Here is a 114,491-nt window from a genome sequence, read left to right as displayed (position 1 = left end):
GAGCGCCGGTCTGCTCCGGGGTCCATGGTGCCGGCTCCGGCCGGTCGGTCGGCTGGTCCTGCGCCGGGAGCACCCAGTCCGGCTGCTGAGGACGGCCCTCGGCACCACCCCAGGCGGGCGGCTGCGGGGCCTCGTCCTGCTGGACGTCGGCGCCGTCGCCCCATCCCGTGCGCTGCACCTGCTGCTGTGCGGCCCAGCCGCCGGAGCGGGCCGGGTCGTCCTGGCCGGGCCAGTTGGCCGCGGGTGCTGGCACCTGCGCCGCGCCACGTGCGGCGGCCGGCTCGGCCTGTCCCCATCCGGGAGTCGGCTGCTCGGTCGGCTCGGCGGCCTGGCCCCAGGTCTGGGGTGCCTGCTCGGCGGGCGTCCACACCGGCTGGTCGGCACGTGCGGCGGCACCGGTGGCCCAGCCACCGGAGCTGGCCTGGTCGTCCTGCTGACCGCTGACACCGGACCAGCCGGTGGCCTGCGGCGACTCGGGCTGCGCCGTCTCGGCGCCGCGCCACTCGCCGGCGGGCGGGTTGGCCTGCGCCGCGCCCCAGCCACCGGAGCGGGCCGGGTCGTCCGGTAGGGAGTCGGTGCTCCAGCCTCCGGAGCGGGCCGGGTCTTCCTGGGCAGGCCAGGCGGCGGTGGCCGGCGGGACCTGTGCGGCACCCCGCGCGGCGGCTGGCTGGGCCTGCGCCCAGTCCGGCTGTTCGGGCGCGTCGGCACCCCAGGTGGGGGCGGTCTGCTCGGCTGGCGTCCAACCCTGCTGCTGCTCTGCCCAGGGGGCGGGCTGCGCATGGTCGGACGCGGCACCGGTGCGGGGCCAGGTGCCGGGCTGCTGCGGCGGCTCGCTCGCGGCACCGCCGGTGGCCCACGCGGGCTGCGCAGGCTCGGTGGGGTGCGGTGCCGCGGCGGCACCCCAGGCGGGGTTCGGCGGCTGCTCGGGCTGGACCGCCCAGTTCGGCGCCGACGGGTTCTGCCGCGTCGGCGGTGGGGGTGCCCAACCCAGGTCAGGGCCAGCGGCGTTGTAGCCGTTGTCCGGCTGCGCCGGGCGGTCGCCGTACGGCGCCGGTCCGCCAGCGCCCGGAGACACCTCGTCCGGCTCCTGGCCGGGGCGGTGCGGGCCCTCGGACGTCATGGGTGCGCCTCCTCCATCACATGTCGGCCGCCGGTGCCGATCGGTCTCGTCGGCATGGCTGCCGGCGTCACCGGCATACCGCCGTGCCGGCCCCCCGCACGGTATCCGGTGGCCGCACGGCGCGTCCAAGGAGCACCGACCGTGACTCCGCGTCGCCGGTCGGTGTCGAGCAGGTGCTGTCGGGTCGGCGTGTGCGGGGCCGGCGGGCGGCGACCGAAGCCCACCGTACCGGGCGCTGCGGCACGGCGGAATCCCGGTGTCCGGGGGTGAGAAACGCCGGTGGCCCACCCGGGGAACCCGGTGGGCCATCGATCTGGAGGAGATGGGTAGGTGGTGGAGCGTCAGCTCATGTGACGCTGGGCGATGACGAGGAGTTCCTCGCGGACCGCCGGCGAGGTCGCGGAACGCAGCGCGTGCTCGATGGCACGGGCGCGGCGGGTTGCGTCGCGGTGGTTGCGGATGCGCTCGATCATGCTCATTTGTGGTCCCTCTGGTTGTCAGCCCCTGTTGTCTCTATTCAACAGCAGAAGCCGACCGACTTCCATCGATTATTAGGTGAGCTGGGACACTTGCCTAACAATCGAAGGTCAAGAGGCTTGGTCGCCGACGTTTCGTTTCCGGAACGGACACGGCCGGTGTGCCGGGCGTTAACCCTGGGCACACCGGCCGTGACCTCGGTGTTCGGACGCTCAGGTCCAGGCGAGCAGCGCCGCCTCCGGGTCGGCGAGGAAGTCGCCAATGTCGCGCAGGAACTTCGAGCCCAACTCACCGTCGATGATGCGGTGGTCGAAGCTGAGCCCCAGCGTGGTCACCTGACGCACCCTGACCTTGCCCTTGTGCACCCACGGCATCTCCCGCACGGCACCGAAGGCCAGGATCGCCGACTCGCCCGGCGGCAGGATCGGCGTGCCGGTGTCCACCCCGAACACCCCGACGTTGGTGATGGTCAGGGTGCCGCCGGACATGTCCGCCGGTGAGGTGCGACCGGACTTCGCCGTCTGCACCAGGTTGGTCAGCGCATCCGCCAGCTCCCGCAACGAGAGCCGGCCGGCGTCCTTCACGTTCGGCACGATCAGGCCGCGCTCGGTGGCCGCGGCGATGCCGAGGTTGACGTACTCCTTGACCACGATCTCGTCGCCGGCCCAGGTCGAGTTGACCATCGGGTGACGCTTGACCGCCAACAGCACGGCCTTCGCCACCAGCAGCAGCGGCGAGACCCGGACGTCGCGCCACTCCCGCCGGCCCCGCAGCCGGTCGAGTGCCTTCATGGCCCGGGTCACGTCGACCGTCAGGAACTCCGTGACGTGCGGGGCGGTGAACGCCGAGCGGGACATGTTCTCGGCGGTCAGCTTGCGTACTCCCTTGACCGGGATGCGCTGCTCGCGGTCCGCGCCGAAGCTCGCGGCGCTCGTCGCCACGGACGTCGCCGCGATCGGCTCGGCCACCGCCACGGCCCCGCTCGCCGCCTGCTGTACGTCCTCCCGGGTGATCGAGCCCAGCGGCCCCGACCCGATGAGTGCGCCCAGGTCGACCCCGAGGTCCTTGGCGAGCTTGCGCACCGGCGGCTTGGCCAGCACCAGGCCACCGCCGACCGCCCCGCCGCCGTTCGCCCCGTTGCGTCGGTCGTGGACCTGTGGCGCCGGAACCGTGGGGGTCGTCGTGGGTTCGTCACCCAGGACAACTCCATGATCGACCGCCTCCGGGGCCTGCGCCGGGACGGCACCCTTGCGCGGGCGGCGCTTCGCGGCGGTGGTACGCGGGCCGTAGCCGACCAGCACCGCCGTTCGGCCGCCCGGAGCCGGGCCGCCGATCAGACCGGGCTCGACCATGCCCTCGGCCGGCGCCACCTCGACGGCGGCCAGCGAGGCGGCCGACGGGGTGGGCAGGTCGTCGCCCGGTGCGCCGGTGGTGGACAGCGCGCCAGCCCCCGGGTCGGTGTCGATCGCGATGATCGGTGCACCGACCTCGACGGTGGTCCCCTCCGGATAGAAGATCTTGTGCACCTGACCGGCCCACTTCGCCGGGATCTCCACGGCCGCCTTGGCCGTCTCCACCTCGACGATCGGCTGGTTCAGCTCGATGGTGTCGCCGACCTTGACCAGCCAGGCCAGGATCTCGCCCTCGGTCAACCCCTCACCCAGGTCGGGCAGGTTGAATTCCTTGATCCGGGACATGTCGCTCACCAGCCGAAGGAGCGGTCGACGGCGTCGAGCACCCGGTCGAGGTCGGGCAGGAACTCCTCCTCCACCCGGGCGGCCGGGTAGGGGATGTCGAAGCCGGTCACCCGCAGCACGGGCGACTCCAGGGAGTAGAAGCACTCCTCGGTGATCCGTGCGGCAAGCTCGGCGCCGAGGCCGATGTTCGACGGCGCCTCGTGCACCACCACGGCGCGGCCGGTGCGCTTCACCGACTCGTACGCCGCGGTGAGGTCCAGCGGCGACAGCGAGCGCAGGTCGATGACCTCCAACTCCCGGCCGTCCTCCGCGGCGGCGGTCGCCGCGTCCAGGCAGGTCCGCACCATCGGCCCGTAGGCCAGCAACGTGACGTCGGTGCCGGGCCGCACCACCCGGGCCGAGTGCAGGGGGTACGCGTCGGCCAGCGGCGCGTCCAGGTCGACCTGGCCCTTCTCCCAGTAGCGCCGCTTGGGCTCCAGGAAGACGATCGGGTCGTCCGAGGCGATCGCCTGCTGGATCATCACGTACCCGTCCTGCGGGTTGGAGCAGGTCACCACCTTCAGGCCGGCGGTGTGCGCGAAGTACGCCTCCGGCGACTCGGAGTGGTGCTCGACGGCGCCGATTCCACCGCCGAACGGAATCCGGATGACCATCGGAATGCTGAGCCTGCCGCCCGAGCGGTAGTGCATCTTCGCCACCTGCGACACGATCTGGTCGTACGCGGGGTAGACGAAACCGTCGAACTGGATCTCGCAGACCGGGCGGTAGCCGCGGATGGCCAGACCGACCGCGGTGCCGATGATGCCGGACTCGGCCAGCGGGGTGTCGATCACCCGCTGGTCGCCGAAGTCCTTCTGGAGCCCGTCGGTGATCCGGAAGACGCCGCCGAGCTTGCCGACGTCCTCGCCCATGATGATGACCTTGGGGTCGGTCTCCAGGGCGCGGCGCAGGCCCGTGTTGAGGGCCTTGCCGAGGGTGAGCGTCTCCGTGGCCATCAGTGGGCGCTCCCCTCGAACGACTCCATGTAGCGGTTGAACGTCGCGCGCTGCTCGTCGAGCAGCGGAGACCCGTTGGGGTAGACGTGGTCGAACATCGTCACCGGCTCCGGGTTGGGCATGTCGAGCACCCGCTCGCGCAGGTGCACCGACTCGCGGCGGGCCTGCTCGTCGACCTCGGCGAAGAAGGTGGCGTCGGCGATCTGCTGCTTCTCCAGGAAGACCTTGACCCGGGAGATCGGGTCCTTGGCCTGCCACGACTCGACCTCGCTGGCGATCCGGTAGCGGGTCGGGTCGTCGGAGGTGGTGTGCGCGCCCATCCGGTAGGTGTAGGCCTCGATCAGGCTCGGGCCCTGCCCGTGCCGGGCGTTGTCCAGCGCGGTACGGGTGACCGCGTACGAGGCCAGCACGTCGTTGCCGTCCACCCGTACGCCGGGGAAACCGAAGCCGGCGGCCCGCTGGTAGAGCGGGACCCGGGTCTGCCGCTCCAGCGGCTCGGAGATCGCGTACTGGTTGTTCTGGCAGAAGAAGACCAGCGGCGCGTTGAACACGCTGGCCCAGACGAACGCCTCGTTCACGTCACCCTGGCTGGTGGCCCCGTCACCGAAGTAGGCGATCGCCGCCTCGCCGTCGTCGGTGCCGGTCCTGCCGTCCATGGTGATGCCCATGGCGTAGCCGGTGGCGTGCAGGGTCTGCGCGCCGATCACGATCGTGTACATGTTGAACTTGAACTCGTTCGGGTCCCAGCCGCCCTGATCGACACCTCGGAACAGGCCGAGCGGCATGATCGGGTCGATGCCCCGGCAGTAGAGGACGCCGTGCTCCCGGTAGGTCGGGAAGGCCATGTCCTGCGTTCGCAGCGCCCGCCCGGAGCCGACCTGAGCGGCCTCCTGGCCGAGCAGGCTGGCCCAGAGGCCCAGCTCGCCCTGGCGCTGGAGAGCGGTCGCCTCGGCGTCGAGCTTGCGGACCAGCACCAGGTCGCGGTAGAGCCCGCGGTATTCCTCGTCGGTGAAGTCGACACGGTACTCCGTGCCGTCCGGCCCGGTGGCGCTGTCGATCCGCTCGCCGTCGGGGGTGAGTAGCTGCACCAGCTCCGGATTGCCGGCCGCGCCCTTCCTGGAGCGGGGTGCAGCCCGCCTGCTGCGGGTGGTGCCCCCGGGGTCGCCCTTTGCCATCGGTCTCTCCCTGTCGTGTCTGCGTCGGCACCGGGGGGTCACCCGGCCGCGCAACTCGTGCGCCTGTCCGGCTGCTGCCGGACCGGTTCCTGGCGGCCGCGCCTAGCCCCGGTGGGGGTTGCCGCACGGCGTGAGCCGGGTTCTGGCCGAACCCGGATCGGGAGCGCCGGCGTTCAACCGCGCCTGCCGCGAGGGTGCGCGGAGGTCGCGGCTGCGTTGCCGTCGTGCTCCATATTCGCAGAGCAGGTGAGCGCGCCCACAGTACGCCCGCCCCGCATTCCGACCGTCCCCCCTTTGACGCTCTTTGTCGCCATCGTGCCGGGACGCGGCCACGGGTCGATCCGGCGATGGTTCGTCACCGTTCGGTCATCTCCGCGTGTCGACACGCGGTAGAGCCTGGCTTACGCAGGGTAACTAGGCGAGGCTGTTTACCTCAGGATCGCGCCGATCGAGCGATTTGCCAGGTTTTTTCAACCGACGGTGTCCATCCGCGTCCTGCAACGGCCACGACAAGGGGTGTGCGGTGTACGAGCCAGGTGACGGTCCGGGCCCGCCCGCACTCGGCAGGCACCGGTCGCGCGGTGGATACCGCCCGGTGGTCGGCGTGCACCGCGCGTCCGGTGCCGGCGCCTCCCGCGGATACCTGCTCACCGTCGCGCTGCTGGCCGGCACCGCCTCGATGCCCATCCTCGCCGCGATCAGCGCAGGCTCGGCCACCCCCGGCAGCACCGCGCTACCGGACAGCAGCACCCCGTTCATTCCGACCCCGTCGGTCGGGCCGGTGGTGATTCCGCTGCCAGCGACCAGCCAACCGGCGCTTCCGCCCCCCGGTACGCCCAGCGTGGGCCCGACGGCGACCAACGGTTTGCCGCCCGCCGCTCCCCGGCGTACTCCTGGTCGGCCAGGTTTCGGGCCGGCCGTGGTCGACCGGGAGCCCCCCCACCGGGCGGTGCCGCCGCCGGTGCCGAGGGCTACCCGGAGCACACCGCCGGCCGCACCTCCGCCCAGCCCGTCGCCGGTGCCGTCGCCGACCGACCCGCCGGACCCCGATCCGACCTCGACGCCGAGCCAGACCTCGACGCCGAGCCCGACCTCGACGCCGAGCCCGACCTCGACGTCGAGCCCGACTGCGACGCCGGCCGAGACTGGTTCCTCGACCCCGACCGCGGTGCCGACGAGCACCCTGTCGGTGCCGCCCGCCTCGCCCACGCCGCCCGCACCCTCCGGTCCGATCGGCAGCCGGCCCAGCTCCTCCACCTCGTCGACGCCTCCGCTGAGCCGGTCGCCGCTCGCCGGACCGACGCACCGCGCGGTGCCTCCGCCGGTACGGTGACGGGCAGGCGCCACCGAACCGGTGCCGCCGGATACCGGAGGGGGTGGCGTGGGCGGCGGTGCGGAACTCCGCCCGGCCCCCACCCGGCCCGGCCCCGGGCTGCGGGTCGCCCGGCTCGTCACCGAGGTGACCGCGCCCGCCGTCCTGGTGTCGCTGCTGATCGTCGCCGTGAGCTGGCACAGCGCCCCGGGTGCGGCGCACGGCCTGGCGTGGGGGCTGCTCGCCACGCTCTTCGTCACCGGCATTCCCTTCGCCTACATCGTCGGCGGGGTACGCCGGGGCCGGCTCACCGACCACCACATCGGCCGTCGCGAGCAACGCCGGGTGCCGCTGCTGGTCGGCCTCGGCTCCGTCGCCGCCGGGCTGGCCCTGCTCGCCGTACTCGACGCGCCCCGCCCGCTGCTGGCGCTGGCGGTGGCCGGGTTGGTCGGCCTGGTGGTCGCCGTGTCGGTGAGTCACTGGTGGAAGATGTCGATCCACTCGGCGGTGGCCGCCGGCACGCTGGTCATCCTGGCGCTGACCTACGGTGGCCGGCTGCTCGTCGCCGCGCCGCTGCTGGCCGTGGTCGGCTGGTCCCGGGTGCGGCTGCGCGACCACACCGTTCCGCAGGTGCTGGCCGGCGGTGCGCTCGGCGCGCTGATCGCCGGGGTGGTCTTCGGCCTGCTGCGCTGACTGCCGCGCTGGCCGGGCCTGCTGTGCCCGCCGGCGGGCTGCGGGCGCGACCGGGGCACACGGGAGGGCGGCGAGGAGCCGCCCGCCCCGGATGCCGTCAGGCGCCGTCGTCGGCGAGACGGTGCCGGTTCGCCTCGATCCACGCGTCGAGCGCGGCCGGGTCGTCCGGGTCCACCCCGTCGGCCATCAGCTGGGCGACGGCCGCCGTGGCGGGGCTACGCCGCTCACCGGTGGAATAGAGGCGGGCGAACTCCGGCACCATCTCCTCGATCGCCTCGTCGGTGCGCGCGGCAGCCGACTCGGGCAGGCCGCGCTGGCGCGACGCGTACCGCGCCCAGGCGCGCAGGACCCGGGGCAGCATCGCCGCGTCGTCCATGTCCAGCACCGCGCGGCGGTGCACCCAGTCGAGCAGGAAGAGCCCGGACACCGCGGGGCTCCACCGCATCGGGTCGGCCTCCGGGAAGCTCGCCGAGTGGTCCAGCAGCAGGCTCAGGCAGAAGTGCAGCGAGGCAAGCTCCGGGCCGTCGACGGTGTCCAGCCCGAAACGGGCCGCCTCCGGCGCGGCCAGGAACCGCCGGACCAGGTCCGTACGCTCAGCGGCGGAGAGCGGACCGACCTCCGTCGGACCGGTCGGGTCGGCTGCGCTCGGCAGAACCGCCAGCCGGGCGCCGACCAGCGCGCGGTCGGTGGACAGTGAACCCTCGCCGGGCAGTTCGCCCAGGTCGTCGGTGACCGCGAGATGCCGGGCCACCTCGCCGCGCAGCCGGGCCGGGTCCTCGGTGCGGAACCAGGTCAGCTCGTCGTCCGCGCACATCTGCCGCACCTGGTCCAGGATCCGTTCCGCCGGCCCGCCGACGAAGACGTCCTTGGTGATGCCGATGTTGTGGTCGACCAGGGCCACCAGTGCGTGCTCGGGGCCGCCTGCCTCGTCGTCGTAGGCGAAGGTCGCGAGATAGGAGGTCTGGTCGCCGTACACGTCGCCGTACGCCCAACTGCCGGTGAGGTGCACCCGGCCGAGCTGCCCGGACCAGGCCGGCGCCTGGCTGCCCGGTCGCACCCGCTCGGTGCCCTCGGCGCTCGGAACGAGCGAGGCGAAGACCTGTCGGATGGTGGTCGCCGCCGCGGTCCGGCGGCGGGCGGTGGCGGCGAGGAAGCCGGTGACGAACTCCCGTACGGCGGTGTCGCGGTCGGTCTCCGCGATCGCGTAGACGCTGCCCAGCAGCGCGCTGCCGAGCATCTCGGCGTCCAGTGCCGACTCCAGCTTGGTCACGTCGCGTGCGGCGTGCAGCACCGCGTCGTAGGGGGTCTGAGGCGTGGCCATGTTCCGACCCTACGCCGCCGGGAGGGTACGTCGAGTGCTAGCGAGCCGTGCGCAGCGTCAGCGCCGGGCGGCGTCCCGCAGCGCGTCGCGTGCCTGCCCGTACGAGTCGAGCACGATTCGCACCGGCGCGAGCACGTACTCGTCGCCCACCCGTGCGACCTCGGCCGTCAGCCGCTGCTCGGCGCGGGCCCGGGCCCGTCGGGCCGCCCAGCGCACCAGCGGTCGGGTCAGCGCCGCCACCAGAAGCCCGGCCAGCAGCCCGCCCAGCAGCAGGAGGGTGGGCAGTGGCACCTGCCCGACCATCGGGTTGTCCAGCGCGGGTAGGCCGAGTGCCCGCAGCAGGTAGCCGAGCACCAGCCAGCCCAGCCCGACCACGGCGGCCAGCGTGACCAACCACTGCACGCCACCGACCAGTCGCCACCAGAGTGGTCGACGACCCAGGCCGAGGTCGGTCCCGGCGATCGCGCGGTCCAGCGCGTCCGGTAGGTCGGCGAGGCGGGACCGGGCGGCGGTGGTGACCGCGGCCGGCCAGGCGGCGGGCAGGTCGTGGGCGGCACGGTCGGCCACCGCGCGGATCGCCAGGCCGAGCGCCGAGCGTTGAGCCGCGGTCGGATCCGGCACCGAGGTCGCCGCGGCCAGACTCTCCGCAGGCTCGGACCGGTCGCCTGCCGGGCCGGGCAGGTGCAGCCGGCGTAGCGGGTCGGGCCGCAGCCGCCACCAGCCCCGGACGACCGGCCAGCCGGTGGAGGCGCCGGCCCGGTGCCGGTACGCCTGACCCACCGCCTCGGTGACCGCCGGTACGCCGGCCGCGCCGGCCAGTGCCCGGTCCAGATCGCGGACGGTGGCGTCGTCCGGGCCCCGCGGCGGCGCGGCCGAGCCGACCAGCTCGTCCAGCGTGGCGACCACGGTGTCGACGTCACCGGCTAGCCGGCGCAGGGCGGCCTGCCGCTCGGCGACCGTCTGCTCCAGCGCGCTACGCAGCCCGACCATCCCGGCCGGGTCGATGGCGACGGTGGCCAGCAGTGGCACGCCGGTCAGCCCGTCCGCGTCGAGCAGCCGACGCAGGTCGTCCAGCACGCGGGGCAGCTCCGTCGGAGGCAGCCGGTCGGCCTGGTTGAGGACGACCAGGGTGACGTCGCGGTGTCGGTGGAACTCGCGCAGGTAGCTGTCGTGGATCACCCGGTCGGCGTACTTCTGCGGGTCGACCACCCAGACGACCTGGTCGACCAGGCCGAGCAGCCGGTCCACCTCCAGTCGGTGGGACCGCTGCACCGAGTCGAAGTCGGGCAGGTCGAGCAGGATCAGCCCGTGCAGCGCGGTCTCGTCGTCCGCGTCCAGCGCGCTCTCCCGGACGAAGCGGTGCCGGGGCAGCACGCCGACCCAGTCGAGTAGCCGGCTCGCGCCCTCCAGCGGCCCCCACACGCAGGCGTGCGTGACACCGGTGGTCGGTCGGCGGACCCCGACCGGTGAGAGCTCCAGCCGGGCCAGGGCGTTGAACATGCTGGACTTTCCGCTGCCGGTGGCGCCGGCCAGCGCGATCACGGTGTGGTCCCTGGACAGGGCGAGCCGGGTGCCGGCCCGTTCGACCAGGGTGTGCGCGGGCACCAGCTGGGCGTCCGGCAGCAGGCCGTCCACCGCGGCCAGGAACCGGCGTACGGCGTCGAGGCGGGCGATGAGCGCGTCGGGGTCGACCCGTTGGTCGCCGCGGAACGCCTCGCGTATCCGGCCGGTGATGTTGCTCACCGGGAGCCCTCCTCGTTGGCGGCCGGCAGCGAGTCCTCGCTGCCGGTGGCAAGGCCGCTGCGGTGCCGGGCCAGCTCGACCCGGCCGGCGGCCCGGCGCAAGCCGTCGCCGGCCTCCGCGGCGGGGCGGGCGTCCGCGGTGCGGGTCAGGAAGCGGGCGGCCTCCGCGTCGAGCAGCGTCCGCACCCGGTCCAGCAGGTCGCCGCGGGCCTTGGCGGCGAGGGTACGCACCGCCTGGTCGCCGAAGATCGCCTGGAGTACGGCCTGCGCGGCGACCGTGGTGCCGGCACCGGTGGCAAGCTCCAGCCCGGTCGGGATGAACGCAGTGGACGCGAACACGGCGATCATCACGGCGAGCCCGGTGGCGTTGACCGCGTACGCGGCGGTGCGGGCCACGAACCGTTTGTCGCCGCCCTCGATCCGGACCAGCTCCAGCACGCCGCGTTGCCAGTCCCGGACCATCCGTTCGGCGTGTTCGGGCAGGTCGTCGCTCGGGTGGGCGAGCGCCGGTTCGAGCAGTCCGCTGCCCGCCGGGTGCGCCTTCCACCCGGTGTACGCGGATTCGGCGGCCTCCGAGGCCACCCCCCGCAACAGCGTGACCAGCTGCGACTCGATGGCGTTGCGCAGCTCGGCGGAGGGTGCCGGCCGGCCGGTGACGGCGGCAACCACGCGGTCGCGCAGTCGCCCGATCCGTGCCTCCAGGGTGCGGAAGAGCTCTCCGGTGCCGACGAACTCCTGCCACCTGGCCAGCACCTCGCCGCGCAGCAGCCGACCGTCCTGTAGACCCTGCTCGACGGTCCGCTGCGCATTCCGGTAGGCGGCCCGGACCCGTTCGTCCAGACCGTCGGCGGCGGCGACCTGCTCGTCGGCGGCGTCGGCCAGCTCCTCGACGGCCGGGTGCAGCGCGGCCAACGCCCCGTCCAGGGTCTGCCGGACGACTGCCGCCCGGGCGTCGGCGTCGGCGGCCAGCCGGGCGAACCAGTTGGCCAGTGGGGCGGTGACCCCCTCGGGCAGCAGCCCCTGGCCGTCGACCCAGGTCTCCGGCAGCACGAACAGTGGAGCCCGCCCGAGATCCTGTGCCGCGAGCATCTCGGTCAGGTGCGCGGCGATCTCGTCGCTGGCCTGAGCGGGCACCCGGTCCAGCACCATGGCGATCACCGCGCCTCGGGAGCGCGCGCTGCGCAGCAGCTCCCACGGCACCGCGTCGGCGTAGCGGGCGGCGGTGGTGACGAACAGCCACAGGTCGGCGGCGGCAAGCAACTGGCCGGCGAGCGCCCGGTTGGCGTCGACCACCGAGTCGATGTCCGGAGCGTCGAGGAAGGCCAGCCCGGCGGGCAGGGCCGGGGCGGTGACCAGGTGCAGGGCGCGCGGATCTTCACTGGGCTCGGTGGTGCGGGTCAGGCCGGGCAGCAGCTCACCCTGTCGGAACCAGGCCGCGTCGGCCGGGTTGCAGACCAGCACCGGCGAGCGGGTGGTCGGCCGGAGCACACCGGCGGCGCTGACCCTGGCCTTGACCAGACTGTTGACCAGGGTCGACTTGCCCGCGCCGGTGGAGCCGCCCACGACCACGAGCAGCGGCGCGTCCAGTCGCGCGAGCCGGGGAAGCAGGTAGTCGTCGAGCTGGTCGGTGAGGGCGATGGCGGACTGCCGGGCCGATCCGGCGGAGGGCAGCGCGAGGGGATACCGGGTCGCGCCGATCGCGGCCCGCAGGCCCGTCAGCGCGCCGGGGAGGCCGTCGTCCCCGGTGGTGGCGGGCGGCTCCTCCGCGGCGTCCGGCGGGCCGCTGCGGGCTGCGACGGCGGGCGCGCCGGAACGGGTGGCGGGATCGCCGGGCGTCGTCACCGCTAAAGCGTGCACGACCGATGCAAGGGAAGACAACCGGACGGTAATAACGGCTGGGTTGCGTCGGGTCGGCTCAACCCGACTTGACGATTCGTCGGCGCGTGGCACTATTGAGTCCGGTTCACTCAACTTGTGTGTGGCCCGCTGCGGGCGGTGCCCGCCAGGCAGCCCGCGGGCAACGCCCGTCACCTGCACAATCTTATGAAGCGAGGAAGCGAAGATGGCACGTGCGGTCGGTATCGACCTCGGCACGACGAACTCCTGCGTCAGCGTTCTCGAGGGCGGTGAGCCCACCGTCATCGCCAACGCCGAGGGCTCGCGGACGACACCGTCGATCGTCGCGTTCGCCCGCAACGGCGAGGTGCTCGTCGGTGAGGTCGCCAAGCGTCAGGCGGTGACCAACCCGGACCGGACGATCCGGTCGGTCAAGCGCGAGGTCGGCACGAACTGGTCCGTCGACATCGACGGCAAGAAGTACACCCCGCAGGAGATCTCGGCCCGGACCCTGATGAAGCTCAAGCGGGACGCCGAGGCGTACCTGGGCGAGCAGATCACCGACGCGGTGATCACCGTCCCGGCCTACTTCAACGACAGCCAGCGCCAGGCCACCAAGGAGGCCGGTGAGATCGCCGGCTTCAACGTGCTGCGGATCGTCAACGAGCCGACCGCGGCCGCCCTGGCGTACGGGCTGGACAAGGGCTCCAAGGAGCAGACCGTCCTGGTCTTCGACCTCGGCGGCGGCACCTTCGACGTGTCGCTGCTGGAGCTGGCCGAGGGCGTCATCGAGGTCAAGTCGACAAGCGGTGACAACCACCTCGGTGGCGACGACTGGGACCAGCGGATCATCGACCACCTGGTGAAGACGTTCCGTGGTGAGCACGGCATCGACCTCGGTCAGGACAAGATGGCCCTCCAGCGCCTCCGTGAGGCCGCCGAGAAGGCCAAGATCGAGCTGTCCGCCGCCACCACCACCACCATCAACCTGCCCTACATCACCGCCGGCGCGGCCGGCCCGCTGCACCTCGACGTGACGCTGAGCCGCGCCGAGTTCCAGCGGATGACGCAGGACCTGCTGGACCGCTGCAAGGGCCCGTTCGAGCAGGCCGTGAAGGACGCGGGGATCAAGATCTCCGACGTCGAGCACGTCATCCTGGTGGGTGGTTCGACCCGGATGCCCGCCGTGACCGACCTGGTCAAGCAGCTCACCGGCCGCGACCCGAACAAGGGCGTCAACCCGGACGAGGTCGTCGCCGTCGGCGCCGCCCTGCAGGCCGGTGTGCTCAAGGGTGAGGTCAAGGACGTCCTGCTGCTCGACGTGACCCCGCTGAGCCTGGGCATCGAGACCAAGGGCGGCATCTTCACCAAGCTGATCGAGCGCAACACCACCATCCCGACCAAGCGCTCCGAGGTCTTCACCACGGCGGACGACAACCAGCCGTCGGTGCTGATCCAGGTCTTCCAGGGTGAGCGGGAGATCGCGGCCTACAACAAGAAGCTCGGCACCTTCGAGCTGACCGGCCTCCCGCCGGCGCCGCGTGGTGTGCCGCAGATCGAGGTCGCCTTCGACATCGACGCCAACGGCATCGTCAACGTCCACGCCAAGGACCTCGGCACCGGCAAGGAACAGAAGATGACGATCACCGGCGGCTCGTCGCTGCCGAAGGACGACATCGAGCGCATGCGCCGGGACGCCGAGGAGCACGCGGAGGAGGACAAGCGCCGCCGCGACGACGCCGAGACCCGCAACGTGGCCGAGGCGCTCCAGTGGCAGACCGAGAAGTTCCTCGCCGAGAGCGGCGACAAGCTGCCCGGTGAGAACCGGGAGCAGCTCAACGAGGCGCTCGGTGAGCTGCGTGGCGCGCTCGGCGGTCAGGACATCGAAAAGATCAAGTCGGCGCACGAGCGGCTGGCGCAGGTCTCCCAGCAGGCCGGTTCGCTGCTCTACTCGTCTCAGGCCGAGCAGGGCCAGCAGCCTGGCGGCGAGGCCGGCCCGGGTGCCACCGGGGCGAGCGGTCCGCAGGCCGGCGGTGCCGCTGGCGCCGACGACGTGGTCGACGCGGAGATCGTGGACGAGGACGGCAAGAAGTGACCGTCGGCCTCCGAGACGTATCCACGGCGCAGGGGATGAGGTAGCCGCATGACGCAGAAGCCACGAGCCGCCGACCCGGGCGGCACCGGGTCGACGCCGGGTGGCTCCGCGCCCACCGAGCCGACCACCGGCGACGGGGAGCGGGACGTCATCCGCAACAACCGCAAGCTCACCGACACGACGGAGCCGGAGGGCACCGCGGCCGACGCGGGGACCGACGTGCCCGCCGAAGGCCTGGTCGAGGACGCCGAGATCGTGGTCGACGAGATCGAGATCGAGGCGACCTCGGTCGACGGTCCGACGCCGGCCGGCCCACCGGTGGTGGACGCCCCGGCGCAGCCGGTGGGTGGCGGAGGAACGGGCACCCCGCTCGGCGCCGAGATGGAGTCGCTCCGGGCCGAGATGGACGAGCGGACCCGGGATCTGCAGCGGGTGTCGGCGGAGTACGCCAACTACCGCAAGCGGGTGGACCGGGACCGCAGCCTGGTGCAGGAGCAGGCGACCGGCTCCGTGCTGGCCGCGTTGCTGCCGATCCTCGACGACCTGGACCGGGCCCGGGAACACGGTGACCTGGTCGGGCCGTTCGGCACGGTGGCGGAACAGCTCACCACCGCGCTGGGCAAGTTCGGCCTGAACGCCTTCGGTGAGCAGGGCGACCCGTTCGACCCGACCCGGCACGAGGCGGTCGCGCACCAGACCTCGGACGAGGTCAGCGAGCCGACCTGCGTGCAGGTCATGCGGCGCGGCTACCAGCTCGGTGAGCGGCTGCTGCGCCCCGCGCTGGTCGCGGTCGCGGATCCGGAATAGTGCGAGACGGTGACCGGGCCGTTCCGTCCGTTGCGATGCGACGGGCGGGACGGCCGGGCCACGACGGTGGGAAGGGGGTGGACCGGTGAGTTCGAAGGACTGGCTCGAGAAGGACTTTTACGCCGTGTTGGGCGTGGACAAGGCCGCCTCCGCGGATGACATCAAGAAGTCGTACCGCAAGGTGGCCCGCGAGTCGCATCCGGACCACAACCCGGGCGACCCGAAGGCCGAGGAGCGGTTCAAGGCCGCGTCCGAGGCGTACAACGTGTTGTCGGACGCCGGCCGCCGCCGGGAGTACGACGAGATGCGCTCGCTGTTCGGCTCGGGCGCGTTCCGTCGCGGTGCGCGGGGTACGGGCCAGCCTGGCGGCACGCCCTTCGACGTCTCCGACCTGTTCGGCGGGGGTGCGGCCGAGGGCGGTGACCGTCGCTTCGGCGGGGCCGGCTTCCAGGACCTGTTCAGCTCGATCTTCTCCGGTGGTCAGGGCGGTGGGCAGGCCGCGCCGCGTGGTCCGGCCCGCGGTCGGGACGTGGAGACCGAGGTGGCGCTGGACTTCGGCGACGCGGTGCGCGGGGTGACCGTGCCGCTGACGCTGCGCGCCCCGGGTGTCTGCGACACCTGTCACGGCAACGGTGCCAAGCCGGGGACCCAGCCGCGTACGTGCCAGGTGTGCCACGGCGCCGGGGTGACCACCCGCAACCAGGGGTCGTTCAGCTTCTCCGAGCCGTGCCGCAACTGCCAGGGCGTCGGCACGGTGGTCGAGGAGAAGTGCCCGGAGTGCCACGGCAGCGGCGGGGTCACCAAGACCCGCACGATGAACGTGCGCTTTCCGGCCGGCGTGGCCGACGGCCAACGGATCCGGCTGGCCGGGCGGGGTGAGCCCGGTGAGCGCGGCGGCCCGGCCGGTGACCTGTTCGTGCACGTCAAGGTCCGTCCGGACGAGCTGTTCGGGCGTACCGGCGACGACCTGACGTTGGCCGTGCCGGTCACCTTCGCGGAGGCCGTGCTCGGCACGGACCTGCGGGTGCCCACGCTCGACGGCGCGGTGACCCTGCGGGTCCCGCCGGGTACGCCGAGCGGCCGGGTGCTGCGGGCCCGGGGCATGGGTGTGGCCCGCCGCGACGGGCAGGCCGGCGACCTGCTGGTGACGTTGGACGTGGTGGTGCCGGCCCGCCTGTCCGACGAGGCACGGACGGCGTTGGAGGCGTTCGCCGAGCAGAGCCCGCCGGCGGCCCGTGACCATCTCGACGCGCGGGTGCGTCGGGTCAGTTAGTCCGATGGACGGACGCGGAGGTGAGTGGGATGTCGGGCGAGTTCCTCGGTTCGAGTGACCCTGCCTACGAGGCCAAGGTGTTGATGATTTCGGTCGCGGCACGGATGGCGGGGATGCACCCACAGACCCTTCGCCAGTACGACCGGTTGGGGCTCGTACAGCCCGGTCGGGCTGCCGGCGGCGGGCGTCGGTACAGCGTCCGCGACGTGGTGTTGCTCCGTGAGGTGCAGCGGCTCAGTCAGGACGACGGGATCAACCTCGCCGGGGTCAAGCGGATCATCGGGCTCGAGCGGTTGGTGGAGCAGGCGCAGCAGCGGGTGGCCCGGCTGGAGGCTGAGCTGGATGCCGCGTACCGCCGGGTGGCCGAGCTGGAGTCGCTGGCCCGCTTCCCGGGCCGGGATCTCGTGCCGACCAACCGCACCTCGACGGCGCTGGTGGTCTGGCGGCCTCGGCGCATGCCCGACCGCTGAACCGACCGCATCGGATCCGATTCTCCTCGGCCCGGTCCGCACGGGATTTCCCGGCGTGGGCCGGGCCGTTCCGGTTAGCCTGTCCATACAGGTTCTTATCGGGGTAAATCGGCCCACCGGCATGGCAGGGGAGCGATGACGGAGTCGGCGAAGAAGGTGGCCCAGCAGACGGAGGACCGGCTCGAAGGCCTTGCGGACACGGTCCGCGAGAAGTTCGACAAGGTGACCGAGGGAAGCTTCCGAGACAAGATCATCGAAGGACGGTTCGCCGAACAGGACGACCGCGGCCCCGACCAGAGCCGGACCGGAACCCCGCCGCCGCGGGACTGACCGGCAACCAACGTGCGGACCGGGACTCACGGGGGGTCCCGGCCCGCCCACCCCCTGCCCCACCGCCGCCGCCCCGCCTCCGTCATCGATCTGGGGCATCTCGCGGTGGATGGATATCCACAAGCAGGGATACGCCTTAGATCGACGGGGAGCAAGGTGCGGGGGTGGGGGCGGGCGTCAGCCGAGGCGGCGGTTCTCCCGGACCAGGCCGCCCTCGCACCAGTCCCGGTAGACGAAGAGATCCGGTCGGGCCAGCAACACCCGGCCGTTGTGCGCCCAGATCTTCATCAGCTCGTCGCCGTCACGCTCGGCCTGCTCGACCAGCTTGCGGAAGCGGCGCTTGGGATGCGCGCGGAAGTTCGTCCGGATGCCGTCGGCCGCGTAGATGTAGAGGCAGTGCAGCGCGAAGCGGCGGGCCGGGCAGGTCGAGTCCATCGCCAGCTCGAAGAGTGTCAGCACCAGCCGGTCACCGGAGACCAGAAGGTCCCAGTCGGGCGGCATGGAAGCCAACGGCACCGAATCGGGCTGGTACGCCCAGGCTCGTAACTCCGCCGGAGTCGGATCGACGGGGTTAGCGAAGCCGTGGAACGTCGACTCCTGCACGCTCACCGGCCAACCCTCCGCTCTCGCCCGCGACGGCACCTGCCATCTGCGAACCCTGGCTGCTGGGGCGAAACGGTAACCCGCCGTGGGGTGCTGCGGTAGTCCTCGTTGGGAGCAATTCAGCAACCGTTGGCCTGGCCGGGGCAACTGGATGGTCGAGTGGCGCCGAGGCGTCAGTCGGGGATCGGAACGGGCTCGCGCCGTTGGGCCGCCGCGCGGGTGCGCAGCCACCGCTTGAACCACGGGAAGTCGGGCAGCCGGGCCAGCATCGGACCGGTCACGACGGTGATCAGGACGTACGCCGTGGCCAGCGCGGCCAACCGCGGCTCGACGCTGCCGGCGGCCACCGCGAGGCCGGCGATGACGATGGAGAACTCACCTCGGGGTACGAGTGCCAGGCCGGCCCGCCACCGACCGGGTTCGGCGATGCCGACCCGACGGGCCGCGAGGTAACCGGTGAGCGTCTTCGTCGCCATGGTGACCACGGCCAGCGCGAGCGCCGGCAGCAGCACCGGTGGAATGTCGCGAGGATCGGTGACCAGCCCGAAGAAGACGAAGAACACCGCGGCGAACAGGTCCCGCAGCGGGGAGAGCAACTCGGTCGCGTGGTGTGCCACCGGGCCGGACAGCGCGATGCCGACCAGGAACGCGCCAACCGCCGCCGAGACCTGGAGCTTCGCCGCGATACCGGCGATCAGCAACGTCAGCCCGAGTACGCCGAGCAGCAGCGCCTCCGGGTCCTTCGCCGACAGGGCCGACGAGATGAGATGGCCGTACCGGATGGCGACCACCAGCACGAGCAGCACCGTGCCGACCGCGACGGCGAGCGCGATGCCGCCGCCGAGCAAGCCGCTTCCGGCCAGTACGGCGGTGACCAGTGGCAGGTAGAGCGCCATCGCCAGATCCTCGATCACCAGGATCGAGAGGATCACCGGAGTCTCCCGGTTACCGAGCCGGCCGAGGTCGGCGAGAACCTTGGCGATCACTCCGGAGGAGGAGACCCAGGTGATACCACCGAGCACCAGTGCGGCCACCCAGTCCCAGCCGAGCAGCAGGGCGAACGCCGCGCCGGGCAGTGCGTTGAGCACGCCGTCGATCAGCCCGGCCGGTGCCGCCGAACGGAGGTTGCCGACGAGTTCGTTGGCCGAGTACTCCAGGCCGAGCATCACCAGCAGCAGGATCACGCCGATCTCGGCGCCGACCGCGAAGAACTCCTCGCTGGCGTTGAGCGGCAGCAACCCGCCGTGCCCGAATGCGAGCCCGGCGAGCAGGTAGAGCGGGATGGGTGAGAGGCCGACCCGGCGGCTCAGCCGCCCGAGGAGCCCGAGCAGCAGCAGCAGCGCGCCGACTTCGACGAGCAGTGTGGTCGATTCGTGCATCCGCCTCAGCCGTCCGGGTCACTGTCGGCGAGGATGGCGGACACGCCGTCGAGACCCTTGCGGGTGCCGACCACGACCACCACGTCACCGGCCGCGAAGCGGAAGGTGGGAAGCGGCGAGACGATGACCTCGCCGTCGCGCAGCACCGCCACGATGGAGGCGCTGGTGCGGGTACGCGCCTTGGTGTCACTGAGCGGCCGGTTGACGTAGCGCGACCCCGCCGAGATGGCGATCTGCTCGGTGAGCAGACCGGCGGCCTGCTCGCGCAGCCCGGAGAGCTGACCGAGCATCAGCGACGCGCCGAGGATGTCGGCCAACGCCTCTGCCTCGTCGTCGGTCAGCGGGATGTCCGCCTGGCAGGAGTCGGGATCGTCGGGATCGTAGAGGACAAGATCCCGGCGACCGTTGCGGTGGGAAACCACGCCGAGCCGGCGACCGGATTCCGTCACCAGATCATGACGCACACCGATGCCCGGTAAGGAAGTCTGTTCGACACGTACTCGCACCTGCGCAAGGCTACCGCTTCGGAGACGCCGACGATCGGACGGAACTCGCGGATCAGCGAGGAACGGGCCGAGGGATGGCGTCGCCGCGAGTGATGGGCGTCACAGCGCTAAGGTTGAGCGGAATACGCTCAACTCTGGTTGTGTCCAACCCAGTGGACAACGCCGATCCGGGGGAGCCCATGAACACCGAAAAACTCACCACCAAGAGCCGCGAGACCATCACGGGTGCCGTCGCACTGGCCAACCAGCGCGGCCACGCCACCGTGGAACCCTGGCACCTGCTGCTGTCACTGCTGGACACCGATGGCTCGACCGCCAGCGGTCTGCTGCGCGCAGTCGGGGCCGACCCCGTCGAGCTGCGCCGGGCCGCGCAGCGGGCGGTCGACGGCCTCCCCGCCGCACGGAGCTCCAGCATCGCCGAGCCCACCCTGGCCCGGGAGTTCGTCAACGCCATCGGCGCCGCCGAGCAGATCGCCCGCCCGTTGGGCGACGAGTACACCTCCACCGAGCACCTGCTGGCCGGCCTGGCCCGGGTGGGCGGCGCGGTGTCCGGCGCGCTGAAGACGGCCGGTGCCACCGAGGACGCCCTGGTGGCCGCCTTCCCGACCGTTCGCGGTGGCGACCGCCGGGTCACCACCGCCGACCCGGAGCAGACCTACCAGGCACTGACCAAGTACGGCGTCGACCTCACCGCCAGCGCCCGGGACGGCAAGATCGACCCGGTGATCGGCCGGGATTCCGAGATCCGTCGCGTCATCCAGGTGCTCTCCCGCCGTACCAAGAACAACCCGGTGCTGATCGGCGAGCCCGGCGTCGGCAAGACGGCGATCGTCGAGGGCCTGGCCCAGCGGATCGTGGCCGGTGACGTGCCCGAGTCGCTGCGCGACAAGAGGCTGATCTCGTTGGACCTCGGCGCGATGGTCGCCGGCGCGCAGTACCGGGGCCAGTTCGAGGAGCGGCTGAAGTCCGTGCTCGAGGAGATCAAGAACTCCAACGGCCAGGTCATCACCTTCCTCGACGAGTTGCACACCGTGGTCGGCGCCGGCAAGGGCGAGGGCTCGATGGACGCCGGCAACATGCTCAAGCCGATGCTCGCCCGCGGTGAGTTGCGGATGGTCGGCGCCACCACGCTGGACGAGTACCGCGAGCACATCGAGAAGGACCCGGCGCTGGAGCGCCGCTTCCAGCCGGTGCTGGTCGGCGAGCCGACCATCGAGGACACCATCGGCATCCTGCGCGGCCTCAAGGAGCGCTACGAGGTGCACCACGGCGTACGGATCACCGATGCCGCGCTGGTCGCCGCCGCCACGCTGTCGAACCGGTACATCACCGACCGGTTCCTGCCGGACAAGGCGATCGACCTGGTGGACGAGTCCGCGTCCCGACTCCGGATGGAGATCGACTCCCGGCCGGTCGAGGTGGACGAGATCGAGCGGGCGGTCCGCCGCCTGGAGATCGAGGAGATGGCGCTGGCGAAGGAGCCGGACGCCGCGTCCGCGGAGCGGTTGGTGCGGCTGCGCAAGGAGTTGGCCGACAAGCGCGAGCAGCTCACCGCTCTCTCCGAGCGCTGGCAGACGGAGAAGAGCCACATCACCAAGCTCTCCACGGCCAAGGAGGAGTTGGAGCGCCTGGGCGGCGAGGCCGAGCGGGCCGAGCGCGACGGTGAGCTGGAGCGGGCCGCGGAGCTGCGCTACGGCCGCATCCCCGCCCTCAAGGTCGAGTTGAAGCAGGCCGAGGAGGAGCTGTCCCGGCTCCAGGCCGACGGCGCGATGCTCAAGGAGGAGGTCGGTGCGGACGACATCGCCGCGGTGGTCGCCGCCTGGACCGGCATCCCGGCCGGCCGGCTGCTGGAGGGCGAGACGGCCAAGCTGCTCCGGATGGAGGAGTCCCTCGGTTCTCGCGTGGTCGGTCAGGCGGAGGCGGTCGGCGCGGTCTCCGACGCGGTGCGCCGGGCGCGGGCCGGCGTGGCCGACCCGGACCGACCGACCGGCAGCTTCCTCTTCCTCGGCCCGACCGGGGTCGGCAAGACCGAGTTGGCCAAGGCGCTCGCCGAGTTCCTCTTCGACGACGAGCGGGCGATGGTCCGCATCGACATGAGCGAGTACGGCGAGAAGCACTCGGTGGCCCGCCTGGTCGGCGCGCCGCCCGGCTACGTCGGGTACGAGGAGGGCGGCCAGCTCACCGAGGCGGTGCGCCGACGGCCGTACTCGGTGATCCTGCTCGACGAGGTGGAGAAGGCCCACCCGGACGTCTTCGACGTGCTGTTGCAGGTGCTCGACGACGGTCGGCTCACCGACGGCCAGGGCCGTACGGTGGACTTCCGCAACGCGATCCTGATCCTCACCTCCAACCTCGGGTCGTCGGTGATCGGGGATCTGACGCTGGCCGACGAGCAGCGTCGGGAGGGGGTTCTCGCGGTGGTCCGCTCGCACTTCAAGCCGGAGTTCCTCAACCGGCTGGACGACATCGTGGTGTTCGCCGCGCTGCACGGGGACGATCTGCGATCCATCGTGGACATCCAGCTGGACCGGATGCGCAAGCGCCTCGCCGACCGCCGACTGGGAATGGACATCACCGAGTCCGCCCGTCAGTGGCTCGCCGAGCACGGCTACGACCCGATCTACGGCGCACGTCCGCTACGCCGCCTGGTCCAGACGGCAATCGGCGACCAACTCGCCAAGGCGCTGCTGTCCGGCACCATCCGCGACGGCGACACGGTGAAGGTCGACCTCCAGCCCCCCACCAACACCCTCACGGTCACGCCCGCCTGACCAGTGCGTCGATCAGGAGGTTTGCGTCAGCGGGACGTCTTCTGATGACGCAAACCTTTTGATCAACAGGGTGGAGTGGAGGTGGGCGGGGAAAGGATGTGGGCATGTTCGGGATGGGAAAGAAGTGGAAACGGGAAATCGACGACGCCGTTGACGAGTTGGTGGGGGCCGACACGCTCGCCTTCGGCGGCGTCGGGATCGCCGGCACGCTGTTGCCGGTGACCGAGGCGTACCACCGGGTCGAGGCCGCCCTCGACGACCACCCCGAGGAGGTACGCCGGCAGCTCGACCGACTGCTGGCCGAGGGCTCACCCGCCGGCCGCGCCTACGCGGCCACCCTGCTCGAGCGGGTCGACCCGTCGGCGGCCCAGGGGGCGTGGACGTCGCTGCGAAACGACCCGACCGAGTTCACCACGTTCGTCGGCTGCGTGATGGGCCGCACCACCCTCGGCGACTACGCCACCCAACGACTCGCCGTGGCATGATCCATGCGCCGATCGGGGTTGCCCCCGGCAGCTGAGCCTTCGGCCACAGCGCAAGTCGTCCCGGTGCCCGGGGTTGTTACCGTTCGCCCCGACGTACCTGGGGAGGTGGTCGGGTGAACGTGCGGGTGACGTACCTGGTGGCGGCGGTTGTCGTACTCGCGCTGGTCGTGGTCGTGATCGTCGTGCGGTCGCGGCGGACGACCCGGCCCGGCGGCGCGCTGCCCCCCGGGGGACCTCCGCGCGGTCGGGCGGCGGAGTCGCCGCGCGGCGGCCCGCACGATCTGACCCAGGGCGACCGCGTGCGGATCCGCGACCGGGAGTACGCCGTGAGCGGCACCATCCGCCTCGTCGAGGGGGACTGGAGTTGGGTCCAGCACCTGCTCGACGACGAGTCCGGCACCCGGCACCGGCTCTCCGTGGAGGACCGCGGAGACCTGGAGCTGGTGCTCTGGACCGCTGAGCCCGGCGCGACCGTCACCCCGGGCGCCCCGACCATCGACCTCGGCGGCCTGCGCTACACCTGGTCCGAGACGGGGCAGGCGCGCTACACCGCCATCGGGGAGACCGGGCTTCAGCCAGCCGGGACCATGCGGTACCACGACTACCAGTCCGGCGGCGACGCGCGGCTTTCCTTCGAGGCGTACGGCGAGGAGGGCTGGCGGGTTGCCCGCGGAGACCTGCTCGACGTCACCGATCTGACGATCGGGCCACCGGCCGAGGAGCGCTGAGCGCGACTCCGTCCGGAGGCGCCGGGATCGGCACGGCATGCCGGAGTGGCTCGTTGTCGATACGGTGTTGGCGCGATCTAGGGAAGGACAATCGTGGTCGAAGCCCAGAGCACGCCGGCCCGCCAGCGGCCATCCATCGTGACGATTTCCAGCTATCTGCTTTTCCTGTTCCTGGCATGCCAGGTGATCAGCCTGATCCTCACCCTCGCCACGGCGGGCAAGACCCGTGATGCGATCCGCGCGGCGTACGAGGGTAGTTCCGCCGACGGCGCCGACACTGTGGCGGACGTCTTCTACGCCATCGGTATCGGCAGCAGCATCCTGCTGTTGCTGCTCGCGGTCGTCCTGGCCGTCCTGGCCCTGTTCAACAACCAGGGCCGCAACGGCACCCGGATCACCACCTGGATCGTCGGCGGCATCATGGTGTGCTGCGTGGGTGGCAGCCTGCTCAGCGGCGCGGCCGGCAGCTTCACCACCGGCGGGGACACCAGCGGGGACATGCCGAGCAGCGCGGAGGTCCAGCGTCGGGTGGAGGAGGCTCTGCCCTCCTGGCTCACCCCGGTCAGCATCCTGCTCGGCGTGGTCAGCCTGCTCGCGCTGCTCACCGCGCTGATCCTGTTGGCGCTGCCGAAGGCCAACGAGTTCTTCCGCAAGCCCACCGCCGGCTGGGAACCGCCGACCCCGGGTGCCAGCTACCCGGGTCACCCGCAGGCCCCGGGCCAGCCGGGTTACCCGCAGACTCCCGGCCAGCCCGGTTACCCGCAGACTCCGGGCCAGCCGGGTTACCCGCCGAGCGGCGAGCCGGGCTTCCCGTCGACCTCGGGCCAGACGCCCGGGTCGGAGCAGCCTGGTTACCCGCCGTCCGGTCCGACCGGCCCGGGCGACACGCCGCCGGGCGACCGCCCCGGCTCGACCCCGCCGTCGACGAGTTGACCGCTCCATAAGCACGACTCCGACGGTCCCTCCGAGTAGGTTGCAACCCGACGCCTACCGGAGGGATCCGTCGTGTCGTACCCGGAATCGGCACCGGCCCGCCGGCCCGCCGTGGTTCTGCTTGCCGCGGCCGTGCTGCTGGTGATGGCGGCCGCCGCACTCGCGTACACCGTTGTCGACCTGGCGGTGCTGAGCCGGACCGTCGACGCGTTCCGCTCTGCCGCCCGGGACACCTCGGCGAGCACGCGCCAGATCGACGACGTGGTGACCCTGCTGCGGGCGTCCGCGGCCCTGTCGGCGGTGGTGGCCGCGCTCTCCGTACCGCTGCTCGCCGGCCTGGCTCTCGGGCTGCTGGCCGGTCGTTCCGGCGCCCGGGTGGCCACCTGGGTGGTCTGCGGGCTCGGCCTGCTCGCCGGCTGCTGCAGTGTGGCGGTGCTCGTCGGTGAGCGGGCGGCGCCGCTGCGGCTGGGCGACGGCGAGCGGGCCACGGCCGAGTTGCTGGGCCTGATCGCTGATGCGTACCCGTCGTGGTGGATCCCGTTGAACGCCGGGCTTTCGGTCGGACAGTGCCTCGGTTACCTTGTGGTAGCTACGCTGCTGGCGCTGCCGGCCGCGAACGCCTGGTTCCGTCGGCACCGCCCGGCAGCGCCGACCGTGCCGTCCGCCCCACCCGGGTTTCCGCCCGCCCCGCACCAGCCCCCGCCGGCGCCGATCGCGCCCCCGTATCCGCCGAGGTGAGGACCAGCCCGTGACGCTCGATGAGACGACCACCGAGCGACGGGCACTGATCACCGGTGCCACCGCCGGCATCGGTGCGGCGTTCACCCGCCGGTTGGCCGCTGACGGTTGGCACCTGGTGCTGGTCGCCCGGGACGCGGGCCGGTTGGCCGAGTTGGCCGCCGAACTGGGTTCCCGGCACGGCCGTGCGGTGGAGACGATCTCGGCGGATCTGTCGACCGACGAGGGCTGCGCCACCGTGGAGCAGCGGCTCACCGACGACAGCCCTGTGCACCTGCTCGTCAACAACGCGGGGATCAGCCTCAACAAGCCCTTTCTGCGCTCCTCCGCGGAGGACGAGGCCCGCCTGCTGCGGCTCAACGTGCACGCGGTCATGCGGCTCACCCTGGCGGCGCTGCGACCGATGACCGAACGGCGGGATGGGGCAGTGATAAATGTCTCTTCGGTCGCCGGATTCGGCGCGGTGATGCCCGGCTCGACCTACTCGGCCAGCAAGGCGTGGGTCACGAATTTCAGCGAGTCGGTCGGTCAGTCGGCGCGACCGTTCGGCGTCCGGGTGATGGCTCTCTGCCCCGGCTACACCCGTACGGAATTCCATCAGCGGGCCGGCATCAACATGTCGAAAACGCCGGAATGGCTGTGGCTGCGGGCCGAGGATGTGGTCGGCGAAGCCCTGCGTGACCTGGGCAAAGGCAAGTTGGTCAGCATTCCGGCCTGGAAGTACAAAGTGGCCGCTGCGGGTCTGCGGCACGCACCGCGACGGCTGCTCCAGGCGGTCGCCCGGGACACCCGCGGCCGGATCGGTCGCGACGAGCGCTGAGCCTCGACGGGCCGGCCGTTGCGCGGGCACGACGGCGGGGACATTGGCGCGTCGCAACCGGTCCGGTAGCTGAGCGTAGTCGAACATCGCCAACCGTCGGTCCCCCGGCGGGCTGATCAGGGTGGACCCCACATCCGGCGTTCAGACTTGCGCAGTAACCTCTATCGCCATGGGGGACCACGACGACCTGCGTAAATTCATTACCGACCTGGCTGTTGTCCACGGACGGGTCGTGCTCTCCTCGGGGCGCGAGGCAGACTGGTACGTCGATCTGCGGCGCGTCACGCTCCATCACCGGGCCGCCCCGTTGGTCGGTCGGGTGTTGCTCGACCTCACCGCCGACTGGGAGTTCGATGCCGTCGGCGGGCTGACCCTGGGCGCGGATCCCGTCGCGCTCTCGATGATGCATGCCGCTCCGACCGATCGGGCACTGGACGCCTTTGTGGTGCGCAAGGCGGGCAAGGCCCACGGTCTGCAACGGCGGATCGAGGGACCGGAGGTGGCCGGCCGTCGGGTGTTGGCGGTGGAGGATACGTCCACGACGGGCGGAAGTGTGTTGACGGCGGTCGAGGCTCTTCGTGAGGCCGGGGCCGAAGTCGTGGGTGTGGCGGTTATTGTTGATCGAGGTGCCGGCGACGCGGTGCGAGCCGCCGGACTGCCGTACCGGGCGGCCTATACGTTGGCTGACCTCGGCCTTGTGGCGTAAAAGTTTGCCGATTCGGATCTGCTGATATGCAGGCGGATCGATGCTGCTGGTGGAAGGATGGAATTCGTGGGAACTGCGTTGGCCGAAATGACTATGCCTCAGATCTCGCCGCTTGCCGGCGAGCCGATCGAACGTGCCGATGCCGAGCGTCTCGCGGGGGTCCTCAAGGCCCTCGCGGATCCCGCTCGGTTGCGGCTGCTCAGCCTGATCCAGTCGGCCCCAGAGGGCGAGGCGTGCGTCTGTGACCTGACGGCGCCGCTCGGCCTCTCTCAGCCGACGGTCAGTCACCACCTGCGTATCCTCACCGAGGCCGGCTTGCTGGAGCGGGAGAAGCGCGGTGTCTGGGCGTACTACCGGCTGGTCCCGAGTGCGATCGCGACGATCGCCGACCTGCTGACCCCGCCGCGTAAGCGGGCCACCAAGAAGGCCCGCTGACGTAGGCAGTGCACACCGTCCCGCGCCGGGGCGGTGTCCGATGGCGAGCCAGGGGTGGCGCCATCGGTGGGTGACACCTGCTCGTCCCCGGCCGCACCGCCGGAGGCCGGGTCCGAGATGCCGACGGCCGACCCCCTCAGCAGGGGGCCGGCCGTCGTCGTACCCCCTCGTCAGCGCTCCTGGCCGTGCTCCGGACGCCGACGGTCGTGCGGGTGCTGGTCGTGGTCGTGGTCGTGGTCGAACGTCTCGCGCACCGCTTCGACCGCTCCAGCGGCACTGGCCGCCGCGACCACCGCGATGGCCTCGCCGCGCTTGCGGGCACGCCTGTCGCGGAGGAACTCGAAGAAGATCGGCAGCACCGAGATCAGGATGATCAGGGCGACCACCGGCAGGATGTAGTGGTCGATCTTGTCCCCGATGGCCTGGTAGATCTGCTCGGCCAGCAGGTAGCCGATCAACAGGATGCCGTCCACCCAGAGCACCGCGCCGACGATGTTCCAGAGCAGGAACTGGCGGGCTGGCATGCCGAGCGCCCCGGCGACCGGGTTGAGGAACGTCCGCACGATCGGGATGAAACGGGCCAGCACCACGGCCTTCGCCGGGCCGAACTTCTGGAAGTAGAACTCCGCCTTCTCCACGTACTCCCGCTTGAAGAGCCGTGAGTTGGGCCGCTCGAACATGGGCCGCCCGTACCGCGAGCCGAGCCAGTGCCCCAGCTGCGCGCCGGCGACGGCGCAGATCGGCCCGCCGATCAGCAGGCCGGCCAGGGAGAGCCGGGTGCCGTCGCCGAAGATGGCGTCCGCCACCGGGGACGCGGCCACCCCGGCGAGGAACAGCAGCGAGTCGCCGGGGAAGAAGAACCCCACCAGCAGGCCGGTCTCGGCGAAGAGGATCACCCAGACGCCGATCAACCCGAAGGTCTGCAACAGGTCCTTGGGATCGAGCGGGTTCAGGGCGACGCTCTCCGTGAGAGCGCGGGTCTTCTCAGCTGTGTCCACGGCCACAAAGGGTACCGAAGTCCGGGTCCCGGCCCGCGCCCGACCGGCCCCCACCACCCGCTGGCGCGATCCCCCGCGGCCGCGCCGAACGACAGCGCCCCGCCGACCGGGATGGTCGGCGGGGCACCGGTGGTGCGGGATGGATCAGGCGACGAAGCGGGTCCGGCGACGCTTGGTCACCAGGTAGCCGCCGACGCCGGTGGCGAGCAGCAGCGCACCGATGCCGGCGATCAGACCGGTCGACGCACCGGTGACCGGCAGGCCGCCGTCACCGCCACCCTGACCGCCTGCGGCGTTCACCAGGATCTTCGCGGTGTCGTTGGCCGGGTTCAGGTCCTTACCGACGTTCTCCTTCGGGTCGCCGTGGAACAGCTGGACCGTTCCGGTGAGGGCGCCGGGCTGGTCGACGCGGAGGGAGAATGTGAACTCAGCCTTCCTGCCCTTGCCCACAACGCCTGGCACGAAGCACGTGTAGGCGGCGGCGCCTGACTTGCCGGAGTCCGGACCGAATTCGCCCTCGACGTCGGCGCACTGCTCCGGTGCCTTCTCCGCAGTGGTGCCCTTCGGCAGGGTGACCAGCGCCAGGGTGTAGATGCCCTCTTCGCCGCCGACGTTGATCGCTGCCGGGCCATTGTTGGTGAATCCGACCGTGACCGGGACGGTTGCGCCGACCTGAGCATCCAGGGTGGCGCCGCTGGCCTCGACATCGGCCTTCTGGTCGCCCTTGACCGTGAGTTTGATCATGGTCTCGTTGTTGGCCGGGTCGACGTCCGTCTGCTGGAGCGCGCGGGCCAGGGCCCGGGAGGGAGCAGAGGCGGAAAGCTTCAGGACCCCGTCGTCACCCTTCGTGCCCTTGCCGAAGTCGGGCAACTCCGATCGGAACGCCTGCCAGTCTGCGGGGGTCATCCAGATCGCGAAGCCATGGTCGGTGTTCGGCGCCCAAGCGTCACCGGGGACGGCGAAGCCGAAGGAGTCGTCGAGTTTCGCGCTGCCGCCCGCAGCCACCGTGGCGTCGAGGGAGCAGGCGTACGCGTATTGATCGAAGTTGTCCTGGAAGTACTCGCAGTTCTCGTAACGCTTGGCCGGTCCAAGACCGTAGGAGCCGAAGAAGAACAGCACCGCGCCCTTGGCGTCGGTCTTGCCTTGGTTGCTCACGGACAGCGGGGACAGCACCGTGCTGCCCGGCGCGCCGGCCAGATCGACGACGGGCTCGGATGTCAGATCGACACCCTCGCCGATCGTCACCGTGGAACGGTAGGTGGAGGTTCCGGCGTTCGGGGTGCTGACGGTGAAGAGGAGTTGGCCCTCCTGCCCGGCCTTTGCCCCGTCCCGCGGCAGCACAGGGAGGGAGACCAGGTTCAGGTCCGGTTCCTCGTCGTTTTTCACCGTGCAGGTCAGGACGGCTCCGGCTTCGGTACAGGCGCCGGGATCATCCAGATTCTGCACCTCTGCGAAGCCTTCGACCGCACTGCGGTCCACCGTCACCGTGTAGCTGGTGAACGGCTGGTCCACCAGGGAGTAGAGCGAGATCCACTTTTCTGGGCCGCCGGGGGCGACGATGACGTCGTTCGCGTACAGCGAGAAGCCTTCGGCGCCCTTCGCGTCTGCGATGGTGGGTTCCGCAGCGAATGCAGGAGTGGCGGAGGCTGCAACGAATGCGCCTGCTACGCCCAGCCCGGCGAGCCAGCGCCGGGTCGTGTGGGTGAGCATGAGGGATTCCTCCAGGTGGGGGATTCAGGTGGAGCCTGCGGATCTTAAGGAATCACAAGGTTGACTGCCGCCCCGAGCGCCGCGACGAGGCGAGAACGAGCCGAAAGGTTGATCAGCGTCACCGCAACGTTCGGTCTGTCCGCTTCCGTCATCTGAGGCAGGAGCCCGGGAGGTGCAGTGACGTACGAGGAGTTCGCGGACATGCGACTGGCCCCGCTGCTGCGGTACGCGGTGATGCTCACCGGCGATCCGCACCAGGCACAGGACCTGGTGCAGGAGACGATGGTCCGGGTCCAGCTCAACTGGCGACGGGTCGCCCGTGCGGACTCGCCGGAGCGCTACGTGCGCCGGATGCTCACCAACCAGTACGTCGACTGGCGGCGCGGCTCCTGGATGCGTCGGGTGCTGCTGCGGGGAGAACCCGACGACGGGGTGCCGGCGCCGGCCGACCACGCCCAGTCCGCCGTGGACCGGGACCAGGTCTGGTCCTGGCTTTCCCGGCTGCCGCGCCGGCAACGCGCCACCCTGGTGCTGCGTTACTACGAGGACCTGCCCGACGCCGAGATCGCCGAGATCCTCGGCTGCGCCGTCGGGACCGTACGTTCGTCCATCTCCCGGGCCCTGGCCACGCTCCGGGCCGAGTACGTGGAGGCCTGATCATGATCGAGGACGACCTGCGTGCCGCCTTCGCACGGCACGAGCCGCTGATCCCACCGACCGGCCCGCTGCGCGCCGCCATTCACCGGCTGGCGAACGGCCGGCGGCGGCGTCGCCGACGCTGGCAGGCCGGCGGTACCGCCCTGGCGGTGCTCGGCGTACTGGGAATCGGGGTGCCTCTGTTCACCCCGGAGCGTGCCGGGCCGCCGCCGGTCGCCGAGCTGATCGGCGAGTCGGGTCGGCCGGCGACGACGGGTGCGGTGACCATGCTCCTGCTCGGCATCGACAGCAACGGGCCGGCGACACCGCTGGCTGATTCGGTGCTGCTGCTGCACATCCCGGCCGACCGCAGCCGCCCGTACCTGATCTCGCTGCCTCGTGACCTGGAGGTGCCGATCCCCGGTCATGGCACCGACAAGTTGAACGCCGCATTCCTGCTCGGGGCCAGCGCGAACTCCGACCGGACGGATCTGACCAGGGGCTACGAGCTGACGCGTCGAACGGTGGCCGAGCTGACCGGGATCAGGACGGCGAGCGGGGTGGTGCTGACCTATCCCGCGCTGGGAAAGCTGACCGACGCGGTCGACGGCGTCCGGGTCTGCCTGCCGCAGCAGGTGCGCTCGATCCACACCGGGCGGCTCTTCCCGGTCGGCTGCCAGCGTCTTGACGGCGCCGCGTCGGTCGACCTGCTCCGCCAGCGGCGCGGCCTGCCCCTGGGGGGCCAGGACCGGGACCACAACGCCCGGCTCTACGTTGCCGGCCTGGTCGACCAGGCCGCCAAGAATGGCGTTCTCACCAATCCGGTACGACTTTCCGCGCTGCTGGGAACCGCCGGCTCGGATCTTCTGGTGTTCCCCGACCGGGCCGCCCTGCTGGATGTGGCACAGCTCGTTCCCACGCTGCGATCGGTCGAGCCGGTGGGGCTCAGCCTGCCGGTCGTCAACGCGAGCGGGCCGCGCTACCTCCTGTCCCCCGACCCGGAGCTCGCCCCGGAATTCCTGGCCGCGCTGCACGAGGATCGGCTTGGTGACTGGGCGGCACGCCATCCGGACCTGGTGGACGCCGACCGGTGAGGCTCGGAAGAGTCAGCGGTAGTCGTCCTCGTCGCCGGTGACCACCCGCGCCTGCTCCATCGCGTCCCAGTCGTCGACCTCCAGGCCGCGGTGCGGCTCACTGTCGCCGTCGCCGGGGCCGACCTCCGCGGCCTGCTCGGCCGCGTCGGCCGGCTCCGCCTCGGGGTTGCGCTCGACGGGGTCGAGGTGGTCGCCGGGGGTGAAGTCCTCATCGGGCTGACCCATCGTCCCTCCCGGGGCTCGGTGCACGGTTCCCACCCACCGTACGGGCTGTGCCGGTGGCGCGCCGGCAAGCCGAGTCGGCGGAATGACCCCTCGACGGCGTGGCCCGGTGCCAGGATGGGGCCGTGGGCTTCCTCATCCGGCTGGCGATCACGGCGGTCGCGTTGTGGATAACCACGCTCATCGTGCCCGGGGTCGACGTGAACGGCCGCTCGGGTGGCAACACCGTGCTGACCCTGATCGTGGTGGCGCTGATCTTCGGCGTGATCAACGCGGTGCTCAAGCCGATCATCAGGGTGGTCGGCTGCGTGTTCTACCTGCTGACCCTGGGCGTGTTCGCGCTGGTGGTCAACGCGCTGCTCTTTCTGCTCACCGACCGGATCGCACGGGGGCTCGACCTGCCGTTCCAGGTGGACGGTTTCTGGGCCGCCTTCTGGGGAGCCATCGTGATGACCGTGGTCACCTGGCTGATCAGCGTCGTCGTTCCGGACCGCTTGGACAACCGGTGATCGGATCTCGCCAGCAGCCGGGGCGATTTCTCCTGCACACCACACCTGCGGGATACTGCCGGGCGGAGGACAGCGCGGTCCGGCGCACACGTGAACAACAGCGGCCAGCACGGCCGAGAGTGGTAAGTAAGGAGCGCATCACATGCCCATCGCTTCCCCCGAGGCCTACGCGGAGATGCTGGACCGCGCCAAGGCTGGCCGGTACGCGTATCCCGCGATCAACGTGACCTCCTCGCAGACGCTGAACGCGGCGCTCAAGGGCTTCGCCGACGCGGAGAGCGACGGCATCATCCAGGTCTCCACCGGCGGCGCCGAATACCTGTCCGGCCCGTCGATCAAGGACATGGTGACCGGCGCGGTGGCGTTCGCCGCGTACGCGCACGAGGTGGCCAAGAAGTACCCGGTCACCGTCGCCCTGCACACCGACCACTGTCCGAAGGACAAGCTGGACGGGTTCGTCCGTCCGCTGATGGGCATCTCGCAGGAGCGGGTGAAGCGCGGCGAGCAGCCGCTGTACCAGTCGCACATGTGGGACGGCTCGGCCGTGCCGGTGAAGGAGAACCTGGAGATCGCCGCCCAGCTCCTCGACGAGGCCGCCAAGGGCAAGATCGTCCTTGAGATCGAGGTCGGGGTCGTCGGTGGTGAGGAGGACGGCGTCGAGAACGCCATCAACGACAAGCTCTACACCACTGTCGACGATGGTCTGGCCATGGTCGAGGCGCTCGGCCTCGGCGAGAAGGGCCGCTACATGGCGGCGCTGACCTTCGGCAACGTGCACGGCGTCTACAAGCCGGGCAACGTCAAGCTCCGCCCGGAGATCCTCAAGCAGATCCAGGACGCGGTCGGCGCCAAGTACGGCAAGGACAAGCCGCTCAGCCTGGTCTTCCACGGCGGCTCGGGCTCGTTGCTGAGCGAGATCCGCGAGGCACTGGACTACGGCGTGGTGAAGATGAACATCGACACCGACACCCAGTACGCCTTCACGCGGCCCGTCGCGGACCACATGCTGCGCAACTACGACGGTGTGCTGAAGATCGACGGCGAGGTCGGCAACAAGAAGCTCTACGACCCGCGCGCCTGGGGCAAGGCCGCCGAGGCCGGCCTGGCCGCCCGGGTCGTCGTGGCCTGCGAGGACCTGCGCTCCGCCGGCACCACGATGTCCAAGTAACGACGCCCCACCGACGGCCGGCTCCCCTCGGGGGCCGGCCGTCGTCGTTCCGTCAGGCCGAGGCGGTGAGCAGTCGCACGGCCTCGCGCACGTCGTCGGTCAGGTGGATCGTCGCCGACAGGTCGCCGAACGGCGAGGCGGCCAACAACGGGCGCAACAGCGCCTCCACCGGCAACTCCTGGGTCCAGTACGCGCGGTCCAGGAAGATGTACGCCCCGCTCGCCCCGTCGGTGCCGTAGTAGGTCTTGGTGGCCGCCTGGAACACCTCCTGCACCGTGCCCGCCCGCCCCGGGGCGAAGACGATGCCGCCCCGGGCGAGCCGCAGGATGGTGTCCTCCCGGATCGCGTTCGAGAAGTACTTGGCGATCCGCCCCGCGAACAGGTTCGCCGGTTCGTGCCCGTACAGCCAGGTCGGGATCGCCAGCCCACCGGCTCGCGCCCATCCGGCGTCGGCACCGCGCTGCCGGGGCACGCCCGCGTACCGCTGCCGGACCGTCAGCGCCGTGGCGGTGTACCGCTGGTGGTCGGCGAAGTCGGGCGCGGTGGCCAGCAGGTCGATCGCCGCGGTCAGCTCGGTCGCCGGATGGTCCGCCAGGAAGGCGCCGAGATTCGCCGCCTCCATCACCCCGGGGCCGCCGCCGGTCACCACCAGGCGGTCGGCCCGGGCCAGCTCCCAACCCAGCACCGCCGCCATCCGGTACGCCGGGCTGCCGCGTCGCACCGCGTGCCCGCCCATGATGCCCACCACCGACTGCGGCCCGTTCTCGGCCAGCCAGGCACGGGTGGCGTCGGCCAGCGCGTTGTCCACGCCGTGGTCGTGCAGTCGCTGGCCGAGCGCCTCCTTGACGTCCGGCAACGCGCCTCCGTGCGCCCGGTAATGGGCGTACACCCGGGTGTCGTACATCCCGGCGAACCCGCCCTCGGCGAACCCGGCGGCCAGGTCGTCGGGGGTGTAGAGGTGCGCCGGCTGAGTCGGGTACGGCAGCCCGGAGAACGGCGGCACCACGTTCGCGCCGCGCCGGACCAGGTCGGCGCCGACGTCCCGGGATGCGAACCGACAGCCCACGAAGAGGGTGCCGGTGACCTCGACTCCGGTCAGGTCGGGCACCGGGGCGAGGTCGAGGCGCAGTCCCTGCACGGTCAACCCGGTCAGGCGGCCGGAGGCCAGCCGCCGGTCGAACTCGTCCCGGGTCTGGATCTCGTCGGTGTGCAGTTGCGGCTCGATGACGTCCGCGGGAGGTGGGGTCGGCACCCGGCCATCCTGCCCCTCCGGCGGGGCGGGCCCAAACCGGGCGGGGGTGGCACCGACAGGAGCCCGGCGGCCGAGGCCACCGGGCTCCTGCGTAACCGGGTCCTGGGGAGGCTCCGGACCATTAGTTGTAGTGGAAATCACCTGGCGACGGCATAGGCCGCAGGCGTGAGCAAACCCTCAGCCGTTCAGCGGAACGCGTCGGCCGACCCGCTCGCGCGTTGCCCCGTCCAGCGGGTTGAATGGGGCAATGCAGAACCTTTTGCCGGAGCCACCGGCCACCCTCCTTCCGGCGAACGACGAGGCCGACACCGCCCTGGCCGCCGCCGAGGAGGTCGGCACCGACGGGGCGTACGCCGAGGTGGCGGCCCGCTTCCCCACCTACAGCGCGGCCTGGGCGGAGCTCGCGGCGCGGGCGTTCGCGCAGGAGCAGGTGGTGACGGCGTACGCGTACGCGCGCACCGGCTACCACCGTGGGCTGGACCAGCTGCGTCGCAACGGCTGGAAGGGTCACGGACCTGTGCCGTGGGCGCACGAGCCGAACCGGGGCTTCCTCCGCTGCCTGTACGTGCTCTCCCGAGCCGCCGACGAGATCGGCGAGGCCGACGAGGCGGCCCGTTGCGCCCAGTTCCTCCGCGACTGTGACCCGTCGGCGGCGGACGCGCTGGCCAGCCACTGACACCCGTTCCGACGGCCGGGCCGGTGCAGAGGCCGGCCCGGCCGTCGGCGGCTCACAACCCTTCGGCGACCGCGGCGGCGATCTTCAGCCAGGCGTCCCGGGTGGCTGCGGACAACCCGCCGTACCGGATCGGCTCGCCACTGTCGATGAGCCGCTCGTAGGGTGCCAGCAGCACCGCCCTGGTCCGGGCGGCGAAGTGCTCCTGGATGGCCGGCAGGTCGATCTCCTTGCGGGACGGTGGCATCGACACGACCGTCACCGCCTGCCGAACCAGCCGTTGCCGGCCGCTCTGCTCCAGGTGGTCGAGCATCCGCGCGGCGGTCTCGGCCGAGTCGTTGCGGGCCGACATGGTGACGACCAGTTGGTCGGTCGCGTCCATCGACGCCTGCCAGTTCTGCGCCCGGACGTTGTTGCCGGTGTCCACGAAGATCAACTTGTAGAACCGGCTGACGACCTCCCGAATCTCGGCGAACGCGGCCGCGGTGAGCATCTCACCGCCGGTGGCCGACTCGTCCGAGGCCAGCACGTCGAACATCCCCTCGCCCTGCGAGCGGACGTACTGCGACAGGTCACCGACCCGCCCGTGCGCGCCCTGGAACTGACCGAGGTCACGCAGCATGTCCCGTACCGTGCGCGAGTGGAAGTCCTGTTGGGCGCGCATCCCGAGGGTGCCCTGGGTCTCGTTGTTGTCCCAGGCCAGCACGTAGCCACCGCGCTTCTGACCGAACGTCATCGCGAGCAGCAGGATGGCCACCGTCTTGCCGGCGCCACCCTTCGGGTTGACCACGGTCACCTGCCGCAGCCCGCCGAAGTTGCGGCGCACCATCTCGATGTCGCGCTTGAGCTCCTGCTCCTGCCGCCCCGGAGCGAGCCGCAGCAGGCCCATCTTGTTGACCACCGCGCGTACACCCATGGTGGCGACCGGGTCGGCGGGCCGCACCTGCCGACGCCGGGCGAAGTCCTCGGCGGTCGGCGCAGCGGTGGTCTCCGGTGTCCAGGTGGCGTCCGGATAGCCGGTCGACGGCGGCACCCGGGTCACCCCCTCGGCCTCCTGGTACTGCTGCGGCGGCGCGGGCGCTATCCCCGGGGTGCCCTGCTGCCAGGGCGGCGGATACCAGCCCGGCGACGGCGGGAACGGCCCCGGCGGCGGGGCAACCGGCACACCCTGCTGTGGCACCGCAATGCTCTGCGGCGGATCAGCGAGCCGTGGCACGTCCGGTGGAGGCGGGATCGGCGCGGAACCAGCCTGGCCGCCAACCGCCCCCGCATAGGTCTGCCCGGAGTACGTCGTGCCGGTGCCCGCGTACGGGCTCTGCGCTGCGCCGGGGTGCGACGGCTGCGGGCCGGGCGGAGCCGGAATCGGAGGCGTTGCGCCGGCAACCTGCCCGTTGGCCGGCCCGGATGCGCCGGACGGCCGCTGCGGCGGATACGCCCAGGGTGATTCCGTGCCGGGCCGCGTGGCTGCCGCGGCGGGGCCATCCTCCGGGGCGCCGGTCCCGCCATCCGTGGTTTCCGGCGGATCGGCCGCTGCGGGCTCGGCGGTGGTGGCACCGGCAGCTGCTCCGTGCTCGACGTGCACGGGCGCTGGCGCGGGATGGTCCAGGGTGAACGGCTGATGCAGGTCGACGCCGCCCGGCACGATCGGCGGGGCGGGAATGGTCGGACCCGAAACCGCCCGGCCGTCGGCGCCGACCAGCACGCCGTCCGGGGGCACGGCCGGAGCAGCGGCGCCGGTGGGCCCGGCCGGGCCTGCTGCTTCGTTGGAAGCGGAGCCGGTCACCGGGAGGCCGGGCACGGCGTCCACGGTCGGCGGCGTCGGCAGGGCGTCGTCGATTGCCGGGCCGGGTGCGGCAGGTGTCGGCGGGTCGGTCGGCGGCGTCCAACCCGGCTGCGGCGGGGCCCAGCCCGACGCGGACCGGCCGTCGACCCCCCAGTCGCCCGGCGGTGGCACGGCACCGGTGAGCGACGGATAGTCCGACGGCGACGGCGGCGCTCCGGCCGGCGCCCCGGGTTGCCAGGGGACCGGCGGACCGCCCGTCGACGGCGCGGCCACCGGCGGCAGCACGACCGACGACTCCGCGCTCGACGAGGGGACATCCCTCCGGTCGGCGACCGACGCCCATGGCGGCACCACGCCGGACCCGGCCGACTCGGTTGGCCAGAGTGGTTCGATGTCCCGCTCCGGCGCCGGCTGCTGGCCGGGCACCTGCGCCCGGTCGGCTTTCTCGTCCATTACGGCCTCCCCAGTCCTCCTGCGAGGATAGGCCCACCGGCCGACGAGGGCCGTCCGGCGCAGCCGGGGTCAGATCGACCAGACCGCCCAGGCGCCCGGCTCGATCCACCAGGATCGCTTCCGGGTCAGCTCGCCCTCGACGCCGTCGTCGAGGTAGGGCACCTTTCCCTCCCTGGGCAGCACCGACACGGCCCGCCCGCGAGCCCGCCGCACCTCCAGGCGTACCCGCCTCCTGCCGAGCGCCGAGCGGACGACCACCGGCACCGCCACCGCGACCTCGACCTGGCCGTCGGTTGGGTCCGGCGCGGCCAGGAGGGTCACGTCGTTCAGCTCGGCGTACCCGCCGGCGTTGCCGATCGCGCAGGCCAGCAGTGGTTCGTCGCCGTCGGCGAGAACGACGTCGTCCACCTCCACGCGCGCCCGCCAGTGCAGCGGCCGGCCGGCGTCGTCGGCGGCACCGAGCAGGGCGCCGTCCAGGGTCACCGATCCGCCGTCGTTGCGCAGCAGGTCCAGCCGGCGTGGCGTGCCGTCGAGCACCGCGGCGGCCACCGCCGCCGGATCACGGGGCAGTCCGAGCTGCGCGGCCAGGTCCCGGTGGTCGCCGCCACGGGCCGGATCGAGCGGGAGTACGGCCACCGGCGGCAGGTCGGGCAGCGTCCGGTCACCGGGCAGGTCCGCCGGACGACGGCTCGGCGCTGGTGCGTACCGCCGGACCAGCCGGCGCAGCACGGCGCGCAACTGCGCGTCGCTGGCCGTGGCGACGACCAGTCGGGTCTTGCCGTCCGGGTCCGGCCAGGTGAGGCCGTCCGCGCGGGGCGGGCCGTCGAGCCGCGCCAACACCTCGTCGATCTCCGCATTCGACCGGGCGGTGACCGTCTGCACCCGTGCGCCGCGGGCGTTCAGCGCGTCGGCGCAGGCCAACACGGGTACGCGGGGCCGCTCGGTGACGCAGTGTTCGGTCTCGCCGTGCGGGTCGGTCTCGCCGGATGCGGCCCGCGGGTCGGTGTCGGCATCGGTCGCACCGCCGCAGCAGGCGCCGCCGCTGCCGCACCCCGTGGGAGCGTCCCGCTCCGATGCGAGGGTGAGCAGCACCACGTCGTACACGGAAGGAGCCTCCTGCCTCTCGACGCGACCCCTGCCGGCCGCGCCGTCACTACTTGTTAACCTGACACCCCGGGCTCGCCAACCGGTCGCCACCTGGCACCCGAGCCTTCTGGAGGCGGAATATGCCAGCGATCGTGCTCATCGGCGCTCAGTGGGGCGACGAGGGCAAGGGCAAGGTTACCGACCTGCTGGGTGAGCGGGTCGACTACGTCGTGCGTTACTCCGGTGGCAACAACGCGGGCCACACGGTGATCACCCCGGACGGCCAGAAGTACGCCCTGCACCTGATGCCCTCCGGCGCGCTCTCACCGAACGCGATGATCGTCATCGGCAACGGTGTGGTGGTCGACCCGAAGGTGCTGCTCGCCGAGATCGACGGCCTGGCCGAGCGCGGCGTCGACGTGTCCCGGCTGCGGATCTCCGGCGATGCGCACCTGATCATGCCGCACCACCGTGCGCTGGACCGGGTGATCGAGCGCTACCTCGGCTCGTCGCGGATCGGCACCACCGGCCGCGGTATCGGCCCGGCGTACGGCGACAAGGTCGCCCGGATCGGCATCCGGCTCCAGGATCTGCTCGACCCGGGCATCCTGCGCAAGAAGCTGGAACTCGCGCTGCGCGAGAAGAACCAGATCCTGTTCAAGGTCTACAACCGCAAGGCGATCGACCTCGAGGCGACCGTCGAGGAGTACCTGGAGTACGCGGAGCGGCTCAAGCCGTACATCGCGGAGACCCGAGCCATGCTCTGGGACGCCCTGGACCGGGGCGAGACGGTGCTGCTGGAGGGCGCCCAGGCCACCATGCTGGACATGGATCACGGCACGTACCCGTTCGTGACCTCGTCCAACCCGACCGCCGGCGGTGCCTGCGTGGGCGCCGGCATCCCGCCCACCGCGATCAACAAGGTGATCGCGGTGAGCAAGGCGTACACCACCCGGGTCGGCGCGGGTCCGTTCCCGACCGAGTTGTTCGACGCCAGCGGCGAGCACCTGCGCAAGATCGGCGCGGAGTACGGCACGACCACCGGGCGGGAGCGCCGGTGCGGATGGTTCGACGCGGTGGTCGCCCGGTACGCCTGCCGCCTCAACGGCGTCACCGATCTGGTCATCACCAAGCTGGACGTGCTCACCGGGCTGCCCAAGGTGCCGATCTGCGTCGGTTACGAGATCAACGGCAAGCGGGTCGACGACATGCCGATGAGCCAGACCGACTTCCACCACGCCACTCCGGTCTATGAGGAGCTGGACGGCTGGTGGGAGGACATCACCAAGGCCCGCACCGCCGAAGAGCTGCCGGAAAACGCCCGCCGCTACATCGACCGCGTAGAAGAACTCTGCAACACGAAGGTCAGCGTGGTAGGCGTGGGCCCAGGCCGAGAAGAAAACGTGGTCCGCCACCCCCTCCTCCCCTAACCCACCGCGCTCCTTTGGTTGATCATGAAGTTATTGCCCAAAACCTCGGTGTGTCCTGGCAATAACTTCATGGTCAACCTGCACTAGGAGCGTGGTTATCCACAGGTGGGGCCTTTGGTTGTCCACAGGGGGGTGTCTGGGGGGTCGCGCTGGGTCAGGGTGGCGGGGTGGACGCCTTGGAGGTTGTGCGGCGGGTTGCTGTCGAGCGGGACGGGATTGTAACGATTGGGCAGGCGCGGGCCGCTGGCCTGACCGTCCACGAGGTGCAGAGGTTCTGTCGGGCCGGCCGCTGGCGCGTTGTCGCGCGGGGCAGCTATCTCGTGGACGCCGATCTGTACGACGCTGTGCCGCGACGGGCGCGGATCAGGGCGGCGGTCTCCTCCACCTGTCGGTGCCGGGTCCCGTCGCCAGGCCGGCGCGGCTCGCCCATCCGGAGGTGGTGGTCCATCAGTTGGTCATCGCGCCCAATCACCTGGGCCGGGTGCACGGCCTCTGCGCTACCGACCCGCTCAGGACCCTTGCCGACCTCAGCCTGCGGGCTGATCGTTCCTCGGCGGTGAGTGTGTTGGATTCGGCGCTGAATCGTCGCTTGGTGACGGACCAAGACCTGCTCTGCGTCCCCAGGCCTCATTCGCGGGCGGCGCGGGGCGGTCGCGGCTCGGGGCTACCTGGGCGAGGCGGACGGGCGGGCGCAGTCGCCGCTCGAGACCCGTGCCCGGCTCCGCTGCGTCGACGGAAACGTGCCGCCCGACGCCCTCCAGCTGGAGGTCCGCGACGACGACGGCTATCTGCTCGGCATCGGCGACCTTGGTTGGCGGGCTCCCCGGATCATCGCCGAGGCCGACGGTCGAGGCCCCTCACGGTCTACCCGAGGCTGTCTTCACCGACCGACGCCGCCAGAACCTAATGATCAACGCCGGCTGGACCGTCCTCCGCTTCACCTGGAGGGACACCCTCCAGCCCGACTACATCCCCCAAACCGTCCGCCGAGCGATTGCCGCTGCCCGACGCCGTTGACCATGAAGTTGTTGCCTCGACACGCCGAGCCGGGGGGCAATAACTTCATGATCACCGGCTGCCGCGCGGGGGCGGGGACCGGGGTCAGTAGGATTCCCGGTCGTGCGGGTTCTTTTGGTGGGTGGTGGGGGGCGGGAGCATGCTCTCGCGCTCGGGTTGGTGGCGGATTCGGGCGTTACGGGGCTGGTTGCTGCGCCCGGTAATCCGGGGATCGCCGACGTTGCTGAGCTTCGGGTGGTCACCCCCACCGATCCGGGGGCGGTGGCCGCGTTGGCTGTGGAGATCGCCGCTGACCTGGTCGTGATCGGGCCGGAGGCGCCGCTGGTCGCCGGGGTCGCCGACGCCGTACGCGCCAAGGGCATCGCCGTTTTCGGCCCCTCGGCCGAAGCCGCTCGCCTGGAGGGGTCCAAGGCGTTCGCCAAGGACGTGATGACCGCCGCCGGTGTGCCGACCGCCCGCGCGTACGTCTGCACGGACGAGGAGAGCACCGCGCGGGCGCTGGACGAGTTCGGCACACCGTACGTGGTCAAGGACGACGGGCTCGCCGCCGGCAAGGGCGTGGTGGTGACCGACGACCGGTCGGCCGCCCTGGCGCACGCCGGCGAGTGTGGCCGGGTCGTGGTCGAGGAGTTCCTCGACGGCCCCGAGGTCAGCCTCTTCGTGGTCACCGACGGCGAGGCTGCGCTGCCGCTGCTGCCCGCACAGGACTTCAAGCGGATCGGCGACGGCGACACCGGCCCGAACACCGGCGGCATGGGCGCGTACGCCCCGCTGCCGTGGGCCCCGCCCGGCCTGGTCGACGAGGTCATGCGCGACGTGGTCCACCCCACCCTGGCCGAGCTGCGCCGCCGGGGTACCCCGTTCGTCGGCCTGCTCTACGTCGGGCTCGCGATCACCGCCGCCGGCCCTCGGGTGATCGAGTTCAACGCCCGCTTCGGCGATCCGGAGACGCAGGTGGTGCTCGCGCTGCTGGAGACCCCGCTGGGCGGGTTGCTGCACGCGGCGGCCACGGGCACGCTGGCCGATCATCCGCCGCTGCGCTGGCGGCCGGGCGCGGCGGTCACCGTGGTGCTCGCCGCGCAGGGCTATCCGGCTGCGCCGCGCACCGGCGACGTGATCACCGGCGCCGACCGGCCGGGCATCATCCACGCCGGCACCGTCCTCCGGGCCGGCGACGGCGCGTTGCTGTCCGCCGGCGGTCGGGTGCTCTGCGGTACGGCCACCGGCGCCGACCTGGCTGCCGCCCGCACCGCCGCGTACGCGTTGGTGGACGGGGTGGAACTGGCGGGCTCGCAGCACCGCACCGACATCGCCTCGGCCGCCATCGACGGCCGGATCACGATTCCCGGCTGAACCGGGCAACCTCGGTCCCCCTCGCTTCCGTTTGATCGGTGAGGCGAGCGAGAGGCCGGAACGGCGGGAAGCTGCACGTTGGCGCTGGACCAGCGCGACTGCACAGTGCGGCGGTATCCGGACGGCGCCGCCACGATCACAGGCATCCTGGTCGACCCGGGAGGCCGCGCCTCGCGCTGGGTGCTGGTGCAGCGCGCGGAGGGGACGTCGGTGTCGGTCCGGGTGGACAACATCTCGGTCTCGGCGGATGGTCGGCCCGAGACGACCGCGGGCACGCTGACCCTGGATCAGCTGGTGGCCATCGGCCGGTCGGCGGGTCTGACGCTGTATCCCTGACCCGGCACCGGTCTGGCGCTTCAGCCGTAGTAGCGGCGCAGCTCGCGGCTGAGCACCTTACCGGTGGCGTTGCGGGGCAGGTACTTCACGAAGATCACGTCACGCGGTACGGAGAAGCGGGCCAGGTAGTGCCGGACGTACTCGCGGACGGCCTCGGGGTCGAGGGTCTCGCCGGGGTGCAGGGCGAGGAACGCGGCCAACCGTTGGCCGTACTCCGGGTCCGGCATGCCGATCACGGCCGCCTCACGGACCTGGGGCAGCTGGGCGAGCAGGTCCTCCACCTCGGACGGGAAGACGTTCTCACCGCCAGAGACGATCATGTCGTCCGCTCGGCCGTCGACGAAGAGCAGCCCGTCGGCGTTGAGTCGGCCGAGGTCACCGGTGTCGAGCAGGCCGTCGCGGGTCTCTCGGGAGCCCCCGGAGGTGTAGCCCTCGAAGAGCATCTCGTTGCCGACGAAGATCCGCCCGACCCGGCCGTCGGGCACGGGTTCGCCACCGTCGTCGAGGATCGCCAACCGGGTGCCGTGCGGCGGCCGGCCGGCGGTGGTGGGTGCCTTCCGCAGGTCGGCCGGCGCGGCGATGGAGGCCCAGGAGACCTCGGTCGAGCCGTACAGGTTGTAGACCACGTCGCCGTAGGCGTCCATGAACGTCGGGGCGAGCCCACCGGGCAGGGCCGAGCCGCTGACCGCGACGACCTTGAGGGGAGGCCGCGGGTCCGGTAGGGGCACCTCCAGCAGTCGCTGCACCATCACCGGTACGGCGAACAGTGCGTCGCAACCATGCGCCACCAGGGCGGCGAGCGTGGCGGCCGGGTCGAAGCGGCGGTGCAGCACGATGGTGGCCCGCAGCGCGAAGCAGATCTGGAGTGCCGCGTAGCCCCAGGTGTGGAAGATCGGTGCGGCGATCATCACGGTGCCCCGGGCGTGCAGCGGGATGCGGTCGATGATGGACACCAATGGTCCGAAGCCGCTCGGGGTGGGACGCCGGGCGCCCTTCGGTGCGCCGGTGGTGCCCGAGGTGAGCACGATGATCCGCCCATCCCGCTCCGGCGGTTGCAGGTCGCCCGGCAGCGCCCCGGCCACCAACTCCTCCCGGGCACGTTCGTCGAGGCGGGGTAGCTCTGCGGGAAGGCCGAGGACCCGATCGGTGAACTCGTCGTCGTGCACCAGCAGCCGGAGCCGCTGTTCCTCGGCGACGGTGTCCAGTTGGGCCGCGGAGAGCCCGGTGTTGACCAGGACCGCGTCGACGCCGAGCAGGGTGGCCGCGACGATCGTCTCGATCAGCCCGTGGTGGTTGCGGCAGAGCACGCCGATCCGGTCGCCGGCCTGTACGCCGAGCCCCGCCCGCATCGACCGGGCCATCCGCTCGGACCGGTCGAGCAGATCCTGATAGGTCAGCTCGACGCCGTCCTCGTCGATCACCGCGGGCCGGCCGGGGTCCCGGGCGGCTGCCTGGCGGAGTTCGCCGGCCAGGCTCCAGCCCCACTTGCGCAAGGCGCTGAGCTGCGAGGCGACCCGGATCGGCCGGCCGGGAGTGAGCAACCCACGACGGGTCAGCGTGGCAACGACGAACGGCAGGTCCATGCCGCAGACCTCCTTCCGGGCTGGTGCGCGGACAGGGCGAGAGTCTCCCTGTCCGTGAGGGCGTCATCCTTGATCATGCACCCGGCGCGGCACCAGGCCCAGCCAGCGTGGGCGTGGGGTGACGAAGACGGCACGGATCGTGGGATCCAGGGCGGAGCGGCCAGGTGTCGGCCCAACCACTGCGGCCCAACCACACCCGGCCGAACTGTGGCCCAACCACCTCCGGCCCCGGCCCGGCGTTCGCGGGGCGGGGCCGGAGGCGGGTCGTTCAGCGGATCTGCATCCCGGAGATCGCCCGGGAGATGACCAGACGCTGGATCTCCGAGGTGCCCTCGAAGATGGTGTAGATCTTGGCGTCGCGGTACCAGCGCTCGACCGGATGGTCGCGCAGGAAGCCGGCTCCGCCGAGCAACTGCACCGCCTTCCCGGTGACTGACACCGCCACCTCACCGGCCTTGAGCTTGGACATCGAACCCTCGCCGGCGGTGAACGGGCGGTTGTTGCGACCCATCCAGGAGGCCCGCCAGACCAGCAGTCGTGCCGCGTCGATCTCCATCCGCATGTCGGCCAGCGTGAACGCGACCGCCTGGTTCTCGATGATCGGGCGTCCGAACTGGATCCGGTCCTTGGCGTACTCCAGCGCGTACTCGTAGGCGGCCCGGGCCACGCCGAGCGCCTGCGCGCCGACCGTGGGTCGGGTCAGCTCGAAGGTCCGCATCGCGGCCTGCCCGCTGGCCCGCTGCCCGGAGCGGGCACGGTCGAGGCGTTGCAGCAGGGCGTCCCGTCCGCCGAGCAGGCAACGGCCGGGCACGCGTACCTCGTCGAGGAAGACGTCGGCGGTGTGCGACGCGCGCAGGCCCAGCTTGCGCAGCTTGCGGGTCGCGGCCAGGCCGGGCGTGCCGGGCGGTACGACGAACGCCGCCTGACCCCGGGAGCCGAGCGTGGGGTCGACAGAGGCGGTGACCACGTGCACCCCGGCGATGCCGCCGTTGGTGGCGTACGCCTTCTGCCCGGTCAGCACCCACTCGTCGGTGGCCTCGTCGTAGACGGCCCGGGTCCGCATCGCTGCGACGTCGGAGCCGGCCTCGGGTTCACTGCTGCAGAACGCGGCGACGGCCGGCGAGTCGACGTCGCCGAAGCACTGCGGCACCCACTCGATCATCTGCTCGGGGGTGCCCGCGCCGTAGATGGCGGCGACGGCGAGGGAGGTGCCGAAGATGCTCAGGCCGATGCCGGCGTCACCCCAGAAGAGTTCCTCGCTGGCGATCGGCAGGGAGAGCCCGGTCGGGTCGGCCCAGCAGGTGGCGAGGAACTCGAAGCCGTAGAGGCCGACCTTGGCGGCCTCCTGGATCACCGGCCACGGGGTGTCCTCGCGCTCGTCCCACTCGGCGGCGGCCGGGCGCACGACCTCGGCGGCAAAGCCGTGCACCCAGTCGCGTAGGTCCCGCTGTTCCTCGGTCAGGTCGAGCGAGAAGTCGACCACGGCGCCAGCCTTTCGTTCGCGGACTGCGGGGCTCGCAACCCCGGCTCACTCCTCGCGCTCACATCAGGCCTTGGGGATGTCGAACAGGTTGGCGATGTTGGCGGCCAGACCGAGGTCGCCCTTCGCCTTCAGCTTGCCGGTCATGAACATCATCACCGGGTTGGCGCCACCGGAGACGATCTTCAGGAACTCGACCGGACCCATGGTCAGGGCCAGCTTCGGGTCGTGCTGCGGGGTCTCGTTCACCTGGCACTTGCCGTCGGCGATGACCACCTCGTAGGTGTCGCTGCCGCCGTCCGGGCGACCGGTGATGATCCAGTGGATGACCGCGTTGGTGGAACCGGCCCGGTCGGCGCGGAACAGCGACGGCATCCGACCGAACACCTCGCCCAGGATCTTGCCACGCAGGTCTCCGGACATCACCTGGGCGATCTTGTCGTCCGGGGTGGACTTGACCAGCTGGGCGAACTCCTTGGGGCCGAGGTTGTCGAAAGTGGCCGGGTCGAAGTCAGTCATGAGAAGTGCCTTCCGTGAACGATTTGGCTACTCGCGCGTAACCCTACGCACGAGTAGGTATGCTCGCAAGGTGTCCACCACTCCCGCCTTCAAGCGCCTGCCACGGGCCGTCCGTGAGCAGCAGATGCTCGACGCGGCGGTCAAGGTCTTCTCCCGGCGCGGCTTCCACGCTGCCAGCATGGACGAGATCGCGGAGGTCGCCGGCATCTCCAAGCCGATGGTCTACGCGTACCTGGGGACCAAGGAGGAGTTGTTCGTCGCCTGCCTGCACCGCGAGGGCACCCGGATGATGCAGGCCATCGCCGGCGCCGCCGCACCCGACCTGCCGGCCGACGAGCGACTCTGGCGAGGGCTGAGAGCGTTCTTCGGCTTCGTGGGCGCGTACCGCGACGGCTGGGCCGTGCTCTACCGGCAGGCCCGGGGCGAGCAGCCGTTCGCGGCCGAGTTGGCCACCATGCGGGCCCGGCTGGTCGAGGTGGTCGCCGGAATGCTCGACCACGCGCTGCGCGCCGAGGGCCGCGAGATCGCCGCCGTCGACCTGGAGGTCGTCGCGTACGCGCTGGTCGGCGCGACCGAGTCGCTGGCCGACTGGCTCGCGGACCATCCCGAGGCCGACCCGGAGCGGACCGCCACCCGGATGATGAACGTGGCCTGGCTCGGCGCCGGCCAGCTCCTGCACGGCGTCACCTGGCGCCCGCCGGCCGACTGACCGCCCCGACCCACCGTCACCGCGCCGGTGTCGTGCGTCCGGCCCCCGGCGGTTCAGTGGCGGTCGGCGGCCCGGTGGCGCGCGCGGTGGCGCAGCCAACGGACGCCCTCGATGCCGAGCGTGACGATCACCGAGAGCCCCACACCCGCGAGGACGCCCCGCACCGGGTCGCGTTCGAAGGCCAGCCCGCCGAAGTAGCCGAGCAACCCGCAGTACAGCGCCCAGGTGATCGTCGCGATGCCGTCGTAGAGCAGGAACGGCCGGCGTGGGTAGCGCAGCGCGCCCATGGTGAGGGTGACCGCCGTCCGGCCGCCCGGCAGGTACCTCGAGGTGGTCAGGATCAGCCCGCCGCGCCGGTCGACGGCGCGCCGGGCCCACTCGGAGCTGGCCCGCCGACGGCTGCCGGCGGGGAGGTGGGTCAACCGCTCCGCTCCGCCGCCGCGCCCGATGGCGTACGAGATGTGGTCGCCGACCAGCGCGCCGAGCGCGGCGCTGACGATCACCGCGACCAGGTTGGGGTGCCCGCCATCGGCGGCGAGCACCGCCGCGGTGATCACGGCCGCCTCGCCCGGCACCGCGGGAAAGAACGCGTCGACCGCGGTGAGCCCGAAGATCACCAGGTACACCCACGGTGAGGTGACCGTTCCCCGGAGCAGGTCGAGCAGGGCGTCCATGCCCCCATGCTCAACGGCCGGACGACGGGCGGCGGGGGTTCGCGGACATTGCGCCGCCCGCTCGCCGGCTCAGCGCACCGTGCCGACCAGGTGTGGTCGGCCGGTGCGGGGATCATGCAGAGCGAAGTCCCAGCCGTCGTCGGCCCGGACGGCGGAGAAACCGATCGTGCCGGGCAACGCCACGGGCAGCTTGAACGCCACGTCGACGGTGCCGGCCCCGGGTAGCCGGTTCGCCAACGCGGCCAGGCAGCGGGCCGTGCTCCACATGCCGTGCGCGATCGGTCGGGGAAAACCGAACAGCCGGGCGCCCAGACGGGAGGTGTGGATCGGGTTGTGGTCGCCGGAGACCCGGGCGTAGTCGGTGCCGATCCGGGTGCCGACCCGCCAGTGGGCGGTGGCGGCCGGCGTCGCGGGCCGGTCACCCCGGTCGCGCCGGGCGCCGCCGTCGCCGCCACGCCCCCGACTGAGGTACGTGGCGACGCCGCGCCAGATCTCCGTTCCGCCCGCCGAGGCGACGAGTACCACGTCGAGTTGCCGGCCCCGCTCGTGCGGGCGCAGGTGCTCGGCGTACGCGGTGAGGTCCAGCGGTTCACCGGCGAGCACCGCCCGGTGCGCGGTGATCCGGTTGGACACGTGCACCAGGCCGGTCACCGGGAAGGGGAAGTCCGGCGCGGTCATCAGCCGCAGCGCCAGCGGGAAGCCGAGCACCTGCGGGTACGTCACCGGCAGCCGCTCGGCCAGCGGGAACCCGCAGACCCGGTCGTAGTCGGCCAGGTGCGTCCGGTCGACTCGGACACCGGCGACGGTCAGCGCGACAGCCGGCAGCGTCCCCCCGCGCCGCCCACCGGGCAGTGCTCCGCGCAGTGCCCGCCGGTACAGCGGCCCGACGGCCGGCAGTCGGGGCAGGTCGACGGTGGCCGGTACCGGTGGCTCGTCCGCGCCGCCCATCACGCCCCCAGCAGGCTCTGGCCGCAGACCCGGACCACGTTGCCGCTGACCGCGCCGCTGGCGGGCCAGGCCAGCCAGCCGATCGTCTCGGCCACGTCCACCGGCAGCCCGCCCTGGGCCAGGCTGTTCATCCGCCGGCCCGCCTCGCGGACGACCAGTGGGATGCGCGCGGTCATCCGGGTCTCGATGAAGCCGGGGGCCACCGCGTTGACGCTGATTCCCCGCTCGCGCAGGGCCGGGGCCAGCGAGTCGACCAACCCGATCACGCCGGCCTTGCTGGTGGCGTAGTTGGTCTGCCCCCGGTTGCCGGCGATCCCGGCGATCGAGGAGACCGCGACGATCCGGCCGCCGGCCGGGATCAGCTCCCGTTCCAGCAGCACGTCGTTGATGCGCTCCTGGCTGGAGAGGTTGACGTCGATCACCTGGTCCCACCGATCGGCGTCCATTCGGCCGAGCGTCCGGTCCCGGGTGATGCCGGCGTTGTGCACCACCACGTCGACGCGGCCGTGCCGGCCGGCCAGGTGCTCGGCGAGGCGGGTCGGCGCGTCCGGCGCGGTCAGGTCGAGTTGGACGGCCGTGCCGCCGATGTCGTTCGCCACCGCGGCCAGCGCGTCCCCGGCGGCCGGGACGTCCAGCGCCACCACCCGCGCGCCGTCGCGGGCGAGCACCCGGGCCAGCGCCGCGCCGATACCCCGGGCGGCGCCGGTGACCAGCACGACCTGCCCGTCCAGTGGGCGGTTCCAGTCGACGGGCGAGCTCGCGCCACTGGCGCCGACCCGGATCACCTGCCCCGAGACGTACGCGGACCGGCCGGACAGGAGGAAGCGGAGGGTCGATTCCAGGCTCGTCAGGGTGCCGGTCGCACCGCCATCGCGGGTGACCTGGACGAGTTGGGCGGTGACGCCGCGGCCGAACTCCTTGCCGATGCTGCGGACCAGCCCTTCCAGGGCGCGTTGGGCGGTCGCCTCGCGCGTCGTCGGGCACTGCAGCGGCGGGGTGCCCAGCACGATCACCCGACCACTGGGCAGCACGGCTCGGGCCTGCGGATGGAAGAAGTCGTAGAGCTGGCGCAGGTCGGTCGAGTCGGTGATCCCGGTGGCGTCGAAGAGCAGTGCGCCGTACCGCTGCGGGGTTTCGGTGAGGTTGGCGGTGGCGGACGGGTCGGCCAGCTCGACCCCGGCGTCGGTCAGGATCCTGGCTACCGGATCGGCGAGCCGGCCGCCGGCGCCCGCGCCGAGCAGGGCCGGGCCGGGTAGCAGCGGGTCGCCGGGGGAGTGCCGGCGCAGCCGCGGCGGGTCGGGCAGCCCGAGGCGCTTGACCAGCGCGCGGCCGGCGGCCGATTGGACGAAGCTCGCGTACCTGTCGGTCATGGGCGTAGCCTACTGGCGAGTAGGGTTCGGGCAACACATCTCGAGGAGGCGGATCGTGCAGAGCATCCGGCGGGTCGCGGTCATCGGGGGCAACCGCATCCCCTTCGCCCGTTCCAACTCCCGCTACGCCGACGCGTCCAACTCGGACCTGCTCGGCGCGGCGCTCGACGGCCTGGTGGCCCGGTACGGGCTGGCCGGCCAGCGGATCGGCGAGGTGGTGGCCGGTGCGGTGCTCAAGCACTCCCGCGACTTCAACCTCGCCCGCGAGGTCGTGCTCGGCTCCCGGCTCGACCCGCACACCCCGGCGTACGACATCCAGCAGGCCTGCGGCACCGGCCTGGAGGCGGCGATCCTGGTCGCCAACAAGATCGCCCTCGGGCAGCTCGACGTGGGCATCGCCGGCGGTGTCGACACCACCTCCGACGCGCCGCTCGCGGTCAACGAGGAGATGCGGCGCACGCTGCTCCGACTCAACTCGGCCCGGACCGTCGGTCAGCGGCTCAGGATCGCCGCGAAGCTGCGCCCGCTGCAGCCGTTCCAGCCGGAGATCCCGCGCAACGCCGAGCCGCGTACCGGCCTGTCGATGGGCGACCACGCGGCCCGCACCGCGCTGCACTGGCAGGTCGACCGGCAGTCCCAGGACGAACTGGCGCTGCGCTCGCACCAGCGGCTGGCCGCCGCGTACGACCGGGGTTTCTTCGACGACCTGATGACGCCGTACCTGGGGTTGACCCGCGATCAGAACCTGCGCCCCGACACCAGCCTGGAGAAGCTCGGCGCGCTCAGGCCGGTCTTCGGCACCCGGGGGTCGGACGCCGATCGGGCCACCATGACCGCGGGCAACTCCTCGCCGCTCACCGACGGCGCGTCCACCGTGCTGCTGGCCAGCGAGGAGTGGGCGGCCGCGCGCAGCCTGCCGGTGCTGGCCTGGTTCAGCTGGTCGGAGACGGCGGCGGTGGATTTCGTGCACGGCGACGAGGGGTTGCTGATGGCGCCCGCGTACGCGGTGCCCCGGATGTTGGCCCGGGCGGGGCTGACGTTGCAGGACTTCGACCACTACGAGATCCACGAGGCGTTCGCCTCGCAGGTGCTGGCCACCCTCGCGGCGTGGGAGTCGCCGGAGTTCTGCAAGGACCGCCTCGGCCTGGATGCCCCACTCGGCGCGATCGACCGGGAGAAACTCAACGTCAACGGCTCGTCCCTGGCGGCCGGGCACCCGTTCGCCGCCACCGGCGGGCGGATCGTGGCCACGTTGGCGAAGCTGCTGGCGGAGCGCGGCGGCGGACGCGGGCTGATCTCGATCTGCGCGGCTGGTGGTCAGGGCGTGACGGCCATCCTGGAGCGCTGATCCCGGGCCACCCGTTACCGCGACATCCGTCAGCAGACGTTAACGGGCTGTTCAGAAGCCGGCCCGCTGGTCGGAATTTCGCCGCGCCACAGTGGCCGTTGCCGCGCCCCCGGGTGCGGGACCGATCACTCCTGCGTGCGGAACGGGGCCGTAACACCATGGAGGCCGTCGCTCCCGGGATGACCACCCTGTCGGTGGTCGTCCCGATGTTCAACGAAACCGCGGTCATCCCGGCCCTGGTCACCCGGCTGCGGCCGGTGCTCGACGCGCTCGGCGAGGTCTACGAGGTGGTCGCCGTCGACGACGGCAGCCGGGACGACACCGTGTCGGTGCTCCTCGACCACGGCCGGGACTGGCCGCAGCTCAGGGTGATCCGGCTGCGGCGCAACAGCGGCCACCAGGCGGCGTTGACCGCCGGACTCCACCGGGCGGTCGGCCGGTGGGTGGTCAGCCTGGACGCCGACCTGCAGGATCCGCCCGAGGTCATCGCCGACATGCTGCGGGTGGCCCGCGAGGACGGCGTCGACGTGGTCTACGGCGTCCGCGGCGACCGCAGCACCGACACCGCCTTCAAGCGCAACACCGCGCGGGCCTACTACTGGGCGATGCGCCGCCTGGTCGGCGCCGAGATGCCCGCCCAGGCCGGCGACTTCCGGCTGCTCAGTCGGGACGTGATCGAGGTGCTGCGCCGGCTGCCGGAACGCGCCCCGGTCTACCGGCTGCTCGTGCCGTCGCTCGGCTTCCCCAGCACCGAGGTGCGCTACGTCCGCGCGGCACGGGCCGCCGGGGAGACGAAGTACCCGCTACTGCGGATGGTTGCCCTGGCCTGGGAGAGCACGGCGAGCTTCTCCGCCGCACCGCTGCGACTGGCCACCTGGCTGGGGATGTACAGCTTCCTGCTCTGCCTCGCGCTGATCGCGTTCGGCATGGTGGCGTACGTCGCCGGCGCCACCATCCCCGGCTGGACCTCCATGTTCGTCGCGGTGCTGCTGCTCAGCGGGGTGCAACTCGTCTGTCTCGGCCTGTTGGGCGACTACATCGGCAGGATCTACGCCACGGTGCAGAACAGACCGACCTTCCACGTCGGGTTCGACTCTCTCGACGACGTCCCGCGCACCGCGACGGTCGTACCCGAATCGATCGGGGACGAGTCGCGCGCACCGGACCTGCGGCCGGTCATCGGCGCCCGTGGCTGAGGCGACGCTGCTGGTCGAGCGGGTCGGCACCCCGGCGTCGGCGCCCCGTCGGACCGTCCTCCTGCCGGCCCTCACCGGGCTGCCCTGGGCGCTCGCCGTCGCCGCACTGCTCCTGCTCTGGTGGCGAGGCGGCGTGCCCGTTCCCGACCTCGTCCGGTACACCGCCTACTGGTCCTTCGCCCTGGTGCTACCCGGCACGCTGGTGCACCGCGCGCTGCGCGGCGGCCGGGGCAACCTGCCGGAGGACCTCGCGTACGGGGCGGCCACCGGCCTGCTGCTCGAACTCGTCGGCTGGGCGTCGGCCGCGGCGACCGGACAGCAGTCCCTGCTGCGCTGGTGGCCGCTGCCCGTGCTGGTCGCGTTCGCCGCCGTACCCGGGCTGCGCCGGCACTGGCGGGTCGGCGAGCGCCGACCACTGCCGCTGGGCTGGCACTGGGCGATGGGTGCGGCGCTGCTGCTGGTGCTGGCCTGGGGATACACCCAGTGGCGCATGGTGCCGCTGCCTCCGGTGTACGGCGGCTACTACCAGGACGTGCTCTACCACCTCGGGCTCGTGCAGGAGCTGACCCGGGCGATGCCGTTCGAGTTGCCGCACGTCACCGGTGAGGAACTGCGCTACCACTACCTGTCCGACGCGCACATGGCCGCCAGCAGCATGATCACGGGCATCGCACCGCCGGTGGTGCTGCTGAGGCTCTGGCTGGTGCCGGTGATCGGCACGGCGGTGGTGCTCGCGGCCGGGCTGGTCCGGGACCTCAGCGGCGCCGTCTGGACGGGTCCGGTGGTCGCCGTCGCCGGCTTCCTCGGCGGTACCGTGACGCTCGCCTCGCCCGTGGGCGCGTCCGGCGAGATGCCGTTGTCGTTCGGCAGCCCGTCGCAGACGTACGTGCTGGTGCCGTTGTTGCTGCTCACCGGGCTCTGCGTCGACGTGGCGCGGGGGCGTGCCCTGGGCCGGGCGTGGCCGCTGGTCCCCGCGCTCGGGCTGGCCTGTGCGGGGTCGAAGTCCAGCGCGCTGCCACCGCTGATCGCCGGCCTGGGTGTCACCGCGGCCGTCCTCTGGTGGCGGGAGCGACGGGTGCCGCGACCCGCCCTGGTGGCGCTGGCCTGTCTGGTGGCGGCGATGGCGTTGGGCTTCCGGTTGTTCGCGGGCGGCGGCGCCTCGACGCTGCGGGTGCAGGCGTTGGCACTGCTGCACTTCATCCTCCCGTACGCCGAGACGCTCGGTCGGGGCGACGGGATCTGGCCGGACGCGCCGCTGCCGCCGGGCATCGACGACGGTGGTGCCCTCGGGTGGCTGCTGGCGTTCGCCGTGGTGGGGTGGTGGGTGTTGGGCCAGGCGCCGCGGTGGGTGGGGATGGTCCTGCTCGTCGACCGGGGGCAGCGGGCCGATCCCGCGATCTGGCTGCTCGCCGCCACGGTGCTGGCCGGGGCAGCCACCACCTGGGTGTTCCAGCACCCGTCGGTCAGCCAGATCTACTTCTGGATGGGCGTCATTCCGATCGGTGTCGTGCTGACCGTCTGGTCGCTGGCGGCGACCCGCGTGCCCTGGCCGGTGCTGCTGTCGACCGCCGGAGCCGGCGCGCTGGCGGCGCTCGCCGCGGCCGGCGCGCTGGGAGGTTTCGCCGTGCCGGCGATCGGCCGCCCCGAGCGGAGCATCGAGGGGTGGCTGCGGGTGCTGGGAATCTCGGCCGTCCGGTACGTGCTGTTCGTCGGGCTGGCCGCGGCGCTGGCCGTCGGGGCGGCCGCGCTGTGGCAGCGACGGATCACGTCGGGCACCGTAGCCGGTCCGCGCGGGCGCCGGTCCCCGTCGGCGGGAGGCCGCCGAGGGAGGGCGACCGTGCTGGCGGCCGGCGTCACCGCCGCGCTGCTCGGCGCGAGCGTCGCGGTCCCCGTGGCCGGGACGGTCCGCTCGGTGCTGAGCGAGCCCGTGCCGGCGAGCGGGCCGCAGCCGTACGCGCTCACCGCCGACGAGATGCGCGCGGCGTTGTGGCTGGACGCCAACGCCGCCGACGACGACGTCGTCGCCACGAACGTGCACTGCCGGCCGGTGCGGACGACCCCGCACTGTGATGCCCGCGCGTTCTGGGTGACCGGCCTGGGCGGGCACCGGGCCGTGGTGGAGAGCTGGGGCTACACCGACGCGGTCGTGGCCGCGCACGGCGTGGAGAACCTGGGGTACGCCCGGCAGAGCTTCCCCGACCAGGAGTTGTTCGCGCTCAACGAGCGGGTCTTCACCGCGCCGGCCCCGGCCGACCTGGATCGGCTGCGGACGCGGTACGGCGTTCGGTGGATCTTCGCGGACACCCGGGCGGGCGTGGTGTCGCCGGAACTGGCCCGGCTGGCGCCGGTACGGCTGGTCGCCGGCTCGGTCACGATCCACGAGCTGACCGGCCCCTGAGGTCCTCCGGCCCGGTCCGGGTGCTGGCCAGCGGGTACGGGACAATGAGGTACGTGACGACGATCCCCAACGTGCTCGCCAACCGGTACGCCTCTCCCGAGTTGGTCGCCCTCTGGTCCCCGGAGGAGAAGGTCCGGATGGAACGGCGGCTCTGGCTCGCCGTGCTCCGTGCACAGCGTGACCTCGGTGTGCCGGTGCCCGACGGCGTGGTCGAGGCGTACGAGCGGGTGCTCGACCAGGTCGACCTCGCCTCGATCGCGGAGCGGGAGCGGGTCACCCGGCATGACGTGAAGGCCCGGATCGAGGAGTTCAGTGCGCTCGCCGGGCACGAGCACGTGCACAAGGGCATGACCTCCCGGGATCTCACCGAGAACGTCGAGCAGCTTCAGGTGCGCGCCTCGCTGGAGTTGATCAGGGATCGGGTGGTGGCGACTCTGGCCCGCCTGGCCTGGCTCGCGCACGAGCACTCCGAGCTGGTGCTGACCGGTCGTTCGCACAACGTGGCGGCGCAGGCCACCACGCTGGGCAAACGCTTCGCGTCGGCGGCGGAGGAGCTGTTGATCGCGTACGAGCGGCTGGAGGACCTGATCACCCGTTACCCGTTGCGCGGGATCAAGGGACCGGTCGGCACGGCCGCCGACCAGCTCGACCTCTTCGACGGCGACGCCGACAGGGTGGCCGAGCTGGAGCGCCGGGTGGCCGAGCACCTCGGTTTCTCCCGTGTGCTGGACAGCGTCGGGCAGGTCTATCCCCGGTCGCTGGACTTCGACGTGCTGGCCGCGCTGGCGCAGACCGCCGCCGCGCCGTCGTCGCTGGCCACGACCATCCGGCTGATGGTCGGCCAGGAGTTGGTGACCGAGGGCTTCAAGCCGGGCCAGGTCGGCTCCAGCGCCATGCCGCACAAGATGAACACCCGTTCGTCGGAGCGCGTGAACGGCTTCGCAGTGATCATCAGGGGCTACCTGTCGATGGTCGGCGAGCTGGCCGGCGACCAGTGGAACGAGGGGGACGTCTCCTGCTCGGTCGTCCGCCGGGTGGCTCTGCCGGACGCGTTCTTCGCCGCCGACGGGCTGTTCCAGACCTTCCTCACCGTGCTCGACGAGTTCGGCGCGTACCCGGCCGTGATCAACCGGGAGCTGGAGCGTTTCCTGCCCTTCCTGGCCACCACGAAGATCCTGGTGGCGGCGGTCCGGCGCGGCGTCGGCCGGGAGGTCGCGCACGAGGTGATCAAGGAGCACGCGGTCGCGGTGGCGCTGGCCATGCGCGAGAAGGGCGCCCCGGAGAACGACCTGTTCGACCGCCTGGCGGCCGACGGCCGACTCAGCCTGACGCGCGCCGACATCGACGCCCTGGTAGCCGACCGCACCGCCTTCGTCGGCGCCGCCCCCGCCCAGGTGGAGGCGGTAACCCGCCGCATCACCAAGGTGGTGCAAAACCACCCCGACGCAGCCACCTACACCCCACCCCCCATCCTCTAACCCCCCACCAACCCCCACCCACTCACCCACCCCACCCGGGTTGATCGTGAAGTTACTGCCATGACTCGCCGAGGCGGAGGGCAATAACTTCATGATCAACGCGTACGAGCGGGGGTGGGGTGGGGTGGGGTGGGGTGGGGGTTAGTCGCCGGTGGGGGTTTCGGCTGCTGTGCGGAGGTTGGGGGCGCTGGCCGGTTCGGCGATGCCGCCCGGGGCTTCCACGACCTCGCCCTGGTGCGCGGTTTCCGCCGCGATCGCGGGCTGGTCGGCGGGCATGACGTCCGGCATGACGGGTACGACGATCACCGCAGTGCCGTAGGCGCAGATCTCCATCCACATCTCGCCGCAGTCCCGGCTGTCGAACCGCATGCCGATCACCGCGTTCGCACCGAGCCGCAGGGCCTCCTCGCCGAGCCGCGCCACCGAGTCGGTGCGCCACCGGGTCAGGTTGTCCGGTGCCATCGGGTCGTACGCGCCGCCGCGCAGGTTCTTGACCCCCTCGCGGTACGGGTTACGCGTCCTGGCCATCGATGACACCACCTCACCGAGAATCTGGCGGATCTCGTAGCCGGGCAGTTGCTCCGTCGTCACGACCAGCACGGTTCGATGCTGTCAGGAGCGACACGACCCGATCGTGTGCACTGTTCACCTGATCGGATGCTGCAAAACGACGCGGCGCGGACGGGCCGACACGCCGCCGGCCATCCGCGCCGCGCTGGCGCTAACCGTCAGACACCGGCCACGGAGGTGATCCAGGCCCGGTTGTACGCAACGCTGCCGTAGTTCTGGATGCTGGAACCGTCGGCGGTGGAGGCGACGCCGACCTGCTGGCCGTTGTAGAACTGCGGGCCGCCCGAATCGCCCCGCCAGGCATTGCCGTTGATCCTGGTGCTCCGGATCGCCTGGCCTCCGTACGCGTCGGTGGCGCTGTTGCTGGTCACCCGGACGGTGGCGGTCTTCAGCTGGCTGGACGCGGAGCACCCGCTGTAGCAGGTCATGCCCCAGCCGTAGATCGAGTTCGTCGAGTTGATCGGCGGGTTGCTGCTGGCCAGGCTCACTGCCGAGGTGCCGACGGTGCTGGAGAGCTGCATGAGGGCGAGGTCGTTACGGGTGTAGGTGGCGCTGACCGTGCGGGTGACGCCGCCCGAGGAGCGGTCCACGCTGCCGACCCGGACGGACATCGTGCCGCTGATGCAGTGCCGGGCGGTCAGCACCCACTGGGCGCCGATCACGCTGCCGGAGCAGGTGAACGAGCCGTTGCTGAGCACGGCGGCGGCCCAGGGTGCGGACGAGACGGTGCCGCCGCCGATGATGGGTTGCGGGCCGGCGGGGGCGGCGACGGCACCGGACGAGGCGCCGAGAACGCCGATCAGCGCGGTGCCGAGCAGAGCGAGCAGGGGACGGATGCGCATCGGGTGGACTCCTTGAACGGGCGGACCCGGGATCGCCGGGTGCGGGAGGGCGCCAGCGGGGATCCCCGTCGACGCCTACATCGAACTGTGTCGATGTACAGTAGGGCGCGCGACGGCCGTTATCAAGGATTGCATCGAGGTTAACAAATGTAACGATTTGGCTACCCGCGGCGCGGTATATCCGCTGGTGAAGGCTCGTTTCCCGCGTGCCGGCCCGCCCGGCAGGCCGGTAATGTTGATCACTGCCTGAACTGCACCCGGCCGGTGCGTCCGCGACGGAATCTGCCAGGTACGCTGGCTGCGCTCGCCCGTTGTGGGTCGGCACCCAACTGCGTACACAGTCAGGAGTGCCCAGTGCCTCGCGTCGTCGTCGACGTCATGCTCAAGCCCGAGATCCTCGATCCCCAGGGCCAGGCCGTCGCAAACGCGCTGCCCCGGCTCGGCGTCAGCGACGTCGCCTCGGTTCGGATCGGCAGGCGGATCGAGATCGATTTCACCGGTGAGCCAGATCTGGCCCGCGCCCGGGAGATCGCCGACAAGCTGCTCGCCAACCCGGTCATCGAAGACTTCACCGTCCGCCTGGTCGAGGCCGACGAGACCGCGGACGCCCGCCCGTGACCGCCCGGGTCGGTGTGGTCACCTTCCCCGGCTCACTCGACGACGGGGACGCGGCCCGAGCAGTCCGGATCGCCGGTGCCGAGCCGGTCCGGCTCTGGCACGGTGACCCGAATCTGCACGGGGTCGACGCGGTCGTGCTGCCCGGCGGCTTCTCCTACGGTGACTACCTGCGCTGCGGCGCCATCGCCCGGTTCGCGCCGGTGATGGAGACGGTCGTGGACGCCGCCCGGGGCGGCCTGCCGGTGCTCGGCATCTGCAACGGCTTCCAGATCCTCTGCGAGGCGCACCTGCTCCCCGGCGCGCTCACCCGCAACCAGCACCTGCACTTCCGCAACCGGGACCAGGTCCTGCGCATCGAGTCGGCCGGCACCGCGTGGACCAACGCGTTCCAGCCCGGCCAGGAGGTGCTCGTCCCGGTCAAGAACGGTGAGGGCTGCTACGTCGCCGACACCGCGACGCTGGACCAGCTCGAAGCCGAGGGCCGGGTGGTCGCCCGCTACGTCGGCGGCAACCCGAACGGGTCGCAGCGCGACATCGCCGCGATCACCAACCCCGCCGGCAACGTGGTCGGCATCATGCCGCACCCCGAACACGCGGTGGAGGCGCTCACCGGCCCGTCGCTCGACGGCCTCGGCTTCTTCACCTCGGTCCTCAAGCACCTGGTGGGGGCGCCGGCATGACCGGCGACGCGATCATCGGTCAGCTCAACCGCCGGTCGGGCGCCCACGAGCGCAGCGAGGAGAGGTCATGACCACCCATCCGGATCCGGTACGGGACACGCCGGAGGCGTACCCCGTCCCGGTGCAGTCGACCGAGCCGCTCCCGGCGCGGCCCGCCGCCGTGGCGACCGCCCCCGCCCACGCGGCTCCCGCTGCCTGGACCGACGGCGTGGACACCGTGCCGCGTGCCGGTGGCACCCCGGGCGAGCTCCAGCCGTACACCGAGCTGGGTCTCCGCGACGACGAGTACGACCGGATCCGGCAGATCCTCGGCCGCCGGCCCACCCAGTCCGAGCTGGCGATGTACTCGATCATGTGGAGCGAGCACTGCTCCTACAAGTCGAGCAAGGTGCACCTGCGCCAGTTCGGCGAGAAGGCTCCGCACAGCGACCGGCTGCTCGCCGGCATCGGCGAGAACGCCGGCGTGGTGCAGATCTCCGACGAGCTGGCCGTGACCTTCAAGGTCGAGTCGCACAACCACCCGAGCTTCGTCGAGCCGTACCAGGGCGCGGCGACCGGCGTCGGTGGCATCGTTCGGGACATCCTCGCCATGGGCGCCCGCCCGATCGCCGTGATGGACCCGCTGCGCTTCGGCGCCGCGGACCACCCGGACACCGCCCGGGTGCTCACCGGCGTCGTCGCCGGCGTGGGAGGCTACGGCAACTGCCTCGGCCTGCCCAACATCGGTGGCGAGCTGGTCTTCGACCCCTCCTACCAGGGCAACCCTCTGCTCAACGCCCTCTGCCTGGGCGTTCTTCCGGTTGACCGGTTGCAGAACAAGGCCGCTGTCGGTCCCGGCAACGTGGTCGTGCTGATGGGCGCCAAGACCGGCCGGGACGGCATCGGCGGCGTGTCGGTGCTGGCCAGCGCCACCTTCGACGAGGGCAGTGAGAAGCGCCGCCCCGCCGTGCAGGTCGGTGACCCGTTCATCGAGAAGCTGCTGATCGAGGCGTGCCTGGAGCTGTACGACGGCCAGCTCGTGGCCGGCATCCAGGACCTCGGTGGTGCCGGGCTGACCTGCGCACTCACCGAGACCGCCGCGGCGGCCGGCACCGGCATGCGGGTCTGGCTGGAGCGGGTGCCGCTGCGTGAGCCGTCGATGGACCCGCACGAGATCCTGGCCAGCGAGTCCCAGGAGCGGATGCTGCTGGTCGTCGAGCCGGACAAGCTCGAAGCGGTGCACAAGACCGCCGAGAAGTGGGGCGTGCTGGCCACCGCGATCGGCGAGGTCACGGCACCGGAGCCGGACGGCCGCCCGGGCCGGCTTCTGATCACCTGGCAGGACCACCTCGTGGTCGACGTGCCGCCTGGCTCACTGGTCGACGACGGCCCGGTCTACGCCCGGCCGATGCGCGAGCCGGCCGACCTGATCCTGCTCCAGGCCGACCGGGCCGAGACGCTGCCCCGCCCGGCCGACCCGGAGGCGCTGCGGGAGACCGTGCTGCGCATGATCGCGTCGCCCAACCTGGCCGACAAGACCTGGGTCACCGAGCAGTACGACCGCTACGTCCTCGGCAACACGGTGCTCGCCCAGCCGGAGGACAGCGGTGTGATCCGGATCGACGAGCGGACCGGGCTCGGCGTCGCGCTGTCGGTGGACGGCAACGGCCGGTACGCCCGTCTCGACCCGTACCACGGCACCAAGCTGGCGCTGGCCGAGGCGTACCGGAACGTGGCCGTGACCGGCGCGAAGCCGATCGCCGTCACGGACTGCCTCAACTTCGGCTCGCCGGAGGACCCGGGCGTGATGTGGCAGTTCGCCGAGGCCGTGCGCGGCCTGGCGGACGGCTGCCTGGAGTTGGGCATCCCGATCACCGGCGGCAACGTCAGTTTCTACAACCAGACCGGTGCGGCGGCCATCCACCCGACCCCGGTGGTCGGTGTGCTGGGCGTGTTGGACAACGTCGCCGACCGGGTGCCGATGGGCTTCGTCCCGCGTGCCGGTGGTGACCACGACCAGCTCTACCTGCTCGGTGAGACGAACGTGGAGCTGTCCGGCTCGGAGTGGGCCTGGGTGACGCACGAGCACCTCGGCGGTATCCCGCCGCAGGTCGACCTGGCCCGGGAGAAGGCGCTCGCCGAACTGCTGGCCGAGGCGGCCCGGGTCGGTCACCTGACCTCCGCGCACGACCTCTCCGACGGTGGCCTTGCCCAGAGCCTGGTCGAGTCCTGTCTGCGTCGCGGCGTCGGCGCGCGGATCGCGGTGCCGGAGCACTTCACCGGCGGCTCGATGCCGTTCGTCTACCTGTTCAGCGAGTCAGCGGCACGGGCGCTGGTGTCCGTGCCGCGTGGCCACGACAAGGCGTTCGCGGCGCTCTGTGCCGAGCGCGGGGTGCCGTTCGAGCTGATCGGCGTCACCGACCCGACCGGCGGTGCGCTGGAGGTGCACGGCCAGTTCCGGATCGGCCTGGACGAGCTGCGGAGCGCACACACCGAGACGCTGCCGCGACTCTTCGGCGGCGCGGCCGCCGTCGAGGTGCCCGCTGCGGCAGCCGGCGTGGCGGGCGCGGTCGAGGCCGTGCCGGTCGCGGAGGCCGAGCCGGTGGCTGCCGAGCCGGTTGATGTGGCGGCGGTGGCCGCCGAGCCGATCGCTGCGTCCGGCCCCGCTCCGCAGACCGGTGCCGTCACGCCGGTTGCCGGGGCGTCGTTCGAGCGGTCCGAGCCGGAGCAGCCGATCACCGCCGAGCCGTCGGGGCCCGATGGGTCGTCCGAGTCGGACTCCGGTGTTCCCGAACCGTCGCCTGACGAGCGCTGAGGCGTTGGCGGCGGCCGTCTACGGCCAACCGGGTTCCGGTGCCCGGTTCGACTGGGGGCTGACCGGGGCGGCCGAGCTCGGCCGCGTGTGCGCGGCGCTGGTGGTGGTGGACGTGCTCTCGTTCACCACCACTGTCGACGTGGCGGTCGGTCGCGGTATGCGCGTGCATCCGTTCCCGTGGGGTGAGCAGGCCGCCGAGTACGCGTTGCGGGTCGGCGCGGTGGCGGCGGTGAGCCGCCGGCGGGTGACGGCGGACCATCCGTGGTCGCTCTCGCCTGCCGCGCTGGGCTCCGCGCCGATGGTGGCGGACCTGGTACTGCCCTCCCCGAACGGCTCGGCGATCAGCGCGGCCGCCAGCGCCACCGGGCTGCCGGTGGTCGCGGCGTGCCTGCGTAACTCCCGCGCCGTCGGCCGCTGGCTGCGCCACCAGGGGTACGGCGCGTCGAACGCACCGATCGGGGTGATCGCCTCCGGGGAGCGGTGGCCCGACGGGTCGCTGCGCCCGTCGGTGGAGGACCAACTCGGTGCCGCCTCCGTACTCGACGCTCTCTCCGGTGTGCCGGGTGGGCTCTCCGTGGAGGCCGCGATGGCGCTCGCCGCGCTGGCCAGCACCCCGGACGTTCCTGCGGCGGTGCGCGGCAGCGTCTCCGGGCGCGAGTTGACCGAGAGTGGCTTCGCCGAGGACGTGGAGGTCGCCGTCCGGGTCGGCGTATCGGACGTCGTCCCGGTGCTCCGCAACGGCGTGTTCTCTGCCGCCTGACGCGCGCCTGGCACTGGCCGCCGCTCGGATCGAGTCGACTTCCCGGTCGGGGGTGTCCCCGTGGGCGGAACGCGCCGACGTCAGTGATCGCGAGCGGATCTCAATGCAGAGAAGACGGCCACCCGGAGATCCGGGTGGCCGTCTTCTCTGTCGAAGGCGGTGCGGTCTGTCAGTCGTCCAGCCAGTCGAGGCGTCGGCCGCCCCGCTCGGTCGGCGGCGGGCCGTCCGGTCGGGTCCGACCGGCCTGCTGGTCGTAGCCACCCTGCTGGTCGTAGCCGCCCCGGTCGTCGTAGCCGCCGCGCTGGGGCGAGGGCTCCTGGCCGTAACCGCCCTGGTCGTACCCACCGGCCTGCTGGCCGTAGCCACCCTGCTGGTCGTAGCCGCCCCGGTCGTCGTAGCCGCCGCGCTGGGGCGAGGGCTCCTGGCCGTAACCGCCCTGGTCGTACCCGCCCGCCTGCTGGCCGTAGCCACCCTGGTCGTACCCGCCGGCCTGCTGGCCGTAGCCGGCGGTCGGCTCCGCGGGCCGGCCGCCGTACGGAGCCGGGTCGGGCTGGGCGTAGCCGTGGCCCTGCTCCGGCTGGTAGACGCCGGTGGCATACGGGTCGGCCGGTGCCGGGTACTGGGTGCTGTCGCCGGTGTATCGACCCGTCGGCTCGTCGAAGCGCTCGCCGTAGGCCGGACCGCCGGCAGGTGCCGGCGGGTAGCCGGCCGCACCGGCCGGGGCCGTGTAGTCCCGGCTGCCATAGCCGCCACCCGAGGCCGGCGCGCTGCCGTAGCCACCACCGGAGGACGGCGCGTTGCCATAGCCACCACCGGGCGCGGCACCGTAGCCGTCACCGGCCGCGCCCGCACCGTAGCCACCCTCGGGGGACGCCGCCGTGCCGTAGCCGCCGCCGGAGGCAGGTGCGTTGCCGTAGTTGCCGGCACGGTATCCGCCGGACGCCGGCTCGTCGCCGTAGCCGCCGCCCCAGCCCTGCTGACCGGCCGAGCCGTACGGCTGCGAGGGCGCGGCGTACGGGTCGGGCGGAACGTCGTCGACCACCGGGCGGTGCATCATCGTCGGCGCCTCGCTCAGCGCCGCCCCGCCGACCATGGTCGGGTCCGGTCCGCCGGCCCGGTTGACCGGCCGGGCCGGGTCTCCGCCGCGGTAGGCGCCCCTGGCGGCCGGCACCGCGCCCGCTGGGCCGGTGGCCTCAGGGGCCTCGTCGTCGCCGCTCTCCTTGCGCTTCATCCAGAGCAGCACGATGGTGCCGACACCGGCGGCCACGAGCAGGCCGCCCAGCAAGATGATCAGGTACGAGCCGAAGCCGCCGCCATCGTCCTCGTTCTTGGAGGCATTCGCCGGTGCGCCTGGACTGGCCTCATCGGTGGCCTCATCCTCGTTGCCACCCTCGGTCGCCTCGGCGGTGGGGACCGCCTCGGCGCTGGCGGACGGGGTGGGGCTCGGCGTCACCTCGGTCTTGATCTCCAGGCTGATGCGCTGCCCGTTGATGGACTGGCCGGCTGCGGCGTTGATGGTCTTTCGGCCGATGACGTTGTCGAAGGTGGCACCGAGCGCGAGCCGGCCGGGTGTGATCGGATCGCCGGTCGTGCCGGTGAAGCTGAAGTTGCCGCTCCCGTCGCTGATGGCGTCGTGGCGCTTACCCCCACCGTCGAGGAGCACCACCACGGCGTTCGGCACCGGGTTGCCGTCGGCCTGCTTGACGACCTTGCCGGAGACGGACTTCACGGTCTGGTTCGACGGCGGCGGCGGTGGCGCGGCCTTGCCCTTGACCGTCAGCTGAACGGTCTCGGTATCCGGGCCGGAGGCTGCCTCGACGGCCACGGTGATCGAAGCGGTCGCGTCGGCGGCGCTGTCGTTGGCCGCGATCCTGACCAGCTGAGACTTCGCGTCGGTCGAGCCGGGGTTGAACGTGACATCGCCGCAGCCGCTCGCGCAGGTGACGCCCGACGGCAGGCCGGAAAGGCTGATCTTCGCCTGGGTGTCGCCGTTGCCGGGCTTGACCTGCACGGTGATCGTGGCGTCGCTGCCGGCGTTGACAGAGACCGAGCCGGGCGACACGTCGATGCTCGCGGCCAGGGCTGGTGTGGCGGGGACGGCGAGCAGAGCGCCGGCAACCAGCGCTACGACCACACCGGCCCGCTGATACCAGGCACGTCGGTGTGTTGACACGTCCACCGCCTTCCGGGACTGACTTCCCTTGACCGGCGGGGCGCCGGGCCGGGGATCATCACGGTTCGAATACGCCGTCGGCAACTATGCCTTGTCCAACTGGATCGGCGCGACCCAGGGCCAGCGTCGCGTGATTTTCCTGCGGGTCGTATCGTCCCGTCGTGTCCTCTCCGTACAGTAAGTCCGCCGCCGTTGCGGCCGCGTTGTCGGCATTCGACGAGGGCCGTACGCCCGAACGGTTGGTGCTCCGGGAGGCGGTCCGGTCCTTGTTGGTCGTCCTCGCGGAGCGTGCCCCGGGCCGATCGGTGGAGGTGCGCGTCCCACCATACGGGGCGATCCAGTGCGTTCCTGGTCCTCGACACACCAGGGGAAACCCGCCGAACGTGGTCGAGATGGCTCCGGACACCTGGCTGGCGCTGGGTACCGGGCGAATCGGGTGGGCGGAAGCGGTTACCGACGGTCGCGTCCAGGTGAGCGGTGTTCGCGCGGACCTCTCCGCGTATCTGCCCCTCTAGCTGCCCGGATGTCCGGGTGATCGTCACGCTCGGCAGGGAAATCGTGACTTTCTGTATTGACGGCGATTCGCGTACACTGTCAGGCGACGACAGTGGTCCCGGCCGAGGAGTGTGGATCCGCCCCGTGATCCCCGCCAGGCCGGTCCAGACCAGCATGAGGGAGCGGTAGGTGCCCCGAGGCGACGGCCGGCTGAGCCACGACCTTGACCCCCAACGACCCGGTCCCCAGGATGCCTGTGGCGTCTTCGGCGTCTGGGCCCCCGGCGAAGAGGTCGCAAATCTGACCTATTTCGGCCTCTACGCCCTGCAGCACCGCGGCCAGGAGGCGGCGGGCATCGCGGTGAGCGATGGCTCTGGCGTGGTGGTCTACAAGGATCTCGGCCTGGTGGCCCAGGTCTTCGACGAGCCCACCCTGGCCAGCCTTAGGGGCCATCTGGCGATCGGGCACGCCCGCTACTCCACGACCGGCGCCTCGAACTGGGAGAACGCCCAGCCGACCATCCGGTCGACCAGCTCGGGCACGACCATCGCGTTGGCGCACAACGGCAACCTGGTCAACACCGCCGAGTTGGAGAAGGAGGTCGCCGAACGCGGCCTGGTCGCGGACGGCTCCACCAACGACACCTCCCTGGTGACCATGCTGCTGGCCAGCCGACCGGACCTGTCGGTCGAGGCCGCCGCACTGGAGGTGCTGCCGCAGCTGCGGGGCGCGTTCAGCTTCGTCTTCATGGACGAGTCGACCCTCTATGCGGCCCGCGACCCGCACGGCGTGCGCCCGCTGGTGCTCGGGCGGCTGGAGCGCGGTTGGGTCGTGGCCAGTGAGACCGCCGCCCTGGACATCGTCGGTGCCAGTGTGGTGCGCGAGGTCGAGCCGGGTGAGCTGATCGCGATCGACGAGGACGGGCTGCGCTCCACCCGGTTCGCCGCACCGGAGCCGAAGGGCTGCCTCTTCGAGTACGTCTACATCGCCCGACCGGACGCCACGATCGCCGGGCGCAACGTGCACTCGGCGCGGGTGCAGATCGGCCGGCAGTTGGCCAAGGAACACCCGGTCGAGGCCGACCTGGTGATTCCGGTGCCGGAGTCCGGGACCCCGGCCGCGATCGGCTACGCGGAGGCGTCCGGCATCACCTACGGCGCCGGCCTGATGAAGAACCCGTACGTGGGGCGCACCTTCATCCAACCGTCGCAGACCCTGCGCCAGCTCGGCATCCGGCTCAAGCTCAACCCACTGCGGGAGAACGTCCGGGGCAAGCGGCTGGTGGTCGTGGACGACTCGATCGTCCGCGGCAACACCCAGCGGGCCATCGTCCGGATGCTGCGTGAGGCGGGGGCGCTGGAGGTGCACGTCAGGATCTCCTCCCCGCCGGTCCGGTGGCCGTGCTTCTACGGCATCGACTTCGCCACCCGGGCGGAGCTGCTGGCCAACGGGTTGGACACCGACGGCATCCGGCGCTCCATCGGAGCCGACACGCTGGGTTACGTTTCGCTTCCCGGCCTGATCGCCGCGACCGAGCAGCCGAAGACCCGGCTGTGTCGGGCGTGTTTCGATGGGGAGTACCCGATCGAGCTGCCGGCCGGCAACCTGATCGGCAAGCACGTGCTCGAAGGGGTGGGCCGACGGGTCGCCAACTCGGCGCCGGAGGCCCCGCACACCAACGACACGCTCGTCACCACTCCTGGTGGCGTGACCGCAAACCGCCCGTAGCACCAACCGGCGCGGCCCGGCCATCGCCGGCGCGGCACCGAGAACCACAAAGGGGAGAACCGTGACGCACGTGTCCGAGCGCAGCGGCGCAGGAAGCAGCCCGACCGGCGCCGGCGGCGACCGCCAGCTCTGGACGGCCGGCGCCAGCCGTCAGGCGCGCAAACGCTCGGTCTCGTACGCCGATGCCGGGGTCTCCATCGACGCGGGCGACCGCGCGGTGGAGCTGCTCAAGTCGAAGGTGCGCCAGACCCGCCGCCCCGAGGTGCTGGGTGACCTCGGTGGCTTCGCCGGCCTGTTCCGACTGGACACGACGAAGTACAAGAGCCCGATCCTGGCGTCCTCCACCGACGGGGTGGGCACCAAGCTGGTGATCGCCCAGCAGATGGACATCCACGACACGGTCGGCATCGACCTGGTCGCGATGGTCGTCGACGATCTGGTGGCCTGTGGTGCCGAGCCGCTGTTCCTGCTCGACTACATCGCCACCGGCGAGGTCGTACCGGACAAGGTCGCCGAGATCGGCGCGGGCATCGCCGACGGCTGCCGCTACGCCGGCTGCGCGCTGCTGGGCGGGGAGACCGCTGAGCACCCCGGCGTGCTCCGCCCGGACGAGTACGACATCTCGGCGACCGGCGTCGGCGTGGTGGAGGAGGCCGACATCCTCAGCCCCGAGCGGGTCGAGGTGGGCGACGTGGTGATCGCCATGCGCTCGTCCGGTCTGCACTCCAACGGCTACTCGTTGGTTCGGCACGTGCTGCTCGGCGCTGCCCGGATGCGTTTGGACATCGTCATCGACGACTTCGGCCGGCAGCGGACCCTGGGTGAGGAACTCCTCACTCCCACCAAGATCTACGCCAAGGACTGCCTCAAGCTGATCGCCGAGGCCGAGGTGCGGGCGCTGTCCCACATCACCGGTGGCGGCATCCCCGGCAACCTGGTCCGGGTGCTGCCGGAGCACGTCGACGCGGTGGTCAACCGCTCCACGTGGAAGCCGCAGCCGATCTTCGACCTGATCCAGTCGAAGGGTCGGATCGACGACCAGGAGATGGAGTCGACCTTCAACATGGGCGTCGGCATGTTCGCCATCGTCTCGGCCGAGGACGCCGACCGGGCGCTGGCCACGTTGACCGGCCGTGGGGTCGAGGCGTGGCAGGCCGGCGAGATCATCGAGGGCACCGGCAACGTGCAGATGGTTGGCCAGCACACTCGCGGATGATCACGCTCTGGTGATCGTACGGGCACCTGATCAGGGCTTCACCCGAGTGGCCAATGCCGCCTAGCCTGAAGGGCACCCTTCAGGGACGGTCGGGAAGCAGCTTCGCGGCTTGTCGACCGCCTCTCAGGCCAGGCGGAGGAGGGCGATGGCTGCTCGGGGACAGTCGTTCAGCGGGATGCGCGGTCTTGCCGCTGTCCCGTCGTACGTCGTCATGCAGCCCACCACCCTGTGCAACCTCGACTGCGCGTACTGCTACCTGCCGTTCCGGGCCGCCGACCGGCGGATGCCGGTGTCGGTGGCCGAGGCGGTGGCGACGGCGGTCAACCCGTGGGCGGCGGCCGGTCGGTTCTCCGTGGTGTGGCACGGCGGTGAGCCGTTGGCGGCGGGCAGGGAGCATTTCGCCGACCTGATCGCGCCGTTCGGCCCCGAGGTCGAGCACCACGTGCAGACCAACGCCACGTTGATCGACGACGACTGGTGTGACTTCTTCGCCCGGCACGAGGTGCGGGTGAGCGTGAGCGTCGACGGTCCCCGGGAGCGCAACGGCGACCGGGTCAACCGGGGCGGCCAGCCAGCGTACGACCGGATTCTGCGCGGGGTCGCGGCGCTGCGCCGGCACGGGCTGCCCTTCTCGGCGCTCGCCGTGGTGTCCCGTCCGGAGGCGGGGCTCGCCGCCGAGTTGTACGACTACTTCCTCGGGCTGGGCTGCGACGTGTTGGGCATCAACATCGAGGAGACCGAGGGGGTCAACACCCGCGACAACCGGCACGAGGCGGCGGCGGTGACCACCTTCTGGGCCGAGCTGGTGGCGGCCTGGCGTCGGGAGCCCCGGATCCACCTTCGTGAGATCGAGTGGTCGCTGCGGTATGCGGCGGCGGTGCTCGACAACTCGGCGGACAGCGTGCTGCCCCGCCGACTGGACCCGATCCCGACGATCGGGCACGACGGCTCGGTGACCGTGCTCTCGCCCGAGCTGGCCGGTTTCACCGACCCCCACTACGGCGACTTCAGCAGCGGCAACGTGCTGACGACCCCGCTGGCCGAGATTCTCGCCGGTGCCGCGGAGACGCCGTGGGTGGGCGAGTTCCTGACCGGGGTGGAGGCATGCCGGGCGTCCTGCCCGTACTTCGGCTTCTGTGGCGGCGGCCACGCCGCCAACCGTTACTTCGAGCTGGGGCGTTTTGACGGTACGGAGACCGAGCACTGCCGCAACAGCAAGATCCGCCTATTGGAGGGAGTGTTGGAGCATGCCCGAGACCACGAGTCACCGGTTGCCTGAGCGCGGAGCGGATGACGCTCCTGGCGGAGTCACCGAGCGGGTTCGGGAGGTGGCCCCGGGGCTCCTCGCGCTCCTACAGGAGGCCGAGGACGCGCGGCGGCTGCGGGCAGAGGTGTCGGGCGGGGACGGCGCCAGCGCGGTCTGCGCCTGGAACCACTTCGAGAACATCCCGACCTTCTACAACTGGAACAACCGACCGCGCTGAGTGCGACCGCGGTCAGGGGCCTGTCGAACGGCTGGAGAGATCTCCCGCCGGGCCAGGCCCCCGATCGTCGGCACCGGTACCGCTCTCGACGGGCACATGCGTGAGCACGCGGGGGTCACCGCGTGCTCAGCTACGTCGAAAGGTCAGCGGGTCGGACGAACCCAGGGATCCGGGTCGTCGTCCGCATGATCCTCATCATCGTCGTCGACGAGCTCTTTAGAGTCGTCGTCGAAGTGGTGCTCAGACTTACCAGCACCCGCCAGTTCGCGCTGCAAGGCGGTGAGGTCGGTGTTCGGGGAGTGGTACTTCAACTCCCGGGCCACCTTTGTCTGCTTGGCCTTAGCACGGCCGCGCCCCATGGCTCGACCCCCTCGCACAGAATGCGGGGCAGCCCGAAGGCGGGCCCCGATGACGTCAGGCATCTCTCGTGGCTCTTACGGTACATGGGGATGCCATCGTTCGGCACCTCGGGTTACCGCCAGCCGGCTCTGCGCGTCGCGTCGATCCGGCCGTCACCCAGTGTACCCGGTAAGGAGCGAAACGAAGACCACCCATGACACCGGACAAAACGCACGAAACTGAAACTCGGTCTCAGCTTACCGAGCGGGGTGTGCGGCGTGTGGCCCGGAGGCGGATCCGGTCGATCCGCCCCCGGTGAGTGCTCAACGCAGGTGGATCGTTCGCAACCGGCCGACATCGGCCATCCGTCGCTCGGCCAGTCGGTCGGCGGCAACGGCCGGAGGAACACCCTCGGCATCCGCCAGGTGCAGGATCTCCCGCGTGGTGTCGAAGATCCGGGTGGCCCGCAGCTTCGCACGGTCGAAGTTGAAGCCCTCGATCTCGTCCGCCACCTGGATCACGCCGCCGGCGTTGACCACGTAGTCGGGGGTGTAGAGGATGCCCCGGTCGGCGAGCACCTTCTCGATGCCCGGGTGGGCGAGCTGGTTGTTGGCCGCCCCGGTCACCACCTTGGCCCGCAGCACCGGCACGGTGTCGTCGTTCAGCGCGCCGCCCAGCGCGCACGGGGCGTACACGTCGATGTCCGCGGCGACCAGCGCGGCGGCGTCGTCCACCAGGGCGACCTGCGGGTGGTTGGTGCGCACCCACTCCAGCGCCTTCGGGTTGACGTCGGTGGCCACCACCTCCGCGCCGTCCTCCAGGAGGTGTCCGGTCAGGTACTTGCCGACCTTGCCCAGGCCGGCCACGCCGACCCGGCGGCCGCGCAGGCTCGGCGTGCCCCAGACGTGCTCGGCGGCGGCCCGCATGCCCTGGAAGACGCCCCAGGCGGTCAGGATCGAGGAGTCGCCCGCGCCGCCGTGCTCCACGCTGCGGCCGGTCACGTAGCGGGTCTCCCGGGCGATGACGTCCATGTCGGCCACGTAGGTGCCGACGTCGCAGGCGGTGTAGTAACGCCCGGCCAACGACTCCACGAACCGGCCGTACGCGCGCAGCAGCGCCTCGCTCTTGACCTGCTCGGGGTCACCCCAGATGACCGCCTTGCCGCCGCCCAGGTCCAGCCCGGCGAGCGCGTTCTTGTAGGCCATTCCCCGCGACAGGTCGAGCACGTCGGCGAGCGCGTCGTCCTCGCTGGCGTACGGGTAGAAGCGGGTGCCGCCCAGCGCCGGCCCCAGCGCGGTGGAGTAGATCCCGATGATCGCCTTCAGGCCGCTCTGCTTGTCCTGGCAGAACACGACCTGTTCGTGACCGGTCGATACCGGGTCGTCGGTGCTCGCGAATACGCCCATGACTGGCTCCTGGAGTGGTGTGCGTCCTTGTGGGACGCGGACCTGGTGGACCCCGGCGGGGATGCTGCCGGTGCCGTCGAGCCTAGTATCGGCCTTGGTGAGGGCGTCCGACACGTCGCCGCCGTCCCACCGTGCGGCGCGCGTGGCGCGGCCGCTGGCGGTGCCCGGGTGCCGTTCGTGGGAGGATCGCGCCGTGCCGTCGCTCTTCGCTTCTTACCTGCGCGTGTACGAACCGCTGACCGCCTTCGATCGGGACCGCCAGAGCTACTGGCGGCGCTACGTGTCGGAGGGGCGGGCGGTCGCCCCGGTGGAGGGTCCCGGCCGGCAGCGGACGGCGGTGATCGAGGCGTTGGGCGCGGGCTGGACCCGGCTTCCCGACCTGCCGGAGGAGGCGTACGTCCTGGAGACGGACGACAACCTGCTGGTCTGCCCCTGGAACCTGCGGATCCGGGTCGCTGAGGCGGCGCTCAGCGCCCGGGACGGGGTGCCCTCGGTGCTCGCCGACGCCTTCGTGCCGCCGGTGCTCGCCGGGCAGGCCAGGGCCGTGGTGGACGACTGGCGCAGTGGCGCCCGGGTGCTGGAGCACGGGGTGCCCCGGGTGCACGAGCAGATCGCCACCTGGGGGGTGCCGCTGCGCTGGTTCGTGCTCTTCGACCCGTCCGAGCGTGACCTGGTCACCGAGCCGGGCCGGCGGGCGTTGCGCTACCGGACCGAGATCTCCAAGGCCCGCCGCCGCTCGTCGCGCGCGCTGTCGGTGCTGCGCAAGTCGGTGGGCGAGGCGCCGATCACCGAGGCCGTGGAGGAAGCGGCCCGCTGGCTGGAGGAGTTCCACCCGCGCTCGGTGGTGGAGTTGGACTACGGCGGCCTGGTCGACCTGCTTCCGGACGAGACGCTGACCGCGGACGACTCACCCGAGCTTGTCGCCAGTGGTCTCGCCGGACTGTCGCGCGGCGAGGCCGAGGAGGCGTCCGCCGCGTACGACAAACTGGTGGCCCGGTGGCGCGCCGTGCAGCTGCTCGAGCGGTGTAATTAGCGCAAACCGCCCAAGGAGCGCTCCCAAGGCGAGGCGTGCTCGTAATCGACGCATCACGAACCGTGATCATGAGTCCTATTAAGGTACTTTCTGCTGTGTAAAAGTCGTAAAAATCGGGCATGGTTCATCCGTCCGTCTAGGGACCTTCATCCGTTCGGCCCATGTCGGACATCGGGGACTAGCCGGACCATGGGAGACGCGTCGGCCGGCGGGACCCCGGCCGATGTCTATACATGTGGAGGAGTGACCGATGGCATCGCGAACGCACGAACCAGAGCCGCTACTCACGCCGGCCGAGGTGGCGTCGATGTTCCGTGTCGACCCGAAGACGGTGACCCGGTGGGCCAAGGCTGGCAAGCTCAGCGCCATCCGCACCCTGGGTGGCCACCGACGGTACCGCGAGTCGGAGGTCAGGGCGCTGTTGCAGGGCCAGATCCCGCAGCAGCGGCAGGGCGACTGAGCCGGCACCAGATTTTCCGGTCAGGGGCGGTGGATCTCGATCCGCCGCCCCTTTCCCTGTCCGACCCTCGTCGCCCGCGCCGGGCCGTCAGTCGCGACCGTCGGCCAGCGTCACCCGGATGCCCACCGTGCCGCCCTCGCCCCGGCGCAGCCGACTGCCGAGCAGGCTCAGCCGCCCGATCAGCCGGTACTTGTGTTTGAGCAGGTCGCGAACCCGGCCCGTGTCGCCGCCACCGTAGATCGTCGCGCGGGCGGGCACCTCCGCACCGTGCGGCCGGCCCCGCACGTCGCACGGCGCCACGGTCACGTCGCCGTTGCGGCGGATGCGTTTCACCTTGCCGGAGTCGGCCCGCGTCCAGACCGCCAACGCCTCACCGTCGCGTACCGCCCAGACCGGGGTCGGCACCGCCCGACCGTCCTTACGGAAGGTCGTGAGCAGGATGTATTTTTCGGCCGACAGCCGGTCCAGCGTGGTCACGCCGCCAGGATACGGCCGCTGCGGGCCGCTGAGTGCCCGGATAGCGTGAACGCCGTGACAGGGGAACCTCTAATTGGTGACGTGGTCGGCGAACTGCTCCGGGACACGCTCGCCGTGGCCACCGGCGTGGGGCCCCGACCGCTCGTCGGCGGGCGACTGCCCCGGCCGGTCATCGAGATCATCGAGCGGGACGACGGGTTGGTCAACGGTGCGCCGGCGGCCCACTACCTGGACCCGCCGGCCGACTGGCAGCCGTACGACCACCGGGCCGTGGACCGCGCCGAGGGCGAGACGCTGGACATCGGCACCGGTGCCGGCCGCATCGCACTGCTGCTCCAGGAACGCGGCGTACCGGTCACCGGGCTCGACACCTCGGCGGGCGCGCTGGCGGTGAGCCGGCACCGCGGGGTCCGGCGCCTGGTCCACGGCACCGTCGACACGCACGTCGCCGACGGCCAGCGGTACGACACGTTCCTGCTGCTCGGCAACAACCTGGGCCTGTTCGAGGGGCGGGAGCGGGCACCCGGTCTCCTGGCCGCGCTCGCCGCGCTGGCCCGGCCGGGGGCGCAGATCATCGCGCACGGGACCGACCCGTACGGCACCCGCGACCCGCTGCACACCGGTTACCACGAGCGCAACCGCCGCCGAGGCCGGCTGGGCGGCCAGCTGCGGCTCCGGCTGCGCTACCGCGAGCTGGGCACCGAGTGGTTCGACTACCTGGTCTGCTCGGCGGACGAGTTCGCGAGCCTGGTGCACGGCAGTGGCTGGAAACTGACCGATGTGGACGACCGGGACGCCCCGTACTATCTGGCCACGCTGCGCCTCGCGGCCTGAGCGCCCACCCTCATCGCGCGAGGAGACGGCCCCTGTCGCGCCTCGGGCGACAACAGGGGCCCATCCGCACGACTCAGACCTGGACGGTCGGGGGAAGCTGCTCGGGTGGAAGGCCGCCGTCGCCGTCGACCACCTCGTCCGGGGTGCCGTCCTCGTCGAGGTCGACCATGGTGATGTCCACCTTGCCGTCGCCGTCGGTGTCGAACTGGAACAGGTCGGCCTTGCCGTCGCCGTCGGTGTCCACCACCCACACGTCGGTCTTGCCGTCGTTGTTGGTGTCGGCGCGCAGCAGCTCGACCCGCTCGTCGCCCCGGGTCTCCACGATCTCCCCGTCGGTGACGCTTTCCGGTGCCTGGCTCATGTCGACTGGTTCCTTCCCTCGGTTGACGGGCCGTCAGTACCCGATCCCGCGCTCCCCCACGCATGGGAGACCTCGGCGTGCTGCATAGGGTCGCACCATGAGCGAGCGGAGCGGGCGGAACACCCGGGCCGGCGTGGCGGGGACCCCGCGCGCCGCCGGGCGGGACAGGGAGGCGTGATGAGCGATCGTTTCGTGGTCGTCGGTGCCGGCACGATGGGCGTCGGCATCGCGTACGTGGCGGCCGGGGCCGGGTACGACGTCGAGGTGGTCGAGGTGGATCCCGACCGGGGAGCGACCGCGCTGAATCGTCTCGCCGAGCTGTGGGAGCGGGCGGTGCAGCGCGGAAAGCTGAGCGCCGACGAGGCCGCCACGAACCGGCTGCGGGTGACCCTGCGCCCGACTCTCGCCGAGGTCGCCCCCGCGCCGACGGTGATCGTGGAGGCGGTGCCGGAACGGCTCGAGGAGAAACGGGCGGTGCTGCGCGCCGCCGCCGCGCTGCGCCCGGCACTGCTGGGCAGCAACACGTCCAGCATCGCCATCGGCGAACTGGCTGCCGATCTGGACCAGCCGGAGCGCTTCCTCGGCCTGCACTTCTTCAACCCGGTCTGGGCGATGACGCTGCTGGAGGTCGTGGTCGGCCCGGCCACCGCCGAGGAGACCACCGCAGCGGCCGTCGCGCTCGCCGGCCGGTTGGGCAAGGACCCCGTCGTGGTACGCGACCTGCCCGGCTTCGCCACCTCCCGGCTCGGGGTCACCCTCGGCCTGGAGGCGATCCGGATGGTCGCCGACGAGGTGGCCAGCCCGTCGGACATCGACAAGGCGATGGTGCTGGGCTACCGGCACCCGATCGGTCCGCTGGAGCTGACCGATCTCGTCGGCCTGGACGTGCGACTGGACATCGCCCGCACCCTTCAGGCCGCGTACGGGGACCGCTTCGCGCCGCCGCCGCTGCTCGAGGAGATGGTGGCCGCCGGGCGGCTGGGCAAGAAGTCCGGGCACGGCTTCTACCGGTGGGATGCCGGGGTCAAGCGGTGAGCGCGAGGAGTGAGCTCGCGAGCCCCGCAGTCGCGAACGGAGGGTTGGCGCAGTGAGTGGGCTACGGATCGAGGAGCGACCGGACCGGCTGGTGGTCACGCTGGACCGGCCGGAGAAGCGCAACGCCATCGACACCGACCTGGTCGCCGAGCTGCACCAGGTCTGCGCCGAGCTGGAGGCGCGCCCCCGACTGCTGCTGCTCACCGGTGGCGCGGAGGGCATCTTCGCCGGTGGCGCCGACATCGGTCAGCTCCGCGAGCGGGGCCGCACCGATGCCCTGGCCGCGATCAACTCGGCCGCCTTCGCCCGGATCCGGGCGCTGCCGATGCCGAGTGTGGCCGCCGTCGACGGCCCGGCGTTGGGCGGTGGCGCGGAGCTGGCGTACGCCTGCGATCTGCGGGTCTGCACGGCGCGGGCGGTGTTCGGTCAGCCGGAGGTGCGGTTGGGCATTCTGGCCGGCGCCGGCGCGACCCATCGGCTGCCCGCCCTGATCGGGGAGGCCCGGGCCAAGGAGCTGCTCTTCACCGCTCGGCGGGTGGACGCCGCGGAGGCGCTGCGGATCGGCCTGGTCAACCGGGTGGTGGACGAGCCCGCCGAGTTGCTGACGGTGGCGCACGGGTTGCTGGACGAGATGGCCGAGGCTTCTCCGCTGGCGCTGCGGCTGACCAAGCTGGCGGTCGACGCACCGGCCGCCGCGCACCCGCAGCTCGATCTGGTCGGTCAGGCGGTGCTCTTCGAGGACGACGAGAAGCGCCGCCGGATGACCGAGTTCCTGGACCGCCGACGGACCCGTTGACCCGGAACGGCGACGGCCGCACCGGCGGGACGCCGGTGCGGCCGTCAAGGCCCGCGGTCGGTGCTCAGTGTCGGATCTGGACTCCGCTGTCGGCCAGTGCCCGGATCACCTGCGCGGACTCACCGAACCCGATGATCAGCACGGCGTCCGCACCGAAGCTCTTGATCTCCTTGGCGCCGCCGCTGAAATCCACCGGCGGGGCCTTGGCGTCGGCCGGCGGCTCGTAGGTGAGCAACTTGAGCCGGTCGCCGGCGATGCCGGCCTTCTCCAGCTCGTCACGGACGGTGGCCTGGAGGCCCTCGCCGTAGGAGTCCTTGCGGGCCACGATGACGATCTTCTGCGACCCGTCGCGGAGGATGACGTCGGCCAGCGCCCGGCCCTGCAGGCTGTCCGGCGGGGCGGTGCGGAAGTAGAGACCCTTGTCCTCCACGTCGGTGAGGCCGCTGTCGGTGTTGGACGGCGAGAAGAGGATCCTTCCGGCCTTCACCACGTCCGGCAGGACCTCGCGGGAGATGCCCGATCCGCCAGCGCCGATGATCACGCTGACGCCGGCCGCCACATGCTTGGCCACGGTCGCCTTGGCCACCGCGGGGCTGGTGCCGTCGTCACCGTCCACCCAGGTGACAGGCTTGCCCAGCGCGCCGCCAGCGGCGTTGATCTCCCGAATCGCCAGGGTCGCGCCAGCGGCCATCGGCGGGTACGCGAGCGCCAGGTCACCGGTCTTCGGAAGCAGGCCGCCCACGATCAGCGGCTCCTGGTCGGGGTTGCCGCCCGCAGGCTGCTTCTTCGGCTTCGGCGGCGTCTTGGTGCTCGCCGCCGACTCGCTACCCGCCCCGACGAACTCGGTCTTGCCGTCGTCGATCTGCTGGCCGTCGAAGGTCAACGTGGCGTAGCTCGCCGTGGCCGGCTCACCCTTGTCGGTGAAGCCCGCCCGGGTCAGCGACACGCTGCGGTACTCGATGTCCTGGCCCGCGCGGGCCAGCGTCAGGCAGGTCGCCGGGTCCTCACAACGCTGACCGTTGTTGGTCACCCCGACGATCTGCTTGGCGATGGCCGCCGGGTCGGTGCTCCCGGCCAACTGGGCGGCGAGCACCGCGATCACCACGGAGTCGTACGTCTCGGCGGAGTAGAGGTAGTCCGTCAGCGCCGGGTCGACGGCCCGTAGCCGGCTCTTGAAGTCGTCCGGCAGCGGGGTGAGCGGGGTTGTCCCCTTCATCCCGTCGACGAGGTTCGCGCGTTCCTTCAACTCCGCAGGGTACGAGTTGAGCATGTTGCCGTCCGTGCCGTAGAGGCGCACCTGTTGAGCGCTGCCCTCCTCGGCTTTGTCAGTCCCGCAAGCGCTCGTGGCGAGCAGGATCGTCGCGCAGGCAGCCAGTGAGGCCACCCGCGAGCGGCGTGATACGAGCATGGTCGTCCTTCCTCCGGCGAAGGTCCGCTGCGCACATTAGCGTGCCGCGGCCGGTGGCGGGACCGTGGAGGTGGCCGAATGCGCAGGTCGCCCGTGCTGAACACGGAGAGTGACGGGTGGGGTCGGCCTTGACCGACCGTCCTACTGTGCGCTGGGTGACGGACCTACCACAGCAAACGTTCGACGACGCAGCCGCCGTGCTCCGCTCGGCGCTGGCCGGGGATGGGGACGCGGTGGTGGGGACATTCGACGCGGTCGTCGACCGAGCCGGCCTGAGCGGCGCGTACGGGGTCGCCTGGTGCCTGGCCGCGACGATGCTCGGTGACGCACCGTCGAGCAGTGGGTGTGCGCTGGACTTCCCGGGGATCGACCAGGCTGGCTACGACACCCGCTGGGTGGCGCGCTTCGTCAGCGCCTACGCCAACCGGGACGTACCGACCGGGGAGGCGCTCTTCGGTGCGGCGGCCGCCGACGGACTGCTCCCCGACTGCCTGCTCACCCTCGCCGGCTCCACGATCGCCACCCTGCGCAGCCGGTCCGGCTGAAGGACACCGCCCGGGCGCGGTGCACCGGAGCCGGCCCACCACGCCCGGTCGGGCACCTCAGAACGCGTGGTACGCGATCAGCGGCTCGTACTCGTAGCGCAGGTTGTCGAAGGCGACCCGGAAGTTGACACCGTCACGGACGTTGGTCGCCACCGTGATCCACCCCGAGTTGGCCGGCAGGTACGTCAGGTAGTTGCAGGCATCCGTCTTGTCGACGAAGATCACGCACGCTTCGGTGCCGTACGCGCTGGCGTTGCGGACGTTGATGTCGCGGCATCGGGGGCTGGCTCGGAAGGGGCCGGCCTGGCCGCCGTAGCCGCCGGTCTGGAAGAACGATCGGACGGCACCGCCGTAGCAGGTGGCCAGGGGGGCGAAGAGGTTCGTCCCGGGACCGGCCGGGGTGACCGGTGTGGTCTCCTCGGCCCGGGCGGGCGTGCCGGCGAAGAGCAGTGCGGTGGCCGTGGCGACGGCGAACAGTCGAGCGGTCGGGGATGACATGGGTGCCTCCTGAAGACAGGTGACTGACGGTCCGTATAGGACGGAGAAGCCGATCGTGACGATGATACTGATCGATCAACAGCAGTGTGGCCCCGTGTTTGTCCGGGGTGTGTGATAGCTGTGTAGACATGTCCGAGGCCATGCTCAGCAAGGTGCGCAAGCTGCTGGCCCAGGCCGAGGACCCGGCCTGCACACCCGCCGAGTCGGCCGCGTTCACCGCCAAGGCCACCGAGTTGATCGCCCGCTACGGCGTCGACCGGGCGCTGCTCGCCGCCAGAGACCCGGCCACCGACCCGGTCGGTGACCGGGTGGTCGACGTCGTCGCCCCGTACGCCCGCGACAAGGTCGGCCTGCTCGCCGCGGTCGCCGAACCGCTGCGCTGCCGCTGCGTACGCCGCCGGCAGGGTGCCGGGTTCGTGCTGCACCTGTTCGGCTTCGCCAGCGACCTGGAGCGGGTCGACCTGCTCTTCACCTCGCTGCTCGTGCAGGCGGCGCACGGCCTGGCCGGCACGGCGGTGCCGGCCGGTGAGCACCCGGCAGCCTTTCATCGGTCCTGGCTCGCCGGCTTCGCGGAGGTCATCGGGGGCCGGCTCTGGGCGGCCGAGACGGCGGCGGCCGACGAGTCGGGCAGACCGTCGGTGGCGCTGGTGCTGGCCGACCGCTCCGACCGGGTGCAGCGGCGGCTCGCCGAGCAGTACCCGCGGCTGCGCACCGCACCGCCGCGCCGACTGGCCGGCAGCGGCTTCGGCCCTGGGGCGGAGGCCGGCAGCCGCGCGGACCTGGGCGGCCGGGACGTCGCCGGCGGCCCGGCCACGGGCCGGTACCTCGGCCGCTGACTCGCCCGCGACGTCGGTCAGGCGGGCGCGGCGGGTTTTTGGCGCGACACGGTGGCGAGGTAGCGGGTGAGCAACTCGTGCCAGCCGGCGGTCAGCGCCTTGCGGTAGCCCTCGGCCGCCTCGCCGTGCCTGTCGAAGTGCCGGTGTTCCAACTCGACCCGCGTGCGCTCGGGACCGTCGGGGAGGAAGAGCACCTCGACCTCGCTGGCGCGGGCCGGGTCGGGCACCGGCACCCGGTCCGGGCCGAGCTGCCAGGCGAAGACCAGCCGGCGTGGCGGGTCCCAGGTGAGCACCCGGCCCCAGTCGGCCCGGAAGCCGTAGGGGCCGATCTCGTAGAGCATGCCGCCGGCTCGGGGTTCCATACCGAGCTCGGCGAGGGCCTCCGGCCCGGACCAGGTGTACTCGGTGACCCACCAGTCGGTCAGCTCGTCGGTGAAGACCGCGAACGCGTGCTCGGCTTTGCCCGGGACGAGGAGGCTGCACCGCAAGGAGAACCGTTCCAGGTCCTGCCGGATGTCGGCCGGATCAGTCATCCCCTGTCCCATAGGCCCGGACCATACCGGCTGATGCCCGGGTGTGCAGCTTCGCGAGGTGCCCGGTTCCGGACAGCGGGTCGCCGGGTGGTCACGGACCGATGTTCGGCACCGGGTCTGCCCAGCGGCGTGTCCTCGCCTCGGCGGTGATCATCGAGGTGCGCCTTGAGCGCAGCCTGGTACGCAGCCTGCCCTGCCTCGTCAGCCGGTCCGCCGGACCAGCGGTGTGACCAGTCGGAGTGGTGCAGACCCTCGTCCCCCTTGTGGATGCTGGCCATCGTCATCGTGTCCACGCCACGAACCGCTCGTACAACTCGGCCGGCGGGGTGGCGGGCAGTTCTGCGGTGGCCGCGAACAGCAGACCACCGACGTACATGGACAGACCGACTCTGTCCCGTCCGTACGCCTCGGCCAGACGTACACGCGCCGGATCGCACGGCCAGTCCCGCTCGCACGTCCGGCACTCCCAGCTCGGCCGTCGCGGCAGGTGGTCACCGTTCAGTCGCCGGTCAAGCGCGGCGACCGAGCGGTCGGCTTGGATGGCGCGGGCCGCCCGTACGGTGGTCGGCACGTCGGGCATCACCGAGTTGTCCTGCCGTCACGGTGCTCGCTGCCCAAAGCGCAACGAGGGGGCAGAGCGGTAGCCCGAACAGGCATCGTGGATTCCTTTCGCGAGGACCGATGCACCGGCCTCGACGGGTGCCAGCCCGTCGAGGCCTCTTTCTCACCAGATTGTCTTGGGACAATGGCGCGAGGATAGTGTGGGGACAATCTAACGGAGAGTCAAGGATTGTCCTGGGACAATCGCGAGAGGAGGCATTGACGTGCCGGTGCACTCGCGTTATCTGGACATCGCGTCCCTGATCCGAGAGCGGATCGAAGCCGGGGAGTGGAAGCCGGGAGCGCGGCTTCCGACCCTCAACGACCTCGCAGCCGAGTACGACGCCAACCGCGACACCGTCGGTCGGGCCATCGCCCTGCTGGAGACGGAGGGCTACCTGTGGGCCGTGCAGGGGCGGGGCATCGCCGTTCGGTACGGCACCATGCGCCCACGTCGACCCCGTGGTGACCTGGTCAAGCGCAACGAGCAAGCAACGGGCTACTCATTTCCCTCGGCCAGCAGCCAGGAGGTGTGGGTTCGCCACGGCGAGGCGGTCAACGCGTCAGCCCAACTGGACGATCCGCGCGTCGCGAAACTTCTCGGCGTAGCGCCCGGCACCGAGGTGCTGCGCCGGTTCCGGGTCACCGGGCCGGCGTCGGAAGCCCCATTCCAGATCAACATCTCGTGGATCCACCCGCGCGTCGCCAACGTCGTTGCGGACCTGGACGCGAACCCCGCAGCGGGCGAGTGGCTGTTCCACATCGAGAAGGCGGGCCACTGGCCCATCAGTTGGATGGAGATTCACCGAGCCCGGATGCCCAGCAGGGACGAAGCCGCGCTCCTGGAGATCCCCACCAACCTGCCCGTACTGGAGATCGTGCGGGTCGGAACCTCGGGGGCCGACAAGAAGCCGGTCGAGGTGACCCAGTACGTAGTGGCGAGTGACCGGGTCGAGACAGTTCACGTTCTGCACCGCGACAAGAACGCCCAGGAGCCGTGGCCCGACACCGGACCGCGAGGTGAGTCGTGACCCTCACCGTCGAAGCCGCCAGCCGGACACACCAGGGCCTCGTTCGCAAGCGGAACGAGGACTCCCACAGCCAAGGGCAGTGGCTCTACGTCGTCGCAGACGGTCTCGGCGGCCACATCGCCGGTGACGTCGCCAGCAGCACAGTGACAGGTGCCTTGAAGGCGTACGACCGTGCTGTGCCGGCGGAGGATCTTGCCGGCTTCCTGGGACGGGCGATCAACCAAGCGAGCGAGGCATTACGGCGGAAGACTCGCGACGAACCGGCGCTGGCAGGGATGGGAACAACATTGGTCGCCTTGCTGCGGTCCGGCAGCGATGCGGTCGTGGCAAACGTTGGGGACTCCCGCGCCTACCTCATCCGACGCCACGGCTCCGGGGACGGTGCCATGGTCCAGATCAGCGAGGATCACACCTACGGGCACCTCGTCGCCGACGCTGAGAAGGTGCCCAACCTCCACGAGAGGCTGGCTCGCTTCCTCGACGGACGGGAAGATGGCCGGTCGCCCGACCTGACGCCTCTCCAGCTTCTTTCCGGCGACCGAGTCCTGTTGTGCTCTGACGGCCTGAGTTCGTACGTGCCACACGAGCAGATACGAGCAGCGCTCGACTCCGACAGCACTCCGGGTGATGTGGCCGACCAACTCGTCGCCCTGGCGGTGGACCAGGGCGGGCACGACAACGTCACCGTGATCGTCATTGACGTGACCTAGCGCGCCGAGGTGGATCTTCTGGCTGGCGATGACGAGGGCGCCGCGGCTGCCGCCGCGCCGGCCAGCCGATGATCGTGGTGGCACGAACACAAAGCAAGATCCCCACCTGCGTTTCCGCTGGTGGGGATCTCTGTAGCCCGGCGAAAGGCTATGTGGCCAGGGGCGGGGTCGAACCGCCGACCTTCCGATTTTCAGTCGGACGCTCGTACCAACTGAGCTACCTGGCCATTCCGCTCGGCTCATGCTACCCGCCAACCGGACGAACCGTCGGCAGGGTCACACGCTCCGATACGCAGAACGCCGCGCAGGGCGCGGCGTCGGCGCTGCGGTCCTGACGGGACTTGAACCCGCGACCTCCGCCTTGACAGGGCGGCGAGCACTCCAACTGCTCCACAGGACCTAGCTTGTGTTGCTCCGGCTTGCGCCGGTCGTGCCCCCAACGGGATTCGAACCCGTGCTACCGCCTTGAAAGGGCGGCGTCCTGGGCCGCTAGACGATGAGGGCGGCCCCGCCATCATTGCATACTCGCAACTTCAAGCGGACTTGCTCCCATCCGGCCCCGCCGGAGGCTTGGAAAGCATACGTGATGCCTGGTCGGTCGACAAAACCGGTGTCGCTGGGGTCGAAGGGTGGCACACAACCGCAGGTCAGGGCCGTTCTAGCGGAGTCGCGTGATGCCGTAGCGGTGTTTCAGGTCGGCGATGACGCTCGGGCAGGCGGCGAGAGTCGCCGCCCGGTCGCCGCCGCCGTCGTGCAGCAGCACGATGGCACTTGGACGGGCGGCAGCATGGATCCGCTTGGCGATCGTGGCGGCGCTGGGCTTACTCCAGTCCTGGGGGTCGACGTTCCAGTGCAGTGGACGCATGCCGAGATCCTTGGCCACTGCGACCACCTCTGTCGTCCACCGGCCACCCGGTTGACGGTAGAAGCGCACCTGCGCGCCAGGGGCCGCCGCCTGGATGGCCCTGTTGGTCCGGGCCAGGTCGGCCCTGATCTCGGCGGTCGGCCGCCGGGCCAGGTCGAGGTCGTGCCGCCAACTGTGGTTGCAGAGCTGATGCCCCTCACGGACGATCCGCCGTACCAGCTCAGGGTGGCGCTGCACCTCGCGGCCGACCAGGCAGAAGGTGGCGGTCACGTGGGCCGCGCGCAGCTGGTCGAGCACCTTCGGCGTCCAGGCCGGGTTGGGCCCGTCGTCGAAGGTCAGTGCCACCTGGCCCACCCCGGTGCTGCGGCGCAGGCCGTCCGGGAGCTTGGCCGGCAGTGGCCGCAGCGGCGGTTTGGTAGGGGTGGGGCGCGGTGACGCGGTGGGTTTCGGGGTGGGTGGTGTGGTCGGTACCACAGGCTGCGGGGCGCCGACGGGTGCGATGGTCCTCTCCGGCTGCGCGCAACCGGACAGCACCAGCACCACGGCGAGGACGGACGCCAGGACGGTGCGGGCTTGCATCTGCTCGCTCCCGGGGGTCGGGGTAGGCGGATGCTCAGACGGTAGTGGACGCCGACGAGAGCCGACAGGCCGGTCAGTCCGCCCTTGACTGGTCGAGCGAGTCCCGGACCGCGGCGGCGAGCGAGACCGCCTCGGCCAGGTCGACCGGCCGCACCACCCCGGCGGGCAGCGTGTCCGCCCGCCAGCCGGGGCCCGCGGCGAGCACCAGCAGAGGTCGGCGGGGTGCGGCGAGCAGGGCGCTGAGCTGGGCTGGGTCGGCGGTGGCCCGGGTGTGCGACCAGAGCACCACGGCGGCCGGCCCGGTCCGGGCGACCGCCTCGACGAGGGCGGCCGCGGGCACCCGTGCGCCGAGCGTCCGGTAGCTGACCCCGGCCTCGGCGAGCGCGGCGGCCATCGCCTCCAGTGGCAGGCTGTGCTGTTCCTCGTCGGCGCAGGAGAGCAGGATGCGGGCCGGCCCGCTCGGCGGGGTGGCCCGGGCGGCCGTCGCGAGCGCCTCGGACACGCAGCGGCTGACCAGGTGTTCCACGTCGATCAGGGCCCCGGTGGTGGCGTGTCGTTCGCCGATGGCGGCGAGCACCGGGCGCAGCAGGTCATCCCAGGTGGCGACCACGCCGCTGGCCGCCAGGGTGTGCGCGATCGTCTCGCTGATCGCCGCCGCGTCCAGTCGCATGGCGGCCCGGGCCAGGCCGCGGGCCGCCGGGCCGGCGCGGCCCACCGGGATGGTTCCGCCACCGTCCCGGCCGGGCGTGCGGATCCGGCCACGGACGGCGGGGTCGGTGGGTAGTGGATCGGGCGCCTGGCGCGCCCAGCGGGCCGCCTCGGCGGGGCTCACCCCCTCGGCGGTGAGCCGCCGCATGATTTCGAGGCGCGCCAGGTCGGAGGGCGTGTACCGGCGGTGGTGACCCGGGATGTGCTCGCTGGGCCCGAGCCCGTAGCGCTGGTGCCAGGTGCGCAGCGTGGTGACCGCCACCCCCAGCCGGCGCGCGACGGCGCCCGCGCTCAGCGCCTCATCGGCCACCCGACCGCTCCGCCGCGTTGTCCGCCGAAGATCCGGAGGGGATCACAGCCGGACCGGACGTGCCGGACGTGGACCCAGAGGGGCGCAGGAGCCGGTTCACCACCCCGCCCAGCCAGGGCGCGTACGTCCGGGGGTCCCGGTCGAGGTCGACCTCTAGGGCGGTGGGATCGGCCCAGCGCAGCTCGGCCACCTCGTCCGGGTCGGGCAGCAGCGGGGCGCCGGGCAGGAATTCTCCCCTGAGTACGTGGTCGTACTCGAACTCGACCCGCCCGGTGGCCGGGTCCTCGGCGTAGTAGATGTAGACGCCGACCTCGGTCAGCTCGACCGGGCCGGTGCCCAACTCCTCACGTAGTCGCCGGTTGGCCGCCTCGGCGAGGGATTCACCGGGTCGGGGGTGGCCGCAGCAGGAGTTGGCCCAGCGCAGCGGGAACCGGGTCTTCACGGCGGCCCGCTGCTGCAGCAGCACCTGACCGTCCGGGTCGGTCAGCAGCACCGAGAAGGCCCGGTGCAACTGCCCTGGCGGCTGGTGGGCGGCCGCGACGGTGGCCTGGCCGCGGACGATGCCAGCGTCGTCGACGAGCTCGACGAGGTGGTCCTCGCGGCTGCTCACCGACCCTCCCCGGTGATCCGGTTGGCGGCCAGCTTGCCGGAGATCAGCACCATGGGTACGCCGACCCCGGGCTGGGTGCCGGAGCCGACGAAGACCACGTTCGACAGGCCGCGGTGCAGGTTCGACGGGCGGAACGGGCCGGTCTGGAAGAGGGTGTGCGCGGCGGCGAACGGAGTGCCGGCGGCCATTCCCTGCTCTGCCCACTCGGCGGGGGTGATGGCCTTCAGCACCTCCACACCGGCGCCGAAGCCGACGTAGCCGCGCTCCTCCAGGGTGCCGATCAGCTGGTCGCCGTAGCGACGGGTCAGGTCGCCGCGCCACTCGAACGGGGCCCGGTCGAGGTTGGGCACCGGCGCGAGCACGTAGTAGGTGTGCCGGTCCGGTGGGGCGACCGACGGGTCGGTCCGGCTCGGGTTGGTCACGAGCAGCGACGGGTCGGTCATCAGCTCACCGCGGCGGATGACCTGGTTGAACGTGCCCTCCCAGGCGCGTCCGAAGTGGATGTTGTGGTGGGCGATCTTGCTGTATCCCTGCCGGGAGCCGACGTGCAGGACGACGCAGGACGGCGAGTAGGTGAGTCGGCGCTGACGGGCCGTCGGCAGCAGGTCCCGGTAGGCGACCGGCAGGTCGGGGTTGAGCACCACGACGTCCGCCGGTACGAGCTCGCCGTCGGCGGTGAGCACGCCGGTGGCGCGGCCGTTCGCGGTCTCCACCCGGGTCACCGTGGTGTCGTAGCGGATCTGCACGCCGTGCTTCTCGGCGGCGCCGGCCATCGCCCGGGAGACCGCGTGGATGCCGCCGCGCGGGAAGTAGACCCCGGCGACCGAGTCGAGGTACGCGATGACCGTGTAGATGGCCAGCGCGTCGTGCGGGGCCAGCCCGGCGTACATCGCCTGGAAGGAGAAGATCCGCTGGGTACGCGGATCCCGGAAGAATTGGTTGATCTTCGTCTGGAGGCGGCGGAAGGCGCCGCTGGCGAGCAGCTTGAGCAGGTTTCCGGTGAGCAGGTCGGTGGGCGCGTCCAGGTTGCGCTCGATGAAGTCGGCGCGCTCCAGCCGCCACAGCTCCCGGGCGTAGTCGACGAAGCGCAGGTAGCCGTCGGCCTCGCGCGGCCCGCAGACCCGCGAGATCTCGGCCGCCATCCGGGTGGTGTCGGTCAGCACGTCCAGGGTCGAGCCGTCCGGGTAGTACGCCCGGTAGGCCGGATCGAGCGGGGTCAGGTCGAGCCAGTCGTCCAACTCCTCACCGACCGCTGCGAGTGCCTCGGCGATCAGGTCGGGCATGGTGAGCACGGTCGGGCCGGTGTCGAAGTCGTACCCGTCGGCGCTGAGCCGACCGGCCCGACCGCCCGGCACCGGCTCGCGTTCCAGCACGGTCACCTGCCGACCGCTGCCGGCCAGGTGCAGCGCGCAGGCGAGCCCTCCCAGCCCGGCACCCACGACCACCACCCGGTCGGTCCGTCCTGTCACCGTCCGCACGTCACCACCTCCTTGAGAAAGTTGCCCATCAGGCTCGCCGGTTGGTCGCGGCGACGGCCAGCCCGGTCAGCGCGGTACGGGCCGTCCGGTCCACGGGTGCGGCGTCGAGCGCGGCCAGCGCCTCACCCACCCGTTCGGCGATCATCCGCTCCACCCGGACCACCGCGCCGGTGTCGGCGACCACGTCGGCGAGCCGGTCGACCGGTCCCGCGCCCGCCCGATCCAATGCGTCGAGCTGGGCCGGTGTGGCCAGCTCCCGGGCCAGCATGAGCAGGGTGGTCGGCTTTCCGGTGCGCAGGTCGTCACCGGCCGGCTTGCCGGTGGCGGCCGGGTCGCCGTAGACGCCGAGCAGGTCGTCGCGGAGCTGGAAAGCCTCACCGACGGCCAGGCCGTAACGCGTGTACGCGGCGACCAGCGGGGCGTCGGCGGGCACCCCGGCCAGGCAGGTGCCGAAGAGCAGTGGCCGTTGGACGGTGTAGCTGGCCGTCTTGTAGCGGGCCACCCGCAGCGCCCGGTCGACCGACCAGTTGGCGGCGTCGTTCTCGCCGAGCACGTCGAGGTACTGCCCGGCGACCGTCTCCACCCGCATCTGGTCGTAGCAGCGGCGGACCTCGAACAGCCGGGCCGGCGGCACGGTGGTGTGTGCCAGCAGCCGGTCGGCCCAGACCAGGCAGAGGTCGCCGATGAGGATGGCGACAGCCTCACCGAACCGCTCCGGGTCACCGCGATGACCGGCGGCGATGTGCTGCGCGGCGAGCGCCACGTGTGCGGTGGGCCGGCCACGACGGGTGGCGGAGGCGTCCATCACGTCGTCGTGCACGAGAGCGAAGGTGTGCAGCAACTCCAGCGCGGCCAGCGCGGGCAGCACGGGTGGCAGCGGCTCGGCGCCGCCGACCGCGCCGCGCCAGCCCCAGTAGGCGAACGTCGGCCGGATCCGTTTGCCGCCGGCCAGAACGGCGTCCCGGGCGGCCGTCGCGAAGCCACCCATCGCGAGGTCGATCTCGCCGAGAGAGTCGACCTCCGCGGTGAGGAAGGAGGTCAGGGTGTCGTCCACCGCGGTGATCAGATCCTTGGTGTACGCGGCCAGCACGGCCCGGACCGGATCCTCCCCGTCCCCCGGCCGAGTCGTCGCCACGCGGGTCGCGTTACCCGCAACTGCGTCGTTGGCCATTGGCTGAGCGTACCCTAGGGTTACGAGTTGCGTCGATTGGTGCGTCGATACGTGAGGGAGGCCCCGGTGGAAACCGATCTCGCCGCTGCCTATGAGCGGTGCCGTGAGCTGCACAGACGTCATGGCCGCACCTACTATCTCGCCACCAGGCTGCTTCCCGCCTGGAAACGGCGGCATGTGCACGCTCTGTATGGATTTACGCGGTACGCCGACGAGATCGTGGACCGCACCGAGGACCTGCCACCGGCCGACCGGGCCGCCCGGCTCGACGACTGGGCCAGCCAGTTCGTGGCCGGTCTGCACGGCGCGCCGGTCGACGACCCGCTGCTGCCGGCCGTGCTGCACACGATCGCCGTCTTCGATCTCGAACGGGCCGACTTTGCGTCGTTTCTGAAGAGCATGGCGATGGATCTGACCGTCACCTCGTACCCGACCTACGACCACCTGCTCGACTACATGGAGGGCTCGGCGGCGGTCATCGGCACCATGATGCTGCCGATCCTGGGCAGCTCCGACCCGGTCGAGGCCCGGGAGCCCGCCCGGCAGCTCGGCTTCGCCTTCCAGCTCACCAACTTCATCCGGGACGTCGCCGAGGATCTCGACCGGGGCCGCACCTACCTGCCGGACGAGGACCTGGCCAAGTTCGGTGTCACCCGTGAGGAGTTGCTCGATGCCCGCGAGCGGGAGCGCGGCACACCCCGGATCCGCGAGTTGATCGAGTACGAGGTGACCCGCGCCCAGGCGCACTACGCCGCCGCCGCGCCCGGCATCACCATGCTCGCGCCTGCCTCGCAGGCCTGCATGCGCACCGCGTACGCGCTCTACGGCGGCATCCTCGACGAGGTCGCCGCCCAGGACTACGACGTCTTCGCCCGACGGGCACTCGTGCCGCAGCGCCGCCGGATGGTCGTGGCCGCCCGCGCCCTGCTCACCTCGACCGGTACCCCGGTCGCCATCCCCGGCCCGACGATCCAGCCGGTGGCCCGGTGACCGTGACCACCGCGGTCGTGCTCCTCACCCGCGACCTGCGGGTGCACGACAACCCGGCGCTGGCCACCAGTTGCGCGGCCTTCGACCGGGTGGTTCCGCTGTACGTGCTCGACCCGGCGCTGGCCGGCCTGTCGGCCAACCGCCTCCGGTTCCTGCACCAGGCCCTCGCCGAGCTGCGCACCGAGTTGCGTGACCGCGGCGGCGACCTGGTGGTGCGGCGCGGCGACCCGGTTGCCGAGACGATCCGGCTGGCCGGCCAGGTGGGTGCCACGGCCGTCGCGCTCGCCGCCGACGTCAGCCACCACGCCCGTCGCCGGGAGCGGCTGTTGCGCGCCGAGTGCGAGCGGCACCGACTGCACCTTCGTCTGTTCCCCGGGCTGACCGTCGTGGAGCCCGGCGCCTTGCGGCCCGGGGGCGGCGGCGACCACTACCGGGTGTTCAGCCCCTACCACCGCGCCTGGGCGGCGAACCGGTGGCGCGAGGAACTGGCCGCTCCGCGCCGGATCGCACTGCCGGACAAGGTGAGCGTGGGCCGGCTGCCGGCACCGCCGGCCGGGGAGTCACCGGACGCGGCGGTCGGCGGCGAGCGGGTGGCCCGGCAGCGGCTCACCGACTGGCTGCCCGACCTGGACCGGTACGGCGACCAGCACGACGACATGGCCGGCGACGACACCTCCCGGCTGAGCCCGTACCTGCGCTTCGGCTGCCTCTCCCCGCTGACGGTGGCCAACGCCGCCGGTGACCGCTCCGGGCCGTTCGTCCGGCAGATCTGCTGGCGGGACTTCTACTACCAGGTCACCGCCGCCTTTCCGGACATCTCCACCAGGGCGTACCGCAAGGGCGCCACGGAGAAGTGGCGCTACGACGACGACGCGGTGGCGGCCTGGACCGAGGGCCGGACCGGAGTGCCGATCGTGGACGCCGGAATGCGGCAGCTGCACGCGCAGGGGTGGATGCACAACCGGGCCCGACTGATCACCGGCGGCTTCCTCACCAAGCACCTCGAGCAGGACTGGCGAGCGGGAGTGCCGGTCTTCTTCCGTTGGCTGCTGGACGGGGACGTGGCCAACAACTCCGGCAACTGGCAGTGGGTCGCGGGCACCGGAAACGACACGAAGCCGTACCGGGGGTTCAACCCCGTCCGGCAGGCCGAGCGGTACGACCCGGACGGCGCCTACGTACGCCGCTGGGTGCCGGAGCTGGCGGGGGTGCAGGGCAAGGCCGCGCACCAGCCGTGGCGACTGCCCGATGAGATTCGGCGCACCCTGGACTACCCGCCCCCGATCTCCGTGCCCGGCACCGACCCGGTCTGGCTGCGCTGACCGACCGCTGCCTCAGAGCACCGCGTGCAACGCCTCGGCCAGCTCCTCCACCCGGTCGTGTTCCGCCAGGTGGGCGGTGGCGTACGCGAAGGTGTAGCCGCGCTCCGGGTCGGCCCACGCGCTGCTGCCGCCGAGGCCGCCCATGCCCCAGCTGCCGTCCGGCTCCCACTGCATGCCCAGGGTCCACCGTGCCTGGCGGTTCAACACCAGATCCGGCCCGTCGTACTGGACCCGGGTCGCCTCCGCCACCAACTCCTGGCTGAACAGCCGCACGCCGTCGAGGACACCACCGGCCAGCAGACCGCCGTAGAGCCGGGCCAGACCGGGCGCGGTGGCGTGCAGGTTGACGGCGGGCACCTCGGCGCCCCGCCAGAGCGGACTGTTCAACACGGCCAGGTCCCGACCGCCGGCCGGGTTGTCCATCGCCCGGGCCGCCAGTGACTCCGGGTCACCGAGCACCCGGGTCGGCCATCCGGGGTCCCCGTACCGCAGATCCGCGCAGCGCCGCTGGTCCGCCTCCGGCAGCCCGAAGCCGAGGTCGAGGCGCCACCGGTCGGCGATCTCCTCGGCCAGGAAACGGGCCACCGAACGGCCGTCCACCCGACGGACCAGCTCACCCACCAGGTGCCCGTACGTCCAGGCGTGCTCACCGGCCACCGAGCCCGGCGTCCACTCGGGGTCGGCGGCGGCCAGGTCGCCCGTGAGCAGCGCCCAGTCGGCGATCGCGCTGGCCGGCCGGGGCACCGGGAACGCGGGCAGCCCGGCGGTGTGCGACAGCACCTGACGTACGGTGGCCGGGGCGCGGAACTCCGCCCAGTACCTCTCGACCGGCGCGTCGAGGTCGACCCGTCCCCGGTCGACGAGCATCAGCAGGCAGAGCGCGGCCACCGGCTTGCCGACCGAGTAGACGTTGACCAGGGTGTCCGGTCGCCACGGGTCGCCGCCCGTCGAACCGGTCGGTGCGCCGCTCCCACCGCTGGTGCGGAAGCCGCCGATCAGGTCCAGCACCGGACGACCGTCGTACCAGACGGCGAGGCTGGCGCCGGACTCCCGACCGGTGGCGAGCAGATCGTGGAAGCATTCCCGGACCGGGGCGAAGCGTGCGTGCATGGCGACACCGTAGGCGGCCCGCAACGGTGAGCGCGCCGACTTTTCGGTGCACACCGGTGGCCGGAGTGCGACCGCCGGGGGATGCTGTCGGAGTGGCGGAGCCGGAAGTAGTGGATGTGGTCGTGATCGGGCTCGGCGTCGGCGGCGAGGAGGTTGCCGGGCGGCTCGCCGAGGCCGGCCTGAGCGTCGTCGGCATCGAGCGGAACCTGGTCGGCGGGGAGTGCCCCTACTGGGGCTGCATCCCGAGCAAGATGATGATCAGGGCGGCCAACGCGCTCGCCGAGGCGCGCCGGGTCGACGGGCTGGCGGGCTCGGCGCAGGTCCAACCGGACTGGGCGCCGGTGGCGAAGCGGATCCGCGAGGAGGCCACCGACACCTGGGACGACACCGTCGCGGCTGACCGGTTCACCGGCAAGGGCGGTCGGTTGGTCCGGGGCAGCGGCCGGCTCGACGGCCCGCGCCGGGTCCGCGTCGGCGACCAGGTGTTCCAGGCCCGGCACGGCATCGTGCTGAACACCGGCACCCGGCCCTCGGTGCCGCCGATCGACGGGCTGGCCGACACCCCGTACTGGACGAACCACCAGGCGATCGAGGTCGAGCAGTTGCCGGAGTCGCTGCTGGTGCTCGGCGGCGGCGCGATCGGGTTGGAGCTGGCCCAGGTCTTCGCCCGCTTCGGGGTACGGGTCACCGTGGTGGAGGCACTCGACCGGGTGCTGGCGATCGAGGAACCGGAGGCGTCCGAGGTGGCCGCCGCGGCGCTGCGCGCCGACGGCGTGGAGATCCACACCGGCGTACGCGCCGAGCGCGTCGAGCACGACGGGAGCCGGTTCACGCTGCACGGCAACGGTGGCGCGGCGTTCACCGCCGAGCGCCTGCTCGTGGTGACCGGGCGGCGGGCGCACCTGGAGGAGTTGGGGCTGGACACGGTCGGCGTGGACGCAGCGCAGCGCTACCTGACGGTGGACGACCGGTTGCGAGTCTCCGACGGCATCTGGGCGGTCGGGGACGTGACCGGCGAGGGCGCGTTCACCCACATCGCCATGTACCAGGCGGGCATCGTGATCGCCGACGTGCTCGCCCACGCCCGCGAGGCGGAGGCCGGGCCGGACGCCAGCGGGACCGCCAGCGTCGTCGGCGGCGCGATGGGCGCCGCCAGCTCGCTCGGTGCCAGCGGGTCGAGTGGCTCGGCCGGCAGTGTGCCGCGCGCCGACTACCGGGCGCTGCCCCGGGTGACCTTCACCGACCCCGAGGTCGGCGCGGTCGGGCTGACCGAGCGGCAGGCGCGTGAGCGCGGCATCAACGTGCAGGTCGGTTTCACCAAGCTCGGCAGCTCGACGCGGGGTTGGATCCACCGGGTCGGCGACGACGGGTTCATCAAGCTGATCGCGGACGCCGACCAGGGCGTGCTGATCGGCGCCACGTCTGTCGGCCCCGCCGGCGGTGAGGTGCTCTCCGCGCTGGTGGTGGCGGTGCACGCGGCGGTGCCGCTGAGCCAGCTCCGGCACATGATCTACGCCTATCCGACGTTCCACCGGGCCATCGAGGACGCGCTGCACGACCTGTCCTGACGATGACGGCCGGCTCCAGGCCCGCGCCCTGCGCTCCGCGCCCCGCGTTCTGCGCCCTGCGCCCCCGCGTTCTGCGCCCTGCGCCCCCGCGTTCTGCGCCCTGCGCCCCCGCGTTCTGCGCCCTGCGCCCCCGCGTTCTGCGCCCTGCGCCCCCGCGTTCTGCGCCCTGCGCCCCCGCGCTCTGCGCCCTGCGCCCCCGCGCTCTGCGCCCTGCGCCCCCGCGCTCTGCGCCCTGCGCCCCCGCGCTCTGCGCCCCCGCGCTCTGCGCCCCCGCGCTCTGCGCCCCCGCGCTCTGCGCTCTGCGCCCCCGCGCTCTGCGCCCCCGCGCTCTGCGCCCCCGCGCTCTGCGCTCTGCGCCCCCGCGCTCTGCGCCCCCGCGCCCTGCGCCCCCGCGCCCCGCGCCCCGCGCCCCGCGCCCCGCGCCCCGAAAAGCGTGATGCCTCTGAGGCATATTTATGCCTCAGAGGCATCACGCTCATAACAGTGACCGGCACCCCATGCCTTGATAAGCACGGCTTCGTCAGGCCGTGCAGGAAAGCCACCTCGTAGAGCCGCTGGCCTCGCGTCGACCTGGCGGAGCGAGGGCAGAATGCGGCAGAGAGCAAGCAAGTCGTCGGCAGTTTGCTGTTCATTTCTTTCATCGCGGTGACGTACGATTGCGGTCGTGACCAAGCGGTTGACAGAAGTTGCCAAGAAGGCGGGCGTCAGCGAGGCCACCGTCAGCCGGGTGCTCAACGGGCGGGACGGGGTCTCCGAGGCGACCCGGACGGCTGTGCTCACCGCGCTGGACGTGCTCGGCTACGAGCGGCCGACCAAGCTGCGCGGCGAGCGTGCCCGGCTGGTCGGTCTGGTGCTGCCCGAGTTGCAGAACCCGATCTTCCCGGCTCTCGCCGAGGTGGTCACCGGATCCCTCGCCCAACGCGGCTTCACGCCGGCGCTCTGTGCCCGCACCATCGGTGGCGTCTCCGAGATGGACTACGTGGAGATGCTCCTCGACCACCAGGTCTCCGGGGTGATCTTCGCCGGCGGCTCGTATGCGCTCGCCGACGCGAAGCATGACCACTACCGCCGGCTGACCGATCGTGGCCTTCCGGTCGTGCTGGTCAACGCGGGCGTGGACGAGCTTGGCTTTCCCCGGGTCTCCACGGACGACGCGGTGGCGGTGGAGCAGGCGTACGGGCACCTGCGCTCGCTCGGCCACGAACGGATCGGGTTGGTGCTCGGCCCGGAGGGGCACGTGCCGTCGCGGCGCAAGTTGGACGCGATGATCCAGGTGACGGGCTGGTCCGAGGACTCCGACTGCGTGGAGCGTTCCAGCTTCTCGATGGAGGGGGCGCGGGTCGCGGCCACCAAATTGGTGGAGCGGGGCGTGACCGGCATCATCTGCGCCAGCGACGTGCTGGCGCTGGGCACCATCCGGGCCGCCCGGCGGTTGGGCCGTGCGGTGCCGACCGACGTGTCGGTGGTGGGGTTCGACGATTCCGCGTTCATGACCTGCACCGACCCGCCGTTGACCACGGTGCGGCAACCCATCGAGACGATGGGGCAGGCCGCCGTCGACCTGCTGGTCACCCAGATCGAGGGGGTCGGCGTGCTGCACGACGAGCTGCTCTTCGAGCCCGAGCTCGTGGTGCGCGGGTCCACCGCGCCGGCCCCGGGCCGCTGACACCGGCTCCCCGGCATTGACTGACCCGTCCCGGCCCGCCTGAACCGTCCCCGGCCCGCCTGAACCGTCCCCGGCCCGCCTGAACCGTCCCCCGACTGAACCGTCCCTGGCCTGTCTCTCGGCCACTGATCCGACGCCTCGGCCGTCGACCGCCTCTCGCGGTCGACGGCCGATTTTGTTGTTGCCGGATTCGAGCAGGACCCACCAGATCCATCGATGGGTCATATAAGAAGAAATCCCCACATCTCAGGCCTGCTTCAAGATCTTGTCAAAATCTGCCGTTAGAAAGTCGTGTCCTTTCACAACAGGATCGATACCTTGCCGAAACGAGTCGGCCTCGTTACAGTGACTCCACTCACATTTGGCTCCGACGCAGCTACTGGGCGTCAGGTCGCATCACCGCAGATCACGAACGTCATGGAGACACCCGTTCCCGAAGGGATGGACAGATGTCCGTACCGCAATACCGAAGGGCTGCGGCGTTAGCGCTCGTGGCCGGCCTGGGGTTCAGCCTCACGGCGTGCTCCACGAAGGGCGACGACGACAAGGACTCGAACGCTGGCGGCAAGGTCACCATCACGGTCGACTGCCAGCCGGTCGGCGCTCAGAAAGAGCTGCTGAAGAACTGGAACGACGACGTCGCCGAGTTCCAGCGGCAGAACCCGGACATCGTCATCAAGAGCGTGAGCGTCGGCGAGCAGTGCAACAACCCGCCGGACTTCACCGCCCGCCTCGCCGGCGGCACCGTGACCGACGTGTTCTACGGGTACATGACCGATCTCCAGCAGGTGCTCGACTCCGGTCAGGCGTTGGACATCACCAAAATCGTCAGCAAGGACACGATCCCCACCTGGGACAGCGTCGACCCGGCGCTCAAGGAGGTCTTCACCGACGGCGGCAAGCTCTACGCCGTTCCGGTGAAGAACTACTCGATGGGCCTGGTCTACAACAAGGTCCTGTTCCAGCAGGCGGGGCTCGACGTCAACAACCCGCCCAAGACCTGGGCCGAGGTGCGGACCGCCGCCAAGAAGATCTCCGCGCTCGGCAACGGGATCTCCGGCTACTCGGAGTACAGCGCCGGCAACACCGGCGGCTGGCACTTCACCTCCCTGCTCTACTCGCAGGGCGGCCAGGTGCTGAGCGCCGACGGCAAGAAGGCCGACTTCAACAACGCACAGGGCAAGCAGGTCCTGCAGAACATCAAGGACATGCGGTACGGCGACAACAGCATGGGCTCCCGCCAGCTGCTGCAGTGGGCTGACCTGCTGACCAACGCGGGTGCGGGCAAGGTCGGCATGTTCATCGGCGCGCCGGACGCCACCCAGGCGATCGTCAGCCAGTTCCAGGGCAAGTTCCAGGACTGGGCGATGGCTCCACTGCCCGGCCAGGACGGCCCGGCGAAGGGAACGCTCGGTGGTGGCGAGGGCTACTTCTTCAAGAAGGACCTCACTCCCGAGCAGGTGAAGGCCGGTCTCAAGTGGATCGCGTACCAGAAGCTGACGCCGGGCAAGGGTCAGTTCGACTACGTCCGGGCCAAGCCGCAGAACTACCCGGTGGGTCTGCCCCAGCCGCTGCTCTTCGCCAACGGCAGTGCGGCGCAGAAGCAGGAGCTCGAGCTCCGCAAGGCCAACGCGAACGTCGACACCGCGAACTTCGCGTTGTTCGAGGCGACCCCGGTCCCGATCAAGGGTGAGCCGCGCAACGCTCAGGCGGTCTACGCGGTGCTCGATGCCGCGATGTCCGGAGTGCTGACGAACCCGAACGCGAACACCGACGCACTGCTCAAGACGGCCGAAGAGAAGGTCAACCAACTCCTGACCGCCGGGAGCTGATCCGGTCGGATGGGGGCCGGCCGATACGCCGAGCGCCGGCCCCCATCCCACAGGTCGCCGCACCGTCCGGTCACCGAAAATCACGCAGGAGTTGCCTTGGCGATCACCACCGTCCCGGCTACCACCAGGAAACCGGGTCGTCCCACGCCGCAGTACGCAGGGCCACACCGTACGAGCCTCGGCCGCAAGGTCCGGGACAACCTCACCGGTCACACGTTCCTGATCGGCGCGGTGCTCTGCTTCGTCGTCTTCTCGTGGTACCCGATGATCCGCGGCATCGTCATGAGCTTCCAGCGCACCCGGCGCGGTGAGACCACCTGGGTGGGTTGGGACAACTACGCCCGCATCATCGCCGACCCGAGCTTCTGGACGGCCTGGCAGAACACGTTCTACTTCACGGTGCTCGCGCTCGTGCTCGGGTACGCGGTGCCGTTCTTCGTGGCGATCCTGCTCAACGAGTTCCGCCACGCCAAGGGGTACCTGCGGATCCTGGTCTACCTGCCGGTGATGCTGCCGCCAGCCTCCGCGCTCTACCTCTTCAAGTTCTACGCGTACGACCCCAGCGAGTCGGGGCTCTTCAACGCGATCCTCAAGGCACTGCACCTGCCCACCTCGCAGTGGATGCAGTCTCCCGAGATGACGATGCCGGCGATGGTGATCGCGTCGACCTGGATGAACATGGGTGGCGCCGTGCTCATCTACCTGGCGGCGCTGCAGAGCATCCCCGGGGAGCTCTACGAGGCGGCCGAGCTCGACGGCGCCGGGATCTGGAAGCGGATTCGCCACGTGACGATCCCGCAGACCCGGCTGATCCTCGCGCTCCTGGCGATGATCCAGATCGTCGCCACGATGCAGCTCTTCATCGAGCCCCTGATCCTCGCCAACGGTGCGGGCGCGGAGGACTCCGCGACCACGGTGGCGTACCTCATCTATCAGCACGGGTTCTTCCAGAACGACCTCAACGGTGCCGCCGCACTGGGCGTGATCATGCTCGTGGTGCTGGCCGGCTTCTCCGCCGCCTACCTGCGGCTGAGCGCGAAACAGGACTAGGACGGCGAGGAATGGCACAGGACTCCAGCACCCGGACCCTCATCTCCCATGCCCAGCTCAGTCGGGGGCGCGGCAGGATCATCTACTGGACGCTGCTGGTCGTCGTCGTGGCGGGGTTCACGCTCGTCTTCCTCGGGCCGCTCTACTGGATGGTGACCGGCGCGCTCAAGTCCGGTCAGGAGATCGCACAGACCCCACCGACGCTGTTTCCGAAGGATCCCCAACCGCAGAACTACATCGACGCCTGGAACAACCTGGAGCTCGCCAAGCTGCTGTTCAACACGTTCTACTACGCGATCGGCGCGGTGCTGTTCCAACTCGTCTTCGACGCGGCTGCCGCGTACTCGCTGTCCAAGCTCCGGCCGATCTTCGGCAACGTGATCCTCGCCCTGATGCTGGGAACGCTGATGATCCCGGCGATGGTGCTCATCGTCCCGCAGTACGTGACCGTGATCGACCTGCCGATCGTGCACATCAACCTGCTCGACTCGCCGTTCGCGATCTGGCTGCCCCTGGTGGCGAACGCATTCAACATCTTCCTGCTGAAGCGGTTCTTCGACTCGATTCCCGAGGACCTGATGGCGGCCGCCCTGGTGGACGGGGCGACGTCGCTGCGTACGCTCTGGTCGATCATCCTGCCGATGTCACGCCCGATCCTCGGCGTCGTCGCGATTCTGGCCATGACGGCGGTCTGGAAGGACTTCCTCTGGCCGAAGCTGGTCATGCCGTCGCCCGAGACCAGGACGGTCAGCGTCGGCATCTACACCTTCGCGGGCGGTACGCCGATGAACGTGGTGATCGCCGCGTCGGTCATCGCCGCGATCCCGACCGTCATCATCTTCCTGATCTTCCAACGCAACATCATGTCCGGCCTGACGACCGGCAGCCTCAAGGGATAGCCCAGAAAGCAGGTGCTCGTGTCCAGAGCAGACAGCAGTTCGTGGTGGCGTGGAGCGGTGATCTACCAGGTGTACCCCCGTAGCTTCGCCGACGGCGACGGCGACGGCGTCGGCGACATCGCCGGCATCCGGTCCCGGCTGAGCCACCTGTCCGCGCTCGGCGTCGACGCGATCTGGTTCAGCCCCTGGTACCCGTCGCCGATGGCCGACGCCGGCTACGACGTGTCCGACTACCGCAACATCGATCCGGTCTTCGGCACGCTCGGTGAGGCGGAGGCGCTGATCGCGGAGGCACACGCGCTCGGCATCAAGACCATCGTCGACGTGGTGCCGAACCACTGCTCCGACGCGCACCCCTGGTTCCAGGCGGCGCTCGCCGGCGGGCCCGACGCGCCCGAGCGGGACCTGTTCTGGTTCCGCCCCGGTCGGGGCCCGAACGGCGACCAGCGGCCCACCGACTGGGTCGGCGAGTTCGGCGGCCCGACCTGGACCCGGACCACCAACCCGGACGGCACCCCGGGTGACTGGTACCTGCACCTGTTCGCCCCCGAACAGCCGGACTTCAACTGGGAACACCCCAGGGTGCGGGCGGAATTCGAGGACATCCTGCGGTTCTGGTTCGACCGGGGGGTGGACGGGATCCGGATCGACTCGGCCGGGTTGCTGGTCAAGGACGGGGACCTGCCCGAGACCGTGCCGGACCGGCCCCACCCGTTCCGGGACCTCGACGGGGTGCACGACGTCTACCGCGCGTGGCGGAGGGTCGCCGACGAGTATCCCGACCGCGCCCTGATCGGTGAGGTGTGGATGCCGGACCGGCAGCGGTTCACCAACTACCTGCGCCCGGACGAGCTGCACGCGGCGTTCAATTTCGACTTCCTCGGCTGCGCCTGGGACGCCTCGGCGTTGCGCGGCAGCATCGACGGGACGCTGAGCGCTCACGCGCCGGTCGGCGCGCCGGCCACCTGGGTGCTCTCCAACCACGACGTCACCCGGCACGTCACCCGGTACGGCCGGGCGGACACCACGTTCAGCTTCGCGGCCAAGCGCGAGGGGACCCCCACCAACCTGGAACTGGGGACCCGCCGGGCCCGGGCCGCGGCGTTGCTCTCGCTGTCCCTGCCCGGCGCCGCCTACGTCTACCAGGGCGAGGAGCTGGGCCTCTACGAGGTCGAGGACATTCCGTTCGCGCTGCGCCAGGACCCGATGTGGGAACGTTCCGGCCGGATCGACCCCGGTCGGGACGGCTGCCGGGTGCCGCTGCCCTGGGCTGGTGACGAGCCGCCCTTCGAGTTCAGCCCCGAGGGCGCCGCAGCACCCTGGTTGCCTCAGCCGGCCGACTGGAAGGACCGGACCGCGGGGGCGCAGACCGGCGACGCGGCCTCGATGCTGGAGCTGTACCGGGCGGCGATCCGGATCCGCCGCGCCGATCCGGTGCTCGGCGACGGTGAGTTGACCTGGCTGCCCGCCCCGGACGGAGTGCTCGCCTTCAGTCGCGGCGGTGGTTTCCGCTGCCTGGTCAACATCGCCGACTCGTCGGTCCCGCTGCCTGCCGAGGGGGAGTTGTTGCTGGCCAGCGGGCCACTCGACGACGGTCTGCTGCCACCCGACACCGCCGTCTGGCTGCGTACCGCGCAGTCGGCGGACGGAGCTCGAGTGGCGGACGGACCGGCCTGACCTGATCGCCGTGGTGTCGGCGGTCCGTCCCGGCCGCCGACACCACGCCACCCACCCGGCCCGCGGGCCGCCGGGAGGAAGGAGGAACGAAGGGGACACGCGCCACGCCGCACGGACACGGGGGGATCTGGCCTGCCTGACGAAAGGGAGAGCGCAGCTCATGGCCAACCACACCACCGGCACGCCGCACCACCTCCGACACCCGACCCGGGCAGGGTTGGCCGCCATCGCCGCCACCCTGCTCGTCGCGACCACGGTGACCGCCCTCACGGTCACCGGCACCGCAACCCCGGCCTCGGCAGCCGGGCTGTCCCCCTTCGACATTCCCGGCCGGGGCGCCACCGTCCCGTTTCTCGAGCAGGAGGCGGAGAAGGCCGCCCACAACGGCACGAAGATCGGCCCGGACCGCCGCTACGGCACGCTGCCGTCCGAGGCCTCCGGCCGGGAGGCGGTCACCCTCGACGCCGTGGGTGAGTACGTCGAGTTCACCCTCACCGCTCCCGCGAACGCGGTCACCTTCCGGCTCAGCCTGCCGGACAGCCCGGCCGGCACCGGCCGCGACGCCGCCATCGACCTGCGGGCCAACGGAGCGCTGCTGAAGTCGGTCCCGGTGACCTCACGGTACGGCTGGTACTACGGCGGCTACCCGTTCAACAACAACCCGGGCGACACCAACCCGCACCACTTCTACGACGAGACGCGGGCGCTGTTCGGCAGCACCTACCCGGCCGGTACGAAGATCCGGTTGCAGGTCTCCTCGACCGCCCAGTCGCCCACCTTCACCATCGACCTGGCCGACTTCGAGCTGGTCGGCGCACCGATCGCCAAGCCCGCCGGCGTCCTGGACGTGGTGACCGACTTCGGCGCCGACCCGTCCGGCGGCACCGACTCCACTGCCAAGTTCCAGGCCGCGGTGGACGCCGGAAAGACCCAGGGCAAGGCCGTCTGGATCCCGTCCGGCACCTTCACGCTCTGGGACCACGTGGTGGTCGACGGGGTGACGCTGCGCGGTGCGGGGCCGTGGTATTCGGTGCTCGGCGGCCGGCACCCCACCGACCGTAAGCGGGCCGCCGGCATCTACGGCAAGTACGTCCCCGGCGGCGGCTACACCGGCGAGATCCGGCCGTACGAGGCCGGCGGGCCCAGCCGCAACGTCACGCTGCGGGACTTCGCCATCATCGGTGACATCCGGGAGCGGATGGACGACGACCAGGTCAACGCTCTGGGCGGGGCGATGACCAACTCGGTGGTGGACAACCTCTGGCTGGAGAACACCAAGGTCGGGGCGTGGATGGACGGCCCGATGGACAACTTCACCATCCGCAACAGCCGGATCCTGGACCAGACCGCGGACGGGGTGAACTTCCACACCGGCGTGACCAACTCGACGGTGACCAACACGTTCCTGCGCAACACCGGCGACGACGCGTTGGCGATGTGGGCGCAGAGCGTGCCGAACGTCAACAACTCCTTCACGCACAACACCATCGGCGTCACCCTGCTGGCCAACCACCTGGTCAGCTACGGCGGTCGGGATATCACGATCACCGACAACGTGACGGCCGACTCGGTCAGCAACGGCGGCGGCATCCACGTCGCGAACCGCTACCCCGGGGTGCAGGGCAACACCGCGGTCCGGGGCACCTGGACGATCGCCCGCAACACGTTGATCCGCAACGGCAACTCGGACTTCAACTGGAACTTCGGCGTCGGGGCGATCTGGTTCTCCGCGCTCAACGAGGCCTTCCAGCAGGCCACCATCAACATCACCGACACCGACATCCTGGACAGCTCGTACGCGGCGCTGCACTGGATCGAGGGCCAGACCAGCGGCATCAACCTGAACAACGTGCGGATCGACGGCGCCGGCACGTACGCGCTCCAGGTGCAGGCACCCAGCCAGGTGTCGTTCACCAACGTACGGGCCACCAACATCGCGCAGAGCAACCCGATCCACAACTGCGTCGGCGGCGGCTTCCAGATCACCCAGGGCGCCGGCAACTCCGGCTGGTACACCCCGACGCCGTACTGCGGCCCGTGGCCGGACCCGCAGTGGGGCGGCGGACCCACCACCCCGCCGCCGACGACTCCGCCACCCACCACTCCGCCGCCGACCACCCCACCCCCGACCACCCCACCCCCGACCAGCGGGAACCTGGCACTGAACCGTCCGGCGACCGCGACCAGCGCCAACCAGACGTACGCGGCGGGCAACGCGGTGGACGGCAACGCGGCCAGCTACTGGGAGAGCGCCAACAACGCCTTCCCGCAATCGCTCACCATCGACCTGGGCGCGGCCCGGTCGGTCGACCGGGTGGTGCTCAAGCTGCCCGCCGGCTGGGAACGCCGTACCCAGACGTTGTCGGTGCTCGGCTCCACCGACGGCTCGTCGTACGCCACACTGGCGGCGTCCGCCGGTCGGGTCTTGGACCCCGGCACGGGCAACGCCGTGTCGATCGGGCTGCCCGTCGGTGACCGCCGCTTCGTCCGGGTCACCGTCACCGGCAACACCGGCTGGCCGGCGGCCCAGCTCTCCGAGGTCGAGGTGTACGGCGGCACGCCCAGCACCCCGCCGCCGACGACGCCACCACCGACCACCCCACCACCGACCACCCCACCCCCGACCACGCCGCCGCCCAGCGGCAACCTGGCGGCCGGTCGGCCGGTCACCGAGACCAGCCACTCCGACGTGTACGCCGCGCCGAACCTGGTCGACGGCAACGCGGCCACCTACTGGGAGAGCGCCAACAACGCCTTCCCGCAGTCGGTGACCGTGGACCTGGGCGCCGCACGGTCGGTGTCCCGGGTCGTACTGAAGCTGCCCCCGTCGTCGGCCTGGCAGACGCGTACCCAGACGCTCGCCGTGCTCGGCTCCACCGACGGCAACTCCTGGACCACGGTGAAGCCGTCCGGCGGCTACACCTTCAACCCGGCCAGCGGCAACACGGTCACCGTGAGCTTCACGGCGACCAGCCAGCGCTTCCTGCGGCTGACCATCACCGGCAACAGCGGCTGGCCCGCCGGGCAGCTCAGCGAGTTCGAGGTCTACACCAGCTAGGCCATTGGCCCCCGTCCGTCCCTGCGCCCACCCCCGAAAGAGGTGTAGCTACCCCATGTCCAGATTCGGCACCACCCGAGGTACCCCACCAACCGGCTCGCCCGGTTCCGCCTCCCGAGCCGGCCGACCCCCGGCCCGTCGACGGCTGCTCGCCGGCGTACTCGCCGGGCTGCTCGTCACCGCCGTTCCGGCCGTCACCCCCGCGGTTGCCGCACCGGTGGCCAACCCGGCTCCGGCGCCGGCCGGTTCGGCTCGCGCGGCCCTGCTCGCCGGGCTCTCCGCCACCATGACCGCCAGCAGCTACGTGCAGAACTACGTGGCGGGCAACGCCAACGACGGCAACGCGGACACCTACTGGGAGAGCGCCAACAACGCGTTCCCGCAGTGGATCCAGGCCGACCTGGGCGCCACGGTCAGCGTCGACCGGGTGGTGCTCAAGCTGCCGCCCGCGTCGGCCTGGCAGACCCGTACCCAGACGTTGTCGGTGCTCGGCTCCACCAACGGCTCGTCGTTCAGCACCCTGAAGGCGTCCGCCGGCTACACCTTCAACCCGGGCACCGGCAACACCGTGACCGTCAGCTTCACGGCCACCAGCACCCGCTACCTGCGGGTGGAGGTCACCGGCAACACCGGCTGGCCGGCCGCCCAGCTCTCCGAGGTCGAGGTGTACGGCGCCGCCGGCAACCCCGACACCCAGGCCCCCAGCGTCCCCGGCAACCTCGCGTACACCCAACCCGCCAGCGGGCAGATCCGGCTCACCTGGTCGGCGTCGACCGACAACGTCGGAGTGACCGGGTACGACGTCTACGCGGGCGGCGGACTGCGCGCCAGCGTCAACGGCTCGACCCTGACGTACACCGACAACCAGCCGGACAGCGCCACCGTCTCGTACTACGTGCGGGCCAGGGACGCGGCCGGCAACCAGTCGGCGAACAGCAACACCGTCACCCGGACCGGCACCGGCAACCCGCCGGCCGGCACCAACCTGGCGGTCGGCAAGCCGATCACCGCCTCCGGGTACACGCAGACGTTCGTGCCCGCCAACGCCAACGACAACAACGTGGCCACCTACTGGGAGGGCAACGGCAACCCGAGCACGCTGACCGTGCAACTCGGCGCCAACGCCAGCCTCAGCCAGGTCGTGGTGAAGCTGAACCCGGACGGTGCCTGGGGGCCGCGTACCCAGAACATCACAGTGCTCGGCCGGGACCAGGGCTCCTCGACCTTCACCACCCTGGTCGGTGCGGCGAACTACAGCTTCAGCCCGGCCAGCGGCAACACCGTGACCATCCCGGTCTCCGGTGCGGCGGCCGACGTGCGGCTCTCGATCGCGTCGAACACCGGTGCCCCGGCCGGCCAGGTGGCCGAGTTCCAGATCATCGGTGTTCCGGCGCCGAACCCGGACCTGACTGTGACCGGGCTGTCCTTCAGCCCGTCCGCGCCGGTCGAGACGAGCACCATCACGCTCTCGGCAACCGTGCGTAACGCGGGTTCGGCGGCCTCCGGCGCAACGAACGTCAACTTCTACCTGGGCGCCACCCGGGTCGGCACCGCGGCGGTCGGCGGCCTCGCGGCGGGCGCCTCGACCACCGTCACCGCCAACATCGGCACCCGGGACGCCGGCAGCTACCCGCTGAGCGCGAAGGTCGACGAGTCGAACACCGTCGTCGAGTCCGACGACACCAACAACAGCTACACCAACCCCAGCCCGCTGGTGGTCAGCGCTGTCGCCAGCTCGGACCTGGTCGCCTCCGCGGTCGACTGGTCACCGGGCAACCCGCCGCCCGGCAGCACGGTGACCTTCTCGGTGTCGATCCGCAACGCCGGCAACCAGGCGTCCACGTCCGGCTCGCACGGCATCACCCTGACCGTGCTCAACGAGGCGGGCACCGTGGTCCGTACGCTCACCGGCTCGTACTCCGGCGTGATCAACGCCGGTGCGACGGTCGGCCCGATCAGCCTGGGCACCTGGACCGCCGCGAACGGCAAGTACACCGTCCGGGTGGTGCTCGCGGCCGACGGCAACGAGCTGCCGGTCAAGCAGACGAACAACACCAGCGACCGCCCGCTCTTCGTGGGGCGCGGCGCCAACCTCGGCTACGACATGTATGAGGCCGAGGACGGCACGACCGGCGGCGGCGCCGGGCAGGTCGGGCCGAACCGGGACATCGGCAACCTCGGCGGCGAGGCGTCCGGACGCCGGGCGGTAACCCTGAACAGCACCGGCGCGTACGTCGAGTGGACCACCCGGGCGGCAACCAACACCCTGGTCACGCGCTTCTCCATTCCGGATTCGGCCGGCGGTGGGGGCATCGACTCGACGCTGAACATCTACGTCAACGGCACCCTGCACAAGCCGATCAACCTGACCTCCAAGCACATCTGGCTCTACGGCGCGGAGGCCAGCCCGAGTGACTCGCCGAGCGCCGGCCCGCCTCGGCACCTGTACGACGAGGCCAACGTGCTGTTGAACTCGACCATCCCGGCCGGCAGCACGATCCGTCTGCAGAAGGATCCGGCCAACACCACCACGTACGCGATCGACTTCATCAACCTGGAGCTGGTCGCTCCGCGTGCCAACCCGGATCCGGCGCGCTACCGGGTGCCGACCGGCTTCACCCACCAGGACGTGCAGAACGCGCTGGACGCGGTCCGGATGGACACCACCGGCAACCTGATCGGCGTGTACCTGCCGGCCGGCACGTACGAGACCGCGCAGAAGTTCCAGATCTACGGCAAGGCGGTCTCGGTGGTCGGTGCGGGAATCTGGTATACCCGCTTCCAGACGCCGACCGGTCAGCAGAACACCGACGCCGGCTTCGGGGTGCAGTCCTCGGCCAGCGGGTCGACCTTCTCGCACCTGGCGTTCTTCGGAAACTACACCAACCGCATCGACGGGCCGGGCAAGGTCTGGGGTGAGCTGAAGGACGTCGACAACATGACCCTGGACGACGTCTGGGTCGAGCACACCGTCTGCGCGTACTGGGGGGTGAGCGTCAGCGGGCTGACCATCCGCAACAGCCGCATCCGCAACACCTTCGCCGACGGTGTGAACCTGACCAACGGCAGCACCAACAACCTGGTCACCAACACCGAGGGGCGGTCCAACGGCGACGACGCGTTCGCCCTCTTCTCGGCGACCGACGCGGGCGCGTCGACCTCCAACAACGGCAACGTGTTCGAGAACCTCTCGGCCACGCTGACCTGGCGGGCGGCCGGGCTGGCGGTTTACGGCGGGTACAACAACATCTTCCGCAACCTGTACATCGCGGACATGTTGACGTACGCGGGGATCACCATCAGCTCGCTGGACTTCGGCTACCCGTTCATCGGGTTCGGAGCCAGCCCGCCGACCCAGTTCCAGAACATCTCGCTGATCCGAGCCGGCGGGCACTTCTGGGGATCGCAGACATTCCCCGCGATCTGGGTCTTCTCCGCATCCAAGGAGTTCCGCGGCATCCGGGTGTCCGACGTGGACATCGTCGATCCGACGTACTCCGGGATCATGTTCCAGACCAAGTACACCGGGTCGCAGCCGGAGAACCCGATCACCGACACCGTCTTCACCAACATCTCCATCAGCGGCGCCCGCAAGAGCGGTGACGCCTTCGACGCGAAGTCGGGCTTCGCGGTCTGGGCGAACGAGCAGCCGGAACCCGGTCAGGGCCCAGCGGTCGGCTCGGTCACCTTCAACAACCTGCGGCTGACCAACAACGCGGTGGACATCCGCAACACCACGTCGACATTCACCATCAACCGCAACTGATTCCACCGCTGGTCGATGCCGTCGGGGGGCTCACCCTCCCGGCGGCATCGCCCCGTGCCGGCCCTCGCCGCCGACGAAACGGGCCGCACCGGCCGCCGCGTCGACGGCCAGGGAGTCCATCCCGTACGCCAGCTCGGTCGCCAGAGCCTCCGGCTCCGGGCGACCCCCGCCGGCCAGGAGCGCCGCCCGGTCGTTGCGCAGGCAGGTCTGCGGATGCCGGGCGATCTCCGCCGCCAGTTCCTCGGCCGCGGCCCGCGCCCGGCCGGGCGGCACCAGCCGGTTGACCAACCCCATCGCGTACGCCTCATCCGCCGGCACCGCCCGGCCGGTGAGGATCAGGTCCATGGCCCGGCTCTCGCCGATCAACCGGGGCAGCCGGACCGTGCCACCGTCGATCAGCGGCACTCCCCATCGGCGGCAGAACACCCCGAGAGTCGCGTCGGAATCGGCGACCCGCAGGTCGCACCAGAGCGCCAACTCCAGCCCGCCGGCCACCGCGTAGCCGGAGATCGCAGCGATCACCGGCTTGCGCAACGTCATCCGGGTCGGACCCATCGGGCCGTCCCCCTCCGGCTCGACACGGTTGCCGCTCGGCGTGCCGATCGCCTTCAGGTCGGCGCCGGCGCAGAACGTGCCTCCGGCACCCCAGAGCACCGCCACCGCCGCCTCCGGGTCGGCGTCGAAGGCCCGGAAGGCGTCGGCCAGTGCTCGCGCGGTCGGCCCGTCGACCGCGTTCCGGGCCGCCGGCCGATCCAGCACCACCGTCGTCACCGGCCCGGCACGCTCCACCCGCACACCCATCGGCCCAGCATGCCCCCCGCGCTCCGCCGGGACAATCCTCGTCGATCTTGCACTCTTTGCTCCGGAAATGTCACCGCCGACCGGTTTGCGACCGGCTTCGCCGGGAAGTCGGCACGGGTGCGAGCACTGTTGACGAAAGTTGAGCAGGCATCCCGGCTGGACCCGGCAGGTGACCGCCTGCAGCGGGTCGTCCTCGGCACGCTGCGTCCGCGGCGGCTGCGGGACCTGCTGCACGGGGTGACGCTGGGGCATCCGCTGCATCCGGCGATGGTGCAGGTGCCGGTGGGCGCCTGGATGAGCGCCGCGGTGCTGGACCTGATGCCCGGGCAGCGCCGGCCCGCCACCGTGCTCGTCGGCCTGGGCACCGTCAGCGCGCTGCCGGCGGCGGTCGCCGGGCTGAACGACTGGGCGGCGCTCTCCCGGGACCAGCGCCGGGTCGGCCTCGTGCACGCCGCGGCGAACACCGTCGGCGTGGCGCTCTACGCCGGCTCGCTGGCCGCGCGGCTCTCCGGCCGGCACGGTGTCGGCCGTGCCCTTGGCTATCTCGGGCTCTCCGCCGTGAGCCTGGGCGCGTACATCGGTGGTCACCTCGCCTACAAGCAGGGAGCGCAGGTCAACCAGAGCATCTCCGAGCTGCACCTGATCAGCGAAGGCTGGCATTCGCTGACCGAGATGGCCGCGCTGCCACAACGCACGCTGGTCACCCGCGAGGTGGACGACGTATCGGTGATCCTCTACCGGCACGGTGACGAGGTCACCGTGATGCTGGAGCGCTGCCCGCACCAGAGCGGGCCGCTCGGCGAGGGCGAGGTGCAGGATATCGACGGTCACGCCTGCGTGGTCTGCCCGTGGCACGGCAGCGCGTTCCGGCTCAACGGCGGCGAGGTCGTGCAGGGGCCGTCCGGCAACGACCAGCAGATCCTGCCCACCCGGATCCAGAACGGCGTGCTGCAGACCCGCCTACCCTGACAGCGGCGCCGCGATCGACGCGACTGTGGCCTCCGCGTCGCACCGCGCCCCCGGTGTCGGTTCGCCGGGGGTGGTGATGTTCGGCGGTGCCGGGGGTGGTGATGGTTGGCGGTGCCGGGGGCGGTGATGCTTCTGACGATGATGCCTCAGAGGCATATTTATGCCCCTGAGGCATCATGCTCTCTCGACACATAGCCGCCGAATGCCCGCACAGCTCGATCACCGGCGTCGGTGGCGGCCTACCGGCGGTCCGTCCGGCACGGAATCCAGACCCCAACCCGTTGTGTCAGCGGGTTCGGGGCCGCCGCCGGTGGGTGCGGCGGCGCTGCCAGCGGGTGCGGGGCCGCTGCCGGTAGGCGGCATCCCGCCGTCACGAGGTGCCGTGCCGCCCTTCGGCGTCGTTGCCGTGCCGCCCTTCGGCGTCGCTGGAGCTTCGATGGCCGCGGTCGCCCGGCTGGCAGCCCATGCGGCACCCCTGCTCCGGGCCGGGCCGCCTCGCGGCGTGCGGGAGGACGCGGCGAACCGGGAAACCATCCCGGCGGCGGCCGGGCGGCGGCGTAGACCCAGTACCGCGCCGATCTGGGCGCCGACGATGCTCGCCACGGCCAGGACGGCGGAGACCGCCAACGGTCGGTTGACCCGGTCGGTGGTGCCGGCGCGTGCTGCGCCGACGGTCATCGCGGGTGGTTGGCCTACTGACTGCGTACCGCCGGGTGGTGCCGGGTCCACCCGCTCCGGTGCGGTCCGCTCAGGCGCGGGCCGCGGTGCCGGCGGCTTCGGCCTCGCGGGCCGGTCGACCAGCCGGCCGGTGGCATGCTGCCGGGCGCCCTGGTCGGCGGCTTTCGTGGGCAGTCGGAGTAGTTGGCCGGGGCGGATCCGGTCCGGGTCGTCGAGCCGGTTCAGTTCGGCGAGCTGACGGTAGTCGCCGAACTCGTCCAGGTAACGCTCGGCCACCTCGCCGAGGTAGTCGCCCCGCGCCACCCGGTACACCGGGGCGGCCTCGTCGTTGGACGCCGATCCGCCAGGTGCGGCGGGCCCCGTCCCGGCCAACCCGAGTGGCCCGCTGCGGGCCAGTGGAGCCGCCGCGTCGGGTGTCGCGCCCGCGCGGGGCGGCGCGGCCATGGTGATGGCAGTCGGTGCGCCCGGGCTCGCGTACACCGGAGCGGTGTAGACCGCGGCGGCGCTGGCGGCCGCCGGGCTGGCGGCGAGGATGAGAGCGACCGAGCCGACCAGCGCGGCGGCGGCCTTCTGCTGGCGGCTCATCCCGGGCAGCTTCGGCGACGGCCGGCGCAGACTCTGCGCACCCAGCTCGACCAGGACGGAGAAGGCGAACGTGGCCCACCCGAACCAGCCCGCCAGCGCCAGTGCCCGCAGAAAGAGTTGGCCGTCGTCCCGGCTGGTCAACGCGGTGCCCACCTCGGCGATGGTGGGCAGATGGTCAGGCAGGGGATTGCCAGCGAAGGCCAGTAGCGCGACCGGCGCGCCAACCAGCAGCGCGCAGAGCACGACCAGCGCACCGACACCGGTGAAGATGCGTCCGGTGCGCCGTACGAGGGACCGACCCGATGCGGGCATGGCTGCCTTCCTTCCTACGGTCCTGCGGTGATGGCTCGCGCGGTTGCCTCACCGGTGACGGTGACCCGTTCGGTGAAGCCGAACAGCCCGAGCATCGAGCGGTGGTAGGTGATCGTGACGCGTACCTGGATCAGCGTTTGCCCGGCGACCTCGGGGAAGCTCACGTCGTGCCCCGCCGTGCCGGCGGAGGCCAGGTAGTTGGCGACCGCGACGCGGGCCTGCGGTTGGTCGATCCGCTTGGGTCCGCCCTCGATCGCGGTGGCCCGGTCGATTGCCTGACCGCCGGCACGGGCCGCCTCGGCCGCCAGGTTCTCGGCGCGTTGCAGTGTGCGCAACTGCCCGGCGCCGTCGAAGGTGAGGCCCACGATGGCCAGTACGCCGATCATCGCCACCGCCAGGAAGATGCTGACCCGGCCGTCCTCCCCGGTGCCGGTCGCCCGCTCCGGCGCGGTGGCGGTCACCGCCGGCTCCGGTAGCGGTCCAGCGGGGAGGTGAAGACCGCACTGATCTCGTTCCCGGTCGGCATCCCGGGCACCACGTCGAGCGAGAGGTCCCGGAAGGACACCACACAGGTGATCCTCACGCTGACGGTGGCGTCCTGACCGACGGGGCTACGGAAGGCCGCGTCGAAGGAGCTGGGCTTGCCGGCAACCGAGCCGGAGAACGCCGGCTCCAGGGCATTGGCGCAGGCGAGGCCGCGCCAGTTCAGCTGCTGCACCGCGGCCTCCCGTGCTGCGATCCGGGCGGTCTTCGAGTCTCGGGAGATCGAGGCGGCGCGGGCCGCGTCGTGCGCGGCGGCTTCGAGGGCCTCCGCCGCCACCGCGCTGCGCCCGGCGACGCCGGCCAGCACCATGAGCGCTATGAAGGCGGGCGCGAGCACCGCCACCTCGATGGAGACCGAGCCCCGCTCGGCGCCGCCGCTCACGGTGCGGTCAGCCGTTCCACCGTCCCGTGGGCGGTCTGCCGCACCGGGAAGTCCACGCCGGGCACCACCGACAGGGACCGGCCCTGCACCGTGCACGTCACCTCGGTGTCTGCGGTGGTCACACAGCGCGGGCCGGTCTTGTCCCAGCCCACCAGCCAGCCGCCGGCGGCGTTCAGGAAGCGGGTGGCGCTGGCCGACCCGGCGCCGTCCCTGGCGTCGTACAACCGCTCGGCGTTGACCCCGCTCTGGGCGGCGTTCAACGCTGTGGAGCGAGCCAGGAAGACGGCCGCGACCTGGAGCGAGGCGAAGAGCAGCACCAGGATCAGCGGCATCACCACGGCAAGCTCCACCGGGTTGGCGCCCCGCTCCCGGTCGCCGGCCGCGAGGTGGCACCGGGCAGCGTCGGCCGCCCGGCACCACCTCGGGAACGCGGCTCGGCACACGCCCACTAACCCTTCGGGTTGGTGTGGTCCGGGATCGCCTTCATCCAGTTGTTGGCCTTGGCGAGGGCCAGGCCGGTGACGATCGTGGCGATGAAGACCAGACCGAAGATGATCACTGCGGTGGGCACCGGGCTGTCACCACGCTCGCCGTCGCGGCGTAGCTCGGCCAGGCGCGTCGTCATCACGACGTGCAGGTAGCTGAGGATGGACATGGCGTACTCCTTCTCGGGGTCGGATCAGACGCGGGATATGAACGGATAGACGACGAAGCCGAGCAGCACGAAGACGAGCAGTGCGCCCGGAATGTCGAGTCGGCTTGTCACGCCCTCGGCGCGGGCGAGGTTGTCGGTGCGGATCTGGTCGCGCAGTGAGTCGGCCCGGCTGCGCAGGGTCTCGTGGACCTGCGCTCCCTCACTGCCGGAGGAGCGCATGATCGCGCCGACGTCGCCCAGCTCCGGGATGCCGATCTTGTCGGCGAGGTCGCGCAGCTCGTCCCAGGGCGCGTGCATCTGCATCTGGGCGATCCGCAGCGACTCCTGGATCCGGTCGAACACCCAGCCGTCGCAGACCGCCGCGGCCCGCTCCAACGACTGGACCGGCCCGTGCGCGGCGGAGAGTTGCAACGCCACCAGGTCCAGGTAGGTGCAGACGGCCTGACGGAACTCGTCGCGGGCGGCGTCGGCCTTGGTCAGCACCGACCGGTGCGCCAGCAACCCGCCCATCAACGCGAGGCCGAGGCTGCCGAGCACCGGCACAGCCAGCGGGAACGAGATGCCGAGCACGAGCAGGGCCACGCCGAGCAGGGTCGGCGTGGCCAGCCCGATCAGCGCGGAGAGCAGCACCGACAGCGCGTACTGCTCGGGGGTCTGGCCGATCAGCGCGAGCTGCCGGTGCGGTGGCCGCAGCCAGCGGGACAACCCGGTCAGCCAGTCCAGCCGCCGGGAGGTGGGATCGGCGATCCGGCCGGTGCCCACCGGCTGGTGCAGCCGGCGCAGCGCCGGCCCGAGCGCCGGAGCCGCCGGTACCAGCTCGCGGACCACGAGAAACAGGCCCAGCCCGACCGCGGCGCCACCGCACACCGCGATGGCCAGGTGCAGGTTCAGGATCACGCGATCACCTCCTGCGGATCCGGTGCCGGCAGGAACCGGGCGGGTCGCTGCGGTTGGCTCATCGACCGCACCCAGGCCAGCAGGCCGACGAAGGCGGCACCCAGGGCGGCCATCACCAGCTGACCCGCCGCTGTGCCGTACGGCTTGATGTACTCGGTGTTGACCAGCCCGTACGCCAGGGTCGCCAGCGTCATTCCGGTCAGGAACCGGACCGCGAACCGGGGCTGCGTGCGCTTCGCCTCGATCTCCCGTCGGGTGGCCACCTCGGCGGCCGCCGCGCCGGCGATCGAGCCGAGCACGTCACCCAGCCGCTCGCCACGGTCGCTGAGGTGCAGGATCAGCGCCGCCACCACCTGGTCGCAGACCGGGTCGCCGATCTCGTCGGCGAACGCCAACAGAGCCGAACGGGCCAGCCAGCCGGCCTGCAGTCGGGCGGCGAGCAACCGAACCTCGTCCTCGATGCCGGGCGGCACGCTGCCGAGCGTTCCGATGATCGACTGTTGGAGGCCCTGCCCTGTTCCGGAGACATCCTTGAGTCGGCGGGTCCACTCGCCGACCGCCTCCACCCGGGCGATCGCCCGCTGCTCCGCCTTGCCCACACCGAACAACCACGGGGTGCCGGGCACCGCCACGGCCACCAGCAGACCCACCACGGGCAGCCCGGTCAACAGGAAGGCCAACGCGCCAGCGACCAGCGCGGCGATCAGCAGCGCCTGGTGGGCCCGCTGCTCCCCGGGGGTGGCGCCGGAGCCGCGCCACAGCCGGCTCAGCCCCGAGCCGGTGCCCGGGCCCGACACCGTCGGGGGACGGCGGGTGCCGACCAGCGCGACCACGGCCAGCAGCAGCCCGGCGACACAGGCCGCCCCGGAAACCACCGC

Annotated in this window: 105 protein-coding genes, 3 tRNA genes and 1 pseudogene (2 of these 109 only partly in view); 57 read left to right on the top strand and 52 right to left on the bottom strand. The window is 71.5% G+C overall.

Annotation, left to right across the window (positions count from 1 at the left end):
- The 6 genes from ACLJN9_RS08280 to ACLJN9_RS08255 all read right to left on the bottom strand — a co-directional run.
- Positions 1–1,120 carry the start of a hypothetical protein gene (locus ACLJN9_RS08280; protein WP_410810507.1) on the bottom strand. The gene continues 1,589 nt to the left of window position 1, outside the view, so only the first 1,120 of its 2,709 coding nucleotides appear in the window; it begins with the start codon at positions 1,118–1,120; its stop codon lies beyond the left edge, outside the window.
- Positions 1,121–1,461: 341 nt separating this feature from the next.
- On the bottom strand, positions 1,462–1,599 hold the full coding sequence (locus ACLJN9_RS08275; protein WP_252417041.1) for a hypothetical protein: 138 nt from the start codon (positions 1,597–1,599) through the stop codon (positions 1,462–1,464).
- A gap of 210 nt (positions 1,600–1,809) precedes the next feature.
- Complete coding sequence (locus ACLJN9_RS08270; protein ID WP_410810506.1) at positions 1,810–3,303, bottom strand: dihydrolipoamide acetyltransferase family protein; 1,494 nt, start codon at positions 3,301–3,303, stop codon at positions 1,810–1,812.
- Positions 3,300–4,289 carry an alpha-ketoacid dehydrogenase subunit beta gene (locus ACLJN9_RS08265; protein ID WP_410810505.1) on the bottom strand — a complete coding sequence of 330 codons (990 nt, stop codon included), beginning with the start codon at positions 4,287–4,289 and terminating at the stop codon, positions 3,300–3,302. The genes ACLJN9_RS08270 and ACLJN9_RS08265 overlap by 4 nt, the downstream gene beginning before the upstream one ends.
- Positions 4,289–5,464, bottom strand: coding sequence for a pyruvate dehydrogenase (acetyl-transferring) E1 component subunit alpha (gene pdhA, locus ACLJN9_RS08260; protein ID WP_410810504.1), 1,176 nt, complete (start codon positions 5,462–5,464; stop codon positions 4,289–4,291). The genes ACLJN9_RS08265 and pdhA overlap by 1 nt, the downstream gene beginning before the upstream one ends.
- Positions 5,465–5,878: 414 nt before the next feature.
- Entirely contained in the window at positions 5,879–6,811 is a 933-nt protein-coding gene (locus ACLJN9_RS08255) for a hypothetical protein (RefSeq protein WP_410810503.1), read from the bottom strand.
- 34 nt (positions 6,812–6,845) lie between these two features.
- On the opposite strand from ACLJN9_RS08255, the gene ACLJN9_RS08250 reads away from it, so the two are divergent.
- Complete coding sequence (locus tag ACLJN9_RS08250) at positions 6,846–7,469, top strand: phosphoesterase PA-phosphatase (RefSeq protein ID WP_410810502.1); 624 nt, start codon at positions 6,846–6,848, stop codon at positions 7,467–7,469.
- A gap of 97 nt (positions 7,470–7,566) precedes the next feature.
- Here ACLJN9_RS08250 and ACLJN9_RS08245 read toward each other — a convergent pair whose 3' ends face one another.
- The 3 genes from ACLJN9_RS08245 to ACLJN9_RS08235 are packed head-to-tail and all read right to left on the bottom strand — an operon-like array spanning position 7,567 to position 12,374.
- On the bottom strand, positions 7,567–8,790 hold the full coding sequence (locus ACLJN9_RS08245; protein ID WP_410810501.1) for a hypothetical protein: 1,224 nt from the start codon (positions 8,788–8,790) through the stop codon (positions 7,567–7,569).
- A 57-nt stretch (positions 8,791–8,847) separates the two neighbouring features.
- The gene (locus tag ACLJN9_RS08240) at positions 8,848–10,533 is read right to left on the bottom strand and encodes a GTPase (RefSeq protein WP_410810500.1); all 1,686 of its coding nucleotides are present in this window, start codon (positions 10,531–10,533) and stop codon (positions 8,848–8,850) included.
- On the bottom strand, positions 10,530–12,374 hold the full coding sequence (locus tag ACLJN9_RS08235) for an ABC transporter (protein ID WP_410810499.1): 1,845 nt from the start codon (positions 12,372–12,374) through the stop codon (positions 10,530–10,532). The genes ACLJN9_RS08240 and ACLJN9_RS08235 overlap by 4 nt, the downstream gene beginning before the upstream one ends.
- 220 nt (positions 12,375–12,594) lie before the next feature.
- Between ACLJN9_RS08235 and dnaK the strand changes: the two genes are divergently transcribed.
- From dnaK to ACLJN9_RS08210, 5 genes are all read left to right on the top strand, one after another.
- Positions 12,595–14,463, top strand: coding sequence for a molecular chaperone DnaK (gene dnaK, locus ACLJN9_RS08230; RefSeq protein WP_410810498.1), 1,869 nt, complete (start codon positions 12,595–12,597; stop codon positions 14,461–14,463).
- A gap of 48 nt (positions 14,464–14,511) precedes the next feature.
- A complete protein-coding gene (gene grpE / locus ACLJN9_RS08225; protein WP_410810497.1) occupies positions 14,512–15,270 on the top strand; it encodes a nucleotide exchange factor GrpE in 759 nt (252 codons plus the stop codon).
- 85 nt (positions 15,271–15,355) lie between these two features.
- The gene (dnaJ, locus tag ACLJN9_RS08220; protein WP_410810496.1) at positions 15,356–16,543 is read left to right on the top strand and encodes a molecular chaperone DnaJ; all 1,188 of its coding nucleotides are present in this window, start codon (positions 15,356–15,358) and stop codon (positions 16,541–16,543) included.
- Between the two features lie 29 nt (positions 16,544–16,572).
- Positions 16,573–17,013, top strand: a complete 441-nt coding sequence (locus ACLJN9_RS08215) for a heat shock protein transcriptional repressor HspR (RefSeq protein WP_410810495.1) — start codon at positions 16,573–16,575, stop codon at positions 17,011–17,013.
- A 135-nt stretch (positions 17,014–17,148) separates the two neighbouring features.
- Positions 17,149–17,343 carry a hypothetical protein gene (locus ACLJN9_RS08210; protein WP_410810494.1) on the top strand — a complete coding sequence of 65 codons (195 nt, stop codon included), beginning with the start codon at positions 17,149–17,151 and terminating at the stop codon, positions 17,341–17,343.
- Between the two features lie 177 nt (positions 17,344–17,520).
- Here ACLJN9_RS08210 and ACLJN9_RS08205 read toward each other — a convergent pair whose 3' ends face one another.
- The 3 genes from ACLJN9_RS08205 to ACLJN9_RS08195 form a co-directional block, all read right to left on the bottom strand.
- The gene (locus ACLJN9_RS08205; RefSeq protein WP_410810493.1) at positions 17,521–17,952 is read right to left on the bottom strand and encodes a hypothetical protein; all 432 of its coding nucleotides are present in this window, start codon (positions 17,950–17,952) and stop codon (positions 17,521–17,523) included.
- 167 nt (positions 17,953–18,119) lie between these two features.
- Positions 18,120–19,325 (bottom strand): cation:proton antiporter, encoded by a 1,206-nt coding sequence (locus tag ACLJN9_RS08200; RefSeq protein ID WP_410810492.1) that lies wholly within the window; start codon positions 19,323–19,325, stop codon positions 18,120–18,122.
- Positions 19,326–19,330: 5 nt separating this feature from the next.
- The gene (locus ACLJN9_RS08195) at positions 19,331–19,831 is read right to left on the bottom strand and encodes a cation:proton antiporter regulatory subunit (RefSeq protein ID WP_410810491.1); all 501 of its coding nucleotides are present in this window, start codon (positions 19,829–19,831) and stop codon (positions 19,331–19,333) included.
- A 179-nt stretch (positions 19,832–20,010) separates the two neighbouring features.
- Here ACLJN9_RS08195 and clpB point away from each other — a divergent pair, with 179 nt between their 5' ends.
- The 8 genes from clpB to ACLJN9_RS08155 all read left to right on the top strand — a co-directional run bounded on the left by clpB (position 20,011) and on the right by ACLJN9_RS08155 (position 27,447).
- Complete coding sequence (gene clpB / locus ACLJN9_RS08190) at positions 20,011–22,602, top strand: ATP-dependent chaperone ClpB (protein WP_410810490.1); 2,592 nt, start codon at positions 20,011–20,013, stop codon at positions 22,600–22,602.
- Between the two features lie 104 nt (positions 22,603–22,706).
- The gene (locus ACLJN9_RS08185) at positions 22,707–23,087 is read left to right on the top strand and encodes a hypothetical protein (RefSeq protein ID WP_410810489.1); all 381 of its coding nucleotides are present in this window, start codon (positions 22,707–22,709) and stop codon (positions 23,085–23,087) included.
- Between the two features lie 113 nt (positions 23,088–23,200).
- Positions 23,201–23,815: a DUF4178 domain-containing protein gene (locus ACLJN9_RS08180; protein WP_410810488.1), complete on the top strand. Its 615-nt coding sequence runs from the start codon at positions 23,201–23,203 to the stop codon at positions 23,813–23,815.
- A 93-nt stretch (positions 23,816–23,908) separates the two neighbouring features.
- Positions 23,909–24,748: a hypothetical protein gene (locus tag ACLJN9_RS08175; protein ID WP_410810487.1), complete on the top strand. Its 840-nt coding sequence runs from the start codon at positions 23,909–23,911 to the stop codon at positions 24,746–24,748.
- A gap of 72 nt (positions 24,749–24,820) precedes the next feature.
- Positions 24,821–25,486 (top strand): hypothetical protein, encoded by a 666-nt coding sequence (locus tag ACLJN9_RS08170; RefSeq protein ID WP_410810486.1) that lies wholly within the window; start codon positions 24,821–24,823, stop codon positions 25,484–25,486.
- Positions 25,487–25,496: 10 nt separating this feature from the next.
- Complete coding sequence (locus ACLJN9_RS08165; RefSeq protein WP_410810485.1) at positions 25,497–26,306, top strand: SDR family NAD(P)-dependent oxidoreductase; 810 nt, start codon at positions 25,497–25,499, stop codon at positions 26,304–26,306.
- Between the two features lie 169 nt (positions 26,307–26,475).
- On the top strand, positions 26,476–27,012 hold the full coding sequence (gene pyrE / locus ACLJN9_RS08160) for an orotate phosphoribosyltransferase (protein WP_410810484.1): 537 nt from the start codon (positions 26,476–26,478) through the stop codon (positions 27,010–27,012).
- Between the two features lie 57 nt (positions 27,013–27,069).
- Positions 27,070–27,447: an ArsR/SmtB family transcription factor gene (locus ACLJN9_RS08155; RefSeq protein WP_088969178.1), complete on the top strand. Its 378-nt coding sequence runs from the start codon at positions 27,070–27,072 to the stop codon at positions 27,445–27,447.
- A gap of 170 nt (positions 27,448–27,617) precedes the next feature.
- On the opposite strand, the gene ACLJN9_RS08150 is transcribed toward ACLJN9_RS08155, so the two are convergent.
- On the bottom strand, positions 27,618–28,451 hold the full coding sequence (locus ACLJN9_RS08150) for a DedA family protein (RefSeq protein WP_410810483.1): 834 nt from the start codon (positions 28,449–28,451) through the stop codon (positions 27,618–27,620).
- Between the two features lie 138 nt (positions 28,452–28,589).
- Positions 28,590–30,155 carry an LPXTG cell wall anchor domain-containing protein gene (locus tag ACLJN9_RS08145; protein WP_410810482.1) on the bottom strand — a complete coding sequence of 522 codons (1,566 nt, stop codon included), beginning with the start codon at positions 30,153–30,155 and terminating at the stop codon, positions 28,590–28,592.
- 177 nt (positions 30,156–30,332) lie between these two features.
- On the opposite strand from ACLJN9_RS08145, the gene ACLJN9_RS08140 reads away from it, so the two are divergent.
- Entirely contained in the window at positions 30,333–30,812 is a 480-nt protein-coding gene (locus ACLJN9_RS08140) for a SigE family RNA polymerase sigma factor (protein WP_410810481.1), read from the top strand.
- 2 nt (positions 30,813–30,814) lie between these two features.
- A complete protein-coding gene (locus ACLJN9_RS08135; protein ID WP_410810480.1) occupies positions 30,815–31,885 on the top strand; it encodes an LCP family protein in 1,071 nt (356 codons plus the stop codon).
- A gap of 12 nt (positions 31,886–31,897) precedes the next feature.
- Here the strand turns inward: ACLJN9_RS08135 and ACLJN9_RS08130 are convergent, their stop codons facing one another.
- A complete protein-coding gene (locus ACLJN9_RS08130; RefSeq protein ID WP_410810479.1) occupies positions 31,898–32,110 on the bottom strand; it encodes a hypothetical protein in 213 nt (70 codons plus the stop codon).
- Positions 32,111–32,232: 122 nt separating this feature from the next.
- On the opposite strand from ACLJN9_RS08130, the gene ACLJN9_RS08125 reads away from it, so the two are divergent.
- Complete coding sequence (locus ACLJN9_RS08125) at positions 32,233–32,616, top strand: phage holin family protein (RefSeq protein ID WP_410810478.1); 384 nt, start codon at positions 32,233–32,235, stop codon at positions 32,614–32,616.
- 142 nt (positions 32,617–32,758) lie between these two features.
- Positions 32,759–33,784 (top strand): class II fructose-bisphosphate aldolase, encoded by a 1,026-nt coding sequence (gene fbaA, locus ACLJN9_RS08120; RefSeq protein ID WP_410810477.1) that lies wholly within the window; start codon positions 32,759–32,761, stop codon positions 33,782–33,784.
- Positions 33,785–33,836: 52 nt separating this feature from the next.
- On the opposite strand, the gene ACLJN9_RS08115 is transcribed toward fbaA, so the two are convergent.
- Positions 33,837–35,036 (bottom strand): LOG family protein, encoded by a 1,200-nt coding sequence (locus tag ACLJN9_RS08115; RefSeq protein ID WP_410810476.1) that lies wholly within the window; start codon positions 35,034–35,036, stop codon positions 33,837–33,839.
- 247 nt (positions 35,037–35,283) lie between these two features.
- On the opposite strand from ACLJN9_RS08115, the gene ACLJN9_RS08110 reads away from it, so the two are divergent.
- Complete coding sequence (locus ACLJN9_RS08110) at positions 35,284–35,712, top strand: DUF3151 domain-containing protein (RefSeq protein ID WP_410810475.1); 429 nt, start codon at positions 35,284–35,286, stop codon at positions 35,710–35,712.
- Positions 35,713–35,764: 52 nt separating this feature from the next.
- Here ACLJN9_RS08110 and ACLJN9_RS08105 read toward each other — a convergent pair whose 3' ends face one another.
- Complete coding sequence (locus tag ACLJN9_RS08105) at positions 35,765–37,945, bottom strand: chromosome partitioning protein (RefSeq protein ID WP_410810474.1); 2,181 nt, start codon at positions 37,943–37,945, stop codon at positions 35,765–35,767.
- Between the two features lie 69 nt (positions 37,946–38,014).
- Positions 38,015–39,049, bottom strand: a complete 1,035-nt coding sequence (locus tag ACLJN9_RS08100; RefSeq protein WP_410810473.1) for a hypothetical protein — start codon at positions 39,047–39,049, stop codon at positions 38,015–38,017.
- 122 nt (positions 39,050–39,171) lie between these two features.
- Here ACLJN9_RS08100 and ACLJN9_RS08095 point away from each other — a divergent pair, with 122 nt between their 5' ends.
- From ACLJN9_RS08095 to ACLJN9_RS08080, 4 genes are all read left to right on the top strand, one after another.
- Entirely contained in the window at positions 39,172–40,461 is a 1,290-nt protein-coding gene (locus tag ACLJN9_RS08095) for an adenylosuccinate synthase (protein ID WP_410810472.1), read from the top strand.
- A gap of 167 nt (positions 40,462–40,628) precedes the next feature.
- Positions 40,629–41,021, top strand: coding sequence for a type IV toxin-antitoxin system AbiEi family antitoxin domain-containing protein (locus tag ACLJN9_RS08090; RefSeq protein WP_410810471.1), 393 nt, complete (start codon positions 40,629–40,631; stop codon positions 41,019–41,021).
- Between the two features lie 559 nt (positions 41,022–41,580).
- Positions 41,581–42,831 carry a phosphoribosylamine--glycine ligase gene (gene purD / locus ACLJN9_RS08085; RefSeq protein WP_410810470.1) on the top strand — a complete coding sequence of 417 codons (1,251 nt, stop codon included), beginning with the start codon at positions 41,581–41,583 and terminating at the stop codon, positions 42,829–42,831.
- A gap of 78 nt (positions 42,832–42,909) precedes the next feature.
- The gene (locus tag ACLJN9_RS08080; protein WP_410810469.1) at positions 42,910–43,167 is read left to right on the top strand and encodes a hypothetical protein; all 258 of its coding nucleotides are present in this window, start codon (positions 42,910–42,912) and stop codon (positions 43,165–43,167) included.
- Between the two features lie 20 nt (positions 43,168–43,187).
- Here the strand turns inward: ACLJN9_RS08080 and ACLJN9_RS08075 are convergent, their stop codons facing one another.
- The 3 genes from ACLJN9_RS08075 to ACLJN9_RS08065 form a co-directional block, all read right to left on the bottom strand.
- Positions 43,188–44,750 (bottom strand): AMP-binding protein, encoded by a 1,563-nt coding sequence (locus ACLJN9_RS08075; RefSeq protein ID WP_410810468.1) that lies wholly within the window; start codon positions 44,748–44,750, stop codon positions 43,188–43,190.
- 268 nt (positions 44,751–45,018) lie between these two features.
- Positions 45,019–46,233 carry an acyl-CoA dehydrogenase family protein gene (locus ACLJN9_RS08070; protein ID WP_410810467.1) on the bottom strand — a complete coding sequence of 405 codons (1,215 nt, stop codon included), beginning with the start codon at positions 46,231–46,233 and terminating at the stop codon, positions 45,019–45,021.
- A gap of 63 nt (positions 46,234–46,296) precedes the next feature.
- Entirely contained in the window at positions 46,297–46,749 is a 453-nt protein-coding gene (locus ACLJN9_RS08065) for an SCP2 sterol-binding domain-containing protein (RefSeq protein WP_410810466.1), read from the bottom strand.
- Positions 46,750–46,819: 70 nt separating this feature from the next.
- On the opposite strand from ACLJN9_RS08065, the gene ACLJN9_RS08060 reads away from it, so the two are divergent.
- Complete coding sequence (locus ACLJN9_RS08060) at positions 46,820–47,458, top strand: TetR/AcrR family transcriptional regulator (protein WP_410810465.1); 639 nt, start codon at positions 46,820–46,822, stop codon at positions 47,456–47,458.
- 53 nt (positions 47,459–47,511) lie between these two features.
- Here the strand turns inward: ACLJN9_RS08060 and ACLJN9_RS08055 are convergent, their stop codons facing one another.
- From ACLJN9_RS08055 to ACLJN9_RS08045, 3 genes are all read right to left on the bottom strand, one after another.
- Positions 47,512–48,132 carry a DedA family protein gene (locus ACLJN9_RS08055; protein ID WP_410810464.1) on the bottom strand — a complete coding sequence of 207 codons (621 nt, stop codon included), beginning with the start codon at positions 48,130–48,132 and terminating at the stop codon, positions 47,512–47,514.
- Positions 48,133–48,201: 69 nt separating this feature from the next.
- A complete protein-coding gene (locus ACLJN9_RS08050) occupies positions 48,202–49,083 on the bottom strand; it encodes a MaoC/PaaZ C-terminal domain-containing protein (RefSeq protein ID WP_410810463.1) in 882 nt (293 codons plus the stop codon).
- Positions 49,080–50,450 carry a 3-oxoacyl-ACP reductase gene (locus ACLJN9_RS08045; protein WP_410810462.1) on the bottom strand — a complete coding sequence of 457 codons (1,371 nt, stop codon included), beginning with the start codon at positions 50,448–50,450 and terminating at the stop codon, positions 49,080–49,082. The genes ACLJN9_RS08050 and ACLJN9_RS08045 overlap by 4 nt, the downstream gene beginning before the upstream one ends.
- A gap of 55 nt (positions 50,451–50,505) precedes the next feature.
- On the opposite strand from ACLJN9_RS08045, the gene ACLJN9_RS08040 reads away from it, so the two are divergent.
- The 4 genes from ACLJN9_RS08040 (at position 50,506) to purB (ending at position 56,870) form a co-directional block, all read left to right on the top strand.
- A complete protein-coding gene (locus ACLJN9_RS08040; RefSeq protein WP_410810461.1) occupies positions 50,506–51,798 on the top strand; it encodes an acetyl-CoA C-acetyltransferase in 1,293 nt (430 codons plus the stop codon).
- A gap of 179 nt (positions 51,799–51,977) precedes the next feature.
- Complete coding sequence (locus ACLJN9_RS08035; protein ID WP_410810460.1) at positions 51,978–52,994, top strand: glycosyltransferase family 2 protein; 1,017 nt, start codon at positions 51,978–51,980, stop codon at positions 52,992–52,994.
- The gene (locus ACLJN9_RS08030; protein WP_410810459.1) at positions 52,987–55,392 is read left to right on the top strand and encodes a hypothetical protein; all 2,406 of its coding nucleotides are present in this window, start codon (positions 52,987–52,989) and stop codon (positions 55,390–55,392) included. Before ACLJN9_RS08035 ends, ACLJN9_RS08030 begins: the two co-directional genes overlap by 8 nt.
- Positions 55,393–55,445: 53 nt before the next feature.
- Complete coding sequence (gene purB / locus ACLJN9_RS08025; protein WP_410810458.1) at positions 55,446–56,870, top strand: adenylosuccinate lyase; 1,425 nt, start codon at positions 55,446–55,448, stop codon at positions 56,868–56,870.
- A gap of 141 nt (positions 56,871–57,011) precedes the next feature.
- Here purB and ACLJN9_RS08020 read toward each other — a convergent pair whose 3' ends face one another.
- Positions 57,012–57,470: a YbjQ family protein gene (locus ACLJN9_RS08020; RefSeq protein WP_410810457.1), complete on the bottom strand. Its 459-nt coding sequence runs from the start codon at positions 57,468–57,470 to the stop codon at positions 57,012–57,014.
- Positions 57,471–57,598: 128 nt separating this feature from the next.
- Positions 57,599–58,282 (bottom strand): S1 family peptidase, encoded by a 684-nt coding sequence (locus tag ACLJN9_RS08015; protein ID WP_410810456.1) that lies wholly within the window; start codon positions 58,280–58,282, stop codon positions 57,599–57,601.
- Between the two features lie 354 nt (positions 58,283–58,636).
- Between ACLJN9_RS08015 and purS the strand changes: the two genes are divergently transcribed.
- From purS to ACLJN9_RS07995, 4 genes are all read left to right on the top strand, one after another.
- Positions 58,637–58,900 (top strand): phosphoribosylformylglycinamidine synthase subunit PurS, encoded by a 264-nt coding sequence (gene purS, locus ACLJN9_RS08010; protein WP_410810455.1) that lies wholly within the window; start codon positions 58,637–58,639, stop codon positions 58,898–58,900.
- The gene (gene purQ / locus ACLJN9_RS08005; RefSeq protein ID WP_410810454.1) at positions 58,897–59,580 is read left to right on the top strand and encodes a phosphoribosylformylglycinamidine synthase subunit PurQ; all 684 of its coding nucleotides are present in this window, start codon (positions 58,897–58,899) and stop codon (positions 59,578–59,580) included. Before purS ends, purQ begins: the two co-directional genes overlap by 4 nt.
- 67 nt (positions 59,581–59,647) lie before the next feature.
- Positions 59,648–62,374 (top strand): phosphoribosylformylglycinamidine synthase subunit PurL, encoded by a 2,727-nt coding sequence (gene purL / locus ACLJN9_RS08000; RefSeq protein ID WP_410810453.1) that lies wholly within the window; start codon positions 59,648–59,650, stop codon positions 62,372–62,374.
- Positions 62,319–63,134 (top strand): 2-phosphosulfolactate phosphatase, encoded by an 816-nt coding sequence (locus tag ACLJN9_RS07995; RefSeq protein WP_410810452.1) that lies wholly within the window; start codon positions 62,319–62,321, stop codon positions 63,132–63,134. Before purL ends, ACLJN9_RS07995 begins: the two co-directional genes overlap by 56 nt.
- A 169-nt stretch (positions 63,135–63,303) precedes the next feature.
- Here ACLJN9_RS07995 and ACLJN9_RS07990 read toward each other — a convergent pair whose 3' ends face one another.
- Entirely contained in the window at positions 63,304–65,307 is a 2,004-nt protein-coding gene (locus ACLJN9_RS07990; protein WP_410810451.1) for a hypothetical protein, read from the bottom strand.
- A gap of 161 nt (positions 65,308–65,468) precedes the next feature.
- On the opposite strand from ACLJN9_RS07990, the gene ACLJN9_RS07985 reads away from it, so the two are divergent.
- The 5 genes from ACLJN9_RS07985 (at position 65,469) to amcA (ending at position 70,230) form a co-directional block, all read left to right on the top strand.
- The gene (locus tag ACLJN9_RS07985) at positions 65,469–65,822 is read left to right on the top strand and encodes a sterol carrier family protein (protein ID WP_410810450.1); all 354 of its coding nucleotides are present in this window, start codon (positions 65,469–65,471) and stop codon (positions 65,820–65,822) included.
- Between the two features lie 169 nt (positions 65,823–65,991).
- Complete coding sequence (gene purF, locus ACLJN9_RS07980; RefSeq protein WP_410810449.1) at positions 65,992–67,530, top strand: amidophosphoribosyltransferase; 1,539 nt, start codon at positions 65,992–65,994, stop codon at positions 67,528–67,530.
- A gap of 61 nt (positions 67,531–67,591) precedes the next feature.
- Positions 67,592–68,746: a phosphoribosylformylglycinamidine cyclo-ligase gene (purM, locus tag ACLJN9_RS07975; protein WP_410810448.1), complete on the top strand. Its 1,155-nt coding sequence runs from the start codon at positions 67,592–67,594 to the stop codon at positions 68,744–68,746.
- Positions 68,747–68,921: 175 nt separating this feature from the next.
- Positions 68,922–70,025, top strand: coding sequence for a cyclophane-forming radical SAM peptide maturase AmcB (gene amcB / locus ACLJN9_RS07970; protein ID WP_410810799.1), 1,104 nt, complete (start codon positions 68,922–68,924; stop codon positions 70,023–70,025).
- Positions 69,994–70,230, top strand: coding sequence for a multiple cyclophane-containing RiPP AmcA (amcA, locus tag ACLJN9_RS07965; protein ID WP_410810447.1), 237 nt, complete (start codon positions 69,994–69,996; stop codon positions 70,228–70,230). Before amcB ends, amcA begins: the two co-directional genes overlap by 32 nt.
- 143 nt (positions 70,231–70,373) lie before the next feature.
- Here the strand turns inward: amcA and ACLJN9_RS07960 are convergent, their stop codons facing one another.
- Positions 70,374–70,589 (bottom strand): DUF3073 domain-containing protein, encoded by a 216-nt coding sequence (locus ACLJN9_RS07960; protein ID WP_410810446.1) that lies wholly within the window; start codon positions 70,587–70,589, stop codon positions 70,374–70,376.
- 303 nt (positions 70,590–70,892) lie between these two features.
- Positions 70,893–71,975: a Leu/Phe/Val dehydrogenase gene (locus ACLJN9_RS07955; protein WP_410810445.1), complete on the bottom strand. Its 1,083-nt coding sequence runs from the start codon at positions 71,973–71,975 to the stop codon at positions 70,893–70,895.
- A gap of 193 nt (positions 71,976–72,168) precedes the next feature.
- Here ACLJN9_RS07955 and ACLJN9_RS07950 point away from each other — a divergent pair, with 193 nt between their 5' ends.
- Both ACLJN9_RS07950 and ACLJN9_RS07945 read left to right on the top strand, forming a co-directional pair.
- Positions 72,169–73,008, top strand: coding sequence for a hypothetical protein (locus ACLJN9_RS07950; RefSeq protein ID WP_410810444.1), 840 nt, complete (start codon positions 72,169–72,171; stop codon positions 73,006–73,008).
- 250 nt (positions 73,009–73,258) lie between these two features.
- Positions 73,259–73,468, top strand: a complete 210-nt coding sequence (locus ACLJN9_RS07945) for a BldC family transcriptional regulator (RefSeq protein WP_007073996.1) — start codon at positions 73,259–73,261, stop codon at positions 73,466–73,468.
- 87 nt (positions 73,469–73,555) lie between these two features.
- Here the strand turns inward: ACLJN9_RS07945 and ACLJN9_RS07940 are convergent, their stop codons facing one another.
- Positions 73,556–73,945, bottom strand: coding sequence for a PPOX class F420-dependent oxidoreductase (locus ACLJN9_RS07940; protein ID WP_410810443.1), 390 nt, complete (start codon positions 73,943–73,945; stop codon positions 73,556–73,558).
- A gap of 54 nt (positions 73,946–73,999) precedes the next feature.
- Between ACLJN9_RS07940 and ACLJN9_RS07935 the strand changes: the two genes are divergently transcribed.
- On the top strand, positions 74,000–74,779 hold the full coding sequence (locus tag ACLJN9_RS07935) for a class I SAM-dependent methyltransferase (protein WP_410810442.1): 780 nt from the start codon (positions 74,000–74,002) through the stop codon (positions 74,777–74,779).
- Between the two features lie 73 nt (positions 74,780–74,852).
- Here ACLJN9_RS07935 and ACLJN9_RS07930 read toward each other — a convergent pair whose 3' ends face one another.
- Positions 74,853–75,140, bottom strand: a complete 288-nt coding sequence (locus ACLJN9_RS07930) for a hypothetical protein (protein WP_410810441.1) — start codon at positions 75,138–75,140, stop codon at positions 74,853–74,855.
- Positions 75,141–75,317: 177 nt separating this feature from the next.
- Between ACLJN9_RS07930 and ACLJN9_RS07925 the strand changes: the two genes are divergently transcribed.
- On the top strand, positions 75,318–76,175 hold the full coding sequence (locus ACLJN9_RS07925) for a 3-hydroxyacyl-CoA dehydrogenase family protein (protein WP_410810440.1): 858 nt from the start codon (positions 75,318–75,320) through the stop codon (positions 76,173–76,175).
- Between the two features lie 52 nt (positions 76,176–76,227).
- Positions 76,228–76,971 (top strand): enoyl-CoA hydratase/isomerase family protein, encoded by a 744-nt coding sequence (locus ACLJN9_RS07920; protein WP_410810439.1) that lies wholly within the window; start codon positions 76,228–76,230, stop codon positions 76,969–76,971.
- Positions 76,972–77,035: 64 nt separating this feature from the next.
- Here the strand turns inward: ACLJN9_RS07920 and ACLJN9_RS07915 are convergent, their stop codons facing one another.
- Complete coding sequence (locus ACLJN9_RS07915) at positions 77,036–78,379, bottom strand: ABC transporter substrate-binding protein (RefSeq protein WP_410810438.1); 1,344 nt, start codon at positions 78,377–78,379, stop codon at positions 77,036–77,038.
- 155 nt (positions 78,380–78,534) lie between these two features.
- Between ACLJN9_RS07915 and ACLJN9_RS07910 the strand changes: the two genes are divergently transcribed.
- A complete protein-coding gene (locus ACLJN9_RS07910; RefSeq protein ID WP_410810437.1) occupies positions 78,535–78,924 on the top strand; it encodes a hypothetical protein in 390 nt (129 codons plus the stop codon).
- Between the two features lie 57 nt (positions 78,925–78,981).
- Here the strand turns inward: ACLJN9_RS07910 and ACLJN9_RS07905 are convergent, their stop codons facing one another.
- On the bottom strand, positions 78,982–79,422 hold the full coding sequence (locus ACLJN9_RS07905) for a hypothetical protein (RefSeq protein WP_410810436.1): 441 nt from the start codon (positions 79,420–79,422) through the stop codon (positions 78,982–78,984).
- A gap of 128 nt (positions 79,423–79,550) precedes the next feature.
- On the opposite strand from ACLJN9_RS07905, the gene ACLJN9_RS07900 reads away from it, so the two are divergent.
- Entirely contained in the window at positions 79,551–80,258 is a 708-nt protein-coding gene (locus tag ACLJN9_RS07900; RefSeq protein WP_410810435.1) for a DUF2786 domain-containing protein, read from the top strand.
- Between the two features lie 17 nt (positions 80,259–80,275).
- Here ACLJN9_RS07900 and ACLJN9_RS07895 read toward each other — a convergent pair whose 3' ends face one another.
- Positions 80,276–80,803 carry an SRPBCC family protein gene (locus tag ACLJN9_RS07895; RefSeq protein ID WP_410810434.1) on the bottom strand — a complete coding sequence of 176 codons (528 nt, stop codon included), beginning with the start codon at positions 80,801–80,803 and terminating at the stop codon, positions 80,276–80,278.
- Positions 80,804–81,071: 268 nt separating this feature from the next.
- The gene (locus tag ACLJN9_RS07890; protein WP_410810433.1) at positions 81,072–81,374 is read right to left on the bottom strand and encodes a hypothetical protein; all 303 of its coding nucleotides are present in this window, start codon (positions 81,372–81,374) and stop codon (positions 81,072–81,074) included.
- 241 nt (positions 81,375–81,615) lie between these two features.
- Here ACLJN9_RS07890 and ACLJN9_RS07885 point away from each other — a divergent pair, with 241 nt between their 5' ends.
- Positions 81,616–82,422, top strand: coding sequence for a GntR family transcriptional regulator (locus ACLJN9_RS07885; RefSeq protein ID WP_410810432.1), 807 nt, complete (start codon positions 81,616–81,618; stop codon positions 82,420–82,422).
- Positions 82,419–83,132, top strand: a complete 714-nt coding sequence (locus ACLJN9_RS07880) for a PP2C family protein-serine/threonine phosphatase (RefSeq protein ID WP_410810431.1) — start codon at positions 82,419–82,421, stop codon at positions 83,130–83,132. The genes ACLJN9_RS07885 and ACLJN9_RS07880 overlap by 4 nt, the downstream gene beginning before the upstream one ends.
- Before the next feature lie 153 nt (positions 83,133–83,285).
- Here ACLJN9_RS07880 and ACLJN9_RS07875 read toward each other — a convergent pair.
- The 8 genes from ACLJN9_RS07875 to ACLJN9_RS07840 form a co-directional block, all read right to left on the bottom strand.
- A tRNA-Phe gene (locus tag ACLJN9_RS07875) sits at positions 83,286–83,359 on the bottom strand.
- A 99-nt stretch (positions 83,360–83,458) separates the two neighbouring features.
- A tRNA-Asp gene (locus ACLJN9_RS07870) sits at positions 83,459–83,532 on the bottom strand.
- A 31-nt stretch (positions 83,533–83,563) separates the two neighbouring features.
- Positions 83,564–83,636 (bottom strand) — tRNA-Glu (locus tag ACLJN9_RS07865).
- Positions 83,637–83,790: 154 nt separating this feature from the next.
- The gene (locus ACLJN9_RS07860; RefSeq protein ID WP_410810430.1) at positions 83,791–84,576 is read right to left on the bottom strand and encodes a polysaccharide deacetylase family protein; all 786 of its coding nucleotides are present in this window, start codon (positions 84,574–84,576) and stop codon (positions 83,791–83,793) included.
- Between the two features lie 73 nt (positions 84,577–84,649).
- Positions 84,650–85,594: a MerR family transcriptional regulator gene (locus tag ACLJN9_RS07855; RefSeq protein ID WP_410810429.1), complete on the bottom strand. Its 945-nt coding sequence runs from the start codon at positions 85,592–85,594 to the stop codon at positions 84,650–84,652.
- Positions 85,584–86,204, bottom strand: a complete 621-nt coding sequence (idi, locus tag ACLJN9_RS07850; RefSeq protein ID WP_410810428.1) for an isopentenyl-diphosphate Delta-isomerase — start codon at positions 86,202–86,204, stop codon at positions 85,584–85,586. The genes ACLJN9_RS07855 and idi overlap by 11 nt, the downstream gene beginning before the upstream one ends.
- Positions 86,201–87,682, bottom strand: coding sequence for a phytoene desaturase family protein (gene crtI / locus ACLJN9_RS07845; protein ID WP_410810427.1), 1,482 nt, complete (start codon positions 87,680–87,682; stop codon positions 86,201–86,203). The genes idi and crtI overlap by 4 nt, the downstream gene beginning before the upstream one ends.
- 28 nt (positions 87,683–87,710) lie before the next feature.
- A complete protein-coding gene (locus ACLJN9_RS07840; RefSeq protein ID WP_410810426.1) occupies positions 87,711–88,853 on the bottom strand; it encodes a polyprenyl synthetase family protein in 1,143 nt (380 codons plus the stop codon).
- A 66-nt stretch (positions 88,854–88,919) separates the two neighbouring features.
- Between ACLJN9_RS07840 and ACLJN9_RS07835 the strand changes: the two genes are divergently transcribed.
- Positions 88,920–89,843, top strand: a complete 924-nt coding sequence (locus ACLJN9_RS07835) for a phytoene/squalene synthase family protein (RefSeq protein ID WP_410810425.1) — start codon at positions 88,920–88,922, stop codon at positions 89,841–89,843.
- Positions 89,840–91,165: a cryptochrome/photolyase family protein gene (locus ACLJN9_RS07830; protein ID WP_410810424.1), complete on the top strand. Its 1,326-nt coding sequence runs from the start codon at positions 89,840–89,842 to the stop codon at positions 91,163–91,165. The genes ACLJN9_RS07835 and ACLJN9_RS07830 overlap by 4 nt, the downstream gene beginning before the upstream one ends.
- Before the next feature lie 12 nt (positions 91,166–91,177).
- Here ACLJN9_RS07830 and ACLJN9_RS07825 read toward each other — a convergent pair whose 3' ends face one another.
- On the bottom strand, positions 91,178–92,275 hold the full coding sequence (locus ACLJN9_RS07825) for a serine hydrolase domain-containing protein (protein WP_410810423.1): 1,098 nt from the start codon (positions 92,273–92,275) through the stop codon (positions 91,178–91,180).
- Between the two features lie 92 nt (positions 92,276–92,367).
- Here ACLJN9_RS07825 and ACLJN9_RS07820 point away from each other — a divergent pair, with 92 nt between their 5' ends.
- The 8 genes from ACLJN9_RS07820 to ACLJN9_RS07785 all read left to right on the top strand — a co-directional run bounded on the left by ACLJN9_RS07820 (position 92,368) and on the right by ACLJN9_RS07785 (position 107,791).
- Positions 92,368–93,843: a dihydrolipoyl dehydrogenase family protein gene (locus ACLJN9_RS07820; RefSeq protein ID WP_410810422.1), complete on the top strand. Its 1,476-nt coding sequence runs from the start codon at positions 92,368–92,370 to the stop codon at positions 93,841–93,843.
- Positions 93,844–94,507: 664 nt separating this feature from the next.
- Positions 94,508–95,509 (top strand): LacI family DNA-binding transcriptional regulator, encoded by a 1,002-nt coding sequence (locus tag ACLJN9_RS07815; protein WP_410810421.1) that lies wholly within the window; start codon positions 94,508–94,510, stop codon positions 95,507–95,509.
- 449 nt (positions 95,510–95,958) lie between these two features.
- Entirely contained in the window at positions 95,959–97,341 is a 1,383-nt protein-coding gene (locus ACLJN9_RS07810) for an ABC transporter substrate-binding protein (RefSeq protein ID WP_410810420.1), read from the top strand.
- A gap of 96 nt (positions 97,342–97,437) precedes the next feature.
- A complete protein-coding gene (locus ACLJN9_RS07805; RefSeq protein ID WP_410810419.1) occupies positions 97,438–98,391 on the top strand; it encodes a carbohydrate ABC transporter permease in 954 nt (317 codons plus the stop codon).
- An 11-nt stretch (positions 98,392–98,402) separates the two neighbouring features.
- The gene (locus ACLJN9_RS07800; RefSeq protein WP_410810418.1) at positions 98,403–99,290 is read left to right on the top strand and encodes a carbohydrate ABC transporter permease; all 888 of its coding nucleotides are present in this window, start codon (positions 98,403–98,405) and stop codon (positions 99,288–99,290) included.
- Between the two features lie 18 nt (positions 99,291–99,308).
- Positions 99,309–100,967: a glycoside hydrolase family 13 protein gene (locus ACLJN9_RS07795; protein ID WP_410810417.1), complete on the top strand. Its 1,659-nt coding sequence runs from the start codon at positions 99,309–99,311 to the stop codon at positions 100,965–100,967.
- A gap of 160 nt (positions 100,968–101,127) precedes the next feature.
- Positions 101,128–104,025: a discoidin domain-containing protein gene (locus ACLJN9_RS07790; RefSeq protein WP_410810416.1), complete on the top strand. Its 2,898-nt coding sequence runs from the start codon at positions 101,128–101,130 to the stop codon at positions 104,023–104,025.
- Positions 104,026–104,080: 55 nt separating this feature from the next.
- On the top strand, positions 104,081–107,791 hold the full coding sequence (locus ACLJN9_RS07785; protein WP_410810415.1) for a discoidin domain-containing protein: 3,711 nt from the start codon (positions 104,081–104,083) through the stop codon (positions 107,789–107,791).
- Between the two features lie 30 nt (positions 107,792–107,821).
- On the opposite strand, the gene ACLJN9_RS07780 is transcribed toward ACLJN9_RS07785, so the two are convergent.
- On the bottom strand, positions 107,822–108,592 hold the full coding sequence (locus tag ACLJN9_RS07780) for a crotonase/enoyl-CoA hydratase family protein (RefSeq protein ID WP_410810414.1): 771 nt from the start codon (positions 108,590–108,592) through the stop codon (positions 107,822–107,824).
- A 117-nt stretch (positions 108,593–108,709) separates the two neighbouring features.
- Between ACLJN9_RS07780 and ACLJN9_RS07775 the strand changes: the two genes are divergently transcribed.
- Complete coding sequence (locus tag ACLJN9_RS07775) at positions 108,710–109,561, top strand: Rieske 2Fe-2S domain-containing protein (RefSeq protein WP_410810413.1); 852 nt, start codon at positions 108,710–108,712, stop codon at positions 109,559–109,561.
- Positions 109,562–110,098: 537 nt separating this feature from the next.
- Here ACLJN9_RS07775 and ACLJN9_RS07770 read toward each other — a convergent pair.
- From ACLJN9_RS07770 to ACLJN9_RS07740, 7 genes and pseudogenes are all read right to left on the bottom strand, one after another.
- Positions 110,099–111,136, bottom strand: a pseudogene (locus tag ACLJN9_RS07770) (LysM peptidoglycan-binding domain-containing protein); the annotation flags it as partial.
- Positions 111,137–111,150: 14 nt separating this feature from the next.
- On the bottom strand, positions 111,151–111,597 hold the full coding sequence (locus ACLJN9_RS07765; protein ID WP_410810412.1) for a pilus assembly protein TadG-related protein: 447 nt from the start codon (positions 111,595–111,597) through the stop codon (positions 111,151–111,153).
- Positions 111,594–112,061, bottom strand: a complete 468-nt coding sequence (locus ACLJN9_RS07760) for a TadE/TadG family type IV pilus assembly protein (protein ID WP_410810411.1) — start codon at positions 112,059–112,061, stop codon at positions 111,594–111,596. Before ACLJN9_RS07760 ends, ACLJN9_RS07765 begins: the two co-directional genes overlap by 4 nt.
- Positions 112,058–112,411, bottom strand: coding sequence for a TadE family protein (locus ACLJN9_RS07755; RefSeq protein ID WP_410810798.1), 354 nt, complete (start codon positions 112,409–112,411; stop codon positions 112,058–112,060). The genes ACLJN9_RS07760 and ACLJN9_RS07755 overlap by 4 nt, the downstream gene beginning before the upstream one ends.
- A 98-nt stretch (positions 112,412–112,509) precedes the next feature.
- Positions 112,510–112,716: a hypothetical protein gene (locus ACLJN9_RS07750; protein WP_410810410.1), complete on the bottom strand. Its 207-nt coding sequence runs from the start codon at positions 112,714–112,716 to the stop codon at positions 112,510–112,512.
- A gap of 24 nt (positions 112,717–112,740) precedes the next feature.
- Entirely contained in the window at positions 112,741–113,613 is an 873-nt protein-coding gene (locus tag ACLJN9_RS07745) for a type II secretion system F family protein (protein WP_410810409.1), read from the bottom strand.
- Positions 113,610–114,491: the 3' portion of a type II secretion system F family protein gene (locus ACLJN9_RS07740; protein WP_410810797.1), read on the bottom strand. Its footprint extends 21 nt past the window's final position; 882 of the gene's 903 nt are visible here — the last part of the coding sequence; the start codon falls outside the window, past its right edge; its stop codon occupies positions 113,610–113,612. Before ACLJN9_RS07740 ends, ACLJN9_RS07745 begins: the two co-directional genes overlap by 4 nt.

The sequence above is a fragment of the Micromonospora sp. 067-2 genome (assembly GCF_046549295.1).
Classification (GTDB): Bacteria; Actinomycetota; Actinomycetes; order Mycobacteriales; family Micromonosporaceae; genus Micromonospora.
The sequence above is the reverse complement of the archived record's forward strand: the minus strand, read 5'-3'. Positions and strand labels throughout refer to the sequence as shown.

What these genes read in the sequence shown, in the direction of transcription:
- amcA (WP_410810447.1), top strand. Translation starts at nt 69,994, where the DNA reads ATGCCCGAGACCACGAGTCACCGGTTGCCTGAGCGCGGAGCGGATGAC.
- ACLJN9_RS07955 (WP_410810445.1), bottom strand. Translation starts at nt 71,975, where the DNA reads ATGGGCGTATTCGCGAGCACCGACGACCCGGTATCGACCGGTCACGAA.
- ACLJN9_RS08130 (WP_410810479.1), bottom strand. Translation starts at nt 32,110, where the DNA reads ATGGGTCAGCCCGATGAGGACTTCACCCCCGGCGACCACCTCGACCCC.
- ACLJN9_RS08200 (WP_410810492.1), bottom strand. Translation starts at nt 19,325, where the DNA reads ATGCACGAATCGACCACACTGCTCGTCGAAGTCGGCGCGCTGCTGCTG.
- ACLJN9_RS08185 (WP_410810489.1), top strand. Translation starts at nt 22,707, where the DNA reads ATGTTCGGGATGGGAAAGAAGTGGAAACGGGAAATCGACGACGCCGTT.
- ACLJN9_RS08065 (WP_410810466.1), bottom strand. Translation starts at nt 46,749, where the DNA reads ATGACTGACTTCGACCCGGCCACTTTCGACAACCTCGGCCCCAAGGAG.
- ACLJN9_RS07825 (WP_410810423.1), bottom strand. Translation starts at nt 92,275, where the DNA reads ATGCACGCACGCTTCGCCCCGGTCCGGGAATGCTTCCACGATCTGCTC.
- ACLJN9_RS07945 (WP_007073996.1), top strand. Translation starts at nt 73,259, where the DNA reads ATGGCATCGCGAACGCACGAACCAGAGCCGCTACTCACGCCGGCCGAG.
- ACLJN9_RS08045 (WP_410810462.1), bottom strand. Translation starts at nt 50,450, where the DNA reads ATGACCGACAGGTACGCGAGCTTCGTCCAATCGGCCGCCGGCCGCGCG.
- ACLJN9_RS08110 (WP_410810475.1), top strand. Translation starts at nt 35,284, where the DNA reads ATGCAGAACCTTTTGCCGGAGCCACCGGCCACCCTCCTTCCGGCGAAC.
- ACLJN9_RS08105 (WP_410810474.1), bottom strand. Translation starts at nt 37,945, where the DNA reads ATGGACGAGAAAGCCGACCGGGCGCAGGTGCCCGGCCAGCAGCCGGCG.
- ACLJN9_RS07810 (WP_410810420.1), top strand. Translation starts at nt 95,959, where the DNA reads ATGTCCGTACCGCAATACCGAAGGGCTGCGGCGTTAGCGCTCGTGGCC.
- ACLJN9_RS07750 (WP_410810410.1), bottom strand. Translation starts at nt 112,716, where the DNA reads ATGTCCATCCTCAGCTACCTGCACGTCGTGATGACGACGCGCCTGGCC.
- ACLJN9_RS08095 (WP_410810472.1), top strand. Translation starts at nt 39,172, where the DNA reads ATGCCAGCGATCGTGCTCATCGGCGCTCAGTGGGGCGACGAGGGCAAG.
- ACLJN9_RS07915 (WP_410810438.1), bottom strand. Translation starts at nt 78,379, where the DNA reads ATGCTCGTATCACGCCGCTCGCGGGTGGCCTCACTGGCTGCCTGCGCG.
- pyrE (WP_410810484.1), top strand. Translation starts at nt 26,476, where the DNA reads ATGGGGGACCACGACGACCTGCGTAAATTCATTACCGACCTGGCTGTT.
- amcB (WP_410810799.1), top strand. Translation starts at nt 68,922, where the DNA reads ATGCGCGGTCTTGCCGCTGTCCCGTCGTACGTCGTCATGCAGCCCACC.
- ACLJN9_RS07925 (WP_410810440.1), top strand. Translation starts at nt 75,318, where the DNA reads ATGAGCGATCGTTTCGTGGTCGTCGGTGCCGGCACGATGGGCGTCGGC.
- ACLJN9_RS08035 (WP_410810460.1), top strand. Translation starts at nt 51,978, where the DNA reads ATGACCACCCTGTCGGTGGTCGTCCCGATGTTCAACGAAACCGCGGTC.
- ACLJN9_RS07895 (WP_410810434.1), bottom strand. Translation starts at nt 80,803, where the DNA reads ATGGGACAGGGGATGACTGATCCGGCCGACATCCGGCAGGACCTGGAA.
- ACLJN9_RS07790 (WP_410810416.1), top strand. Translation starts at nt 101,128, where the DNA reads ATGGCCAACCACACCACCGGCACGCCGCACCACCTCCGACACCCGACC.
- ACLJN9_RS07900 (WP_410810435.1), top strand. Translation starts at nt 79,551, where the DNA reads ATGTCCGAGGCCATGCTCAGCAAGGTGCGCAAGCTGCTGGCCCAGGCC.
- ACLJN9_RS08215 (WP_410810495.1), top strand. Translation starts at nt 16,573, where the DNA reads ATGTCGGGCGAGTTCCTCGGTTCGAGTGACCCTGCCTACGAGGCCAAG.
- pdhA (WP_410810504.1), bottom strand. Translation starts at nt 5,464, where the DNA reads ATGGCAAAGGGCGACCCCGGGGGCACCACCCGCAGCAGGCGGGCTGCA.
- ACLJN9_RS07785 (WP_410810415.1), top strand. Translation starts at nt 104,081, where the DNA reads ATGTCCAGATTCGGCACCACCCGAGGTACCCCACCAACCGGCTCGCCC.
- grpE (WP_410810497.1), top strand. Translation starts at nt 14,512, where the DNA reads ATGACGCAGAAGCCACGAGCCGCCGACCCGGGCGGCACCGGGTCGACG.
- ACLJN9_RS08245 (WP_410810501.1), bottom strand. Translation starts at nt 8,790, where the DNA reads ATGGCCACGCCTCAGACCCCCTACGACGCGGTGCTGCACGCCGCACGC.
- ACLJN9_RS08210 (WP_410810494.1), top strand. Translation starts at nt 17,149, where the DNA reads ATGACGGAGTCGGCGAAGAAGGTGGCCCAGCAGACGGAGGACCGGCTC.
- dnaK (WP_410810498.1), top strand. Translation starts at nt 12,595, where the DNA reads ATGGCACGTGCGGTCGGTATCGACCTCGGCACGACGAACTCCTGCGTC.
- ACLJN9_RS08055 (WP_410810464.1), bottom strand. Translation starts at nt 48,132, where the DNA reads ATGGACGCCCTGCTCGACCTGCTCCGGGGAACGGTCACCTCACCGTGG.
- purL (WP_410810453.1), top strand. Translation starts at nt 59,648, where the DNA reads ATGACCACCCATCCGGATCCGGTACGGGACACGCCGGAGGCGTACCCC.
- ACLJN9_RS07840 (WP_410810426.1), bottom strand. Translation starts at nt 88,853, where the DNA reads ATGGCCAACGACGCAGTTGCGGGTAACGCGACCCGCGTGGCGACGACT.
- clpB (WP_410810490.1), top strand. Translation starts at nt 20,011, where the DNA reads ATGAACACCGAAAAACTCACCACCAAGAGCCGCGAGACCATCACGGGT.
- ACLJN9_RS08275 (WP_252417041.1), bottom strand. Translation starts at nt 1,599, where the DNA reads ATGAGCATGATCGAGCGCATCCGCAACCACCGCGACGCAACCCGCCGC.
- ACLJN9_RS07930 (WP_410810441.1), bottom strand. Translation starts at nt 75,140, where the DNA reads ATGAGCCAGGCACCGGAAAGCGTCACCGACGGGGAGATCGTGGAGACC.
- ACLJN9_RS07960 (WP_410810446.1), bottom strand. Translation starts at nt 70,589, where the DNA reads ATGGGGCGCGGCCGTGCTAAGGCCAAGCAGACAAAGGTGGCCCGGGAG.
- ACLJN9_RS07905 (WP_410810436.1), bottom strand. Translation starts at nt 79,422, where the DNA reads ATGTCATCCCCGACCGCTCGACTGTTCGCCGTCGCCACGGCCACCGCA.
- ACLJN9_RS08145 (WP_410810482.1), bottom strand. Translation starts at nt 30,155, where the DNA reads ATGCTCACCCACACGACCCGGCGCTGGCTCGCCGGGCTGGGCGTAGCA.
- ACLJN9_RS07780 (WP_410810414.1), bottom strand. Translation starts at nt 108,592, where the DNA reads ATGGGTGTGCGGGTGGAGCGTGCCGGGCCGGTGACGACGGTGGTGCTG.
- ACLJN9_RS07860 (WP_410810430.1), bottom strand. Translation starts at nt 84,576, where the DNA reads ATGCAAGCCCGCACCGTCCTGGCGTCCGTCCTCGCCGTGGTGCTGGTG.
- ACLJN9_RS08155 (WP_088969178.1), top strand. Translation starts at nt 27,070, where the DNA reads ATGGAATTCGTGGGAACTGCGTTGGCCGAAATGACTATGCCTCAGATC.
- ACLJN9_RS07800 (WP_410810418.1), top strand. Translation starts at nt 98,403, where the DNA reads ATGGCACAGGACTCCAGCACCCGGACCCTCATCTCCCATGCCCAGCTC.
- ACLJN9_RS08015 (WP_410810456.1), bottom strand. Translation starts at nt 58,282, where the DNA reads ATGCGCATCCGTCCCCTGCTCGCTCTGCTCGGCACCGCGCTGATCGGC.
- ACLJN9_RS08265 (WP_410810505.1), bottom strand. Translation starts at nt 4,289, where the DNA reads ATGGCCACGGAGACGCTCACCCTCGGCAAGGCCCTCAACACGGGCCTG.
- fbaA (WP_410810477.1), top strand. Translation starts at nt 32,759, where the DNA reads ATGCCCATCGCTTCCCCCGAGGCCTACGCGGAGATGCTGGACCGCGCC.
- ACLJN9_RS07995 (WP_410810452.1), top strand. Translation starts at nt 62,319, where the DNA reads ATGGGTCGTCCGAGTCGGACTCCGGTGTTCCCGAACCGTCGCCTGACG.
- ACLJN9_RS08075 (WP_410810468.1), bottom strand. Translation starts at nt 44,750, where the DNA reads ATGGACCTGCCGTTCGTCGTTGCCACGCTGACCCGTCGTGGGTTGCTC.
- ACLJN9_RS08135 (WP_410810480.1), top strand. Translation starts at nt 30,815, where the DNA reads ATGATCGAGGACGACCTGCGTGCCGCCTTCGCACGGCACGAGCCGCTG.